The organism is Aromatoleum sp. (genome assembly GCF_032027225.1).
Taxonomy (GTDB): Bacteria; Pseudomonadota; Gammaproteobacteria; order Burkholderiales; family Rhodocyclaceae; genus Aromatoleum.
Genome location: NZ_JAVSMM010000004.1, coordinates 56,930 through 169,842 on the forward strand (window position 1 = coordinate 56,930; position 112,913 = coordinate 169,842).

At 67.7% G+C, this 112,913-nt stretch carries 107 protein-coding genes (2 of these 107 running past the window's edge); 77 read left to right on the plus strand and 30 right to left on the minus strand.

From position 1 onward, the window contains the following. From recA to ilvA, 8 genes are all read left to right on the plus strand, one after another. On the plus strand, nucleotides 1-571 hold the 3' portion of the coding sequence (gene recA / locus ROZ37_RS06475; RefSeq protein WP_312658388.1) for a recombinase RecA. 461 nt of this gene lie to the left of the window's left edge; only the last 571 of its 1,032 coding nucleotides appear in the window; its start codon lies beyond the left edge, outside the window; it ends in the stop codon at nucleotides 569-571. Between the two features lie 9 nt (nucleotides 572-580). Beyond that, a complete protein-coding gene (recX, locus tag ROZ37_RS06480; RefSeq protein ID WP_312658389.1) occupies nucleotides 581-1,030 on the plus strand; it encodes a recombination regulator RecX in 450 nt (149 codons plus the stop codon). Further along, nucleotides 1,017-1,739 carry an LPS export ABC transporter ATP-binding protein gene (lptB, locus tag ROZ37_RS06485; RefSeq protein ID WP_312658390.1) on the plus strand — a complete coding sequence of 241 codons (723 nt, stop codon included), beginning with the start codon at nucleotides 1,017-1,019 and terminating at the stop codon, nucleotides 1,737-1,739. Before recX ends, lptB begins: the two co-directional genes overlap by 14 nt. A 22-nt stretch (nucleotides 1,740-1,761) precedes the next feature. After that, entirely contained in the window at nucleotides 1,762-3,195 is a 1,434-nt protein-coding gene (locus ROZ37_RS06490; protein WP_312658391.1) for an RNA polymerase factor sigma-54, read from the plus strand. A 29-nt stretch (nucleotides 3,196-3,224) separates the two neighbouring features. Then, complete coding sequence (gene hpf / locus ROZ37_RS06495) at nucleotides 3,225-3,548, plus strand: ribosome hibernation-promoting factor, HPF/YfiA family (protein WP_312658392.1); 324 nt, start codon at nucleotides 3,225-3,227, stop codon at nucleotides 3,546-3,548. 128 nt (nucleotides 3,549-3,676) lie between these two features. Next, nucleotides 3,677-4,162 carry a PTS IIA-like nitrogen regulatory protein PtsN gene (gene ptsN / locus ROZ37_RS06500; protein WP_312658393.1) on the plus strand — a complete coding sequence of 162 codons (486 nt, stop codon included), beginning with the start codon at nucleotides 3,677-3,679 and terminating at the stop codon, nucleotides 4,160-4,162. Beyond that, the gene (gene hprK, locus ROZ37_RS06505) at nucleotides 4,131-5,072 is read left to right on the plus strand and encodes an HPr(Ser) kinase/phosphatase (protein WP_312658394.1); all 942 of its coding nucleotides are present in this window, start codon (nucleotides 4,131-4,133) and stop codon (nucleotides 5,070-5,072) included. Before ptsN ends, hprK begins: the two co-directional genes overlap by 32 nt. A gap of 81 nt (nucleotides 5,073-5,153) precedes the next feature. Beyond that, nucleotides 5,154-6,674: a threonine ammonia-lyase, biosynthetic gene (ilvA, locus tag ROZ37_RS06510; RefSeq protein ID WP_312658395.1), complete on the plus strand. Its 1,521-nt coding sequence runs from the start codon at nucleotides 5,154-5,156 to the stop codon at nucleotides 6,672-6,674. Between the two features lie 6 nt (nucleotides 6,675-6,680). On the opposite strand, the gene ROZ37_RS06515 is transcribed toward ilvA, so the two are convergent. Next, on the minus strand, nucleotides 6,681-7,292 hold the full coding sequence (locus tag ROZ37_RS06515; RefSeq protein ID WP_312658396.1) for a 5-formyltetrahydrofolate cyclo-ligase: 612 nt from the start codon (nucleotides 7,290-7,292) through the stop codon (nucleotides 6,681-6,683). Nucleotides 7,293-7,331: 39 nt separating this feature from the next. Here ROZ37_RS06515 and ROZ37_RS06520 point away from each other — a divergent pair, with 39 nt between their 5' ends. The 4 genes from ROZ37_RS06520 to ROZ37_RS06535 are packed head-to-tail and all read left to right on the plus strand — an operon-like array spanning nucleotide 7,332 to nucleotide 12,182. Then, nucleotides 7,332-9,266, plus strand: a complete 1,935-nt coding sequence (locus tag ROZ37_RS06520; RefSeq protein WP_312658397.1) for a transglycosylase SLT domain-containing protein — start codon at nucleotides 7,332-7,334, stop codon at nucleotides 9,264-9,266. A 31-nt stretch (nucleotides 9,267-9,297) separates the two neighbouring features. Beyond that, nucleotides 9,298-10,263, plus strand: coding sequence for a complex I NDUFA9 subunit family protein (locus ROZ37_RS06525; RefSeq protein WP_312658398.1), 966 nt, complete (start codon nucleotides 9,298-9,300; stop codon nucleotides 10,261-10,263). A 36-nt stretch (nucleotides 10,264-10,299) separates the two neighbouring features. Then, nucleotides 10,300-10,953 (plus strand): glutathione S-transferase family protein, encoded by a 654-nt coding sequence (locus ROZ37_RS06530; RefSeq protein ID WP_312658399.1) that lies wholly within the window; start codon nucleotides 10,300-10,302, stop codon nucleotides 10,951-10,953. Next, a complete protein-coding gene (locus ROZ37_RS06535) occupies nucleotides 10,953-12,182 on the plus strand; it encodes a multifunctional CCA addition/repair protein (RefSeq protein WP_312658400.1) in 1,230 nt (409 codons plus the stop codon). The genes ROZ37_RS06530 and ROZ37_RS06535 overlap by 1 nt, the downstream gene beginning before the upstream one ends. 9 nt (nucleotides 12,183-12,191) lie before the next feature. On the opposite strand, the gene ROZ37_RS06540 is transcribed toward ROZ37_RS06535, so the two are convergent. Beyond that, the gene (locus tag ROZ37_RS06540; protein WP_312658401.1) at nucleotides 12,192-12,413 is read right to left on the minus strand and encodes a DUF2905 domain-containing protein; all 222 of its coding nucleotides are present in this window, start codon (nucleotides 12,411-12,413) and stop codon (nucleotides 12,192-12,194) included. 146 nt (nucleotides 12,414-12,559) lie between these two features. Here ROZ37_RS06540 and ROZ37_RS06545 point away from each other — a divergent pair, with 146 nt between their 5' ends. Further along, complete coding sequence (locus ROZ37_RS06545) at nucleotides 12,560-13,366, plus strand: alpha/beta fold hydrolase (RefSeq protein ID WP_312658402.1); 807 nt, start codon at nucleotides 12,560-12,562, stop codon at nucleotides 13,364-13,366. Nucleotides 13,367-13,557: 191 nt separating this feature from the next. Further along, nucleotides 13,558-13,764, plus strand: coding sequence for a hypothetical protein (locus ROZ37_RS06550; RefSeq protein ID WP_312658403.1), 207 nt, complete (start codon nucleotides 13,558-13,560; stop codon nucleotides 13,762-13,764). A gap of 57 nt (nucleotides 13,765-13,821) precedes the next feature. On the opposite strand, the gene ROZ37_RS06555 is transcribed toward ROZ37_RS06550, so the two are convergent. Next, complete coding sequence (locus ROZ37_RS06555) at nucleotides 13,822-14,982, minus strand: SAM-dependent methyltransferase (protein ID WP_312658404.1); 1,161 nt, start codon at nucleotides 14,980-14,982, stop codon at nucleotides 13,822-13,824. A gap of 135 nt (nucleotides 14,983-15,117) precedes the next feature. On the opposite strand from ROZ37_RS06555, the gene ROZ37_RS06560 reads away from it, so the two are divergent. The 6 genes from ROZ37_RS06560 to ROZ37_RS06585 all read left to right on the plus strand — a co-directional run bounded on the left by ROZ37_RS06560 (nucleotide 15,118) and on the right by ROZ37_RS06585 (nucleotide 22,668). Then, nucleotides 15,118-15,867, plus strand: coding sequence for a pteridine reductase (locus ROZ37_RS06560; protein WP_312658405.1), 750 nt, complete (start codon nucleotides 15,118-15,120; stop codon nucleotides 15,865-15,867). Between the two features lie 81 nt (nucleotides 15,868-15,948). Next, on the plus strand, nucleotides 15,949-16,884 hold the full coding sequence (ttcA, locus tag ROZ37_RS06565; protein WP_312658406.1) for a tRNA 2-thiocytidine(32) synthetase TtcA: 936 nt from the start codon (nucleotides 15,949-15,951) through the stop codon (nucleotides 16,882-16,884). 51 nt (nucleotides 16,885-16,935) lie between these two features. Continuing rightward, nucleotides 16,936-17,793, plus strand: a complete 858-nt coding sequence (locus tag ROZ37_RS06570; protein ID WP_312658407.1) for an FHA domain-containing protein — start codon at nucleotides 16,936-16,938, stop codon at nucleotides 17,791-17,793. Between the two features lie 126 nt (nucleotides 17,794-17,919). After that, nucleotides 17,920-18,339 (plus strand): DedA family protein, encoded by a 420-nt coding sequence (locus tag ROZ37_RS06575; protein WP_312658408.1) that lies wholly within the window; start codon nucleotides 17,920-17,922, stop codon nucleotides 18,337-18,339. Between the two features lie 20 nt (nucleotides 18,340-18,359). Continuing rightward, nucleotides 18,360-18,611, plus strand: a complete 252-nt coding sequence (locus ROZ37_RS06580) for a RidA family protein (RefSeq protein ID WP_312658409.1) — start codon at nucleotides 18,360-18,362, stop codon at nucleotides 18,609-18,611. 157 nt (nucleotides 18,612-18,768) lie between these two features. Continuing rightward, nucleotides 18,769-22,668 (plus strand): FAD/FMN-binding oxidoreductase, encoded by a 3,900-nt coding sequence (locus ROZ37_RS06585; protein ID WP_312658410.1) that lies wholly within the window; start codon nucleotides 18,769-18,771, stop codon nucleotides 22,666-22,668. 66 nt (nucleotides 22,669-22,734) lie between these two features. On the opposite strand, the gene ROZ37_RS06590 is transcribed toward ROZ37_RS06585, so the two are convergent. After that, a complete protein-coding gene (locus ROZ37_RS06590) occupies nucleotides 22,735-24,162 on the minus strand; it encodes a glycosyltransferase family 39 protein (RefSeq protein WP_312658411.1) in 1,428 nt (475 codons plus the stop codon). A gap of 479 nt (nucleotides 24,163-24,641) precedes the next feature. Between ROZ37_RS06590 and ROZ37_RS22075 the strand changes: the two genes are divergently transcribed. Beyond that, nucleotides 24,642-25,016: a DUF3400 domain-containing protein gene (locus ROZ37_RS22075; RefSeq protein WP_409449934.1), complete on the plus strand. Its 375-nt coding sequence runs from the start codon at nucleotides 24,642-24,644 to the stop codon at nucleotides 25,014-25,016. Here the strand turns inward: ROZ37_RS22075 and ROZ37_RS06595 are convergent. The 4 genes from ROZ37_RS06595 to pyrE all read right to left on the minus strand — a co-directional run bounded on the left by ROZ37_RS06595 (nucleotide 24,935) and on the right by pyrE (nucleotide 29,133). Beyond that, nucleotides 24,935-25,717, minus strand: coding sequence for an NAD-dependent deacylase (locus tag ROZ37_RS06595; protein ID WP_312658412.1), 783 nt, complete (start codon nucleotides 25,715-25,717; stop codon nucleotides 24,935-24,937). The two genes, ROZ37_RS22075 and ROZ37_RS06595, sit on opposite strands and share 82 nt — an antisense overlap. Continuing rightward, nucleotides 25,710-27,791, minus strand: coding sequence for a molybdopterin oxidoreductase family protein (locus ROZ37_RS06600; protein WP_312658413.1), 2,082 nt, complete (start codon nucleotides 27,789-27,791; stop codon nucleotides 25,710-25,712). Before ROZ37_RS06600 ends, ROZ37_RS06595 begins: the two co-directional genes overlap by 8 nt. 93 nt (nucleotides 27,792-27,884) lie before the next feature. Next, a complete protein-coding gene (locus ROZ37_RS06605; protein ID WP_312658414.1) occupies nucleotides 27,885-28,514 on the minus strand; it encodes a hypothetical protein in 630 nt (209 codons plus the stop codon). After that, entirely contained in the window at nucleotides 28,486-29,133 is a 648-nt protein-coding gene (gene pyrE, locus ROZ37_RS06610; RefSeq protein WP_312658415.1) for an orotate phosphoribosyltransferase, read from the minus strand. The genes ROZ37_RS06605 and pyrE overlap by 29 nt, the downstream gene beginning before the upstream one ends. A 33-nt stretch (nucleotides 29,134-29,166) precedes the next feature. On the opposite strand from pyrE, the gene ROZ37_RS06615 reads away from it, so the two are divergent. Continuing rightward, nucleotides 29,167-29,949, plus strand: a complete 783-nt coding sequence (locus ROZ37_RS06615; RefSeq protein WP_312658416.1) for an exodeoxyribonuclease III — start codon at nucleotides 29,167-29,169, stop codon at nucleotides 29,947-29,949. A gap of 92 nt (nucleotides 29,950-30,041) precedes the next feature. Here ROZ37_RS06615 and ROZ37_RS06620 read toward each other — a convergent pair whose 3' ends face one another. The 4 genes from ROZ37_RS06620 to ROZ37_RS06635 are packed head-to-tail and all read right to left on the minus strand — an operon-like array spanning nucleotide 30,042 to nucleotide 33,641. After that, entirely contained in the window at nucleotides 30,042-31,184 is a 1,143-nt protein-coding gene (locus ROZ37_RS06620; protein ID WP_312658417.1) for an ABC transporter permease, read from the minus strand. Between the two features lies 1 nt (nucleotide 31,185). After that, entirely contained in the window at nucleotides 31,186-32,124 is a 939-nt protein-coding gene (locus tag ROZ37_RS06625; protein WP_312658418.1) for an ABC transporter ATP-binding protein, read from the minus strand. Between the two features lies 1 nt (nucleotide 32,125). Beyond that, nucleotides 32,126-33,088: an HlyD family efflux transporter periplasmic adaptor subunit gene (locus ROZ37_RS06630; protein WP_312658419.1), complete on the minus strand. Its 963-nt coding sequence runs from the start codon at nucleotides 33,086-33,088 to the stop codon at nucleotides 32,126-32,128. Then, a complete protein-coding gene (locus ROZ37_RS06635) occupies nucleotides 33,075-33,641 on the minus strand; it encodes a TetR/AcrR family transcriptional regulator (protein ID WP_312658420.1) in 567 nt (188 codons plus the stop codon). Before ROZ37_RS06635 ends, ROZ37_RS06630 begins: the two co-directional genes overlap by 14 nt. Nucleotides 33,642-33,886: 245 nt before the next feature. On the opposite strand from ROZ37_RS06635, the gene ROZ37_RS06640 reads away from it, so the two are divergent. Genes ROZ37_RS06640 through ROZ37_RS06650 form a run of 3 tightly spaced genes read left to right on the plus strand, consistent with a single transcriptional unit; the run spans nucleotide 33,887 to nucleotide 34,919 of the window. Continuing rightward, nucleotides 33,887-34,201, plus strand: coding sequence for a DUF883 family protein (locus ROZ37_RS06640; protein WP_312658421.1), 315 nt, complete (start codon nucleotides 33,887-33,889; stop codon nucleotides 34,199-34,201). Between the two features lie 5 nt (nucleotides 34,202-34,206). Beyond that, on the plus strand, nucleotides 34,207-34,590 hold the full coding sequence (locus ROZ37_RS06645) for a phage holin family protein (RefSeq protein ID WP_312658422.1): 384 nt from the start codon (nucleotides 34,207-34,209) through the stop codon (nucleotides 34,588-34,590). Continuing rightward, nucleotides 34,587-34,919, plus strand: a complete 333-nt coding sequence (locus ROZ37_RS06650; RefSeq protein WP_312658423.1) for a YqjK family protein — start codon at nucleotides 34,587-34,589, stop codon at nucleotides 34,917-34,919. The genes ROZ37_RS06645 and ROZ37_RS06650 overlap by 4 nt, the downstream gene beginning before the upstream one ends. A gap of 123 nt (nucleotides 34,920-35,042) precedes the next feature. On the opposite strand, the gene upp is transcribed toward ROZ37_RS06650, so the two are convergent. After that, nucleotides 35,043-35,678: a uracil phosphoribosyltransferase gene (upp, locus tag ROZ37_RS06655; protein ID WP_312658425.1), complete on the minus strand. Its 636-nt coding sequence runs from the start codon at nucleotides 35,676-35,678 to the stop codon at nucleotides 35,043-35,045. Nucleotides 35,679-35,788: 110 nt separating this feature from the next. Here upp and ROZ37_RS06660 point away from each other — a divergent pair, with 110 nt between their 5' ends. Further along, nucleotides 35,789-36,346, plus strand: a complete 558-nt coding sequence (locus ROZ37_RS06660; RefSeq protein ID WP_312658426.1) for a hypoxanthine-guanine phosphoribosyltransferase — start codon at nucleotides 35,789-35,791, stop codon at nucleotides 36,344-36,346. 10 nt (nucleotides 36,347-36,356) lie between these two features. Then, nucleotides 36,357-36,695 carry a DUF1840 domain-containing protein gene (locus tag ROZ37_RS06665; protein ID WP_312658427.1) on the plus strand — a complete coding sequence of 113 codons (339 nt, stop codon included), beginning with the start codon at nucleotides 36,357-36,359 and terminating at the stop codon, nucleotides 36,693-36,695. Between the two features lie 375 nt (nucleotides 36,696-37,070). On the opposite strand, the gene ROZ37_RS06670 is transcribed toward ROZ37_RS06665, so the two are convergent. The 5 genes from ROZ37_RS06670 to ROZ37_RS06690 all read right to left on the minus strand — a co-directional run bounded on the left by ROZ37_RS06670 (nucleotide 37,071) and on the right by ROZ37_RS06690 (nucleotide 44,006). Further along, the gene (locus tag ROZ37_RS06670) at nucleotides 37,071-38,789 is read right to left on the minus strand and encodes a cation acetate symporter (RefSeq protein ID WP_312658428.1); all 1,719 of its coding nucleotides are present in this window, start codon (nucleotides 38,787-38,789) and stop codon (nucleotides 37,071-37,073) included. Continuing rightward, nucleotides 38,786-39,094: a DUF485 domain-containing protein gene (locus ROZ37_RS06675; RefSeq protein ID WP_312658429.1), complete on the minus strand. Its 309-nt coding sequence runs from the start codon at nucleotides 39,092-39,094 to the stop codon at nucleotides 38,786-38,788. Before ROZ37_RS06675 ends, ROZ37_RS06670 begins: the two co-directional genes overlap by 4 nt. Nucleotides 39,095-39,278: 184 nt before the next feature. After that, a complete protein-coding gene (locus tag ROZ37_RS06680) occupies nucleotides 39,279-40,877 on the minus strand; it encodes a sulfatase-like hydrolase/transferase (protein WP_312658430.1) in 1,599 nt (532 codons plus the stop codon). Between the two features lie 100 nt (nucleotides 40,878-40,977). Next, nucleotides 40,978-43,413, minus strand: a complete 2,436-nt coding sequence (locus ROZ37_RS06685; RefSeq protein WP_312658431.1) for an EAL domain-containing protein — start codon at nucleotides 43,411-43,413, stop codon at nucleotides 40,978-40,980. Nucleotides 43,414-43,601: 188 nt separating this feature from the next. Continuing rightward, nucleotides 43,602-44,006 carry a TerB family tellurite resistance protein gene (locus tag ROZ37_RS06690; RefSeq protein ID WP_312658432.1) on the minus strand — a complete coding sequence of 135 codons (405 nt, stop codon included), beginning with the start codon at nucleotides 44,004-44,006 and terminating at the stop codon, nucleotides 43,602-43,604. A 296-nt stretch (nucleotides 44,007-44,302) separates the two neighbouring features. Here ROZ37_RS06690 and ROZ37_RS06695 point away from each other — a divergent pair, with 296 nt between their 5' ends. The 4 genes from ROZ37_RS06695 (at nucleotide 44,303) to ROZ37_RS06710 (ending at nucleotide 48,433) form a co-directional block, all read left to right on the plus strand. After that, a complete protein-coding gene (locus ROZ37_RS06695) occupies nucleotides 44,303-44,608 on the plus strand; it encodes a hypothetical protein (RefSeq protein ID WP_312658433.1) in 306 nt (101 codons plus the stop codon). Between the two features lie 136 nt (nucleotides 44,609-44,744). Then, nucleotides 44,745-45,809: an alanine racemase gene (alr, locus tag ROZ37_RS06700; RefSeq protein WP_312658434.1), complete on the plus strand. Its 1,065-nt coding sequence runs from the start codon at nucleotides 44,745-44,747 to the stop codon at nucleotides 45,807-45,809. Between the two features lie 343 nt (nucleotides 45,810-46,152). Beyond that, entirely contained in the window at nucleotides 46,153-47,976 is a 1,824-nt protein-coding gene (locus ROZ37_RS06705) for a hypothetical protein (protein WP_312658435.1), read from the plus strand. Between the two features lie 109 nt (nucleotides 47,977-48,085). Beyond that, a complete protein-coding gene (locus tag ROZ37_RS06710) occupies nucleotides 48,086-48,433 on the plus strand; it encodes a DUF2249 domain-containing protein (protein WP_312658436.1) in 348 nt (115 codons plus the stop codon). 37 nt (nucleotides 48,434-48,470) lie between these two features. Here ROZ37_RS06710 and ROZ37_RS06715 read toward each other — a convergent pair whose 3' ends face one another. From ROZ37_RS06715 to ROZ37_RS06725, 3 genes are read right to left on the minus strand one after another with little or no spacing between them, the layout of a single operon-like run. Further along, the gene (locus ROZ37_RS06715; protein WP_312658437.1) at nucleotides 48,471-49,952 is read right to left on the minus strand and encodes a radical SAM protein; all 1,482 of its coding nucleotides are present in this window, start codon (nucleotides 49,950-49,952) and stop codon (nucleotides 48,471-48,473) included. After that, complete coding sequence (locus ROZ37_RS06720; RefSeq protein ID WP_312658438.1) at nucleotides 49,949-51,154, minus strand: aminotransferase class I/II-fold pyridoxal phosphate-dependent enzyme; 1,206 nt, start codon at nucleotides 51,152-51,154, stop codon at nucleotides 49,949-49,951. Before ROZ37_RS06720 ends, ROZ37_RS06715 begins: the two co-directional genes overlap by 4 nt. Beyond that, nucleotides 51,151-52,422, minus strand: a complete 1,272-nt coding sequence (locus ROZ37_RS06725; protein ID WP_312658439.1) for a glycosyltransferase family 9 protein — start codon at nucleotides 52,420-52,422, stop codon at nucleotides 51,151-51,153. Before ROZ37_RS06725 ends, ROZ37_RS06720 begins: the two co-directional genes overlap by 4 nt. Before the next feature lie 334 nt (nucleotides 52,423-52,756). On the opposite strand from ROZ37_RS06725, the gene ROZ37_RS06730 reads away from it, so the two are divergent. The 13 genes from ROZ37_RS06730 to ROZ37_RS06790 all read left to right on the plus strand — a co-directional run bounded on the left by ROZ37_RS06730 (nucleotide 52,757) and on the right by ROZ37_RS06790 (nucleotide 69,604). Continuing rightward, nucleotides 52,757-54,187 (plus strand): diguanylate cyclase, encoded by a 1,431-nt coding sequence (locus ROZ37_RS06730; RefSeq protein WP_312658440.1) that lies wholly within the window; start codon nucleotides 52,757-52,759, stop codon nucleotides 54,185-54,187. Between the two features lie 203 nt (nucleotides 54,188-54,390). Next, nucleotides 54,391-57,006 carry a cytochrome c3 family protein gene (locus ROZ37_RS06735; RefSeq protein ID WP_312658441.1) on the plus strand — a complete coding sequence of 872 codons (2,616 nt, stop codon included), beginning with the start codon at nucleotides 54,391-54,393 and terminating at the stop codon, nucleotides 57,004-57,006. A gap of 117 nt (nucleotides 57,007-57,123) precedes the next feature. Further along, complete coding sequence (locus ROZ37_RS06740; RefSeq protein WP_312658442.1) at nucleotides 57,124-57,471, plus strand: hypothetical protein; 348 nt, start codon at nucleotides 57,124-57,126, stop codon at nucleotides 57,469-57,471. A 10-nt stretch (nucleotides 57,472-57,481) separates the two neighbouring features. Further along, nucleotides 57,482-58,843 carry an acyl-protein synthetase gene (locus ROZ37_RS06745; RefSeq protein WP_312658443.1) on the plus strand — a complete coding sequence of 454 codons (1,362 nt, stop codon included), beginning with the start codon at nucleotides 57,482-57,484 and terminating at the stop codon, nucleotides 58,841-58,843. 147 nt (nucleotides 58,844-58,990) lie between these two features. Beyond that, nucleotides 58,991-60,574, plus strand: coding sequence for a B12-binding domain-containing radical SAM protein (locus tag ROZ37_RS06750; protein ID WP_312658444.1), 1,584 nt, complete (start codon nucleotides 58,991-58,993; stop codon nucleotides 60,572-60,574). A 78-nt stretch (nucleotides 60,575-60,652) separates the two neighbouring features. Further along, nucleotides 60,653-63,094, plus strand: a complete 2,442-nt coding sequence (locus tag ROZ37_RS06755; protein ID WP_312658445.1) for a cytochrome c3 family protein — start codon at nucleotides 60,653-60,655, stop codon at nucleotides 63,092-63,094. Then, complete coding sequence (locus ROZ37_RS06760; protein ID WP_312658446.1) at nucleotides 63,084-64,085, plus strand: cytochrome c biogenesis protein ResB; 1,002 nt, start codon at nucleotides 63,084-63,086, stop codon at nucleotides 64,083-64,085. Before ROZ37_RS06755 ends, ROZ37_RS06760 begins: the two co-directional genes overlap by 11 nt. Then, on the plus strand, nucleotides 64,082-64,891 hold the full coding sequence (locus ROZ37_RS06765) for an SUMF1/EgtB/PvdO family nonheme iron enzyme (protein ID WP_312658447.1): 810 nt from the start codon (nucleotides 64,082-64,084) through the stop codon (nucleotides 64,889-64,891). The genes ROZ37_RS06760 and ROZ37_RS06765 overlap by 4 nt, the downstream gene beginning before the upstream one ends. Nucleotides 64,892-64,898: 7 nt before the next feature. Further along, nucleotides 64,899-65,816: an SUMF1/EgtB/PvdO family nonheme iron enzyme gene (locus ROZ37_RS06770; protein WP_312658448.1), complete on the plus strand. Its 918-nt coding sequence runs from the start codon at nucleotides 64,899-64,901 to the stop codon at nucleotides 65,814-65,816. Further along, a complete protein-coding gene (locus ROZ37_RS06775) occupies nucleotides 65,813-66,667 on the plus strand; it encodes a tetratricopeptide repeat protein (RefSeq protein ID WP_312658449.1) in 855 nt (284 codons plus the stop codon). The genes ROZ37_RS06770 and ROZ37_RS06775 overlap by 4 nt, the downstream gene beginning before the upstream one ends. Continuing rightward, nucleotides 66,664-67,485 (plus strand): cytochrome c biogenesis protein CcsA, encoded by an 822-nt coding sequence (gene ccsA / locus ROZ37_RS06780; RefSeq protein ID WP_312658450.1) that lies wholly within the window; start codon nucleotides 66,664-66,666, stop codon nucleotides 67,483-67,485. The genes ROZ37_RS06775 and ccsA (ROZ37_RS06780) overlap by 4 nt, the downstream gene beginning before the upstream one ends. Before the next feature lie 29 nt (nucleotides 67,486-67,514). After that, on the plus strand, nucleotides 67,515-68,309 hold the full coding sequence (locus ROZ37_RS06785) for a polyprenol monophosphomannose synthase (RefSeq protein ID WP_312658451.1): 795 nt from the start codon (nucleotides 67,515-67,517) through the stop codon (nucleotides 68,307-68,309). Continuing rightward, nucleotides 68,306-69,604 carry a glycosyltransferase 87 family protein gene (locus ROZ37_RS06790; RefSeq protein WP_312658452.1) on the plus strand — a complete coding sequence of 433 codons (1,299 nt, stop codon included), beginning with the start codon at nucleotides 68,306-68,308 and terminating at the stop codon, nucleotides 69,602-69,604. The genes ROZ37_RS06785 and ROZ37_RS06790 overlap by 4 nt, the downstream gene beginning before the upstream one ends. Here the strand turns inward: ROZ37_RS06790 and ROZ37_RS06795 are convergent. Next, entirely contained in the window at nucleotides 69,572-70,807 is a 1,236-nt protein-coding gene (locus ROZ37_RS06795) for an aminotransferase class I/II-fold pyridoxal phosphate-dependent enzyme (protein ID WP_312658453.1), read from the minus strand. The two genes, ROZ37_RS06790 and ROZ37_RS06795, sit on opposite strands and share 33 nt — an antisense overlap. Next, nucleotides 70,804-71,919 carry a radical SAM protein gene (locus ROZ37_RS06800; RefSeq protein ID WP_312658454.1) on the minus strand — a complete coding sequence of 372 codons (1,116 nt, stop codon included), beginning with the start codon at nucleotides 71,917-71,919 and terminating at the stop codon, nucleotides 70,804-70,806. The genes ROZ37_RS06795 and ROZ37_RS06800 overlap by 4 nt, the downstream gene beginning before the upstream one ends. A gap of 257 nt (nucleotides 71,920-72,176) precedes the next feature. Between ROZ37_RS06800 and ROZ37_RS06805 the strand changes: the two genes are divergently transcribed. From ROZ37_RS06805 to ROZ37_RS06835, 7 genes are read left to right on the plus strand one after another with little or no spacing between them, the layout of a single operon-like run. Further along, on the plus strand, nucleotides 72,177-73,424 hold the full coding sequence (locus ROZ37_RS06805) for a glycosyltransferase family 87 protein (RefSeq protein WP_312658455.1): 1,248 nt from the start codon (nucleotides 72,177-72,179) through the stop codon (nucleotides 73,422-73,424). 20 nt (nucleotides 73,425-73,444) lie between these two features. Then, nucleotides 73,445-74,419 (plus strand): MoxR family ATPase, encoded by a 975-nt coding sequence (locus ROZ37_RS06810; protein WP_312658456.1) that lies wholly within the window; start codon nucleotides 73,445-73,447, stop codon nucleotides 74,417-74,419. Next, nucleotides 74,416-75,510, plus strand: coding sequence for a DUF58 domain-containing protein (locus ROZ37_RS06815; protein ID WP_312658457.1), 1,095 nt, complete (start codon nucleotides 74,416-74,418; stop codon nucleotides 75,508-75,510). The genes ROZ37_RS06810 and ROZ37_RS06815 overlap by 4 nt, the downstream gene beginning before the upstream one ends. After that, a complete protein-coding gene (locus tag ROZ37_RS06820; RefSeq protein ID WP_312658459.1) occupies nucleotides 75,507-75,995 on the plus strand; it encodes a DUF4381 domain-containing protein in 489 nt (162 codons plus the stop codon). Before ROZ37_RS06815 ends, ROZ37_RS06820 begins: the two co-directional genes overlap by 4 nt. Next, on the plus strand, nucleotides 75,992-76,978 hold the full coding sequence (locus ROZ37_RS06825) for a VWA domain-containing protein (RefSeq protein WP_312658460.1): 987 nt from the start codon (nucleotides 75,992-75,994) through the stop codon (nucleotides 76,976-76,978). Before ROZ37_RS06820 ends, ROZ37_RS06825 begins: the two co-directional genes overlap by 4 nt. Further along, nucleotides 76,975-78,693, plus strand: a complete 1,719-nt coding sequence (locus tag ROZ37_RS06830) for a VWA domain-containing protein (RefSeq protein ID WP_312658461.1) — start codon at nucleotides 76,975-76,977, stop codon at nucleotides 78,691-78,693. The genes ROZ37_RS06825 and ROZ37_RS06830 overlap by 4 nt, the downstream gene beginning before the upstream one ends. Next, on the plus strand, nucleotides 78,684-80,090 hold the full coding sequence (locus ROZ37_RS06835; RefSeq protein WP_312658462.1) for a hypothetical protein: 1,407 nt from the start codon (nucleotides 78,684-78,686) through the stop codon (nucleotides 80,088-80,090). Before ROZ37_RS06830 ends, ROZ37_RS06835 begins: the two co-directional genes overlap by 10 nt. Before the next feature lie 20 nt (nucleotides 80,091-80,110). On the opposite strand, the gene ROZ37_RS06840 is transcribed toward ROZ37_RS06835, so the two are convergent. Together ROZ37_RS06840 and ROZ37_RS06845 are read right to left on the minus strand one after the other, a co-directional pair. After that, the gene (locus tag ROZ37_RS06840; protein ID WP_312658463.1) at nucleotides 80,111-81,115 is read right to left on the minus strand and encodes a c-type cytochrome; all 1,005 of its coding nucleotides are present in this window, start codon (nucleotides 81,113-81,115) and stop codon (nucleotides 80,111-80,113) included. After that, entirely contained in the window at nucleotides 81,112-82,026 is a 915-nt protein-coding gene (locus ROZ37_RS06845; RefSeq protein ID WP_312658464.1) for a c-type cytochrome, read from the minus strand. Before ROZ37_RS06845 ends, ROZ37_RS06840 begins: the two co-directional genes overlap by 4 nt. Before the next feature lie 149 nt (nucleotides 82,027-82,175). Here ROZ37_RS06845 and ROZ37_RS06850 point away from each other — a divergent pair, with 149 nt between their 5' ends. The 20 genes from ROZ37_RS06850 to ROZ37_RS06945 all read left to right on the plus strand — a co-directional run bounded on the left by ROZ37_RS06850 (nucleotide 82,176) and on the right by ROZ37_RS06945 (nucleotide 100,891). Continuing rightward, nucleotides 82,176-82,478 (plus strand): c-type cytochrome, encoded by a 303-nt coding sequence (locus ROZ37_RS06850; protein WP_312658465.1) that lies wholly within the window; start codon nucleotides 82,176-82,178, stop codon nucleotides 82,476-82,478. 90 nt (nucleotides 82,479-82,568) lie between these two features. Further along, nucleotides 82,569-83,348: a cytochrome c3 family protein gene (locus ROZ37_RS06855; RefSeq protein ID WP_312658466.1), complete on the plus strand. Its 780-nt coding sequence runs from the start codon at nucleotides 82,569-82,571 to the stop codon at nucleotides 83,346-83,348. A 70-nt stretch (nucleotides 83,349-83,418) separates the two neighbouring features. After that, a complete protein-coding gene (locus tag ROZ37_RS06860) occupies nucleotides 83,419-84,588 on the plus strand; it encodes a 6-bladed beta-propeller (protein ID WP_312658468.1) in 1,170 nt (389 codons plus the stop codon). Between the two features lie 296 nt (nucleotides 84,589-84,884). Next, nucleotides 84,885-85,727, plus strand: a complete 843-nt coding sequence (locus ROZ37_RS06865) for a cytochrome c3 family protein (protein WP_312658470.1) — start codon at nucleotides 84,885-84,887, stop codon at nucleotides 85,725-85,727. Nucleotides 85,728-85,871: 144 nt separating this feature from the next. Next, a complete protein-coding gene (locus tag ROZ37_RS06870) occupies nucleotides 85,872-86,915 on the plus strand; it encodes a peptidylprolyl isomerase (protein WP_312658471.1) in 1,044 nt (347 codons plus the stop codon). Between the two features lie 857 nt (nucleotides 86,916-87,772). Further along, a complete protein-coding gene (locus ROZ37_RS06875) occupies nucleotides 87,773-89,380 on the plus strand; it encodes a hypothetical protein (protein ID WP_312658473.1) in 1,608 nt (535 codons plus the stop codon). 116 nt (nucleotides 89,381-89,496) lie between these two features. Then, nucleotides 89,497-90,141 (plus strand): c(7)-type cytochrome triheme domain-containing protein, encoded by a 645-nt coding sequence (locus ROZ37_RS06880; protein ID WP_312658475.1) that lies wholly within the window; start codon nucleotides 89,497-89,499, stop codon nucleotides 90,139-90,141. Beyond that, entirely contained in the window at nucleotides 90,138-90,551 is a 414-nt protein-coding gene (locus tag ROZ37_RS06885; protein WP_312658476.1) for a c(7)-type cytochrome triheme domain-containing protein, read from the plus strand. Before ROZ37_RS06880 ends, ROZ37_RS06885 begins: the two co-directional genes overlap by 4 nt. A gap of 4 nt (nucleotides 90,552-90,555) precedes the next feature. Continuing rightward, on the plus strand, nucleotides 90,556-91,503 hold the full coding sequence (locus ROZ37_RS06890; RefSeq protein ID WP_312658477.1) for a hypothetical protein: 948 nt from the start codon (nucleotides 90,556-90,558) through the stop codon (nucleotides 91,501-91,503). Continuing rightward, a complete protein-coding gene (locus ROZ37_RS06895; RefSeq protein WP_312658478.1) occupies nucleotides 91,503-92,594 on the plus strand; it encodes a 6-bladed beta-propeller in 1,092 nt (363 codons plus the stop codon). Before ROZ37_RS06890 ends, ROZ37_RS06895 begins: the two co-directional genes overlap by 1 nt. 30 nt (nucleotides 92,595-92,624) lie before the next feature. Continuing rightward, on the plus strand, nucleotides 92,625-93,659 hold the full coding sequence (locus ROZ37_RS06900) for a cytochrome c biogenesis protein ResB (protein ID WP_312658479.1): 1,035 nt from the start codon (nucleotides 92,625-92,627) through the stop codon (nucleotides 93,657-93,659). Then, nucleotides 93,656-94,474, plus strand: coding sequence for a cytochrome c biogenesis protein CcsA (locus ROZ37_RS06905; protein ID WP_312658480.1), 819 nt, complete (start codon nucleotides 93,656-93,658; stop codon nucleotides 94,472-94,474). Before ROZ37_RS06900 ends, ROZ37_RS06905 begins: the two co-directional genes overlap by 4 nt. Continuing rightward, nucleotides 94,471-95,784 carry a hypothetical protein gene (locus tag ROZ37_RS06910; RefSeq protein ID WP_312658481.1) on the plus strand — a complete coding sequence of 438 codons (1,314 nt, stop codon included), beginning with the start codon at nucleotides 94,471-94,473 and terminating at the stop codon, nucleotides 95,782-95,784. The genes ROZ37_RS06905 and ROZ37_RS06910 overlap by 4 nt, the downstream gene beginning before the upstream one ends. Then, nucleotides 95,709-96,320 (plus strand): tetratricopeptide repeat protein, encoded by a 612-nt coding sequence (locus ROZ37_RS06915; RefSeq protein WP_312658482.1) that lies wholly within the window; start codon nucleotides 95,709-95,711, stop codon nucleotides 96,318-96,320. The genes ROZ37_RS06910 and ROZ37_RS06915 overlap by 76 nt, the downstream gene beginning before the upstream one ends. 572 nt (nucleotides 96,321-96,892) lie before the next feature. Next, a complete protein-coding gene (locus tag ROZ37_RS06920) occupies nucleotides 96,893-97,345 on the plus strand; it encodes a c(7)-type cytochrome triheme domain-containing protein (protein ID WP_312658484.1) in 453 nt (150 codons plus the stop codon). Continuing rightward, complete coding sequence (locus ROZ37_RS06925; protein ID WP_312658486.1) at nucleotides 97,345-98,010, plus strand: c(7)-type cytochrome triheme domain-containing protein; 666 nt, start codon at nucleotides 97,345-97,347, stop codon at nucleotides 98,008-98,010. The genes ROZ37_RS06920 and ROZ37_RS06925 overlap by 1 nt, the downstream gene beginning before the upstream one ends. Before the next feature lie 25 nt (nucleotides 98,011-98,035). Next, nucleotides 98,036-98,965 carry a hypothetical protein gene (locus ROZ37_RS06930; RefSeq protein WP_312658487.1) on the plus strand — a complete coding sequence of 310 codons (930 nt, stop codon included), beginning with the start codon at nucleotides 98,036-98,038 and terminating at the stop codon, nucleotides 98,963-98,965. A 199-nt stretch (nucleotides 98,966-99,164) separates the two neighbouring features. After that, nucleotides 99,165-99,938: a cytochrome c biogenesis protein CcsA gene (gene ccsA, locus ROZ37_RS06935; RefSeq protein ID WP_312658488.1), complete on the plus strand. Its 774-nt coding sequence runs from the start codon at nucleotides 99,165-99,167 to the stop codon at nucleotides 99,936-99,938. Further along, the gene (gene ccmD / locus ROZ37_RS06940; RefSeq protein WP_312658489.1) at nucleotides 99,935-100,138 is read left to right on the plus strand and encodes a heme exporter protein CcmD; all 204 of its coding nucleotides are present in this window, start codon (nucleotides 99,935-99,937) and stop codon (nucleotides 100,136-100,138) included. The genes ccsA (ROZ37_RS06935) and ccmD overlap by 4 nt, the downstream gene beginning before the upstream one ends. A gap of 306 nt (nucleotides 100,139-100,444) precedes the next feature. After that, nucleotides 100,445-100,891: a TlpA disulfide reductase family protein gene (locus ROZ37_RS06945; protein ID WP_312658491.1), complete on the plus strand. Its 447-nt coding sequence runs from the start codon at nucleotides 100,445-100,447 to the stop codon at nucleotides 100,889-100,891. Between the two features lie 180 nt (nucleotides 100,892-101,071). Here ROZ37_RS06945 and ROZ37_RS06950 read toward each other — a convergent pair whose 3' ends face one another. After that, nucleotides 101,072-101,599 (minus strand): tetratricopeptide repeat protein, encoded by a 528-nt coding sequence (locus ROZ37_RS06950; protein WP_312658493.1) that lies wholly within the window; start codon nucleotides 101,597-101,599, stop codon nucleotides 101,072-101,074. A 268-nt stretch (nucleotides 101,600-101,867) separates the two neighbouring features. On the opposite strand from ROZ37_RS06950, the gene ROZ37_RS06955 reads away from it, so the two are divergent. The 6 genes from ROZ37_RS06955 (at nucleotide 101,868) to ROZ37_RS06980 (ending at nucleotide 108,215) form a co-directional block, all read left to right on the plus strand. Then, nucleotides 101,868-103,409, plus strand: coding sequence for an ATP-binding protein (locus ROZ37_RS06955; RefSeq protein ID WP_312658494.1), 1,542 nt, complete (start codon nucleotides 101,868-101,870; stop codon nucleotides 103,407-103,409). Nucleotides 103,410-103,451: 42 nt separating this feature from the next. Further along, a complete protein-coding gene (locus ROZ37_RS06960) occupies nucleotides 103,452-104,873 on the plus strand; it encodes a sigma-54 dependent transcriptional regulator (protein WP_312658495.1) in 1,422 nt (473 codons plus the stop codon). Nucleotides 104,874-104,876: 3 nt separating this feature from the next. Next, complete coding sequence (locus ROZ37_RS06965; RefSeq protein WP_312658496.1) at nucleotides 104,877-105,527, plus strand: sel1 repeat family protein; 651 nt, start codon at nucleotides 104,877-104,879, stop codon at nucleotides 105,525-105,527. Between the two features lie 32 nt (nucleotides 105,528-105,559). Continuing rightward, nucleotides 105,560-105,832, plus strand: coding sequence for a cytochrome c (locus ROZ37_RS06970; RefSeq protein WP_312658497.1), 273 nt, complete (start codon nucleotides 105,560-105,562; stop codon nucleotides 105,830-105,832). Then, nucleotides 105,829-106,908: a two-component regulator propeller domain-containing protein gene (locus ROZ37_RS06975; protein WP_312658498.1), complete on the plus strand. Its 1,080-nt coding sequence runs from the start codon at nucleotides 105,829-105,831 to the stop codon at nucleotides 106,906-106,908. Before ROZ37_RS06970 ends, ROZ37_RS06975 begins: the two co-directional genes overlap by 4 nt. Nucleotides 106,909-107,012: 104 nt before the next feature. Next, nucleotides 107,013-108,215, plus strand: a complete 1,203-nt coding sequence (locus tag ROZ37_RS06980) for a two-component regulator propeller domain-containing protein (RefSeq protein WP_312658499.1) — start codon at nucleotides 107,013-107,015, stop codon at nucleotides 108,213-108,215. Between the two features lie 564 nt (nucleotides 108,216-108,779). Here the strand turns inward: ROZ37_RS06980 and ccmI are convergent. The 4 genes in view from ccmI to ROZ37_RS07000 are tightly spaced (at most 10 nt apart) and all read right to left on the minus strand, a layout consistent with a single transcriptional unit that may run on beyond the window. Beyond that, nucleotides 108,780-110,036 carry a c-type cytochrome biogenesis protein CcmI gene (gene ccmI / locus ROZ37_RS06985; protein ID WP_312658500.1) on the minus strand — a complete coding sequence of 419 codons (1,257 nt, stop codon included), beginning with the start codon at nucleotides 110,034-110,036 and terminating at the stop codon, nucleotides 108,780-108,782. Further along, nucleotides 110,033-110,548, minus strand: a complete 516-nt coding sequence (locus ROZ37_RS06990; protein ID WP_409449935.1) for a cytochrome c-type biogenesis protein — start codon at nucleotides 110,546-110,548, stop codon at nucleotides 110,033-110,035. Before ROZ37_RS06990 ends, ccmI begins: the two co-directional genes overlap by 4 nt. Further along, complete coding sequence (locus tag ROZ37_RS06995) at nucleotides 110,538-111,071, minus strand: DsbE family thiol:disulfide interchange protein (RefSeq protein ID WP_312658501.1); 534 nt, start codon at nucleotides 111,069-111,071, stop codon at nucleotides 110,538-110,540. The genes ROZ37_RS06990 and ROZ37_RS06995 overlap by 11 nt, the downstream gene beginning before the upstream one ends. Before the next feature lie 10 nt (nucleotides 111,072-111,081). After that, on the minus strand, nucleotides 111,082-112,913 hold the 3' portion of the coding sequence (locus tag ROZ37_RS07000) for a heme lyase CcmF/NrfE family subunit (RefSeq protein ID WP_312658502.1). 145 nt of this gene lie beyond the right edge of the window; only the last 1,832 of its 1,977 coding nucleotides appear in the window; the start codon falls outside the window, past its right edge; it ends in the stop codon at nucleotides 111,082-111,084.

The following is a 112,913-nucleotide window of genomic DNA, read 5'->3' on the forward strand; positions in this document are numbered from 1 at the left end:
GATCGAAGGCGAGATGGGCGACCAGCTGCCCGGCCTGCAGGCCCGTCTGATGAGCCAGGCGCTGCGCAAGCTGACCGCGAATATCAAGCGCACGAACACGCTGGTGATCTTCATCAACCAGATCCGGATGAAGATCGGCGTGATGTTCGGCAACCCGGAGACGACGACCGGCGGCAACGCGCTGAAGTTCTACGCCTCGGTGCGCCTCGACATCCGCCGCACCGGCGCGATCAAGAAGGCCGACGAGGTCGTCGGTTCGGAGACGCGCTGCAAGGTCGTAAAGAACAAGGTGTCGCCGCCGTTCAGGGAAGCGCACTTCGACATCCTCTACGGCGAAGGCATTTCGCGCGAAGGCGAGATCATCGACCTCGGCGTGCAACACAAGATCGTCGACAAGTCGGGCGCGTGGTACGCCTACAACGGCGAGAAGATCGGCCAGGGCAAGGACAACTCGCGCGAGTTCCTGCGTGCGAACCCCGCCCTCGCGCGCGAGATCGAGAACAAGGTGCGCGTCGCCGTCGGCCTGAAGGAGATGCCGACGGAGCCGGCGCAACCGGCCGCTGCGGCCTGATCGTCCGAGATGCCGGAAACCAGCCTGCGGGAACGCGCGGTGCGATATCTCGCGCGTCGCGACCATTCGCGGGCGGAGCTCGCCCGCAAGCTGGCTTCCCACGGCACGCCCGATGAAATCGATGACGTTCTCGACCGCATGTCCGAACTGGGTCTGCTCAGCGATCGCCGTTTCGCCGAAGCCTGGGTGCGCGGCAAGGCGGCGCGTTTCGGCACCTCGCGGCTGCGCCACGAGCTTGCCCGGCGAGGCGTCGCACCCGAGACGGTCGACGAGGCGATCGATGCCGAATGCGGTGACGACGACCTCGACCGCGCGCGCGCCGTCTGGCAAGCGAAGTTCGGCAGCGCGCCCGCGGATGTGCGGGAGTGGGCGAAGCAGGCGCGTTTTCTGCAGAGTCGCGGCTTCGCCGGCGACGTGATCCGGAAGTTATTGAAAGAGACGCCCGATGAGTCTGCTTAAGGTCGACGGCCTGAAAAAGCGCTACAAGACGCGCACGGTCGTCCATGACGTCGGTTTCGAAGTCGGCAGCGGCGAAGTCGTCGGCCTGCTCGGGCCGAACGGCGCCGGCAAGACCACCTGTTTCTACATGATCGTCGGGCTCGTGCGCGCCGATGGCGGCGACATCACGCTCGACGGCGCACAGCTCACGCACCTGCCGATCCACGCGCGCGCGCAGCGCGGACTGTCCTACCTGCCGCAGGAAATGAGCGTGTTCCGCAAGCTCACCGTGGAGGAGAACATCCGCGCGGTGCTCGAGTTGCAGGATATCTCCGAGGAAGAAATCGACCAACGGTTGCAGGAGCTGCTCGAGGAGTTGGGCATCACGCACTTGCGCGCCAACACGGCGATTTCGCTGTCCGGCGGCGAGCGCAGGCGTTGCGAGATCGCCCGCGCGCTTGCGACCGATCCGCGCCTGATCCTGCTCGACGAACCGTTTGCCGGCGTCGACCCGATCGCGGTGCTCGATATCCAGAAGATCATCCGCTTCCTGAAGGATCGCGGCATCGGTGTGCTGATCACCGATCACAACGTTCGGGAAACGCTCGGCATCTGCGACCGCGCGTATATCATCAGCGAAGGGCGCGTCCTTGCGAGCGGCCAACCCGACGAGATCGTCGGGAACGAGCAGGTACGCCAGGTCTATCTCGGCGAACATTTCCGACTTTGAGCCCGACTCCGCCGATCGTGTCATGAAGCCGACCCTACAGCTCAAACTTTCTCAGCACCTGACGCTGACGCCGCAACTGCAGCAGTCGATCAAGCTGCTGCAGCTGTCGACGCTCGAGCTGAATCAGGAACTCGAGCGTTTCCTCCTCGAAAACCCGATGCTCGAGCGCGAGGAAGGCGACGCCGGCGATTTCTCGCCCGCGCCGTCGTCGTCCCCGTCGACCGCCAGCGAAGCCGAAGCCCCCGCGCCGCAGGACGAACGGCGCAACGAGAGCGAGCCCGCGAGCTTCGACGAAGCCGGCGAGTGGGCGAGCGCGGGCGGCTCGTCGTCGAATCGCGACGACGAGGACGACACCGATTTCCAGGAATTCCAGGCCGCCGAGACTTCGCTGCGCGATCATCTCGACCAGCAGGTCAGCCTGTCACCGCTGTCCGATCGCGATCGCGCCCTGGTGCGCTTCATCATCGAGGCGCTCGACGACGACGGCTATCTCAACCAGTCGCTCGACGACCTGCTGCCCCTGCTGCCGCCCGAACTCGAATTCGACCTCGACGACCTGTCGATCGCGCTGCACCACGTCCAGAACCTCGATCCCGCGGGGGTCGGGGCGCGCAATCCGCAGGAGTGCCTGAGCCTGCAGCTGCGCGCGATGCCGTCGTCGCCGGTGCGCGACCTCGCGCTCAAGGTCGTCGACCAGCACCTGGAACTCCTCGCCGAGCGCAACTTCGTCCGCCTCAAGCGCCTGCTCGACTGCGACGACGACGCGCTGCGCGCCGCTCACATGCTGATCTGCAGCCTCGACCCGCATCCTGGCTCGCAGCATTCGGCGCAGGAAATGCGTTACATCATGCCCGACGTCGTCGTGCGCAAGCAGCGCGGACGCTGGGCGGTGACGCTGAATCCCGAGGCGATGCCGAAGCTGCGGATCAACTCGCTGTATGCGAGCATCCTGCAGCAGAACCGAGGTTCGGGCGGTGCGCTGACCAGCCAGCTGCAGGAGGCGCGGTGGCTGATCAAGAACGTCCAGCAGCGCTTCGACACCATCCTGCGCGTCTCCCAGGCCATCGTTGACCAGCAACGGCAGTTCTTCGATTATGGCGAGGTGGCGATGCGTCCACTCACGCTGAGGGAGATCGCAGACCAGCTGGAACTGCACGAATCGACCGTGTCCCGGGTCACGACGCAGAAGTTCATGGCGACGCCGCGCGGCGTGTTCGAACTCAAATATTTCTTCGGCAGCCACGTCGCCACCGACACCGGCGGCGCCGCGTCCTCCACCGCAATCCGCGCGCTGATCCGCCAACTGATCGATGCCGAGGACCGGAAAAAGCCGCTGTCCGACGCGAAGATCGCCGAATTGCTGGGGCAACAGGGCATCGTCGTCGCGCGACGCACGATCGCCAAGTACCGCGAATCGCTCAACATCCCCCCGGTCAGCCTGCGCAAGACGATTTAACGCAAGACGATTTAACAAGAGGAAACATCATGAATCTCAATATCACCGGCCGTCACGTCGAAGTCACGCCTGCGATCCGCGAATACGTCACGAACAAGCTCGATCGCGTCATCCGCCACTTCGACAACGTGACGAGCGTGAGCGTGATTCTTTCGGTGGAAAAGCTCAGGCAGAAGGCCGAAGTGACCCTGCACGTGCGCGGCAAGGACATCTATGTCGAAAGCGAAGACGGCGACCTGTACGCGGCGGTCGACGCGATGGCCGACAAGCTCGACCGTCAGGTGGTGAAGCACAAGGAAAAATCCTTCGATCACAACCACGATGCCCTGAAGCATCAGAACACCGAACTCTGATCTTTACGTCCCCCCCTCGCGGGTGTGTATATAATCCGCGGGTTTCAGCCCCGCTTCAGCACACCCGACGATCTTTCCCGCACCAACGCGGTGCCGGCCTGCCCGGCACCGCGTTGGTCACGAGCAGCATGAGCCTCATAGCCGAACTCCTGCCACCTTCGAATGTGGTCATCGATCTGGACGCGAGCAGCAAGAAGCGCGTCTTCGAACAAGCGGGCTTGCTGTTCGAGAATCATCAGGGCATCGCGCGCAGCGTCGTGTTCGACAGCCTGTTCTCGCGCGAGCGCCTTGGTTCGACCGGACTCGGGCAGGGCGTCGCGATCCCGCACGGCCGCATCAAGGGCCTGAAGGAAGCGGCCGGCGCGTTCCTGCGGCTGGCAACCCCGGTCCAGTTCGATGCGCCCGACGGCCGCCCGGTCAGCATCCTGTTCGTGCTGCTCGTTCCCGAGCAGGCCACCGAGCACCACCTGCAGCTGCTGTCCGAGCTCGCACAGATGTTCAGCGACCGCGAGTTCCGCGAGCAGTTGCTGAACGCGCCCGACGCCGCGACGATCCATTCGCTGTTCGTGTCCTGGGGACCGCATGCGACAGACCAGCGTCGCGCGGCTGTTTGAGGCGCAGCGCGAGCGGCTCGCGCTGACTCACGTTTTCGGCGCCCTCGACCGCACGCTGTCGGTCGCCGAAGACCACATCTGGCCGGCCGATCTCGTCGGCCACCTGAACCTGATCCATCCCGCCCGGCTGCAGATTCTCGGCGCCGCCGAGCTCGCCTGGGCGCAGCGCCAGTCGCGCGAGAAGGTCGCTCACCACCTCAATGAAATCATCGCCGCACACCCTCCGGCGATCATCGTCGCCGACGGGTGCGAGATTCCGCCGATCCTGCGCGGCATCTGCGAGACGGGCGACGTCGCGCTGGTCACGACACCGCTGCCGTCGGCGAGCGTGATCGACCAGCTGCGACTCTTCCTGTCACGCGAACTGGCGGAGAAGATTTCGCTGCACGGCGTGTTCATGGACGTGCTCGGGATCGGCGTCTTCATCACCGGCAGCTCCGGCGCCGGCAAGTCCGAACTCGCACTCGAACTGATCTCGCGCGGTCACGGCCTTGTCGCCGACGACATCGTCGAGTTCTCGCGCATCGCCCCGCACGTGCTCGAAGGTCGCTGTCCGGAGATGCTGAAGGACTTCATCGAAGTGCGCGGCCTCGGCATTCTCAACATCCGCACGATCTTCGGCGAGACCGCGTGTCGCCGGAAGATGCGGTTGCGCCTCGTCGTCCATCTCGAACGCCGCCTGCCCGGCCAGTCAGACCCGTCGCGGCTGCCGATGCACCGCGAAACCCAGACCGTGCTCGGCGTGCCGATCATCCGCGCGATCCTGCCCGTCGCCGCGGGCCGCAACATCGCGGTCCTGCTCGAGGCCGCGGTGCGCTCGACGATCCTGCAGCTGCGGGGCATCGACTCGACGCAGGAGTTCATCGACCGCCAGCAGCGGATGCTGACCGGCGACCTCGACGCGGACTGAACACCGCTGCCCCCAAGCTCCCGCGCTTGCGGCAGTGCGGCGCCGACTGCTACGCTCGGTTCTTTGGCTCACCCTCCGCTCATGAACGCCGCAACTCCGGACTACCTGGAAAGGGTTCTCAACGCCCGCGTCTACGACGTCGCCGAAGAGACTCCGCTCGATTTCGCATACAACCTTTCCGCGCGCATCCACAACCGCGTGTTCCTGAAGCGCGAGGACATGCAGCCGGTGTTCAGCTTCAAGCTCCGCGGCGCCTACAACAAGATGGCGAACCTGCCCCCGCACGCCTTGAAGCGCGGCGTCATCTGCGCGTCAGCGGGCAATCATGCGCAGGGGGTGGCGCTCTCGGCGCAAAAGCTCGGGGCCCGCGCGGTCATCGTGATGCCGACGTCGACGCCGCAGATCAAGATCGACGCGGTGAAAGCGCGCGGCGGCGAAGTCGTGCTCGCCGGCGATTCGTATTCGGACGCCTACGCGCATTCGCTGGAACTCGAGAAGGCCGAAAACCTCACCTTCGTCCATCCCTACGACGACCCATACGTCATCGCCGGACAGGGCACGATCGGCATGGAGATCCTGCGCGCGCACTCGGACCCGATCCACGCGATCTTCTGCGCGGTCGGCGGCGGCGGCCTGATCGCGGGCGTGGCGGCCTACGTCAAGCGCCTGCGCCCCGAAACGAAGATCATCGGCGTCGAAACCGTCGACGCCGACGCGATGACCCGTTCGCTCGCGGCCGGCGAGCGCGTGACGCTCGAGCAGGTCGGCATCTTCGCCGACGGCACCGCCGTGAAGCAGGTCGGCGAAGAAACCTTCCGCCTGTGCCAGCAGTACGTCGACGAGATGATCCTCGTGGACAACGATGCGATCTGCGCCGCATTGAAGGACGTGTTCGAAGACACCCGCTCGATCCTCGAGCCGTCGGGTGCGCTCGCGATCGCCGGCGCGAAGGAATACGCGAAGCGTCACAACCTGCACGGCAAGAACCTCGTCGCGGTCGCGTCGGGCGCGAACATGAACTTCGACCGCCTGCGCTTCGTCGCCGAGCGTGCGGAGCTCGGCGAGCAACGCGAGGCGGTGTTCGCGGTGACGATTCCCGAACGTCCCGGCTCGTTCCGCAAGTTCTGCGGCCTCGTCGGCAACCGACTGATCACCGAGTTCAACTACCGCTACGCCGATGCCCAGCAGGCACACATCTTCGTCGGCGTATCGGTCCATAACCGCGCCGAGGCGACGCGGCTGATCGAAATGCTCGAGCGGCACGAACTGCCGGCGGTGGACCTCACCGACGACGAGATGGCGAAGAGCCACATCCGCTACATGGTCGGCGGACACGCTCCCCACGTCGCGCACGAACTGGTGTATCGCTTCGAATTCCCCGAGCGCCCGGGCGCGCTGATGAATTTCCTCAGCTGCCTGCACTCGGACTGGAACATCAGCCTGTTCCACTATCGCAACCATGGCTCGGACTCAGGCCGCGTGCTCGTCGGGATGCAGGTGCCGCCCGACGACAAGGTCGCGTTCCAGGCCTTTCTCGACCGTCTCGGTTACGAATATGCCGACGAGTCGGAGAACCCGGCCTACCGGATGTTCCTGGGCTGAAACGGTTCAGCGCAATCCGGCGGCGGCGCGAAAGGCGCCCGCCTCGGTGACGATCCAGTCCATCGGCCGGTCGTGCGGCTGAGGGTGCGCCGTCTCGATCCGCCCCGACTCGAAGCCGACACCGACTGCGACCGGGTCGATCACCGCGAGCGTGCGGTCGAAATAGCCGCCGCCGTAGCCGAGCCGGTAGCCGGCGGCGTCGAACGCGTTGCAGGGCACCAGCACGACATCCGGCACGATCGCGTCGCCTTCGGGCGGGTGCGGAATGCCGTGCCGGTCGAACGACAACTCCATGCTCGGGGTCCACTGGCGGAACACCATCGGCGCGGACTTTTCGACCACGACCGGGAGCGCCGCGGTCCGCGCACGGCCGTCGCGGCGTTCGAGCCAGCGAGTCATCCACGCGCGCAAATCCGGTTCTCCCCGATAAGGCCAGCAGAACGCGAGCACGGCCGGCGCGAGGTGCGCGACGAGCACGTCGAGATGCGCCTCGATGCGCCCGGTCAGCGCGACGCGCTGTTCGTGCGACAGCGCGAGTCGTTCGGTGAGCGCATGATTGCGTAGCTTGCGGCGAGCGGCGCCGGAGTCGCCGGCGGGAGGAACGGAGGCAGTGCTCACTGTGCTAAGGTGAATTGGTCAGAAAAAGGATGGTAAGGGATGAACAATAGGTTGTGGGCGGGACTTGCGCTGGTGCTCGCAAGCCTCGTCGGGGGGGCGCACGCGCAGGTCGGGGACGAACGCGTGCTCATGGCCCGCGAAGCGCTGCGCAACGGCGACCGCGCGACGCTCGAACGCCTCGCTGCCGGTCGCGAACCTCACGTGCTCGACCCGTACGTGCGCTACTGGTTGCTATCGAACAAGCTCGCGCGACCCGAGCCGCCGCCGGTCGCAGAGCTGACCGAATTCCTGATGGAGGAATCCGACACGCAGCTCGCGGACCGCCTCCGCGCCGACTGGCTGCGGCGTTACGTCCGCGAGCGGGACTGGGAAAGTTTCCTGCGTCTGTATCCGGACCTGCGCGAACCGGACGCGGAGCTGCGCTGCCACCAGCGCACAGCGCGCCTCGAAACCGGCGACACGGCGGTCCTCGCAGAGGTACGCGAGCGCTGGATGGAGATGACCGACAACCACGTCGCCTGCGAGCCGGCGCTGCGCGTGCTCGCGCTCGACGGGCTCGTCAGCGCGGACGAGATCTGGTGGCGATTCCGGCGCCAGGTGGAGAGCCGCAATCCGACCGCCGCCCGCGCGACGCTCGCGTGGCTGCCGCACCGCGGCACCGCCGCCGGCGCGAACCTCGAACACGCGCTGAGCACTCCCGCCGCGTACCTCGACCGCCTTCCCGCGAACTTCGCGGCGACGCGCGTCGGCCGCGAAATCGCCCTCGCCGCGCTCGTCAGCCTCGCGCGCCAGGAGGATCCGCGCGGCGCGTACATGCGCTTCGAGCGCATCAGCGACCGCCTCGGTCACGAGGAACGGGCTTACGTTCACGCAGCGCTCGGGCATTACGGCGCGCTGTCACGCCTGCCGCAGGCGGCCGACTGGTATCGCGCCGCGGGCGACGTGCCGATGAGCGCCGAGCAGCGCGCGTGGCGCGTCCGCGCCGCGTTGCGCGTCGAGAACTGGCGCATGGTGAAATCATCGATCGAGGCGCTGCCGTCGAAGGAGCAGGCACAGCCGGAATGGATCTACTGGCTCGGCCGCGCCGAAGCGCAGCTCGGGCGACCGGCCGAGGCCGCGGTGCTCTACCGCAGGATCGCCGGCGAGCCGCACTTCTACGGTCTGCTCGCGGGCGAGGAGAGCGGGCAACTCTTCGCTCCACCCGTGCTCGCCGGCACCGTCAATGCCGCGGACATCGCGCGGGCGGAGGCCGATCCGGGACTGCGCCGCTCGCTCGCGCTCTATCGACTCGACATGCGCACCGAGGCGGTGCGCGAATGGAACTGGGCGCTGCGCGGACAGGACGAGGCCTTCCTCGTCGCGGCCGCCCGCGTCGCGCTGAGCAACGAAATCTTCGATCGCGCGATCAACACCGCCGAACGCGCCGATCCGAAAGGGAACTTCGACCTGCGCTTCATCACGCCGTACCGGCAGTATGTCGAGCCGCAGGTGCGCCAGCAGGGGCTGGACATCGGCTGGGTGTACGGCCTGATGCGCCAGGAAAGTCGCTTCGTCGTGCCGGCCCGCTCGAGCTCGGGCGCGCAGGGGCTGATGCAGGTCATGCCCGCGACCGGCAAATGGGTCGCCGGCAAGATCGGCCTCTCCGGCTATCACGTCGGCATGCTCAGCGACCCGGACACGAACGTGCTGCTCGGGACGAGCTATATGCGGCTGATCCTCGACGGCCTCGACAATCATCCGGTGCTCGCGTCGGCCGGCTACAATGCGGGACCGAATCGGGCGCGGCGCTGGCGCGATGACCGATCGATCGAAGGCGCGATCTATGCCGAGACGATCCCCATCGACGAGACCCGCGATTATGTCAAGAAAGTGATGACGAACGCAGTGATCTATGCAGCCATGCTCGAGGGCAGGCCGCAGTCGCTGAAGACGCGGCTCGGCACGATCGCCCCCCGGCTGGCTGCGGAACAGTGACGACCGCATCACCCTGCATGGAAGGCTGAACATGAAGATCGAACGCGTCGTCCTCATTGGCGGCTCCGGTTTCGTCGGCAGCGCCCTCGCCAACCGGCTGTCCGAAGCCGCGGTCACCGTCCTGGTCCCGACCCGACGCGCGAGTCGCGCGAACCACCTGCTGCCGCTGCCGACCGTCGATGTCATCGAAGCCGACGTCCACGACCCGGCGACGCTCGAAAGACTCGTCGCCGGCGCCGACGCCGTCGTCAATCTCGTCGGCATCCTGCATTCGCGCTCGGGCTCGCCGTTCGGGCCCGATTTCAGGCGCGCCCACGTTGAGCTGCCGCGCAAGATCGTCGCCGCGTGCCGCGCGGCCGCCGTGCCGCGCTTGCTGCACCTCAGCGCGCTCGGCGCTTCGCCCGACGGACCCTCCGAATACCTGCGCTCGAAGGCCGCCGGCGAAGCCGAGATCCGCGCGGCCGGCGACTCCCCGGCCTGGACGATCCTGCGCCCGTCGGTGATGTTCGGCCGTGACGATCACTTCCTGAACCTCTTCGCACACCTCGCGCACACGTTCCCGATACTGCCGCTCGCGTGCTCGACCGCCCGCTTCCAGCCGGTCCACGTCGAAGACGTCGTCGGCGTGATCTGGCGCTGTCTGTGCGATCCGACGACCGCAAACCAGACTTTCGAGCTTGCCGGCCCGAAGGTCTACACGCTGCGCGAGATCGTCGAATACGTCAGCGAGCTCGCCGGCGCGCCCCGCCCGATCCTGCCGCTGCCCGATGGTCTCGCGATGCTGCAGGCGGGTTTCATGGAATTCATGCCGTCGCCGATCATGACGCGCGACAACCTGCGCTCGATGCAGGTCGACAACGTCGTCGCCGGCGAACCGCTGCCGTTCGGCCTCGAAGCAACCCCGCTCGAATCGGTGGCGCCGGTGTTTATCGGCGAAAGATCCTTCCGCGCCCGCTACTACCCGTTTCGCACGTCCTCGCGCCGCCACATCCGCTGATCCGGCAGCGCTTTCCGCCCACCTGGAGAACACGCCTTGAAACTGATCATCGGCAACAAGAACTACTCCTCCTGGTCGCTGCGCGCATGGCTGGCGGCGCGCGCGAGCGGTCTCGTGTTCGAAGAGATCCGCATCCCGCTGTTCATCCCGGGCAGCCGCGAGCGCATCCTCTCCCACTCGCCGTCCGGAAAGGTGCCGTGCCTGATCGACCACGGCCTGCCCGTGTGGGACTCGCTCGCGATCTGCGAATACCTCGCCGAAAAGGCGCCGCTGTGGCCGACCGACCCGGCAGCGCGAGCGATCGCACGTTCGGTCAGCGCCGAAATGCATTCCGGCTTCATGGAACTGCGCCGGCAGATGACGATGAACATCCGCAAGGACTACACCGGCCACGGGCACACGCCGGCGGTCGACGCCGACATCGTGCGCATCGAGGCGATCTGGAACGACTGCCGCACGCGCTTCGGGGCGAAGGCGACCACGCCCGGCCCCTTCCTCTTCGGTGCGTTCTCCGCGGCCGACGCGATGTACGCGCCGATCTGCTTCCGCTTCCGCACTTACGGCGTGAAACCGGCGGGCGCGGCCGGCGAGTATCTCGCGACGATGCTCGCGCACCCGTGGATGCTGGAATGGGATGCAGCGGCACGTGCGGAGACCGAGTCGATTCCAGCCGAGGACCTTTACGGCTGATGCGCCGTTACGTGGTCGGCGGCGCGGTCCGCGACGAACTCCTCGGCCTGCCCGTCAAGGATCACGACTGGGTCGTCGTCGGCGCGACGCCGGACGAGATGATCGCCAGCGGCTTCCGCCCGGTCGGCAAGGATTTCCCGGTGTTCCTGCACCCGCAGACGAACGAGGAGCACGCGCTCGCGCGCACCGAACGCAAGTCCGGCCGCGGCTACACCGGCTTCACCGTGCACGCGTCGCCCGACGTCACGCTCGAGGAAGACCTGCTGCGGCGCGACCTCACGATCAACGCGATCGCGCGCGACGAGGACGGCACGCTGATCGACCCTTACGGCGGCCGCGCCGATCTCGCACGCCGCATCTTCCGCCACGTCAGCCCGGCGTTCGCCGAGGACCCCGTTCGCGTGCTGCGCGTCGCGCGCTTTTCGGCCCGCTTCGACGGCTTCACCGTCGCGCCTGAAACGCTCGCACTGATGCGCGCGATCGTCGACGACGGCGAAATCGACCACCTCGTCGCCGAACGCGTTTGGCAGGAACTCGCGCGCGGCCTGATGGAGGCGACGCCGTCGCGGATGTTCGCGGTGCTGCGCGACTGCGGCGCCCTCGCCCGGCTGCTGCCCGAAGTCGACCGGCTGTTCGGCGTTCCGCAGCCGGCGCAGCATCACCCCGAGATCGACACCGGCGCACACGTGATGGCGGTCGTCGACCATGCGGCGGCCACCAGCCAGCCGCTCACGGTGCGCTGGGCCTGCCTGCTGCACGATCTCGGCAAGGGCGACACGCCGGCACATGCGCTGCCGCACCACTACGGCCACGAAGCGAAAAGCGCCGAGCGAGCGCGCGAAGTCTCGGAGCGGCTGAAGGCGCCGATCGATTGCCGCGATCTGGCGATCCTGCTCGCGCGCGAGCACGGCATCCTGCACCAGGCCGCACAGTTGCGCGCAACGACGATCGTGAAGGTCCTGGAGCGTACCGACGCGCTGCGCCGGCCGGAACGTTTCGTACAACTGCTCGACGCCGCCGCCTGCGATTTCCACGGGCGCCCGGGCAAGGGCGCGCGCGCATACGCTCAGGCCTCGATCTGGCAGGAAGCGCTGGGCGCAGTCCGCTCGCTCGACGCCGGCGCGATCGCGCGCGCCTGCGTCGACAAGGCGGAGATTCCGCAGCGGATCCACGAGGCCCGGGTCGCGGCGGTGAAAGCGCTACGGCCGACGGATTCCGGGCCCCCGTAGCAGGCAGCGTCAGAAGATGCGCAGCGCCGCCCACGCGATCAAGGTGAAGAGGATCGTCGTCGTGAACGGAAAATGGAACACGCGCCCACGCACCTTGAAGCGAAAGTCGCCGGGCAGTCGCCCGAGGCGCAGGCGCCGCGCGACGTCGGGGCTCATCAGGCCGGAAACGACGACGATCACCGCAACGACCACCAGCCACTTGAACACATCGACCTCCCGAAGAACGGGCATTAGACCCGCCCGCGGCTGCTCCCGCAACAGGGCCCGCGCCTTACCCGACCGAGTACGCAGATGAATACTTTTCCCGACCGCCCCCTGCCCGCCTGCGGCAGGACGAAACCGTTTCGCGTCATTTCCGCCGACACGGAGGGACAACGATGAACGTACGTCGTTTCGGCGAACTGGAAGTCATCGCACGCAGTCCTGCGGGCGGCCCGACGCATCCGACACCGCTCGTGTTCGTCCACGGCGCCTATACCGCGGCCTGGTGCTGGGACGAGCATTTCCTGCCGTACTTCGCTGACGCTGGCTACGACTGCTACGCGCTGTCGCTGTCGGGCCACGGCCACAGCCGCAACCGCGCACACCTCGACTCCTACTCGATCGACGACTACGTCAATGACGTCGCCGAAGTCGTCGACAAGCTGCAGGCGCGCCCGGCACTGATCGGGCACTCGATGGGCGGAATGGTCGTGCAGAAGTATCTCGAACGTGCGGAGGCCGAAGCCGCGGTGCTGCTGTGCTCGGTTCCGCCACAGGGGCTGATGGGGTCGGCGATGGGCCTGATGATCACGAAGCCGAAGCTGATGAACGACCTCGACCGCATGCTCAACGGCGCTCGCCCGGACCCGTCCAGCCTGCGCGAGGCACTGTTCCATCAGCCGATCGACGACGCGACGCTCGCGCGCTATTTCCAGCTGTGCCAGCCCGAATCGCACCGCGCGATCTGGGACATGACGCTCTTCAACCTGCCGCAGCCCGGGCGCATGTACCGCGCGCCGATGCTGATCCTCGGCGCCGAGCACGATCACCTGATTCCCCCCGCGCAGGTCGCGATGACCGGCTCTACATATGGCCTGCCCTACGCAGTGCTGCCCGATCTTGGCCACGGCGTGATGCTCGAACGCGGCTGGCGCCCGGTCGCCGAGCGCATCGCGGCGTGGCTCGCGATACAGCTCGCATGACTTTCCACTAGAAACAGAAATGATTCCGTTCCATGATGGAGACGTGGCGCCGTTTCCGGGCCACCGGTTCCGTCGGACATGCAGCCGCGGCGGAACCGCGAGCGACCGGCACCCGCCGTCGGCCGTGGAGGAGGAACTGGCCGACACAGGACCGGTCATGACTGAACAGAGAGAACTCCGCAGAGGCCATCATGACAACGATCGTGGACATGAATAGCGGCAAGGAACTCGTCGAACCGGAGGAGTACGACGACGAAGTGCTCAACGCGAGCTGGCTGCCGCCACAGCCGGAACCCGCGTTGCAGGCCGCGGAAATCGATCACGGGCGCCAGGAAAAGCCGCTCCCGCCGCTCGACGTCGAGAGCTTCCTGCAAGCGGTCTATCGCTACCAGGAATGAGCGGACGCGGGACGTCCGAAGCGGGGCCGGCGGCTGCGGTCCGCGTCGGACGTCCGATTACAGCGTGTGCAGACGGTCGCCCCGCGAGAACCCGAGCAGGGGTTGGGGCAGGTTTTTGCCCAGCGCCAGCACCTTGAACAGCTCGCCCATCTCCTGCGGGGTCGTGAGTCGCTGTACCGCGCGCGCTGCGCGGATGTAGTCGGCGCTCTCGTGCGGGCCGCGTCGCGCGAGCGCATCGAGGATGCCGCAATTGAACAGGAAGGCAGCCTGGTTCGCGTAGCCGAGCACGTCGAGCCCGGCGTCGTACGCCGCTTCGGCGACCGACGTGAAGTCGACGAACGCGGTGATGTCGTTCAGGCCCGGCCACAGGAAGGGGTCGCCATGCGCGTGGTGGCGGTAGTAGCACAGCAGCGTCCCGTTCGAGCGCGACGGCAGGTAGTACTCGGCGCGAGGATAGCCGTAATCGACGAGCAGCAGCGCACCACGCTCGAGGCGCTGCGCCCATTCGGCGACCCACGCCGGCGCGGCGAGGTTCAGTTCGCTGACGTACTCGCCGCTTTCCGGCCGCGGCAGATCGAGCGCGTTCGCCGCAGCGGCCATCACCCCTTCGGCCGGTGAATCGGCCCAACGCAAGGTGCCGGTGTCATCGACCGCGACGCCTCGCTCGAACAAGCCTTCCCGGCGCGACACGACGAGGTGCACCGGCATCACGTCGAGGACTTCGTTCGCAACGAGCGCACCCGAGAAGCGCTCCGGCAACGCATCGAGCCAGCGCACGCGGCTCGCGAGCTGCGGAACCTTCTCCGCCAGCGTGTCGAACTGCCGCTCGCGCAGCTCGCCGGACAGCTCGAGAATCGCGTAGCTGTCCGGCAAGTAGTTCCGACGCTCGAGCTCGAGCAGCAGGTCCGCCGCGAGCAGGCCGGTGCCCGCGCCCGCCTCGATCACCGCCGGTGCTGACGCGCGCATCACCTGCTCGACCTGAGCCGCGAGCGCCTGGCCGAACAGCGGCGTGAGTTCCGGCGCCGTAATGAAGTCGCCGCCGGGGCCGAACTTTCTCGCACCGCCGCTGTAATACCCGAGCCCGGGCGCATACAGCGCGAGTTCCATGTAACGCGAAAACGGAATCCAGCCGCCGGCGTGCGCGATCGCGTCGCGGATCGAGCGAACGAGGCGGCCGCTCTGTTCGAGCGCATCGGGTGAAGGTTCAGGCAGCGACATCGACAGCATCCGGCGACAAAGCGCGTATTCTACCTGCGCCCCTCCCCACGGCTCGCAGCGCAGCGCCGCTCCCCCCGCCTTGCGGTGTTTTTCGCGCGTCGCTGCGCAGGAGACAACACAAGGACATCCCGAACGATGAGCGAATACTCGCCGCCTCCCGTCATCCTGATCACCGGCGCCGCGCGGCGCGTCGGCGCCGAGATCGCGCGCGTGCTGCACGCCGCCGGCGCGACGGTCGTGCTGCACTACCGCAGCTCGGCCGCCGAAGCCGAGGCGCTCGCCGGCGAGCTCGACGCGCGGCGGCCCGGTTCCGCGACCCCCGTGGCGGGCGATCTCAACGACGACGACGCCCCGGAAGCGATCGTCGCGGCCACGCTCGAACGCCACGGCCGGCTCGACGCCGTCGTCAACAACGCGTCGAGCTTCTTCGCGACCCCGATCGGCAGCATCGATACCGCCGCGTGGAACGACCTCGTCGGCTCGAACCTGAAAGGGCCGCTATTCCTGTCGCAGGCGGCCGCACCGAGCCTGCGCGAACGCCGCGGTGCGATCGTCAACATCGTCGACATCCACGCCGAACGGCCGCTGCGCGACTATCCGCTGTACTGCGTCGCGAAGGCCGGACTGCTCGGCCTCACGCGCGCGCTCGCGGTCGAGCTCGCGCCGGAAGTGCGCGTGAATGGCGTCTCGCCGGGCCCGATCGACTGGCCCGAGGACGGCCAGTTCGGGCCGCAGCAGCGCGACGAGATCATCGCACACACGCTGCTCGGGCGCGTCGGCTCGCCCGCGGACGTCGCGCGCACGGTTCGCTTCCTGCTGTTCGACGCGCCGTACGTGACCGGCCAGATCATCGCCGTCGACGGCGGCCGCAGCGCGCATCTGTGAGCACCGCGCCCGCCCCGCAGGCCCGGCACGTTCGCACTTAAAGGTATAATTCGCCTCGATTTTTCCAGCAGGATGCTTTCCGTGAATACCCTTTCCGCCGCGGCCGCGAGCCCCGCCGTCTCCGACGCGCCCGACAACCGCTTCTCCAACACCTTCCTGCGTCTGAAGAAGAAGCTCGAACGCGGCGTCGGCAAGGCGATCGCCGACTTCAACATGATCGGCAACGGCGACACCGTGATGGTCTGCGTGTCGGGCGGCAAGGACTCGTACACGCTGCTGTCCTGCCTGCTCGCGCTGCGCGAGCGCGCGCCGGTGGACTTCCGCATCGTCGCGATGAATCTCGACCAGAAGCAGCCGGGCTTCCCGGCCGACGTGCTGCCGGCGTACTTCGAGTCGATCGGCGTCGAGTACCGCATCGTCACCGAGGACACCTATTCGATCGTCAAGGACAAGATCCCCGAGGGCAAGACCACCTGTTCGCTGTGCTCGCGGCTGCGGCGCGGCATCATCTACCGCGTAGCGAAGGAGATCGGCGCGACGCGGATTGCGCTCGGCCATCACCGCGACGACATGATCGAGACGCTGTTCCTGAACATGTTCTTCGGCGGCAAGATCAAGGCGATGCCGCCGAAGCTCGTCAGCGACAACGGCGAGCACGTCGTGATCCGCCCGCTCGCGTACTGCACCGAAGCGGAGATCACGCGCTACGCACGCGCGATGGAATTCCCGATCATCCCGTGCAATCTCTGCGGCTCGCTCGAGAACGCGCAGCGCAAGCAGATCAAGGCGATGCTGCAGACCTGGGCGCGCGAGCATCCGGGCCGCATCGAATCGATCGCGACCGCACTCGGCCAGGTCGTGCCGTCGCATCTCGCGGACACGTCGCTGTTCGACTTCCGCGGCCTCACGCGCGACACCGAAGTCGCCGAGGGCGACATCGCGTTCGACCGGCCCGAGCTGCCGACCGGCCTCGGCACGATCCGCATCGCCGGCGGCTCAGCGTGCGAAGACCAGTAAGCGCGCACGCCGACATCGCGCGGCAAGGTCGCGTCTGACGGGGACCGGGAGGTGAGCGCGCCCGCCGAACACTGCGTTCTCGTCGCCGACGTCTCCGGCCGGGACATCCTGGTCGAAGCGCTCGGCGCCGACGAGGCGAAGCACGCGATCGACCGCTGCCTGCATCGCGTCGACCGGGGGGTCGCGGCGAACGGTGGCAAGGTGATCCGCCGGGGAGACGGCCGCCTGTCGGCAAGCTTCCCGCGCTGCGACCGGGCGGCGCTCGCGAGCTTCGACATGCTCGCCCGCGTCGAGGACCTGCCGCCCCAGCGCGGCCTGCGCCTGACGATCCGCGTGGGAATCCACTGCGGGGCGGAGGCGGCGATCGATCCCGCGGAAGCTGCGGCGACCCGCATCGCGGCGGCCGCTCGTCCCGGTCAGCTGCTCGCGAGCGGTCCTGCGGTGATGCAATTGACGGCCGCGGCGCGGCGCTTCGCGGGCACGGCGCCGCTCCGTGATCCGGCGTTCGACGGGCTCGAATGGCCGGTGTTTGCGCTCCACCGCGAATCCGCTGCAACGGCGGCCGGCGCCGATCTCGCGCGTGCGCCGCTGCGGCTGAGGCTGCGGCACCAGCACGAGGTGCTGCACGTCGACGAAAGTCGGCCCGTCGTGCTCCTCGGGCGCGAGCTCGGCAACGACGTGGTCATTCACGACGCACGCGCGTCGCGCCAGCATGCGCGCATCGAGCGGCGACCGCAGGGCTACGTGCTGATCGACCGGAGCACGAACGGCACCCACGTCGCCGACGCGAGCGGCGGCGAACACTGTGTCAAGCGCGGGGAGTGGCCGCTGGGCAGCGCCGGCCGGCTCGGCTGCGGCTTTCCCCCGAACGAAATCGAGCGCGATCTCGTGTATTTCGAACTCGTCTAGCCTTGCCGATGGCCGCCCCTGTTCATCCGCGCGACCGACGCGTCGGCCGCCCTTCCCTCGGCGGCGCTCGTCGCACGCGAGACGTCGGCCCGGCGTTCGCGCCGCGTGCCCGATGACGCGCCCCCGATGAGTTTCCTGTCGCTGCTCGATCCCGGCCCGGACGCCGGACTCGCGGCCCTGTTCGCGTCGAGCTTTCTCGCCGCGACGCTGCTGCCGGGCGGATCGGAATTCGTGCTGGCCGGCGTGCTCGCGCTGCGCCCCGAGCAGCTCGTCGCCGCGCTCGGCCTCGCGACGCTCGGCAACACCCTCGGCGGGATGTCGACCTGGGGGCTCGCGCGGCTGCTGCCGCAGAAGGCCGACACGACCCGGCTCGCGTGGGTGCAACGTCACGGTGCGCCGGTGCTGCTGCTGTCGTGGGCGCCGGTCGTCGGCGATGCGCTCTGCGCTGCTGCAGGGTGGCTGCGCCTGCCGTGGCTCCCGTGTCTGCTGTGGATGGCGGCCGGCAAGTTCGCGCGCTACGCCCTCGTCGCCGCCACCGTCCTTTGATCTTTTCCCGGAGTGGAACCATGAACATCCAGCGTCACGGCACGACCGCCCGCTATTCCGACATCGTCGTGCACAACGGCCTCGCATGGATCGTCGAAGTGCCTTCGTCCGACGCCGCTGACGCGGCGACGCAGACCGGCGAAATCCTTGCGAGCCTCGACGCCCTGCTCGCCCGCGCCGACAGCGCGCCGTCGCGGGCGTGCGTGCAGGTCGCCGGTCTCGCGAACCCGGCATGGCGCGTCGAAATCGCGATCGTCGCCGCGGTGCGCTGAAGGCCGCTCCGTCGGACGCCCTCGCGCGCGTCCGACATTGGCATAACCCGCTTGCAAATCAAGCCCCTACACTCTCCAAGGGCTTAAATCGGCCGCGTTTTGCAGCGCGGTAAGTTACAATTTGCGGCTTCCCCGCCGTCTGGTACCGGAACGTCTCATGACTCAACGCCTGCGCGAGATCCCCTACAACTACACGTCGTTCTCGGATCGCGAGATCGTCATCCGCCTGCTCGGCGACGACGCCTGGCAAGCGCTCGACACGCTGCGGGGCGAACGTGTCACCGGGCGCTCGGCGCGAATGCTGTACGAAGTGCTCGGCGACATCTGGGTCGTGCAGCGCAATCCGTACCTGCAGGACGATCTGCTCGACAATCCCGCGCGCCGCAGCGCGCTGATCGAGGCGCTGCATCACCGCCTGCGCGAAGTCGAGAAGCGGCGCGAGGAAAGCGCGACGCAGGACCCGGAGCGCGACGAGAAGGTCACCCGGCTCGTCGAGGCCGCGCATGCCGCGGTCGACCGCTTCGCGCAGTTCTTCAACGACACCGGCGCGCTGCGCAAGCGGGTGCTGCGCTCGCTCGCGCGCCACACACGGCGCGACAACATCTGCTTCGACGGCCACGCCCGCGTCTCGCACGTCACTGACGCGACCGACTGGCGCGTGGAATATCCCTTCGTCGTTCTCTATCCGGACACCGAGGACGAGATGGCGCCGCTCGTGAAGGACTGTATCGAGCTCGGCCTGACGATCATTCCGCGCGGAGGCGGCACCGGCTACACCGGCGGCGCGATCCCGCTCGACGCACGCTCGGTCGTCATCAACACCGAGAAGCTGATCGACCTCGGCGCGGTCGAAGAACTGACACTGCCCGGCCTCAGCGGCGCCGTCGGCACGGCGTACGCGACGATCCGCACCGGCGCGGGCGTCGTCACCGAGCGCGTCGCCGAAGCGGCGGCGGCAGCCGGACGGGTGTTCGCGGTCGACCCGACGTCGGCGTCGGCGTCGTGCATCGGCGGCAACATCGCGATGAACGCCGGCGGCAAGAAGGCCGTGCTGTGGGGCACCGCGCTCGACAACCTCGCGTGGTGGAAGATGGTGACGCCGGACGGCGACTGGCTCGAAGTCGAGCGCCTCGACCACAACTTCGGCAAGATCCACGAGCAGGAAGTCGTGCATTTCCGGCTGCGGCGCTATGAGCCGAAGCACTACCGGCTGATCGCCGAGGAGACGCTGAGCCTGCCGGGCGCGTCCTGCCGCAAGGTCGGCCTCGGCAAGGACGTCACCGACAAGTTCCTCGGCGGCGTGCCCGGCGTGCAGAAGGAAGGCACCGACGGCCTGATCGTCGCCGCCCGCTGGGTGCTGCACAAGATGCCGCCGGTCACGCGCACGGTGTGCCTCGAATTCTTCGGCCAGGTGCGCGAAGCGGTGCCGGCGATCGTCGAGATCACCGACTGGTTCAAGCCCGGTTCCGAAGGCGAGCGCCTGGGCGTGCAGCTCGCGGGCCTCGAACATCTCGACGAGCGCTACGTGAATGCGGTCGGCTACACGACGAAGGCGAAGCGCCACGGCCGGCCGAAGATGGTGCTGATCGGCGACATCGTCGGCCACGACGAAGCGGCGGTGATGACCGCGGCGTCGGAAGTCGTGCGCATGTGCAATCTGCGCAGCGCCGAAGGCTTCATCGCGGTCAGCCCCGAGCAGAGGAAGCGCTTCTGGCTCGACCGGTCGCGCACCGCGGCGATCTCGCGCCACACGAACGCGTTCAAGGTGAACGAGGACGTCGTGATCCCGCTGCCGCGCATGGGCGACTACTGCGACGGCATCGAGCGCATTAACATCGAGCTGTCGACGCAGAACAAGCTCGAACTGTGCGACGCGCTGACCGAGTTCCTGCAGGGCGAGCTGCCGCTCGACCAGGGCGACGCGAACATCTCGGCCGACGAGCTGATCGGCGACCGCCGCCAGGCGGCGCTCGACTACGTCGCGACGGTGCGCCGCCGCTGGCAGTGGCTCCTCGACAACCTCGACCTGCCGCTCGCCGCGGCGGAAGCGCAGTTCGCTGACCACGGCATCCAGGCCGGCGAGCTGACGAACCGCGCGGTCGACCCGACGCTGTTCCACCGGCTGCAGGACTACTCGGTGCGCACGTCGTGGAAGACCGAACTCAAGCCCCGCCTCGACAAGATCTTCGACGGCGTCGTGTTCCGCCAGGTGCTCGCGCGCATCGAGGAAGTGCACAAGGAAGTGCTGCGCGGGCGCGTCTTCGTCGCGCTGCACATGCACGCCGGCGACGGCAACGTGCATACGAACATCCCGGTCAACTCCGACCACTACGAGATGCTGCAGACCGCGAACCGCGCGGTCGACCGCATCATGGCGCTCGCGCGCTCGCTCGACGGCGTGATCTCCGGCGAGCACGGCATCGGCATCACGAAGCTCGACTACCTGACCGACGACGAGATGGCGGCGTTCTGGGCGTACAAGCGCAAGGTCGACCCGGAAGGCCGTTTCAACCGCGGCAAGCTGATGCGCGACGGCGCAACCAAAGGTAGCCTCGACAACGCCTACACGCCGAGCTTCAACCTGATGGGCCACGAATCGCTGATCATGGAGCAGACCGAGATCGGCGACATCGCGCACGACATCAAGGACTGCCTGCGCTGCGGCAAGTGCAAGCCGGTGTGCTCGACGCACGTGCCGCGCGCGAACCTGCTGTACAGCCCGCGCAACAAGATCCTCAGCACCTCGCTGCTCGTCGAGGCGCTGCTGTACGAGGAGCAAACGCGGCGCGGCGTGTCGCTCGCGCACTGGACCGAGTTCGAGGACGTCGCCGACCACTGCACCGTCTGCCACAAGTGCGAGAAGCCGTGCCCGGTGGACATCGACTTCGGCGACGTGTCGATCAAGATGCGCAACCTCCTCAGGAAGCAGGGCAAGAAGTCGTTCAACCCGGGCAAGGCCGCGGCGATGGCCTTCCTGACCGCGAAGGACCCGGCGACGATCAAGCTGATCCGCACCGGGATGATCGACTGGGGCTACAAGGCCCAGCGCTTCGCGCACAAGGCCGCCAAATCGCTCGGCCTCGTGCAGCCGCAGGTGAAGGCGCCGCCGGCGACGCTCGGCAAGGCGCCGCTGCGCGCGCAGGTGATCCACTTCATCAACAAGCCGATGCCCGGCAACCTGCCGAAGCGCACCAGCCGCGCGCTGCTCGACATCGAGGACAACGCGGTGATCCCGGTGATCCGCAACCCGGAGGTCAAGCGCGACGACTCGGAGGCGGTGTTCTACTTCCCGGGCTGCGGCTCGGAGCGCCTCTTCAGCCAGGTTGGTCTCGCGACGCAGGCGATGCTGTACCAGGTCGGCACGACGACGGTGCTGCCCCCCGGCTATCTGTGCTGCGGCTACCCGCAGACCGCAGCGGGCGAGGACGACAAGGGCCAGAAGATCACGACCGACAACCGCGTGCTTTTCCACCGCGTCGCCACCACGCTGAACTACCTCGACATCAAGACCGTGATCGTGTCCTGCGGCACCTGCATGGACCAGCTGCAAAAGTACCAGTTCGAGCAGATCTTCCCCGGCTGCCGGCTGCTCGACATCCACGAGTACCTGATGGAAAAGGGCGTCGCGCTCGAAGGCGTGACCGGCACGAAATACATGTATCACGAGCCGTGCCACACGCCGATGAAGGTGCATTCGGGCATCAAGGTCGCGAACGAGCTGATGGGCACGCGCGTCGATCTGAGCGATCGCTGCTGCGGCGAATCGGGCACGCTGGCGGTCGGCCGGCCGGACATCTCGACCCAGGTGCGCTTCCGCAAGCAGCAGGAGATCGAGAAAGGCGCGGCAGCGTTGCGCAACGGCTCCGACGATCCGGTGAAGATCCTGACCTCGTGCCCGTCGTGCCTGCAGGGGCTGTCGCGCTATTCGAACGATGCGGGCGGCGTCGACGCCGACTACATCGTCGTCGAAATCGCGAAGCACGTGCTCGGTGAAAACTGGATGCCGGACTACGTTCAGCGCGCGACCAACGGCGGCATCGAGCGCGTGCTGCTGTAAGGCTCAGCGGGGCGGAGGGGGCAGCATCCCCTTCCGTCGTGCACACCCCACTCCTGACAGCGGAGCTCACCGGGTGGTCTGGCAGCTCGGCCCCAAGCGAATCAGCAGGAGGGTTTTCTCGTTTGTAAGGTAGGGCGCAAAGCGCGCCTGGATACAGTCCTCCAGCCATGTCAGCTGTTCCAGCAGCGGGGCGCGGACGAACAAGAGTGCGTCTTCACCCGCGTGGGCCTGCACCTCGTCCACATTCAGCTCGGCGACCGGCCGGCCGGCGTAATACACCAGACGCATGTCCGGGGCACCGAGGCTGTAGAGCGGATGGCTGGGGTAATTGACCAGGGTTTTCCGGATCTCGGGCAGTGCCTGCAGGCGGTGGACGAACACTCGCGCCTCGAACAAGGTGTAGAAGCCGATGAAGGCCAGCAGTAGCAGCGGCGGCAACCAAGTCATCAGGCCGCGCCGCCAGCCCTGCTGTGCGTCCCGCACCGCGCTCCAGTGCCAAGCCAGCAGCAGCGCGATGGCCGGGTAGGCAGGCAGCAAGTATTTGGGGTGCTTGTCGGCAAACAGGGAGAAGACCAGCAGCGGAAGCAGCACGCTGCTGGCGAGCAACTGAAGCTCGGCACGAGCGTGAATCGCCCGCCACAACTGTCGCGGCCGCACCAGCAACACCAGCCAGAACGGCGCGAAATCGCCGGCCAGGTACATCAGGTAGGCGTACCAGCCCTCGCCGCTTTGCTCTCCGCTGACCTTTGTCACGATATCCTGCTCCAGAACCGGGGACCACACGCTCCAGCCCATTTCGAGACTGACAGCCAGATACCAGGAACCGCCGACCAGCAGTGCGAGCAGCCAGCCGGGCACATCGCACAGATAGGCTTTGGCGCGGGGCTGGCGAAGAAACGCGAACACCAACAGGGGCGCGGCGACGAACAGCAGGCTGACCGGGCCCTTGGTCAGCAGGCCCAGACCGATCAAGGCGAAGCTGAGCATCACCCAGCGCCGGCCGCCGCCCCAAAACAGGTAATGCCAGGCAGCCAGCAGGGACAGCAGGCTCAGCCCGGTAAGGCTCATCTCGATTTCCGCGCGACGGGCGAACAGACTGAAGCCGCTATTTGCCGCCAGGATCATCGCTGCGTACAGGCCGACCCGTCGTCCGCCCAAGTGTTTGCCCAAGGCATAAACGACGGCGCAGGAAGACAGCGCGAACACTGCCGAAGGCAAACGCAGTCCCCACTCGGACACCCCGCCGAGAAGCGTTGTCGGCAACAGCGACAACCAGTTGAATAGCGGAGGTTTGGCCAGGTACGGCTTGCCGTTCATGGACGGCAGCAGCCATTGACCGCTCTCGTACATTTCGCGGACCGTTACGGCGCGGCGCGCTTCGTTGACACTGAGGAAGGGGATATCGCCGATACCCCAGAAGAAGAGCAGCACCACCAACCCCAGAATGGCGGCGGCAAACAGCGCCTCTTCGGATTTATCGACTCTGATGTTCATCAGTCAAGTTGCCTCCCCACAGGGCGTTGCCGCACGCCGCCGGGCGCAAGACAGGTGGGCAGGATTGGGCCGATACTTCAGGTGTCCGCGTGCATGTTCACGGTCACGGTTGCGCAAGACGTTGAACGGCATAAGTCCGCATGCAGGCACGATGACGAACACGTCCAGGACAGCGCCGCCAATCTAGAGGTCGAGGCATCAAGGCGACGTCAAACGAATGTAAAAAACGTCGAGACGGATTCCGCAGCCGAACCCCCGGAGCACCTGCTCCCAGCCGCCGTGGAATTCCCTGATGGGCACATCGATCCGAGCGATCGCTGCGGCGGCGAATCGGGCACGGTGGCAGTCGGCCGGCCCGGCATTTCGACCCGGGTGCGCTTCCGCAAGCAGCAGGAGATCGAAAAAGGTATGGAGCGTCGCGCAACGGTTCCGGCGACGCGGCGAAGATCCCCGCCTCGTGCCCGTCGTGCCTGCAGGGGTTGTCGCGCTATTCGAACGATGCGGGCGGCGTCGACGCCGACTGCACCGTCGTCGAAATCGCGAAGCATGTGCTCCGCGACGACTGGATGCCGGGCTATGCGCAGCGTGCGAACGGCGGCGGGCATCCAGCGGGTATTTGCTCTAGGCTCGGGCCGAAGCCGGCTCCGGGTCGCCCTTCGCCTGCGGCTCACGGCAACCTAAAATTTGACAACATCCGGAAACGAATTGTAGGTCGGAGTCAGCGCAGCGAAATCCGACGCGAACCTCACCGACAGTATCGGCGCTCGGGCCTTCAGCCCTCGACCGGCGGTTCCGGATGCAGCCGCCGCCAGATTTCGGGCAACGCTTCGGCGGCGCGCCGCCGCAGGCGGTAGGTGACGAGCCGGCTCACCTCGGTCTCGCCCGGATTGATCTCGACCGTCGGCACGCCGGCCTGCTGCGCCCACCACACCGGCCCGGAAATGTAGGGAAAGGCGCTCGTCGTGCCGATCGAGACGACCAGATCGACGCCGCCGTCGAGCAGCGCATCGAGCTGGTTCAGCCCGGCCTCGGGCAGCATCTCGCCGAACAGCACGACGTCGGGGCGCAGCACGCCGCCGCATTGCGGGCACTCGGGCGGCAGCCGCAGCCCGCCGAAATCCGTCACCTTGCGCGAGTGCGCACATTCGGTGCAGCGCAGGCGGTGGACGGTGCCGTGGATTTCGATCAGGTTGCGCGAGCCGGCATCGCGGTGCAGTCCGTCGACGTTCTGCGTCAGCACCCAGACGCCGGGCCGTTCCTGCTCCAGCGCGGCGATGATGCGGTGCGCGATGTTCGGTTCCGCGCCGCGGCAGTTCGCTTCGATCTCGGCGATGTATTTCCACGCGACGTCCGGCCGGGCCGCCATCATTTCCCCCGACAGCGCCTCCTCGATCGTCAGCCCGTCGTCGGTCAGCCGCTCGTGATAGAGGCCGCCGATCCCGCGGTAGGTCGGGAGCCCCGAGTCGGCGGAAATGCCGGCGCCGGTGATGAAAAGGATGCGCGAGGCCTCGCCGATGAGCCGCGCGACTTCGTCGAACGTCTGGCTTTCAGTCATTTGATGTTTCCTTCGCGACGTCGACGAGACAGTCGTAAAACGTCGGTCCGCCGCCGAGGTCGGTGAGCGCCGGCGACGTCACCGCGTTCGCGTTCTCGCCGTCGCCGGAGAGTTTTCGCCACCACACCGACGGCGCGACGACGACCCCGCGACGAACACCGTCGGTCACCACCGCGCGGGCATGGAACGCGCCGCGGTCGTTGAAAATCCGCAACGATGCGCCGTCGACAATGCCGCGCTCCGCGGCGTCGTCGGGATGGATCTCGAGCTTCGGCCCGCCTTCCTGCTCGACGAAGCGCGGCTGGCTCGAGAAACTCGTGTTGAGGAAATTGCGCGCCGGCGGCGAGATCATCGCGAGCGGAAAGCGCGCCGCGAGCGCCGGGTTGCTGACCGGCGACTCGTGCGGCGGAACCCACGCGGGGAGCGGGTCCAGCCCTTGGCGGGCGAGCCAGTCGGAGCGGAACTCGCACTTGCCCGACGGCGTCGGAAAGCCGCCCTTCGCAAAGGGCGCGAACGGCCGCGGCAGGTTGAGTCGTGCCCAGCCACGCGCCACGAGCGTGGGCTGCAGACCGAGCACGCGCTCGTCGCGCCGCCTGAACGCCGCGGCGGCGATCTCGTCGTCGGACTCGAACAGTTCCGGCTCGGTGAAGCCGAGCCGCGCGGCGAGCAGGCGGAAGACTTCGGTGTTCGGCTTCGCCTCGCCGAGCGGCGCGATCGCCGGCGTGTTGGAAACCGCGTAGAGATGGCCGTAGGACTTGTGCAGATCGCGGTGCTCGAGCTGGCTCGTCGCCGGCAGCAGGATGTCGGCGTAGTCGGCGGTGTCGGTCTGGAACAGCTCGTGCACGACGCAGAACAGATCCTCGCGCGCGAAGCCTTCCCGCACGCGCCGGTTGTCGGGCGCGACCGCGACCGGGTTCGAGTTGTAGACGTAGAGCGCGCGGATCGGCGGTTCGTCCGCGGTCAGCAGCGCGTCGCCGATCTCGACCATGTTGATCGTGCGCGGCGGCCGCGCGTCGCGCGGATAGAGGTCGGGCCGCTCGAGCGCGTGCTGGTCTACCGGAAAATTGCCGGACGTCGACAGCACCGCTCCACCCGCCGGATGTCGCCACGCGCCGGTCAGCGCCGGCAGGCAGGCGACGTTGCGCACCGCCATCCCCCCGCCGCCGCTGCGGTTCAGCCCGTAGTTGAGCCGGATCGCCGCCGGCTTCGCGCTGCCGTAGTCGCGCGCGAGGCTGCGGATCGCCTCGGCCGGCAGGCCGGTCAGCGGCGCCGCCCACTCCGGCGTGCAGTCGCGCACGCGCGCGGCGAGTTCGTCGAAGCCGAGCGTGTGCGCGGTGATGTAGTCGCGATCGACGAGATCGTCCGCGATCAGCACCTGCATCATCGCGAGCGCGAGCGCGCCGTCGGTGCCCGGCCACGGTGCGAGGTGGAGGTCGCACTTCGCGGCGGTCTCGCTGCGCCGCGGGTCGATGCAGACGAGCTTCGCGCCGCGCCGCTTCGCCTCCTGGATGTAGCGCCAGCCGTGCAGGTTCGACACGACCGGGTTCGCGCCCCAGATCAGGATCAGCTTCGCGTCGACGATCGCTTCCGGGTCCGTGCCGATCGACGCACCGACCGTCGCTTTCCAGCCGGCCGTGCCGGCTGCGGAGCAGATCGTGCGGTCGAGCAGCGATGCGCCGAGACGGTGGAAGAAGCGCAGATCCATGCTGCTGCCCTGCACGAAGCCGAGCGTGCCGCCGTAGCTGTATGGCAGGATCGCGCGGGGATCGTCGGCGGCGATCGCGCCGAATTTCTCGGCGATCGTGCCGAGCGCCTCGTCCCAACTGATCCGCACGAAACGCCCCTCGCCCTTGCGCCCGACCCGCTTCATCGGGTGCAGCAGCCGCTGGTCCGAATACACGCGCTCGAGGTAATGGGCGACTTTCGTGCACAACGTGCCGTTCGTGAACGGCAGATCGGCCGCGCCGCGGATCTTCACCGCACGGCCGTTCTCGACCGTCGTCTCGATCGCGCAGGTATCGGGACAGTCGTGCGGACAGGCTCCCCGGACCACTTCTTTCACGGATTCGCTCATTCGTCTTCCCGGCAAAGTTCCTCGCGTTGGATCGGCGGCTCTCCGGACCGGCTTCAGAGCCGACGCGCAGTCATCGGCCGGCGCACGGCGAGTTCAGCGCCGCGCTTCGCCGTTCGCGAGCAATTCGGCGTAGCGCCGGCGGTCCGCGGCGAAGCGCGCGCGCAGCGCTTCGATTTCGCGCTTTTTCACGTCGACGACCGTGCGCAGCGACGCGAGTTCGGCGTCGATGGCCTGCAGCGCAGCGGATGGGCGCACCAGATCCGCACCTCCGCCTGCCTCGGCGAGGCGACGCCGCTCGGCGAGCAGTTCGGCCTCGCGCACGCGGGTCGGCTCGATGTCCCGCTCGACCTCGGCGACGGCACGCGCTTCGCGGTTGTCGATGTCCGTGAGGCTCGTATAAGTCTGCAGCAAGGCCTGGTCGACGCGCCGCTGCTTCAGCAGTCGCGCCTCCTCGTCTTTTCGGCGCTGCGCTTCGGCATCGCGCTTCGCGGTCTCTTCCGGCGTCAGCGGCGCGGCGACGTGGCGCCGCACATGACCCTGCGGACTGATCTCGCGATACGCCCGACCGTAGCATGCCGGCTGCAGCGTGTCCGCACAGATCGGCCGGCGGCTCGCGTCCTCGCAGCAGTAGATCGTGCCGGCGCCCGGCGCCGGGGTCGCGAACGGCAGCGTGACGAGCGCGGCGAGAACGAGCTCAGCGCGCCGCGGCAACGCCATAAGCATCCCGGTACGCCTGGACGGCGTCGAGGTTCGCCGCGAGTTGCGGGCTGTCGGCGAGATAGCCGATCAGGTCCGCGAGCGTCGCGACCGCGACGACCGGAATGCCGAACATCGCCCGGACTTCCTCGACCGCGGATTGCGTGCCGGTGCCGCGCTCCATGCGGTCGAGCGCGATGACGACGCCGGCCGGGGTCGCGCCGGCGTCGCGGATCATCGCCACCGATTCGCGCACCGACGTGCCCGCCGAGATCACGTCGTCGAGGATCAGCACGCGCCCTTCGAGCGGCGCACCAACGAGGGTGCCCCCTTCGCCGTGGTCCTTCGCCTCCTTGCGGTTGAATGCGAACGGCAGGTTCACGCCCTGTTCGGCGAGCCGGATCGCGACGCCGGCGACCAGCGGGATGCCCTTGTAAGCGGGTCCGAACAGCATGTCGCACGGCACGCCCGCCGCGAGGATCGCGCGCGCGTAAAAACCGCAAAGCTCGCGAAACGACGCGCCGTCGTCGAACAGCCCGGCGTTGAAGAAATACGGTGAGGTGCGGCCGGCCTTGGTGACGAAGGAGCCAAAGCGCAGCACTCCCTTGTCGCAGGCCAGCGCGATGAAATCCCGGCTAAAATCCACGGTTTACTTCCACTTTTGAGGCAATCGGGCCGAATGTTACGCGTCATCACCCTCAACCTCAACGGAATCAGGTCGGCCACCAGCAAGGGCTTTCTCGACTGGCTCGGCGCGCAAAATGCGGACGTCGTGTGCGTGCAGGAGCTGAAGGCGCAGGCGGGCGACCTGACCGACGCGATGCGCAATCCGGACGGCTATTCCGGTCATTTCCACCATGCCGAGAAGAAGGGCTACAGCGGCGTCGGGCTGTACACGCGACGCGCGCCCGACCGCATCGTCGAAGGCCTCGGCATTGCCGACATCGACGCCGAAGGCCGCTTCCTGCAGCTCGATTTCGGCGCGCTGTCGGTCGTGTCGCTGTACCTGCCGTCGGGCTCGAGCTCGGACGAGCGCCAGCAGGTGAAGTTCACGTTCATGGAGCGCTTCCTGCCGCACCTCGCATCGCTGCGCGAGTCGGGTCGCGAATTGATCATCTGCGGCGACTGGAACATCGCGCACAAGGAAATCGACCTCAAGAACTGGAAATCGAACCAGAAGAACTCCGGCTTTCTGCCCGAGGAGCGCGCGTGGCTCACCCGCGTGCTCGACGAGCAGCACTGGGTCGACGTCTATCGCCGACTGTATCCGGAAGCCGGCGGGGAGGCCTACACGTGGTGGTCGAACCGCGGCCAGGCGTGGGCGAAGAACGTCGGCTGGCGCATCGACTACCAGCTCGCGACGCCGGGCGTTGCCGCGACGGCGCGCAGCGCGGTGGTCTATAAGGAGCAGCGCTTCAGCGACCATGCGCCGCTGACGGTCGAGTACGGCTGGGAGTTCTGAAGCCGTCGTCCGGCGACACCGCAAGCCGGTCACCCGCCGTCCGCCGATGGTCGATGCACGACGATCCGGCGCCTCCGCACCGGCCGCGTGCGTCAATCCAGCGTGCGCCGGAACGTCTTCAGCCCGATCGCGAGCACCGCGACGGTGAAGGCGACGATCGCCCAGATTTGGGGCCACAGCAGCTCGAGTCCGTTGCCTTTGAGCATGATGCCGCGCACGAGCACGAGGAAATGCGTCAGCGGCAGCACGTTGCCGACGACCTGCGCCCACTCAGGCATGCCGCGGAACGGGAACATGAAGCCCGACAGCAACATCGACGGCAGGAAGAAGAAGAAGGTCATCTGCATCGACTGCAGCTGGTTCTTCGCGATCGAGCTGAACGTGATGCCGAGGGTCAGGTTCGCGCAGATGAAGAGCAACACGACCGCATAGAGCAGCGCGAGGTTGCCGAGCATCGGCACGCCGAAGATCCAGCGTGCGGCGACGAGCACGAGCGTGACCTGGACGAGGCCGATCAGGATGTAGGGCACGATCTTGCCGGTCATCACCTCGATCGGCGTCGCCGGAGTCGCGAGCAGGTTCTCGAACGTGCCGCGCTCGCGTTCGCGCGTCATCGCCAGCCCCGTCATCAGCACCATCGTCATCGTCAGGATCACGCCGAGCAGGCCCGGGACGATGTTGTACGCGGTGATGCCTTCCGGGTTGTAGCGGCGATGCACGCGCAGATCCACGAGGCCTTCGTCCGCCGGCTTCCCCCGCTGCGCGCCCGGCAGCTCCGTAGCGAAGACGTCGCGGCCGAGCCGGTTCAGCACCGAGATCGCGCCGGCCGCGGCCATCGGATCGGTCGCGTCGGCTTCGACGAGCAAGATCGGGCGTTGCCCGCGCACGAGGTCGCGGTTGAAGTCGGGCGGGAAGGTGACGACGAACTGCACGTCGCCGCGCGCGAGCAGCCTGTCGGCCTCGCTGCCGCTCGCCGCGCCGCCGACGATGTCGAAGTAGTCGCTGTTCTTCATCGCCGCGACGTACGCGCGCGAGAACGGCCCCGGATCGGCCATCACGACGGCCGTCGGCAGGTGCTTCGGGTCAGAGTTGATCGCGAAGCCGAACAGCATCAGCTGCAGGATCGGGATGCCGATGATCATGCCGAAGGTCAGCCGGTCCCGCCGCAGCTGGATGAACTCCTTCAGCAGGATGCCGAGCCAGCGCGACAGGGAGAAGCCGTAATGACTGGGCATGTCAGCCTTCGAGCGGGTCCTCGGCGGACTTCATCATGTGGATGAACGCGTCTTCGAGCGAAGGCTCGACGCGCTCGATCGCGATCTCGTTGTCCTGCGCGAATGCCTGCAGGCTCGCGGCGAGCTTCGCGGCATCGCGGCCGCTCGCGTGCAGTCGCGCGCCAAAACTTGCGACCTGTTCCACGCCGTCTAGGCCGCGCAACGCGTCCGGCAGCCCCGGCGCGCCGCCGCCGTCGATCGACCACGTCGCCAGCCCCTGCGCCACGACGACCTCTTCCGCGGTGCCGGCGGCGAGCAAGCGTCCGTACGCGAGATAGGCGAGCCGATGGCAACGCTCGGCTTCGTCCATGTAGTGGGTCGAGACGAGCACGGTGATCCCGGCATCGGCGAGGCGATGGATCTCCTCCCATAAATCGCGCCGCGCCTTCGGGTCGACGCCCGCGGTCGGCTCGTCGAGCAGCAGCAGGCGGGGTTCGTGCAGCAGGCACGCCGCGAGCGCGAGGCGCTGTTTCCAGCCGCCCGACAAGGTGCCCGCGAGCTGATCGCGGCGACCCGCGAGACCGAGGTGGTCGAGGGCGCGACCGACCGCGGCGCCGCGGTCGCGCATCCCGAACATCCGCGCGACGAAATCGAGGTTCTCGGCGATCGTCAGGTCCTCCCACAGCGAGAAGCGCTGCGTCATGTAGCCAACCTGGCGCTTGATCGCGCCGCTGTCGGTCATGACGTCGAGACCGAGACAGGTGCCGCGCCCGCTGTCGGGCGTCAGCAAACCGCACAGCAAGCGGATCGTCGTCGTCTTGCCGCTGCCGTTCGGGCCGAGAAAACCGAAGATCTCCCCTTCGCGCACCTGCAGCGCGAGGTCGCGGACGACGTGCCGCGGGCCGAAGTGCTTGTTGATGCCGGACACATCGATCGCGAGGTTTCCGTTGCCTGCGGCCATTTCAATTCCCCGCCGCAACGACGTCGACGGGCACGCCGGGGCGCAGGCCCGCGGCGAGCGCCGGCGTGGGCACCGCTTCGACGCGGAACACCAGCTTCGCGCGCGCCTTCTCGCTGTAGATCACCGGCGGAGTGTATTCGGCCTCGGGCGCGACGAAGTCGATGTGCGCCTCGAAGCCGTCGCCACAACCGTCGCAGCGCACGGTGACGGCCATGCCCGACGCGAGGCCGGCCACTTCGCGTTCCGGCACGTAGAAGCGGACTCGGCGGCGCCCATCGGGCAGCAGGCTCGCGACCGGCTGGCCGGCGCCGACCCACTCGCCCGGCTCGAAATAGGTGTCCGCAATTTCGCCGGCGGCGGGCGCGACGACCGTCTTGCGCGACAGCTGCCATTCGCGCAGCGCGACCTCGGCCCCGGCGGCGTCGAGTTCGGCCTGCGCACCGGCGACTTCGGCTTTGCGGCCGAAGCTCGCGCGATACGTCGCAAGCTGCTGGCGGGCCGCATCCACGCGCGCCGCCTCACCATCGCGCGCCGCACGTGCTTCGTCGAGCCGCGCCTGCGAGATGAAGCGCGACGCGGCGAGCGCCTTCTGCTGCGCGAGTTGCGTGGTCGCGAGGCGCAACGCGGTTTCGGCGGCGTGGACCTGGGCTTCGAGCGCGGCGATTTCCGGCGGACGGCGCGGTTCGCTGAGGTTGTCGACACGGCTCCGGGCCGCCTCGGCGCGGGCTGCGGCGGCGGCAAGAGCTTGCGCATCCGGATCGGACGCGAGCGCGAACACCGGCGCGCCCGCATCCACCCGGGTGCCGCGTGCCGCATCGAGCGTCTCCAGATAGCCGGCCTGTGGCGCCGCGAGATACACGAACTCGCCCTCGACGTAGCCGTTCCACGCGGCGTCCCGCCCGCCTCCGCACGCGGCGAGCAGCACCCCGGCCAGCACGCCCACGCAGCGGCTAACGACTCTCATCCGGCCCCCTCCCGCCGTCATTCGCGGCGATCAGGCGCAGCATCTCGGCGACGCCGCGGTGCACTTCATCGAGCGACGCATCGCTCTGCCGCGCCAGGTTCATCGCCGCCAGGCCGACGAATGCGCCGTGCAGGACCAGCAGCCGGTCCGGCGTAACAGGAAAACCCCTCGCGCCGAGCAATTCGCCGAAGCGTGCCCGGACACGCTCGACCAGACCGGACAGCGCGTCGCGCAGCTCGGGCTCGCTGTCCGCGGCTACGATGAGACCGAGCAGGACGCGAACCGGCGCCAGTCGTGGAAGCAAGTCGCCGAGCTGCTGCGCGAGATCGTCGGGACCGCCGCCTGCGACCGCCACGCCGAGGCCGTCGACGACCTGCTCGACCGCAGCCTCGGCGATCGCGAGCAGCAGGCGGCTGCGGGTCGGAAAGTAATACGTTAGGTGGCTCTGGCTCACGCCGGCGGCCTTCGCGATGCGCGGCTGCGTGAGCGTGGCGATGCCCTGCGTGCGGAGAAGTTCGACGCCTGCGGCGAGGATGCGTGATCGGATGCTCATGACCCCGGACCGTGTTGCAGCGTGGGCTTTGGTAGAGATACCAAATGATTTGAACGATAGCAGCGGCTGCGGACGACGGCAAGCGCGCAGCCGAGCCGATGCCAATGCCGCCGGGCTCGGCGATGGTCTTCGTCGGCCCGAACACCCTGTATCCACGCGCGAATTGCCTTCGCACCCAAATCGGATTAGCCTTTACCCGGATCGCGCGCCCGCGCGAATGTCATGACCTTGAGAGGGGTACGAACATGCAGAACTCGACCGACGCCGTTTCGCGGGACAAACTCATCGCCGACTTCAAGGTGGTCGTCGCGGACGCCGAGGAATTGCTGAAGCTTACCGCCGGGCAGGCCGGCGAGAAGCTGACGGATGTCCGCGCACGCCTCAACGACCGGCTCGCGGTGGCGAAGGACCGCATCGCGGACGCCGATCTCGCGGTACGGCAGCAGACGAAGAAGGTCGTCGACGTCACCGACGACTACGTGCACAAGAACCCGTGGCAGTCGGTCGGCGTCGCGGCCGGCGTCGCGTTCCTGCTCGGCCTGCTCGTCAGCCGCCGCTGAGTTCCGTGCAGCACGACCGGAAGCCGCGTCTCGCCGCGAGCCTGCGCGGCTTTCTCGATGCCGGGCTCGCGACCGCCCAGACCCGGCTCGAACTGCTTGTCGTCGAAGCCCAGGAAGAAAGGCTGCGCCTGTCGCGACTGCTTCTGAACCTCGTGCTCGCAGCGCTGCTTCTCGGCTTCGGCGCAGTGTTCCTGACGATCTTCATCACCGTGCTGTTCTGGGACGAGCACCGGTTGCTCGCGCTCGGGCTCGCAACCGTTGCGCTGTTCGGCGCAGGTCTCTTCACCGCATCGACTGCGGCGGCCGAACTCCGCAGGGGAAGCCAGCTGTTCGCAGCGAGTCTCGCCGAGCTCGCGCGGGATCGCGAAGCACTGCGGCCGGAAGAATGAGCCCGGAGCACCTCCGCTTCGCGCTGCGCAAGCAGCGTTTGCAAATTCGCGCCGCGCAGCAGCGCGACGAGCTCGTTGCCGGGCTGCGTCGGATCGACACGGTGCTCGATGCCGTCGATCGGGCGCGGGACGGCGCGGGTTGGGTCCGCGAAAAGATTCCGGTCTTCGCCGGCGCAGCGTTGATCCTCGCGCTCGCCAAACCGCGCTTTGCATTCCGCGTCGCGCGCCGCGCGTGGCTGAGCTGGGCGATCTATCGCAAGTTCGGTCCGCGACTCGCGCCGTTCGTGCAGTTGATCGACCGCCTGCGGCGCGTCGCCGCGGGAGCATGAACCGAGCGGCGGCGGCTTCGTAGGCACGCACGACAGTCGCCGGATCACGCGGAATCGCGAGCGTGAAGGTAGAGCCAGCAGTTCCATCGCCGCGCGTCCGCCAATCGCGGCCGCCCGCGCACGTCAGACGTTGTGCTTGGTACCGAAAATCTTGTCGCCGGCGTCGCCGAGGCCGGGGATGATGTAGCCCTGCTCGTTCAGGTGGCTGTCGATGCTCGCGGTGAAGATCTCGACGTCCGGGTGCGTTTCCGCCATCAACCGAATGCCTTCCGGTGCGGCGACGAGCACGAGTGCGCGAACGTGGCGGCAGCCGGCGCGCTTCAGCATGTCGACGGTCGCCGCCATCGACCCGCCGGTCGCAAGCATCGGATCGATGATCAGCGCGAAGCGTTCGCCGAGGTCGCCGACGAACTTCTCGAAGTACGGCGCGGGCTTCAGTGTGTGCTCGTCGCGGGCAATGCCGACGACGCTGACTTTGGCGCTCGGGATCATGTCGAGCACGCCGTCGAGCATCCCGAGACCGGCGCGCAGGATCGGCACGACGGTCACCTTCTTCCCCTTGATCCGCTCGATCTCGACCGGGCCCGCCCAGCCGGGGATCGTCACCGTTTCGAGCTCGAAATCCTGGCTCGCCTCGTAAGCAAGCAGACGCGCGATTTCCGCGGTCAGTTCGCGAAACTTCTTGGTGCTTATGTCGGCCTCACGCATCAGACCGATCTTGTGGCGAACGAGGGGGTGGTTGATCTGCTTGATGGACATTCGGGGTTCTCGGGGTGGAATTACGGCGAAGTTTAACCGCAGGTCGCGCCGGGGACCGGTCCGGTAGAATCGCATCCCGAATCGTTGGAACACTTCAGGAGGACCGCGCGATGCCGGTCGACATGGATGAAATCATTCGCGCGCGAGAACAGGCCGACTGCCTCGCCGATGCCGCTGCGGTCGATGCCGCGCTAAACCGCATGGCGGCGGAAATCACCGCACAGCTCGGCGACAGCAATCCGCTGGTCTATACCGTGATGAACGGCGGCCTGATTCTCGCCGGCCGCATCCTGCCGCGCTTGCCGTTTCCGCTTGAGGTCGCCTACCTGCACGCGACGCGCTACGGTCACGCGCTGAAGGGGACGCAACTCGACTGGCGGGTGCGTCCGGCGCACGACCTGCGCGGCCGCACGGTGCTCGTGCTCGACGACATTCTCGACGAGGGTCACACGCTGCACGCGATCCTGCAGTACCTGCGCGACGAGGGCGCGAAGGACGTCCGCGCCGCGGTGCTGACGCACAAGGTGCACGACCGCAAGGCGTACCCCGGGATGCGGGCCGACTTCACCGGGCTCGACGTCGCCGACCGCTTCCTGTTCGGCTGCGGCATGGATTACAAGGGCTACTGGCGCAACGCGCCGGGAATCTACGCGGTGAAGGGACTCTGAGGAGATTCGCATGCTGGTCGTATTCAAGTCGGATGCCGCCGCCGAGGTCATCATGTTCGGCGACGTCGCAAAGAAGTTGCTCGCGATCCTGGGCAAGGACGCGGACGTCGCGAAGGGCATCGTCACGGTCGAGCAGTTGCCCGACGCGATCGCCCGCTTGCACGCGGCGATCGACGAGGACAAGGCGCGCCAGGCCGCGCAGGGCGAAGACGAAGGCCGCGACGACGAAGCCGGGCCGGAGCGCCGCGGCATGGCGGCGCCGGTCGGGCTCGCGCAACGCGCGTGGCCGCTGCTCGACATGCTCGAAGCGTCGAAGAAGGAAGGCGTGCCGGTCGTCTGGGGCGTGTGAGGCCTAAAGCCGGGACCGGCCCTTCGACCGCTCGCGTGCGCGCCTGAATTTGGCTGGAAAAGCCACGACACGGTCGGCGGCGATCGCAATCGCAACCGAGTGCGCGCTATCGCCCCAATCGACGGCCGCAGCAGAGCGGCGACACGTCAGCCCGACCGGCGCCACGTAGCCGGGTGTGAGAGTCGTTGGCCCAATCCTACGCTCACTGCGTTCGACCGGAGACGGGGTGCCGAAAGCACGATCGGAGCGTGTTCGTGCAGAAGCGGCCTCGCACCCGCGTGAACAAAAAAATGCGGCGGCCACCTTTCGGTCGCCGCCGCATTCTTCACGTCACCGCCGCCCGTCACCCCTGGCGCGCAGCGGTTCCGGTAGAGCTCAGTGGGCCGAAGCCGCCGCCGCGCCGATACCCGTCTCGGAGCGCACCTTCTGCGCGAGGTAGCCGGCACGGTCCATCTTCGCGCGCGGGCTGTTGTCGAGGATCGAGAACAGCCAGATGCCGATGAAGCCTGCGGCCATCGAGAACAGTGCCGGCGACGTATAGGGGAACAGCGCCGAGCCCTTCGGGTTGCCGAGCGTCGCTTCCCACACCGACGGCGACACGACCGTCAGGCCCACCGCGGTGATCAGGCCGAGGAAGCCGCCGATGGTCGCACCACGCGTCGTGCAATCCTTCCACAGCACCGACATGAACAGCACCGGGAAGTTGGCCGACGCGGCGATTGCGAAGGCGAGCGACACCATGAACGCGATGTTCTGCTTCTCGAACGCGATGCCGAGCACGACCGCGACGATGCCGAGCACGATCGTCGTGATCCGCGACACGCGCAGTTCGGACGCCGAATCCGCATTGCCCTTCTTGAACACCGTCGCGTACAGGTCGTGCGACACGGCCGAGGCGCCCGACAGCGTCAGACCAGCGACCACCGCGAGAATCGTCGCGAACGCGACTGCCGAGATGAAGCCGAGGAACACGTTGCCGCCGACCGCATTCGCGAGGTGGATAGCCGCCATATTGCTGCCGCCGATCAGGACGCCCTTGCCGTCGAGGAAGCCGGGGTTCGTCGACACCAGCACGATCGCACCGAAGCCGATGATGAAGGTCAGCACGTAGAAGTAGCCGATCCAGGTGGTCGCCCAGAACACCGATTTCCGCGCTTCCTTCGCATCGGGAACGGTGAAGAAGCGCATCAGGATATGCGGCAGGCCGGCCGTGCCGAACATCAGCGCCATGCCGAACGAGATCGCCGAGATCGGGTCCTTGATGAACGAGCCCGGTCCCATGATCGCCTGGCCGAGGATGCCCGCCTCTTCGGGCGCCTTGCCGGTGGCGAGAGCCGATTCGGTCTTGATGCGGACGGCGTCGGCGAACATCGCTTCGGGCGAGAAACCGTAGGCGAGCAGCACCATGAAGGCCATGAACGACGCACCGGCGAGCAGCAGGCAGGCCTTGATGATCTGCACCCAGGTCGTCGCGGTCATGCCGCCGAACAGCACGTAGACCATCATCAGCGCGCCGACGATGACGACCGCCATCCAGTACTCGAGACCGAACAGCAGCTTGATCAGCTGCCCGGCGCCGACCATCTGCGCGATCAGGTAGAACGCGACGACGACGAGCGTGCCCGAGGCCGCGAAGGCGCGAATCGGGGTCTGCTTGAAGCGGTAGGCGGCGACGTCGGCGAACGTGAATTTGCCGAGGTTGCGCAGGCGTTCAGCCATCAGGAAGGTGATCACCGGCCAGCCGACGAGGAAGCCGATCGAGTAGATCAGGCCGTCGTAGCCGTTGGCCATCACCGCGGCCGAAATGCCGAGGAAGGACGCCGCCGACATGTAGTCGCCGGCAATCGCCAGACCGTTCTGGAAGCCGGTGATGCCGCCGCCGGCGGTGTAGAAGTCGGCCGCCGACTTGGTTTTCGCGGCCGCCCACTTGGTGATGTACAGCGTGCCGAGGACGAAGGCGCCGAACATCGTGATCGCGGTCCAGTTCGTCGCCTGCTTCTCGACCTGGCCCAGATCACCGCCCGCCGCAAGCGCCGCCGCCGACAGCAGCGCGAGGACCAGCCCCGCGCCGATTTGCATGAAACGGCCGCTCATTTGCCGCTCTCCTTGACGATTTCACGAGTCAGCGCGTCGAACTCCGAGTTCGCGCGCCGCACGTAGATGCCGGTGATGATGATCGTGAACACGATCACGCCGAATCCGACCGGGATGCCGACGGTCATCACGCCTTCGCCGAGGCGCCGTGCCAACAGTTCCTTGTCGAACGCGATGATCGCGATGTAGCCGTAATAGACGACCATCATGATCGCGGTGAGCAGCCAACCGTATGACGAGCGCGTCTTCACGAGGCGCTGGTACTTGGGGTTGGCAGCGATGATTGCCACCATATCGTTTTGCATGTCTCCTCCATCGGGCGTAAGTCAGGCCGGTTTTTCTTCCGGACAGACGAAAAGTAGCCGCGGAGACTTACGTCCGGCTTACGCCCGAGAAGAACTTACCCTTATTCCGGTATAAATTTTCTTTTTATATTTCGACGCTACACGAACGCCGCTATCCGCGCCGCAAACGAGGGGACGGCGCGGGTCAGTTGACCGGGACGAGCTTGGGCTGGCGGGCGATGGCCGGCGCTTCGGGAGGCACGACAAGCGGCGACGCGCCCGCGACGGCCGGCGGCGATTGCCACAGGTCGCGGTAAGTCTCGCTGTAGTTCATCAGCTGCGCGTTCATCCGGGCGATGCGGTCGAGCGGGCGGTCCGCCGGCGCGGGGCCGATCGCCGAGTAGCCGAGCCCGGCACGGCCGCCTTCGACCTTCAGCCCGATGAGATCGAGGATCGTCGGCAACATGTCGAAGTGCGTCACCTCCTCGGTGTTCTTCGTCAGCCGCTTGCCGCCGATGAGGAGGTTGAACACGGTGCGGTGCGGATTGCTCGCGAGCTTTTCGTACGACGTGTTGCCCATCGCCAGATGGTCGCCCTGCACGACGATCGCGACGCGGTCGAGCCAACCTTTCGCCGCGACGTACTCGATGAAATCCGCGACCTGTCCGGCGGTGCATTCGACGATGCCGTCGAAATCCTCGCGGCCCTCGCGTGCACAGTGCGCCGACAGATGGCCGTAGGGGTGATGGGTATCGATCGTCAGAATGTTGAGGTTGAACGGCTTGCGCTTCTTCATCAGCGCGGCGAGTTCGGCGCGCGCGCCGCGGAACAGATCGTCGTCGTGCAGGCCCCAGCCGCTCATCGTCTCCGGCGTCTCGCCCGCGCGGATCCATTCTTCGCGCCCGACGACCTTGTCGTAATGGTGATCGCGGAAGAACTTGCCGACGCCGCCGAACGCGAGGCTCGAGCCGTTCAGGAACACGTTCGTGTAGCCCTCGTCGGCGAGGATGTCGCCGAGGCAGCGCGCCCGCGGCAGGAAGCGGTCGACCTGCTCGCCCTGCGTGTTGCCGCCGAACAGCGCCACCGACTTCAGCGGCAAGCCGCACTGCGTCGCGACGAGGCCGGCGATCGTGAAATGGGCGCCCGGCATCTGGCGGTAGTCGTCGAACGAAACCCCGCGCGCCTTCAGCCCGTTCAGGCGCGCGAGCAGGTCGTGGCCGAAGAGCGCCGGGTCGGAGTACGTGTTCTCCAGGCTCTCGACGTAGATCAGGACGAGGCTCTTCGGACGCTCGGGCCGCAACGTGATCTCGCGCGGATCGACATACGACCCGGCGAAATAGTCCTCGCCGAAATATGTGCGCACGTAGCTCGCGAGCGAGAAGCTGTCGATGAAGAAGCCCGCGCCCGCGCCGAGCACGACGAGCGGCACACTGTGCGGCAACGTGCGGCGCAGCATCGACGACGAGGCCCGGGCAACGCGGCGGGCGTATTCGCGGGCCGCGACCCCGAATTTCAGCAAAGACGGCATCGGCGGCGTGCGCGGGTGGGCGCGCAGGTAACGGAGCCACGTGTCGAGCGCCCACAGCGCGAGCGCGAGCGCGACGGGGAGCGCGAGGCCGCGCCACAGGAAGCGCGTCAGCAGTTCGGGGTCGCTCGTCAGCAGCCCTTCGGTGCCGAGGTTCAGGTGATACAGGACCTGATCGATGCTGACCGAGCCGAACTCGTCCGTCAGCCAGTCGGAGACCGCGTAAAGGAAACTGCCCGCGAAATACGCGAGCGGAGCGAGGAATCGACGCAGACGCATGGCCAGCCCCTCCGGAGGCCCGCCTCCGGGGGCATCAGCCTGGGTAAGTCCCGGAAGTTGCGCAATATTACAGCAATGTTAAACCCAGTATAGAACCCCCTCAGGCGCAATGAAGCCGGCGGCTGTCGGCGAGGATCCGCTCGAATTGCGCCGCGGAAACGGGCGGGCTGAACAGGAAGCCCTGGCATTCGGTGCACCCTGCGTGGCGCAGGAATTCGCGCTGCGCTTCGGTCTCGACGCCCTCGGCGACGACGGTCAGGCCGAGACTGTGCGCGAGAGCGATGGTCGCCTCGACGATCGCGCGGGCGCCCGCGTCCGCGGGCAGGTCGCGGACGAAGGAGCGGTCGATTTTCAGCTGTTTCAGCGGAAAGCGTTTCAGATACGCGAGCGACGAATAGCCGGTACCGAAGTCGTCGAGCGCGAGCTTCACGCCGAGCGCCGCGAGCCGCTCCATCAGCCCGATCGCGCGTTCGGTGCCTTCCATCAGCATGCTCTCGGTCAGCTCGAGTTCGACCCGCGACGGATCGACGCCGGTCGTCGCGAGCGCGCGACGCACGGTCTCGTCGACGTGCCCGCGCAACTGCCGCGCGGACAGATTGACCGCGACGCGGAATCCGCGCGGCAGGCGGTCTTCCCACGTCTTCACCGTGCGGCAGGCTTCTTCCAGCACCCAGGCGCCGATCGACACGATCAACCCGCTCTCTTCGGCTACCGGGATGAATTCGCCCGGCGGCACGAGGCCGCGTTCGGGATGACGCCAGCGGACCAGCGCCTCGGCGCCGGTCAGATGACCGCTGTGCGTGCTCACCTTCGGCTGGAAATACAGCTCGAACTCGTCGCGCGCGAGCGCCCGCCGCAGCCCCTCCTCGGTGTCGAGCCGCTCGAGTGCCCCGGCATTCATCGCCGGGCGGAAGAAGCGATAGCGGTTGCGTCCGGCGCGCTTGGCCTGATACATCGCGACGTCGGCGTGCTTCAGCAGCGTCTCGAGGTCGTCGCCGTCGCGCGGATGGAAGCTCACGCCGATGCTCGCGCCGGTGATGATCTCGTGGCCTTCGACAACGAAGGGCGCCGACAGCGCGTCGAGGATGCGCTGCGCGACCTGCCCCGTCTCGCTGCGACCGTGGCGCGGGTCGAGCGGCAGCAGCAGCGCGAACTCGTCGCCGCCGAGCCGGGCCGTCGTGTCGCAGTCGCGGACGATGCTGGCGAGCCGCTCGGCGACCTGCGTCAGCAGCACGTCGCCCGCCTTGTGGCCGAGGCTGTCGTTGACCGGCTTGAAGCGGTCGAGGTCGATGAACATCACCGCGACGTGGGTCTGCTGGCGCCGCGCGAGCTGCAGCGCATGCTCGACGCGGTCCTCGAACAGGCGCCGGTTCGCCAGACCGGTCAGCGCGTCGTAATACGCGAGCCGCGCGATCCTCTCCTCGGCGAGCCGCTTCTCGGTGACGTCGTAGAACATCCCGATGTAATGGACGATGTCGCCGCTCGCGTTGAAGTCGGCGCTCACCGTCAGCCACTGGTTGTAGACCTCGCCATTCTTGCGCCGGTCGGTGATCTCGCCCTGCCACGAGCCCTGAGTGCGCACCGTCCGCCACATCGCCTCGTAAAACGCGTCATCGTGCCAGTCCGACGCGAACAGCGGCGGCTTGCGCCCGATCGTCTCGGCGATTGTGTAGCCGGTGATCTCGGTGAAGGCGCGGTTCACCTCGACCGCGTTGAGCTGCGTATCGACGATGACGATGCCCTGAATGCTGCGCTCGAAGACGCCCGCGGCCATCCGCATGCGAGCGTTCGCGAGCTGCAGCTCGGCACTCTTCACGAGAAGGTCTCCCTCGCTGGCGCGGAGCGACGCGTACTGACCTTGCAGGATCTGGTCGGCGCGTCGGACGATCAGCATCAGCACGACGTAGAACGCGCCGAAGATCGCGAAGAGACCGAACAGCACGCGCAGGCTGTCGCCCCGGATCTCGGCGACGTCCGCCGTCACGTCGGTGTACAGCTCGAACACCGCTCGCACCGTGCCGCCCTCCTCGCTGCGGATCGGGATGTAACTCGACACGACGTCGACGTCCTCGATCTCGCCCTCGGTCACGCTCATCCGGCCGCGGTGCACCAGCTCGCTCATCACGCGGCCGTCGCGGGCGGCAAGAAAGCCCGGGTTCGACCGCTTGTCCTCGCCGATCTCGCGCGGCACCGACGAAAACACCGCCGTCCCGTTCAGGTCGTAAATCTTGATCTTGATGATCGGCACGCCGGCCGACAGCTCACCCAGCCGCGCATGCAGTTGCCGCGTGACCGGGCGTTCGCGCAGCGCGTCGGCATCCAGCCCGGCGCTGTCGACGACGGCGAGACCGAACGCCGGCCAGACCACGTTCGAGAAGCCGCGGGCGAGTACCTCGTTGCGCGATCCCGCCATCCCGGTGTGTTCGACGATCTCGCTGCTGCGGTAAACCCACGACAGCAACATGGTCATGAGGATGACTGCGACGCCGCTCGCGAGCGAGAAATACCTGCTCAGTCTGAACATCGCTTTGCGCATTGCAGAATCCGGCCCGACGGCCCCTTTCGACCAGCCTCAGCCGGCGTCGTGATACGTGCGGCGATGAAACCGCCCGCGGATGATACGGGCTCGGCGGAAATCGGCAAGGCGTGAATCTACGCGGTCGCGAAGTCGATCACACCGACCGGCGCCGGCGCAACGATCCGTGCACGGGAACGGGCGCGGCGTCAGTCGCGCAACTGCTCGAGCGGAATCTCCCAGCGCGTCAGCATGTTGCGCAGCAGCGTCTGCTCCGGCTGACTGATGACGCCGTCGGACTTTGCGAGGACGAGCATCGCGCGGCAGACGAGGTCGCGCAGTTCGGGGTCGGTGACCCGGTCGAGCGTCCGCTCGAACTCCTCGATGTCGACGAGGCGCGGCGTCCTCTCAGGGCCGCTGCGATCGAGCGCCCATTGACAACGCTCGATCACGGCTTCGACGAGCGCGTCGCGCGGAACGCCCAGGAGTTGCGCAATGCCGTGCCGGTCGAGCGCGTCGACCTCACGGTTCGCGAGCATGCCGTCGGCGAGCATCACCTGCGCGACGAGTTCGACCGCGACCGTCCGTTGTTCGTCCAGATTGATGGGTTTCACGATTCCGAAAGAGAGTGGTTGGCCTCGATGGACCACATCCCGATGCGATTGGTTTCCGCACGGGTATCGCGCAGGAGTGCGGACCGCCCGCACCCGCTTGCATCTGACTGCCTTTGCACTTGCATTTGCACTTGCATTTGCACTTGCACTTGCCACCGCCCGTCACCGGACTTCTTGCAACTGCCGGTCCGGCCGGTCGCCCGTCGCCCCCCAATTGTCACTGCCGCCCATTTGGCGGAATATCGCGTCCGCGGCTGCGCTCGGACGGCCGTCCCCCCCCCCCCGCCGGAGCCCTCATGCGTGCCGTAGTCCGCTTCATCCTCGCCGTCGCCCTCGCCGCGCCGCTCCTTGCCGTGGCGCAAACCCGCATTCCGTCGCTCGACCAGGAAGGGCGTCGCGGAGACGTCGGCCGCGCGGCGCAGCAGAAGGCGGTCGAGCGCTTCGACAGCGCCGATGCGGACAAGGATCAGCGGCTGTCGCGCGAGGAAGTCGCCGCGCATTTCGAGTACATCGGCGCGAATTTCGACAGGATGGACGCGGACCGCGACGGCTTCCTGAACTGGAACGAATTCATCGGCCACGACCGCTGGAAGAAGGAATGATGCTTGCCGGCCGGCGTCCGCTGCCGGTTCTCTCGCGGCGCGCACAGGCAGCCGCCGCAGCGATTCGTCATGTGATCCGGGTCGTACGTTGTGGCAAAGTAGCGGCTCCGCTCACCACGCCGTGCCGCCCCGTCGCATGAGACCCGCCCGCGCCCTGATCGACCTCGACGCCCTGCGTCACAACTATTTCCTCGCCCGCCGCCTGCATGGCGGGCGGGCGCTCGCCGTCGTCAAGGCGAACGCCTACGGTCACGGCGCGGTGCAGTGCGCCCGTGCGCTCGCGGCCGACGCGGACGGTTTCGCGGTCGCATTCCTCGAAGAAGCGCTCGAACTCCGCGAGGCCGGCATCGAACAGCCGATCCTGCTGCTCGAAGGGATCTTCACGCCGGACGAACTGGACGAAGTGATCCGCCACGACCTGTGGATCGTCGTCCATCACGCCGAGCAGATCCGCATCATCGACCACGCAAAGCCCGCGCTGCCGCTCGAAGTGTGGCTCAAGATGAACAGCGGCATGAACCGCGCCGGCTTCCTGCCCCACGAGCTGCGCGCGGCGTGGCAGCGCCTCAAGGACAGCGGCAAGGTCGGCGGCATCACGCTGATGAGCCATTTCGCCCGCGCCGACGAACCGCACGTCATCGCGACCGCCGAACAGGTCACCGCGTTCGACAGCGCGACGCGCGACCTGCCCGGCCCGCGCAGTCTCGCGAACTCGAGCGCGATCCTCGGCTGGCCCGCCGCACACCGCGACTGGGCCCGCCCGGGGATCCTGCTCTACGGCGCCGATCCGATGCCCGCCGAGCCGAACGGGCTGCGCCCGGTCATGACGCTCGAAAGCGCGGTGATAGCGATCCGCGAGATCCCGGCCGGCGCGCCGCTCGGCTACGGCGCCCGCTTCCACGCCGAGCGCGCGACCCGCGTCGGCCTCGTCGCGCTCGGCTACGCCGACGGCTATCCGCGCGCCCTTCCGAACGGCACGCCGGTCGCCGTCGACGGCATCCGCACCCGATTGATCGGACGCGTGTCGATGGACATGCTGACCATCGACCTCACCGACCTCCCCGACGCCGGCCTCGGCAGCCGCGTCGAGCTCTGGGGCGGGAACATCCCGGTGAATCGTATCGCCGAAGCGGTGGACACGATCTCGTACGAACTGCTGTGCAACGTGAAGCGGGTGCGCTTCGAATATTCCGGCGGGTAACGCGCGCGGCGAGAGCAGGACGCCGTCCGCGCGACTTGCACCGGCCCCTCCGACTGCCGCTGGTCGGCTCGGCTACCGAAGAGGGACGATCGCGGGGCGCCCAACGCGTTCGATCGGGCGGCGGAGGACGGATCCCGGTAACGAACGGGGACGGCCCTGCGGCTGCGACTACAGCAAGTGGCAAGCCGGCGGCCCGGGTCGTTCCCTGCCGATCCCCGAGAGGGAATTCGCCAACCCAGCGTCCCGAGAAAGAATTCGCGCGCCGCGCTTTCCGACACGGCTGCCGATTCGCGGGCCCTGCGGTCCAACGAGCGTTCGTGAGCTTTCCCCGGGAGGCCGCCCGATGCCCCAGTGCCGCGATCGCCGTCCGCTTTTCCGTGGCGCCGTTGCGGCGTGGATGCCGCATCGCCGCGCGCGCCTCGCCCCGATCGTCCGCCGCCCGTCTATCCTGCTCACCGTCGCGCTCGTCTGCGCGCTCACGGCGTGCGCCACACCGCAGCCGCGCCCGCGAGCGGACAGCGCAGCCGCGCGTTGTATCGCGCTCTTCGAACAAGCCGACGCCGCCGTCGCGCGTGAAAGCGTCGGCGATGCGATGGCGGCGCGCATTCGCGGCTTGCCGTACCTGCGTGCGGACCGGCTGCTCGCGAGCTTCCGCGACGAAATCGGCGAGCAGGACGCGCAGCGGTTCTGGATCGGCCGGCTCGCCACACTGGACGAGGAAGCGCGCGCCGCAGAATTCTCGAACCTTTCCGGCTCGGCCCGCGCCGCGCTGGCCCGCGACGCGCGCGGCGGCAACGCGGACACCCACGCGGCAGGCGACAGGCCGCAGCCGGCAGCCCCGGGCGGGCACAAGCTCACGGCGGCGCTCGACCGGTGCCGCGACGTCCTCGTCGAAGCGGATCTCGCCGAAGCCGACCGCGCGGCGCGGGACCGCCTCGGCATCGACGCCCTCCAAGCCCGCTCTGCCAAACCCCGCTTAACCGGCGCCACGGGATCCGAAGCGGAATCGGACGAAGCGAAGCTCAGGAACGCCGCGCCCCTCCCGGTCCCGCCCGATGCGCGCCCGACGCGGTTCGACTCGCTGCGCGCCGCGGCGACCGTACCGGACGACTACAGCCTCGTCCGCCGCGTCCTCGGCCTCTATCCGCTGACGCGCATCCCGTTCGCCGCCGGGGTGCGTGCGTTCGAGCGCAACGTCGAAAGCACCTTCGCGCTGCCACTCGAACTGCTGCCGCGACGAGGCCGGCTGCTGCGTTTCGCGCCGGCGCCCGCGCCGCTCCCCGACCGCCCCCTCATCGCAACGATGCTTCGCAGCGCGTCGGCCAATCCGCTGCACGCCCCCTATCCCGACGCGCCGACACTGCGCCGGCTCGCCGCAGCGTATGCGCCGGTGTTCGAAATCGACGTCGCGACCGATGACGACCGCCTCGGCCGGCCGCGCTGGCCGGCAAGCGGTCCGGCCGCCGTCGACACCGCCGAACCCGCGGTTTTCTTTCGTGCCGCCCGCACGCGCGTCGCCGACCGCGTACTGCTGCAGCTCGTCTACACCGCGTGGTTTCCGGCACGACCGCGCGAGGGGCGCTTCGATCTTCTCGGCGGCCATCTCGACGCCCTCGTGTGGCGCGTGACGCTCGCGCCCGATGGCGAGCCGGTGCTGTTCGACAGCATCCACGGCTGCGGCTGCTACCACTTCTTCTTTCCGACGCCGCGTGCCGAGCCGCGGCCGGCCCCATCGACGCTCGATGAATGGCGCTTCGTGCCGCAACGGGTCGCGCGCCAGGCGCCCGGCGAGCACGTCGTGCTGAGGGTCGCCGCGGGCACGCACTACCTCGAGCGCGTGCGCTATGAAAAAGCCTCGTCGCCGGCGGCCGAACCGGATCGCGACGACAAGGCCTCGTTCCCGACGGGCGACGCGATCCGCTACTCGCTCGTGCCCGACGACGATTTGCGCAGCCTGCCGCGCATCGACGGCAGCCGGCGCAGCCTGTACGGCCCGGACGGTTTCGTCGCCGGCAGCGAGCGGGCCGAACGCTTCGTCTTCTGGCCGATGGGCATCGCGAACCCTGGCGCGATGCGGCAATGGGGGCGGCACGCGACCGCGTTCGTCGGCCGGCGCCACTTCGACGATGCGCGCCTCGTCGACGAGCGCTTCCTGATTTCGGAGTGAGGATTCGGGCGCCGAATTTCTTGTTTTAACTCAAGGCGACGCCCCCGGCCGCTGCCTAGGATTCCTCCCATGCGGCCCTTGCCGCACCCAACCCTTGAGGACCCTACAGATGAGCGACCTTCCGATCTTCGACAACAACGTGTTTCCGTTCGACGCCCGCGGCGTCGCCAAGCGCTTCCGCCACGCGGCGATCTTCGGGGCGCTCGAGTCGCTGCAGGACGGCGAGACGATGCGCTTCGTCAACGACCACGACCCGCTGCCGCTGCTGGGCCAGATCCAGCAGCGCTACGGCTCGCAAGTGCAGATCAACTACGTCGCGCGCGAACCGGGCAACATCGTCATCGACTTCGCGATCCGGCTCGGCGCCGAAGAGCCGGCAGCGGCGCCGGAAGCGAGCGCCCCGCGCGCGGGTGGTTGCGGCGGCGGCGGCGGAGGCTGCGGCTGCTCGGGTCACTGAGCGCTCCGGCCGCAAGGCCGATTCCCCCGGCAGTCCCTTACCGGCCGCGCAGCAGATACGCGAGCGCGGCCGGCGCGCGCCCCACTGCGCGCAACGACACGTAGTACCGCCAGTGGTGCGCGAGGTGTCGCGCCGCGAACCCCGGGCGTAAATAAAACGTCCGGTAGAAGCGGCGCTGCAGTCGCATCAGTTCTCCCGCCGGAATCCGGCTGCAGTTGCTCTCCGCCGCGAGATAGTGATAGTCGGCCGAGCGGGTGCGCGCCGTCTCCGGCAACTCGTCCCACAGCGCAACGTCCGGGTAGGCGCGGTACAACTGCACCTGCAGGTAGTCCGGACGGATGCGACGCGCGAGCGCGAGCGTCGATTCGGCGTCGGCGAGCGTCTCGTCCGGCATCCCGATCATGAACAGCGCGACGGAGCCGATCCCGCTCTTTTCGAGCAGCGCGAACCCACGCTCGGTCGCCGCGATCCAGCCCGGCCCATCGCCGGTCTTGCCGAGGTGTTCGATCAGCCGCGGCGAGCCGCTGTCGACGCCAACCTTCAGCAGCGCCGCGCCGGCCGCACGGGCCGCATCGACCCGCTCCCCATCGAGTTCGTCGGGCCGCGCGTTCGCCATCCACGGCAGCGCGACGCCGCGACGCACCAGTTCGTCGGCAAGCCGCAGGAAGCGCGCGCGGTGCACGAGGAGCGAGTCGTCCTCGAACGCGATCGCCTGCGCACCGGCGTCGCGCAGCGCGAGCACCTCATCGACGACGCGCGTGACGTCGCGCTCGCGCAAGTCGCGGCCGACGCTCTTGCGCACGATCGCGGTGCAATGGCGGCACGGGCGCGGACATCCCCAGCTCGTCAACACATAGCCCCAGCGCGCGACCGGCCGGCCCCGGACCGGGAACGGAAACGCGTAATCGCGCAGTTCGCGCTTGCCGAAGCGCGGGAACGGCAGCGCGTCGGGTTCGCGGACGAGTTCGGCGACACCCGCGTCGAGACGACGGCGGCATTCAGCCTGCAACGCGGCGAGCGGCTCGCCGGCGCGCAAGCGCAATACGAGGCGCGGCACCTCCTCTTCCGGCTCGCCGGGCAGCACGAGATCGAAGGCGCGGTCCCAGCCGGGAAACCCGGTGCGCGCGACGTGCTGCACCTGCTGGCCGACCGCAATCGTGACGACGCCATGCTCGCGCAACGCCGCCCCCACCCGCACGGATTCTTCGAGACACCACGTGACCGCGCGGATCACGACGTAGCGAGGGCGGCACGCGAGCACCACGGCGATCGACTGTTCGACGGAAAAGCGGCCGAGCCAGCCATCGAAGAGCAGCACCGGCGCGCCGAGCGCGTCTTCGAGCCGCGCCTGGATGTACTTCAGATCGAGCGCCGGGTGCAGATGGCGCGGGTGGCCGGTGTGCCGCGCCGCTTCGCGATCGACGCGCAACAGCACGACGCCGCCCGAGCGATTTGACAGTATGGCTTCGGCGCTCACGCCGGAGGCGGAGGCCGTCCCGGCGACTTCGCCCACGTTCATCGCAACTCCCCTGTGACGCGGTCGAGCGTCGCGAGGATCCGCTCGCGCCGGCGGCGCGACATCCGGTCGTGAAGCGGAATCTGCACCGCGCGCGAATATGCATGCGCGGCGCCGGGGCAGTCGTCGAAGCCAAGCATTCTCGCAGTGTCGTCCATCACCTCGCCGCCGATGCCCAGATCGAGCCCGGCCCGCTGCGCCGCCGCGCGCAGCGCGACGACGTCGCCATCGTACAGCGCGACGAGGTTGTAGCACGCGGGCGTCCCGATGCCGTCGCGCCGCTGCACGACGAAGCGCGCCGGCAGCCGGGCGACGAGTTCGTCCCGCAGCCGGTTCAACCGCCGATCGCGCGCGTCCACCCGCGCGAGGCGGCGCAGCGCGAGTCGCGCCTGGAATCCCGTGAAGGCGCCGGCCACGCCGCGGACGCGTTCGTGCGCGCGGCGATAGAAGCGATCGAAACGGCCGGCACGCCGGCCCGAGAACATCAGCCGCGCGAGAAATCCGTAGGCGGGACTGCGCACGACCATTTCCTCAGCGAACTTGACGAGCGCCTTGCGCACCGCCGGCCATTCGCGTCGACGGCGGCCGGACAAGCGCGCGCGGATCGCGGCGGCGAGCGCGTCGTCCGTCGTCGCGCACACGCCACCACCGAACGCCGCGACCGGCTTCGTCGCTTCGAGGCTGAACAGTGCGGCGCGACCGAAAGCGCCGACGGAGCACCCGTCGATCCGCGCGCCGAGCGCATGGGCGCAGTCCTCGATAACCGGGACACCGTGCTCGTCCGCGAGCGCACAGATCGCCCGAATGTCGCACGGTGCACCGAGCAGATGCACGACGAGGACCGCGCGCGTGCGCGGCCCCAGCCGGCGGGCGACGCTGTCGGGCGTGACGTTGAGGCTCGCCGGGTCAGTGTCGGCGGGCACCGCGACGATGCCGCGCGCAGCGATCAGCGGCAGGAGCTCACCGAGCGTGTAGGCGGGAACAATCAGCTCGTCGCCGGCGCGAAGGCCGAGGCCGTCGAGGATCAGGTCGAGCGCGTCGCGCCCGCTCGCGGTCGCGAGCGCGTGAGGCACGCCGACACGGCGCGCGAACGCGCGTTCGAACGCAGCGACGTCCGCTTCGGCCCGTTCGGGCGGCGCGAGCAGCGCGCGGACGGCATCCGCGAGATCGTCGAACTCGAACACAATGCGCCGGCGCGGGATCACGCTTCGGCTCCCGCGCAGCGCGCGTCGATCAACTCCGCCGGCCGACTCGCGACCCCGGCGAGGAGCACCGCGCGCGCCGCGCCGGACACTTGCGCGACGGTAATCCGCTTCATGCACTGGTTGTCCTTGCAGCGCGTGCGTCGCTGGTTGCCGGCATTCACGCATGGCGAGCACGGCAGTCCGGCGCTGATCACCGCCGCGTTGCCAAGCGGTCGGAACAGCGACGGCGTTTCCGGCCCGAACAGCGCGATCACCGGCAGCACGCTGACCGCGGCGAAGTGCGCCGGCCCGGAGTCGTTGCTGACCAGCAGCGCGCTCAGGCTGAACAGCGCCGGCAGTTCCGCGAGCGTGAAGAGGCCCGCGACGTCGACGCAGCGCGCGTCACCGACGTCCGCGGAGATCAGGGCCGTCGTCGCCGCATCCTCGTCGGCGCCGATCAGGAGCACGCGGACATCGTCGAACTCCGCGAGCACGTCGCGGATCAAGCCCGCGAAATTCGCCGCCGGCCAGCGCCGCTGGGGCAGCAGCTCGCTCGCGTTCGCGTTGACGAGCAGCAGTCGCGCGGGCAGGCGGCCGACGCGTGCCGCGAGCTTGGCCCGCACCACGTGAAGCTCGCCCGGCGTCACGCTGCGCGATTCGATGCGGGGCGCATCCATCGCATTGCGTGGGAACGGCGCCGCGCCGTCCGCAGGCGGGAGCAGCGCATCGACGAGCCGCAGATAGTTCTGCGCCATGTGCCGCCCGGGGTCGAACGCCACCGGATGCGAGTAGAGATCGCCGCGGTACGGACCGGGACCGTCGAAGCGGTGGAAGCCGACGCGCCGCCGCACGCCGGTGAGGACGCACAGCACCGCGGTGATGCGCGAAAAGAGCTCGGCGTCGACGATCGCGTCGATCTCGCGCCGGCGCACCCAGACGAGAAAGCGCCAGGCGTCGCCCACGAGTTCGCTCGCCGACCCGGTGCGGATCAGGAACACGTTTTCGCCGCGCAGCGTCCCGGTGATCGCGAGGCTCCCGAGGTTGCGCGCGAACGTCACGCAGCAGGTTTCCGCGTCCGTGCGCGCGCCGAGCGCGCGGAGCGCCGGGTCGGCCAGCACCATGCTCCCCGATTCTGCGAGCTGCACGAACAGCACGCGCCGGGGGGCGGTCTCCGCGATCGGCGCACGCGGCCCCGCGCAGCGGTATGCGCGGCGAAGCAGCGTCAGTGCCGCACACACGGGCACGCCCAGCCAGCGGTCGAGCCGGCGGAAAGTGTCATGGCCGATCATCTGGCGGGGATCGGATCGAGCCGATCGGACGACGAGGAAAACAACGGACGGAAGAAGACGTAAGGGAACATCGGCATCAAGAGCGCGGGCACGACGGAACGGGTTTGCACGTCGCGCCGCGGCCGGAATATACCGCGCTTTCGCGGAAGGAGTGGCGCGATACCCATTACGGGCTGCGAGCGCGATCGGATGACGCGAAACGCCTGTTACGATGCCGGACACATATCGTGAGGTTTGGCGCGGCATGATCACGATCGCGGTGCGGGGCGAACAGCGCCCGAACCGCCCGACAACGCAGGCCCTCACCAGAACGGGGCGGACAGGAGCGCAACGCATGAGCGGAAACCGGTCTTTGTCGCACACCTTCGAAGACGACTTCCGCGAGTCGCTGCTGCACCCCCTCATCGAGCAGTCGCCGACGCTGATCGCCGTCGTGAGCCGCAAGGGAGCCTATCTCTTCGCCAACGCGCAATTCGCGAGCACGATCGGCCTGCCCGTCGACGAGCTCCTCGGCCGCCACGAAAACGACGTGCTGCGAAGGGTCGACGGCGCGGAGCTCTTGCGCGTCGACGCCCTCGCGACCAAGGCCGGCCCGGCGAGCTTCTTCGAGGAAGGCCGGATCCGCGGGCGGCGTCGGCGTTTCATGACGGTCCGCTATCCGCTGCGCAACAGCGACGGCGAAGCGATCGCAACCTGCCTCACCGCGACCGAAGTGGTGGCGTCCCAGCCGTGCGACGACGACACGCGCGCGAGCCTCGCCTCCGTCGAGGAGCGGAACGGCGAGCTGCAGCGCGCGCTGGAGCAGATGGAGCGCCTCGCCTACACCGACCGGCTGACCGGCGCGTGGAACCGCCGTCATCTCGAAGACTCGGCGCTGATCGAGATGTCGCGCGCCGAACGTCACGGCTTTCCGGTGTCGATGCTGATCATCGACGTCGACCACTTCAAGGCCCTCAATGACAGCCACGGCCATGCCGTCGGCGACCGCGTGCTCGTCGGCCTCGTCTGCTGCATCCGCAGCGGCATTCGTCGCGCGGACACCGTCACCCGCTGGGGCGGAGAAGAGTTCGTCGTCCTCGCGCCGGACACCCCGCTACACGAGGCGGAGCGGCTAGCGCACAAGATCCGCGATCACATCGCCGCGGCGACGTTCGGCGAAAACCTTGCGGTCACGGTGAGCATCGGCGTCGCCGAGTACGAATGCGGCGCGGGCTTCGAGCCGTGGTTCGCCAACGCCGACCGCGCGCTTTACAAGGCGAAAAGCGCCGGCCGCAACAGCGTCGTCTGCGATCAGCTCACCGGCCTGCGCGCGAGCCTCGGAAGGTCCCGGAACGCACCGTTGCAACTCAACTGGCGCGAAGCGTATCGCGGCGGACACCCGCTGCTCGACGGGCAGCACGAGCGACTGTTCGAGCATGCGAATCTCCTGCTCGACGCAATCGTCTGCGGCGCGCCACGCGAGGAAACCCTGGGCATCGTCCAACAGCTGCTCGATGAAGTCCGTCGGCACTTCATCGACGAGGAGCGCGTGCACGCCGAAACCGGCGTCCCGGACCGCCGCGCCCATGCCGCCGAGCACGCACGGCTGCTCGACAAGGCCGACGGCATGTACGCGCTGATCCTCCACGATGACGCGCCGGCGATCGAGCTGTTCCAGTTCCTCGCGTACGACGTGATCGCCCAGCACGTGCTGGGCGCGGATCGCCGCACCTTCCCTTACCTGCAAAAGCACGACGACAGCCACGACGAGCGCGTGTCGAATTAGTCACGTTCTGCTCCCGCAAGCTTCCCGTTCGCCCGCCAGGCCGCGATAATGATCCGCATTCGGCTTTCCGGTCGCGACATGGAACCTTCGCCGCGCCCGGTCCCACAAACGCCAGGCGTCCCACCGGCCGCGTCCGGAAAGCCGCCTGACGCCCAGGCCCGACGGGAACCGCCCGTCGGGGCGCCGGGATGCCCGCGGATGCCATGGACGAATCGCCCGACAACGCCCCCGAGCCGAGATCCTTCGACGCACATGTGCCGCCGCGCAGCATCGCGATGCCCGGCTCGCACGCGTCCGTGCGTGCGCGAGCGCTGCCGGCGCGGGACTGGTTTCACGCCGGCGGGCGCGTTGCGGCGGCGCTGCTCGCGTTCGGCGCGCTCGCGAGCTTTCCGGCCACCGCGCAGCAATCCGACATCGCGTCGACCCGCCACAACCTGTCGGTCTCGAACCCGATCGCCGGCGCAGTGAAGGCGACGAGCGAAAGCCAGATCTGCGTCTTCTGCCACACGCCCCACGCGGCTAACGCCGCCGCGCCCGCGCCGCTGTGGAACCGCTCGCTGTCGAGCCAGACCTATACGCCCTACACGTCGAACTCGCTCGACGCTGAAACGATCTTCGGCGCGCTCGCGCAGCCCGGCGGCAGCTCGAAGCTGTGCCTGTCGTGTCACGACGCCACGATGGCGCTCGGTACCGTCGGCGTGCTGGGGGGGAAAGCCAACGTCGCGGTCGAGGGGCTCTCCGCGCCGATGCCTGCCGGCCCGCAAGGCGCGACGAGCGGCTTCACGCGCAACCTCGGCGTCGACCTGCGCAACGACCACCCGATCTCATTCACGTACAACGATGCGCTTGCGACCGCCGACGGCGAGCTGCGCGCGATGGACGCGCAGCAACGTCACCCGCCCGGCGACGGCCGCGTGATCGGCATTCGCGGCCCGGGATACCGGCCGCTGCTGCCGTTGCAGCCGACCGGCACGGGAGGTGCCGGGCAGGTGCAATGCACGACCTGCCACGACCCGCACCTGAAGGCCGCAAAGTTCCTGCGGCTCAACCGATTGCAAGCCGTCACGCCGAGCGGCGGCGCGTTCAATTCGGCGAACGATCAGATCTGTCTCGGCTGCCACGACAAGCTCGGCCTCGCGTGGGCGCAGTCGTCGCATGCGTCGCAGACGATCGCGGACGAGGTTTACAAGCCGGAGGCGGCGACGCGGCGGGAATTCCCGGCGAACACGGCCGTATGGCAGGTGGCCTGCCTGAACTGCCACGACACGCATGCGGTGCAGGGCACCCGGCGGCTGTTGCGCGAAGGCATCACCGGCGGCACCGGCGGGATTGGCATCGGCAGTTACAAGCTCGGTTCGTCCGGGGCGCCGAATACCGCGTCGGCGATCGAGGAAACCTGTTACCAGTGCCATACGACGAGCGCGAACAGCGTGATCGGCACGGCGACCGGCGTCGTGCCGGACATCCGGTCCGATTTCAACCTCACTCGCCACATGCCGATCACGACGTCCGAACAGAAGTCCGGCGTCGAGAGCCATGACATCCGGAACAGCGATTTCGTCGAGGACCGCGAGACGCTCGGGCAGATCGACATCACGAAGCGGCACGCCGAATGCACCGACTGTCACAACCCGCATCGCGTGCTGCGCAACAGCATATTCAACGGCAGCGGATTGGACACGCAGCGCACGCACACGCCCGGCGGTCCGAACGGCAACCTCGCGTCGGGCGCATTGCGCGGCACGTTCGGCGTCGAGCCGCTCTACGGGTTGCGCAGCTTCTTCGCGCTGCCGAACAGCTACACCGAGAAAAAGGGCAACGGCGGCATCGGCGCGAGCACCGCGGTCGGCAGCCCGTGGGTCACGCGCGAGTACCAAGTCTGCCTCAAATGCCACTCCGATTACGCGTATCCGGACGACAACCTGTTTCCGAGCGGCAATACGCGACCCGAGCTCGGCAGCCCGGGCACGCCCTCGACCGTGACGTCGCGCAACCTGTACACGCGCTACACGAACCAGGCGCGCGAATTCCAGGCGCCGCTGACCCACAAGGGCGCGCCGGGCAGCCAGGGCACCGACGCCGGCGCCGGCTACAACACGAACAACCACCGCTCCTGGCACCCGGTGATGGACACCACCGGGCGGACGACCGCGCAGCGCAACAACGCGAGCGCAAACTCGTGGCTGGCACCGTGGAACGCGAACGTCGGCAACCAGACGATGCACTGCACCGACTGCCACGGCTCGAACACCGCCGGCGGCTCGATCACGCCGGCGGCCGGCAGCGCCTGGGGGCCCCACGGCTCGACGAACAACTTCCTCCTCAAGGGGCTGTGGGACACGGGCACCGGCAGCGGGCAGAGCAACGCGCTGTGCTTCAAGTGCCATTCGACCGTCTATGGCAGCGGCGGCGGCACGACCGGTTTCCGCACGAGCCGCGGCGACGGCCATCACGTCCATAGCGCCGCCGACAAGCTCAACCAGTCCCGCTGCAACTGGTGCCACGTCGCGGTGCCGCACGGCTGGAAGAACAAGTCGCTGCTCGCGAACCTCAATGACGTCGGCGCCGAGGCGGGACAAAGCGGCAGCAAGGAAGTCGCGACGAGCAGCAGCAACGACACATACAACCAGGGTCCTTACTACCGCAACGCGAAGCTCAAGATCGTGACCTTCCGCCAGAACGCGAACTGGAGCGAAACGGACTGCGGCTCGGCGGGCAAGGTCATCGGCGACCGCATCCCGAACAGCCAGGGCGGCACCGGCAACACCACCGGAACCGGCCGCGACTGGATGACGAACACATGCATGAATCCGCCATGAGCCGAGCGAGACGTCGTTCGATGTAGGCACCGGGGACCGAATCGGCGCGACTCGGATCAAGGTGAAAGGCTCGATTCTTGCTTGATCCGGCCGCTACCTTTCCCGGTCCGACGGCGCATGAAACCCTGGCTCATCCTGATCAACGATTTTTCCCACGACCTGTTTACGGGGCTGTGGTTCGGCGGCTTCGTCACGATGTTCGTGCTCCGCCAGCGCGCCGCCGATCCCGCGCTCGACGGCGGGCAGCTCACGCTGATGACGGAACTCGTCGATCTCTTCTTCTGGGTCACGCTCGGGTCGCTCGGCTGCATCATCCTGACCGGCGTGTTCCGCTTCTTCTATTACCGCAGCTGGGACGGCAGCGGCATGAAGCACATCAAGAAGCGGCTGCTGATCATCAAGCACGCGGTCCTCGGCACGTCCTTCCTGATCGGCACCGGCTTCGTCGTCGCGTGGGGCCTGTGAGGATTCGACGATGAGTCAGCCCGCAGTCGCCGCGCCCGATCCGGTTCGGGACGCGCTCGCGCAACGCATCGGCGCGATGCTCGCCGCCGGCGTCGACGGCGATCCCACGCCGTTCGACGGACTCGCGCTCGAGCTCTTCGCGTGGCAGTACGAGAAGAACGGCGCATACCGCCAGTTCTGCGATGCCAAAGGAACTCATCCGGAACGCATTTCCCACTTCCGGGAAATTCCCGCCTTTCCGACCGACGCGTTCAAGTCGGCGATCGTCACCTCATTCCCATTCGAGCAGGCCGTCATGGCACAGCTCACGAGCGGCACGACCGCGAACCGACGCGGCCAGATCTTCCGCGACGAGGTCGGCCGCGAACTCGTGCTGACCGCCAACCGCGTGATGACTGCGGCTTACCTTTTCCCGGACTTCGCCGACGGCCAGCGCTGCCGCGTGCTGATCCTCGCCCCGAGCCCGGAGATGGCACCGTCGATGGGCATGGCGATCGGCATGGATGAGACGCGGCGGCATTTCGGCGCCTCCGACAGCCGCTTCCTGCTCGACTATTCCGGCCTCGACATCAAGGCGCTGATCGCCGCGCTCGAGCAGTCCGAGTCGACCGGCGTGCCGGTCGCGATGATCGGCTCGACGTCGGCCTTCGTCTATTTCTTCAACGCCTGCAAAACGCGCGGTCTCACCTTCCGCCTGCCGGCCGGGAGCCGCATCGGCGACGGCGGCGGCTACCGCGGCCGCTTCGGTGAGCTCACGCAGGACGACTTCTTCCGCCTCGCCACCGAGGTGCTCGGCATTCCCGCGTCCCACTGCGTCAATGTGCTCGGCATGGCCGAGACCGCGACCGGCTACTTCGACGACACCCTGCGCGCCGCGGTACGCGGGCGGCCGTCGGCGCGGCGGCGCAAGGTGCCGCCGTGGGCGCGCGTCGAAGTCGTCGATGTCGAAACGCTGCGTCCGCTGCCGGCCGGCGAAATCGGGCTGCTGCGCCACTACGACCTGGCGAACCTGCCGACCGTCCTCGGCGTGCAGACCGACAACCTCGGCTACGTCGGCGAGGACGGCGACTTCCAGATCGTCGGCCGCGCGAAGCTCGTCGACGGCAAGCTCGCGCCGCTGCCGTCCGAGCGCGTCGTCGGGCCGATGGGCGACAAGCGGATCTTCCGCTTCCTCGAGGCGTACGTGAATTTCTCGATCAAGTTCAAGATGGGTCTCGCGCGCTCGCGCCGCCCGGGCGCCCCGCCCGCCCCGCTGCCGATGACGCCGCCGGTCTGTCCGTGCGACGAACTCACTGAAGAGATGCTCGCGAATCCGCTTCCCCGCGGGCGCGACGCAGCCGCTCCGAACCGGTCCGAAATGCCCGCGAGCTGACCATGTTTCGGCCTCACGGATAATTCCCATGACATTTTTCTCGGGAATGCCGGGCGCGTTGATCCCGATCAACAGGACCCACGCACCGCTCACCTACCATCCGCCGCTTTTGCCCGCCGAGAGCGCCGGAACCGAAAACCAGACACGATGAAATCGCCTCACTCCCCGCTGACCTTCGTTCCGCCCCCGCGAACCACCCCCGCAATCCCGCGCCCGCGGCAGATCAAGCGCGTCGCGCTCGTCACCGTCCCCTACCATTCCGGCGTCGTCGAATCCGCCGGCACCTGGCTCAACGTCGGCTTCGTCTATATCGCCGGGTCGCTGCGCGCGGCCGGCTACGAAGTCGATTACTACGACGCGATGTCCCTGTGGCACAACGCGGACGACATCCGCAAGCGGCTCGAGGACTTTCGCCCCGACGTCGTGTGCACGTCGGCCTTCACCGCCGCGATCGTCGCCGCGACCGGCCTGCTTCGGCTCGCGAAGGCGGTCGACCCCGAAATCGTCACCGTCATCGGCAACGTGCACGCGACCTTCTGCTACGAGGAAATGCTGCGCGCGGACCACGACGCGATCGACTTCGTCGTGCGCGGCGAAGGTGAGCGCACGCTGCCGGAACTGCTCGCGTGCCTCAACGCCGGCGACGACCCGGCGAAGGTCGCCGGCATCTCGTTCTGGCGCGACGGCGGCGTCATCGCGACCCGCTCGGCCGGCTTCATCCGCGACCTCGACGCGCTGCCCACCGCGTGGGATCTCGTCGAATGGCCGATCTACAAGTACCGCGCAAAGAAGGACGCCCGACTCGCGATCGTGTCGTCGGCGCGCGGCTGCCAGCAGGACTGCTCGTTCTGCTCGCAGAAGCTCTTCTGGCGGCGCGGCTGGCGCGCGAGGAGTCCCGAGAACTTCGTCGCTGAACTCGAAATGCTGCACGCTAAATACGGCGTCCAGGTCGCGATGCTCGCCGACGAGATCCCGACGCTCGACCGCAAGCGCTGGGAACGCATCCTCGACCTGATCATCAAGCGCAAGCCGGGCGTGCGCCTGCTGATGGAAACGCGCGTCGACGACATCGTCCGCGACGAGGACATCATGGACCGCTACGCGCTCGCCGGCGTCGAGCACATCTACGTCGGCGTCGAGGCCGGCGAACAGGCGACGCTCGACCTCTTCAAGAAAGGCTCGAAGGCCGAGGACTCCCGCCGCGCGATCGAAATCATCAACGGCGCCGACATCGTCTCCGAAACCTCGTTCGTCCTCGGCATGCCCGGCGACACGCCGCAGACCTTCCACGACGCGGTCGAGCTCGCGAAACTCTACAACCCCGACATGGCGTTCTTCCTCGCGATCGCGCCGTGGCCGTACGCGGACCTCTACCCGCAGCTCGAGAAGCACGTCGCGGTAAAGGATTACAGCCAGTACAACCTCGTGCAGCCGGTGGTCAAACCCGAGGCGATGACCCTCGAGGAAGTCGAGCGCGAGCTCGGCCGCGCATCGCGCAACTTCTTCATGCACAAATTCCAGAACCTCGACGAACTGTCGGACTGGAAGCGCGAATTCATGCTGTCGGTGTTCGACATCCTGATCAATCACTCCTACCTGTCGAACCAGATGCGGGACATGGCCAGCGCCAAGCGCATGCCCGACGAAGTCAAGGCGATGCTGAAGAAAGTCAGTGCGGCGAAGCGCGACTTCCGTCAGGGCGAGGCGCGCACCTTCGCGCCGATTCCCTGATCCCGCCACGCGCCGCCGCCCGAGCCGATCTTGCGTCTTCCGATCTTGCGACCCCATACCCACGGCCGACGAACGGTCATGCAAACACTTCGCCAGATCCGCGTCCCGGCGCTCGTCGCGCTGGCGCTGCTCGCCTACGTCGCGGCGGCCCCGGCGCAACTCAACACCAAAGCGAACATCGCGGTAACGAAGCACAACCTGTCGGCAAGCGGCCCGGAGACGACGAAGGCGACGGCGGAGGACCAGATCTGCGTGTTCTGTCACACGCCGCATGCCGCCAACACGTCGGCGCCGGCGCCGCTGTGGAACCGCAAGCTGTCGAGCGCGACCTACACCCCGTACACGTCGAACTCGCTCGACACGGAAAGGATCCTCGGCGCGCTGTCGCAGCCGGGGGGCAGTTCCAAGCTGTGCCTCTCGTGCCATGACGGCACGATGGCGCTGGGAACCGTCGGAGTGCTCGACGGCAGATCCGACCCGGCTGCCGTAGCAGGCCTTACCGGCACGATGCCCGCGGGCGCCGGCGCGACGTCGGGCTTCACGCGCAACCTCGGCATCGACCTGCGCAACGATCATCCGATCTCGTTCAGGTTCGACACCCCTCTCGCCACCTCGGACGGCGAATTGCGCGACCCCCCGTACTCGGCCGGCGGCAAAACCGTCGTCGGACAACGCAGCAGCGCCGTGCGGCCCATGCTGCCGCTCGACCACGAAGGCAAGGTGCAATGTACGAGTTGCCACGACCCGCACCTCGAGGCGAGCAAGTTCCTCCGCCTGAACCGGCTGCAGAAGAATGCGGCTCCCGGCACGACCTTCAACCCGTCCAACGACCAGATCTGTCTCGGTTGTCACAACAAGCTCGGCGCGAGCTGGTCGAACTCCGCGCACGCGAGTTCGACCGTTGCGGACGAGACCTACACTCTCGACGCGGCGACCCGACGCGAATTTCCGACCGGAACGAAGGCGTGGGAAGCGGCCTGTCTCAACTGTCACGACACCCACGCGGTGCAGGGATCGCGCCGCCTGTTGCGCGAAGGAGTGGCCGGCAGCTCGGATGGGACGACCTCCGGCAGCTTCAGCGGCGGCTTCAGCGGTGAGCCCGCCGGCTCCTCGGCGATCGAGGAAACCTGCTACCAGTGCCATCAGGGCGGCGCGAGCAAGGTGATCGACGTCGGGAACGGCTCCGTGCCGAACATCAAGAGCGAATTCGCTCGCACGCGGCGGATGCCGATCACGACGTCCGAGCAGGGCAACGGCCTGGCGACGACCGAGCGCCACGACATCTCCGACGCCAACTTCATCGAAACGCCGGACAAGCTCGGCCTTGGCAACCACGCGACCCGTCATGCCGAATGCACCGACTGCCACAACCCGCATCGCGTGATCCGCAACAGCCTCTTCACGGGTCAGCCGGGCGATGCGAACAGCAACAGCCGCACGCACACCGCGGGCGGGACGAGCGGCCTCAAGGGCGCGGACGGGAACGTGGCATCGGGCGTGCTGCGCGGCGCCTGGGGCGTCGAGCCCACGTACGGGATCGTCACGTCATGGCCGCAGGTACCGACCTACACCGTGAAAAGCGGCGATCCGGGGACGAACCCGAGCACCGCGCGCACGCAGCCCTACCTGACGCGTGAATACCAGCTGTGCTTCAAGTGCCATTCCGATTACAGCGGCACCGCCGGGGGCAACATGCCTGCACTCGGCTACACCGGCGGGACACCCGCTGGGACGATGGGACTCAACCGCTACACGAACGTCGCCGCCGAATTCGCCGTCAATGCGACCGACCCCCCGACCAGCGGCCGCGACCAGGGTGAGCTCGGCAACGGCACGACGTTCGAACCCAGCGACACGAACCACCGCTCGTGGCATCCCGTCATGATGCCGACCGGCCGGACCCCGCAGGAGCGCACGAACAGCACGACCGTCGGCGCGTTCTCGAACATCCGCGCGCCGTTCAATACGCACGACAACGTCGGCTACCAGACGATGCACTGTTCGGACTGCCACGGCGCGAATGCGACCGGTCTCAGCGAACCGACGGTGCAGGGTCCGCACGGGTCGAACAACGATTTCCTGCTGAAGGGCGTCTGGAGCAACGCGGTCAAGCCGAATACCGTCGATGCGACGAACAGCGACAACTCGATCTGCGGCCGTTGCCACAACCCGGCGAACACCGCGGGCGGTTTCCGCAACGGTGACGCGAGCCACAGCTTCTCGTCGAAGCAGGCTTCGTCCTGCACGAGCTGCCATATCGCGATTCCGCACGGCTGGAAGAACAAGGCCTTCCTCGTGAACCTCGCGTGCGTGCAGCGTGAAGGCGGCGCGGGGTATAGCGACGCGTGCACGAACGTCTCGGGCACGACCCGCGTGACCATCGAGCCCTACTACTATCGCGCGATCCTGCGGATCAAGACCTGGTCGCGCAGCACCGCGTGGCAGATCGGCAGTTGCGGCAGCAGCGGCAGCGACTCGGAAAACTGGATGAGCAGCACCTGTGAGAACGGTGGAAGCTGATGCTCTCCCTCGCGCGCGGCGCCTGCTCGTCGGACTCGCATCGCCGCGGTGGACCGTCGCCATCTTCGTGCTGCTCGGCGCCGGCGCGCTCGCGGTCGCCGAAGCGGGATGGAATCCGACCGCCGTCATGTTGCCGCCGTTCGCTCTGCTCGGCGTCAACCTCGCCGCGTCGGTCGCGACGAATGCGCGCTTTCGGCGCGACCTGCCGCTGCTCGTCTTCCATCTCGCACTCGTCGCGCTCGTGATTCTCTTCACGATCGCGCGACTGACCTACTTCGAAGGAACAACGACGCTGACCGCCGACACCGAATTCGATCACACGCTGCTGACCGAGGCACGCGGCCCGCTTCACCCGGGTCGCTTGTCGACGCTGCGCTTCGCGAACGAGGGATTCACCGAGAGATTCCCCGAGCGCGGCGACTACCACGCAACCTACAACGCGGTGCGCTGGTGGGACGACGCGGGCCGCAGCGAAGTCGCCGAGATCGGCGACGACACGCCTCTCGTGCTCGACGGCTACCGCATCTACACGTCCGCGCGGCGCGGGTTCTCGCCGGTATTCCGCTGGCAACCGGCCGCAGGCAACGTCGAATACGGCACCGTGCAATTGCAGGAAGTCGATGGCGGCGGCTACGCGCCGGCGAGCGCGTGGCCGCTGCCCGCGGGCCCGGAAGTCTGGGTCATGCTCGATTTCGACCGTCTGCCCGAGCCTCAGTCGGGCGAACGGTCCGGACTCGGCGCGGCCGGGATGCCCCACCATCTCGTGCTGCGCGTCGGGGACGAGCGTCGGGAGCTGCGACCCGGCGAGACCGCCGAACTCGACGGCGGAAAGCTGACCTACACCGGCCTCGGTTCGTGGATGGGCTACCGCATCATCTACGACCCGACGAAGCCATGGCTCGTCGCGACCACGATCGTCGCGATCGCAAGCCTGTTGTGGTTTTATGCCCGGCTGCTGCGGCGCCGGCCTTCGCAGGAGAACTCCAAGTGACGCGCTGCCTCCCCCTCGTCCTCGGCCTGCTGCTGTGCGCCGGAGCGCAGGCGCAAAGCGGCCCGCGGACCTGGATCGAACCGCAAACCGGCCTGCCCTTCGTCTGGGTTCCGAAAGGCTGCTTCCAAATGGGGACCGACGAGGAGGTGGCGCTGCCGGCGGACACGATGTTCCAGCATTTGCGCGCCACGCCCGACCTCGCCGCGGACGAGCATCCGCGCCATGAGGTTTGCGTCGACGGCTTCTGGATCAGCCGGTACGAAACGCGCAATCGCGACTGGCAGCGCGTGATGCACGCAAAGGTGTCACCCGGCAAGCCGGATCAGCCCGTCACCAGCGTGAGCTGGGAGCAGGCGCGCAATTTCGCCAAGCGCCTCACCGCCGCCCACGCGGACAAGTTCCGCTTCCGCCTGCCGACGGAAGCCGAATGGGAATACGCGTGTCGCGGCGGTGCCGCCGAGGAGCCGGCCCCGAGCGGACGCGAAGCCGTCGGATACGCGTGGTACAACCGGAACGAAGACGGCGACGCCTCGCCGCGCCCGGTCGGGAAGCTCGCGGCGAACGGATTCGGGCTGCACGACATGCTCGGCAACGTCTGGGAATGGACCGACGACAGCTACGCCACCGACGCCTACGCGCGGCACGCGCTGTTCAACCCGCGCGCCGCGGACCCGGCGGGCGAGCGCGTGATCCGCGGCGGCAGCCATCGCTCCGAGGTGATGCACATGCGCTGCGGGAACCGCAGCCGGTATGCGCCCGGCGACGCGCTCCCGACCATCGGCTTCCGCCTCGTCCGCAGTGAATAGGACCACGATGCGTTTCCTCCTGATCTCCCTCGCGGTGCTCGTCGCCGCCCCCGCCGGGGCGGCCGCTCCAGCCCCGCTGCCGCGCGAAGTGATCGCGAACGGCGTCGAGTTCGTGCTCGTGCCCGAAGGATGGTTCTGGTACTCGGTCGAGACCGGCGACATCACGCAGCTTGCTGCCGGCGAGCCGCGGTTTCGCGACGTGCGCGTGTGGCTCGACAGCTTCTACATCGGCAAGTACGAGGCGCGGGCGCGCGACTTCGAGCGTTTCATGAATTCCGGCGTCACGCGCTTCGCCAAGCAGTACAAGGACGGCGAGACCGAGGGCTGCGGAGTCCAGCGCGCGAAGGACGGCCGCTACTTTCTCGTCGAGCCCGAACGCGACCTCCCGGTCACGCATCTGTCCTGGCAGCTCGCGGACGAGTTCTCGCGCTGGATGGGCTTTCGCCTGCCGAGCGAGGCCGAATGGGAAAAGGCCGCGCGCGGCACCGACCGGCGCACCTGGCCGTGGGGCGACGAGTACTCGGACGACACGTACGCGGGCTTCTCGTTCGACGCCGCGTGCAATCCGATGCCGGTGACGGCTTATCCGAAAGGCCGGTCGCCGCACGGCGCGTACAACATGGCGGGAAACGTCTTCGAGTACGTGGCCGACTGGTACAGCATGGCGTTCGACGCCGCGCTGCAGGACGGCATGCGCAACCCGCCGCTGGCCCTACACGGCTCGATGCGCAAGGATCTCGACGAGCCGATGAAGATCCTGAAAGGCGGACGCTGGGGCTCGGAGCCGCAGGCGATCTCGGTGTCCGAGCGCCGTTTGCGCAAGCCGAGCGGAACGTTCATCTGCTACGGTACGCGCTTCGCGCTCGACGCGGGAACGCTGCGCGCGATGCTGGCCCGCGGTAGCGCGAAGGTCGTTCAGCCATGACCGCCGCCACCGCTGCTTGCGAAAGTCGGCGCAGCGCGAGGCGCCCGCGCGATGTCCGCGCGCTCGCGTTCGTGTTCGTCGCGATCTCGATCGCGTCGCTCGCGTATCTCGTGACGCTGCTGCCGAGCCGTGGGGTCGCCGGATCGACGAAGGCGGTCGCCGACCAAGGCACCAAAGGCGCATTTTCCGGCCTCGAGGCCGCACCCGCGCGGCGCGTGCCGGAAACGCCGCCGGCAGCCGCACCGCTCGCCGACCCGCGCGTCGATCCGGAGGGCCACGTCCGTCAGGCGCGCGCGCAACAGGCCGCCGCACTGCTGGCCGAGGCCGAAACGATGATCGACGCCGGGCGATTCGCGGACGCGGTCGAGCAGATCAACCGCGCCGGGCCGCTCGCCCCGGACGACCCGCGTGCATACGTGCAGATGGGGCGCGCGCTGCAGGGCCAGGGCGACGCGGCCGGAGCGCGCTTCTACTACGAGCGGGCGATCGACCTCGACCCGCGCTTCGCCGACGCCTATTTCGGCTTCGCGTCCGCATCGGAGGACTTGGGCGAACTCGACGCGGCGCTCGGCGGGATGCGCAGCTTCCTGCATGTCGTGGACAACCCCGATCCGTACCGGCTGAAAGTCGCGCAGGCCCGCTCGGCGATCTGGGAATGGGAAGCACAACTCGGACGCGGCCCGTGGGGTCCGACACGCGGCATCCCGCCCGGCTTTACCGCCGAGGAAGTGAAACGCGACGGACGCGGCGTCGGCGTCAAGATGCAGCGCCCTGAAACGGCCCGCGCGGACGGCACGATGGAATACGAAATCAAGGCGGGCGACCGCTTCCCGGAACTGTTCAAGCCATGAACCTCGTCGCGATCGAACTCGGTACATTCTGGTCGGCGCTCGTCGCCTATGCGCTCGCGACCGCGGTGGCGATGTGGGCGCTCGTGTTCCGGCGCCGACCCGAGCGCACGCTGCTCGCGCTGATGTCCGTCGGCCTGCTGCTGCACACCGCCGCGATCGGCGCGCGCTGGACGCGTGTCGGCCATCTGCCGGTCGGCAACATGTTCGAGATGCTCTCGGCAAACGTCTGGGGCCTGATGGCGGCGGTCGTCGTCGGCTACGCGCTGCTGCCGCGCGTGCGCGCCTTCGCCGCGGTCGTGCTGCCGCTCGTGATGATGGTGATGGGCTGGATGCTGCTGCCGCCGATGGAGGTCACGTCGTTGCCGCCGACCTACGACACCGTGTGGCTCTTCATCCATATCGCGTTCATCAAGCTGTTCCTCGGCGCGGCGCTGATCGCGCTCGGTATCGCCGGAATCATCCTGCTGCGCGAACGCGGCATCGGCGGCGACCGCTTTGCGACGCTTCCCGCCGACGCGGTGCTCGATGAAACGGCGCATCGCTGCATGGCACTGGCGCTGATCTTCGATACGCTCGGCATCGTCGCCGGCGCGATCTGGGCGCAGGACGCCTGGGGCCACTACTGGTCGTGGGACCCGCTCGAAGTCTGGTCGCTCGTGACCTGGCTGTGCATCGGCCTGACGCTGCACCTGCGCGCCTCGTTCCGGACCCGGCCGCGAACCAACGCCATCCTGATCATCGTGACGTTCGCCGTCGCGTTCTTCACCTTTTTCGGCATTCCCTTCGTTTCGCGCGCGCTGCACAAAGGGGCGATCTGACTACGCCCCGCGCTAGGACGAGCCCGCTCATGAAAATCGTCGTCGTCGTCCCCACCTACAACGAACGGCCCAACATCGCGCCACTCGTCGAACGTACCCGAGCGGCTTGCGCCCGGCTTCCGCACGTCGTGGCGCTGCTGGTCGTCGACGACGGATCGCCCGACGGCACGGCCGACGCGGTAAGACGGCTGCAGCGCGACGCCTCGGATGTTCATCTGCTCGAAGGCCGCAAGGCGGGCCTCGGCGACGCCTACCTGCGCGGCATCGGGCATGCCGTGGATCACCTCGGCGCGGACGTCGTCGTTCAGATGGACGCGGACTTGTCGCATCGGCCCGAGGACATCCCGAGACTGGTCGCGGCACTCGAAGAGGGTGCGGAGTTCGCGATCGGCAGCCGCTACGTCGACGGCTGCCGGGTGCCGCACGATTGGCCGCTGCTGCGCCGGCTGAACTCGCATTGGGGCAACCACGTCGCCCGGCGCCTGGCGAAGCTCGGCGCAATCAATGACTGCACCGCCGGATTCCGCGCGATCCGTACGCCGCTCGTTCGCGAGATGCGGCCGGAACGGCTGCGCGTGACCGGCTTCGCCCTGATGGTCGCAATGCTTCACGAAGCCCACCTGCTCGGCGCCCGGATCCGCGAGATCCCGGTCGAATATGTCGCGCGCACGCACGGAAAATCGAAGCTGCGCGTCTTCGATGTCGCCGAGTTCATTTTTCATGCGTTCACGATCCGGCTGAATCGCGCACCGGTGCAGCACCGCAAAAGACGCATCCGCGCAGACGGACGAGTCTTCAATCCCGCGAGAACCTCGCAGCGATGAACAACGAATCGATACCGAGGACTGTCGCCGCAGCGGGCGGCCTTGCCTTCGTCGGGCTGCCGGCGCTCCTGACCGCGTGGGTTCTGCTCGCGGATTACGGCGCATTCTTCTGGGACGCACGGACCTTCCCCTGCGGTCTCGAAGCGATGCTGTCGACCGGGAATCCGAACGCGTATCTCGACCCCGCCTACCCCGGAAGCTGCGCCGGTTATCGCTTCCAGTACATGTCGGCGCCCGGGGTCACGCGGCTGCTCGCCGATGTCGTCGACGTCATCGGGATGAAGGCGTTGGCCGTCGGCTACGGGGCCTTGTACGCCGCCTCGCTCGTCGCGCTCGCGTGGACCGTGGCACGCGATAACCGCGGGTCGCCACTGGTGCCGGCGCTGTTCTTCCTGACGCTGTCGTGCGGAATTTTCGTGTTCGAGACGTCGTCGGGCAACCTGTCGATCGTCTTCGCCGGCCTCGTCAGCATCGCGGTGCTGAAGCTCGACGAAGGCACCTGGCCGGCGGTCGCGCTGTGCGTCGTCGCGGCGCTGTTCAAGCCGCATTACGCGCTCTATCTGCTGATCCCGTTCGTCGCGCGGCGCGATGTTCTCGGCGCGTCGTTCGGCGCCGCCGCCGTTTCGCTCTGGTACGCAGCCGACGCCGTGCTGCACCCCGGCGAATTCTCCGCGTGGCTCGAGCTGATCCTGCCGATCGTGCATGCCGAGCCGCATTTCGGTTTCATGCGGCTGATGCAGGTCGCCGGCTATGCGCAGGGCGACTGGACGATCCTCGCGCTCGCCTATCTGGCCTGGTGCGCCTTCCTGCTCGTGCTGACGCTGCGCGTCTGCAATCGGCTGACCTCGGCGGTGGACCGCGGCTTCGCCGCGCTCGCCTGCGTGACGCTGATGCTGCCCCGCCTGAAGGAATACGACTGCCTCGTGCTCGTTCCGCTGTTCTTCTGGCTGGCGCACGGACTGCCGCCGCCCGCCCGGAGCCGGCTGTACCGGCTGGTCGTTTCGGTCGGCTTCGTCGCTCCCGCGCTCTTGTGGTGGATTCGCAAGCTGCCGCTGGCCGTCGATTCTTCGACCGTCACGCTCAGGGCGATTGCCGACATCCCGTGGCTGCTGCAGGCCCAAGGCATTTTCCTGGTCGCAGCGATGGCCATCGTTTTCGCCACGATGGTCGTCGCAGCGGGGCCGTCGGCGTCGGTGCAAGGCCGCGATCGGCCGTTCCCCGAAAACGACGACGGCGGTCGCACCTCGCCGCCTGACATCGCCCTAGTCGCCGTCGAGCGGCCGGGCAGCACGTAACGCGGGCGCGCGCAGCCGGCCGGCGCATACGTCCGCGATCCGCCTCAGATGCGTATCGGTCAGCCCTTCGTGCAACGGAAGCTGGATCGCGTGCGCCGCGACGTCGCGTGCAACCGGACACTCCGCGGCGCGCCCGAGATCACCGCAATAATCCGCGACCTCCGAACCAATCCCGGCGTCGATTCCGGCTGCGAGCAAGTCGCGCCGCAACCCGTCCGCGCTGCCGTCGGTGAGCCGGACGAAGAAGTATCCGTTTTCGCCACGCTCGACGCTCGCCGCGGCGCGTTCGCCGAGCAGCGCCGCGAGCTTGCGCGCCATGTCGCGGCGCACGGCAACGCGCGCATCGAGGCTGTCGAGCAGGCGCAACCCGATCTGCGCCTGAAGCCCGAAGTAGCGGGACGCGGTCGGACGCGCGCGATCCTGCATCGACCGATAGGCGCGCTCGACGACGCGGCCGACGCGGGGGTCGGCGAACGCGGTGGCCACGAGTCGCGCCGCCGGAGTGACCAGTACCGCGTGCTCGGCCAGTCCGAGCGCGAGGCGCCGCGCGAGCGGGAACAGCGGCTGCGCGAGATTCCGCAGCGCGTCGCCAACGCGCGCGTCCACTTCCCGGTGCGGCGTCAGGACCGCACCGCCGCCGAACGTATTGATCGGCTTGAGCAGGTCGAAACTGAGGATCGCGCCGTCGCCGAAAGTCCCGACCGGACGCCCGCCGATACGGGTTCCGAGTGCTTGGGCGCAGTCCTCGACGAGCAGCAATCCCGATCGCCTCGCGAGGCGTGCGAGCCCTTCGACATCGCCGCCGCGACCGAAAAGATGCGTCGCGAGGATCGCGCGCGTCGCGGGACCAATGCGATCGCGCGCCGCCTGCGGATCGAGGTTGAACGTCTGCGGATCGATGTCGACCGGTACCGGCACGTAGCCGGCGTGCTGCAGGAGTTCGATCAGCGCTTTCAGCGTATAGGCGGGAACCAGGATCTCGTCGCCCGGCCGCAGCCCGAGCGCCTCGAGCAGGACGAGCAGCCCGATGCGACCGGAGTTCACCGTGCGCACATGGGCGATCCCGTGATACGCCGAGAGCGCCTGCTCGAACTGCCGCACGGGCCTGGGGTCGGCGACCCGACCTCGCAGCCAGGCGCGGGCAATGTCGCGCAGCTCGCCGCGATACATGAGATAGCGGCGACGGGGAATGAAGCCGCTCATCGCAGGAAGAACATCGTCTCGCGCAGCAACTGCGGCAACTGCCCCGTCAGCGTGCGCAGATCCATCCGCAGACTCGGTTCGGCGGTGCCGACGTTCCAGCACCGGTGCCGGCAGTCGACCACCCGCCGCCTCAGCACATCCATCATCGGCGAGCGCCACGCCCCCGCGAGCCCGCCGTCGCGACGGACGTTAAGTCCCGCATGATGGTCATAGCACGGGAACACATTGCCGGACGGGTCGATGTACGCGTAGAAGAAGCCCGCAAAGCAGCGGTGCTCCACACGGCCGCGAAAGTGATCCGGGACGGAGCGCAGGAAGCGCTGCGAATTCGTGATCATTCCGTGCTCGCGCGCGAACGCGAGCACGCGCTCGACCTCGTCCCGCAGCGCCGGCAGGTCCTGCGGCGCCACGGCGTATCCTCGCGCGTCGTCCCGCGAGCCGAAGCGGTGCTGCAGGTTGTCGTGCACCGGCGTGAAGCGCACCGTGCGCACGCCGAGATCGCAGGCGAGTCGCATCACGCCGAGCATGTCGCAGAAATTGTGCGCCGTGACGGTGAAGGTGAAACCGAGCCGGACATGGGGCGCATGGCGGGCCAAGTGGCGCGCGGCGGCCACCACGCGGTCGAAACACGTGAGGCCGCGCAATTCGTCGTGCGTCGTGCGGCGATGGCTGTCGAGCGACAGCACCAGCGCCAGATGGCGATGCGCCGCCAGACGCTCGCGTCGCGCCGGCGTCAGCAGCGAGCCGTTGCTGTGCACGAGCGAGGTGATGCCGTAACCATCGATATGTCCGATGACCTCTTCCGCATCCGTGCGCAGGAAGGGTTCGCCGCCGCCGAGACTGATGACGAGGGCACCGAGCGCCGCCGCGTCGTCGATCACCGCGCGCAACTCGTCGGTCGACAGGGCAGATTCGTTCGCCGGGTAATGGGTCGGATACGCGCACATGCCGCAGCGGGCGTTGCAGGAGACCGTCGTGTCGATCGCGAGCAGCGGCAGGCTCTGCGGCGCGCGAAGGGCGCGGCGGGCCGTCTGCACGTCGACGAATTGGCGCAGCATCCGTGCAGCAAGCGCAATCGACGAACGGCGGACTGCGGCATCGGGGGGTGTCATTTTCGGGAGCGAGATCGCCAACGCGGATCCGATGGCCCACCGACGCGACGCTGGAGGGCTTGAAGCAAATGAGCGGCGGAAGTTACCCGAAGGATCCGGCCGGCACAAGGCTGCACGAATTCCCCGCGCTGCAATCCGTGCGCTCCGTCATGGACAGGTCCTGCGGAATCGGTGAACATCGCGCGCTGCCAATGATCCCGTCCCACCATCAGGGACATTTCCGCGGACGTACCGGTCGTCCGCAGCCCGACCCGACGATGACGTCACGCGCACGACCGCCAGAAAGCAGAGCCGCACTCATCGTCACGCTATGGCTCGTCGTCATCGGCTATCTCGGATTCGTCGCCTTTACGCACGTCGAAGGCCGCGCCCGGGCCGAGCGCGGCGAGACGCCGCTCTTCACCGACTACACCCCGACCTATGCCGCATCTATGCTCGTACGCGAGATGCCGCCGGAGTATCTCTACGACCCGAAAAGCATGACCCTCGCAGGCCGCCGCGCCGCGCACGCGATGTATGACGGCATCAACGACGAGCAGGCGCGCCGCGTCGGTTTCGCGCCGTGGATGTATCCGCCGACCTTCATCCTGCTGATCGCCCCGCTCGCCTATCTGCCTTACATGCTGTCGTGGCTCGCGTGGCTCGGCGTCACCGCGTTGCCCTATGTCGCGGCCGTCCGCCGCATCCTGCCGGCCCGGCTCGCGTGGCCGTTCGCGTTCGCGGCGCCGCCGGTGTTCTTCAACGTGATGTACGGGCAGACGGGATTTCTCAGCGCCGGGCTGATCGGGCTCGGCCTCGCGCTGCTCGCGCGGCGGCCGATTGCGGCCGGCGTTCTGATCGGGCTCGCGAGCGTGAAGCCGCATTTCGGCGTACTGATTCCGCTCGCGTTCATCGCCGGGGGCCAGTGGCGCGCCTTCGCATCGGCCGCGGCGACCGTGTTCGCGACGATCGTCGCGAGCGTGCTCGCGTTCGGCGACGACCCGTGGTTCGCCTTCATCGGCACCTCGCTGTTCCATCTCGACGGCTTTGCTGCCGGCGCCTTCAACTTCGTGCCGATGACGACCGTGCTGTCCGGGGCCCACATGGCAGGTTGGTCGATGGAGGCGGCCTGGACCGCGCAGTATGCGGCCGCCGCCGCAGTCGCCGGACTCGTCGCGTGGGGGTGGTGGCGCGGCCGCCGCCATCCCGAAACGCTCGGACTGCAGGCCGCGATCCTGTGCGTCGCGACGCCGCTAGCGCTGCCGATGACCTACCTGTACGACCTCGTCCTGGTCGTCCCGGCCGCCGCGTGGCTCTGGGCCGACATGCGCGAGCGCGGCGCGGCGCGGGCGGAAGCCGTCGCGCTCGCCGCTGCGATGGCCGCGCTGCTGCCGGTCAAGTTTATCGCCGCGACGTTTGGTATCCAGTTCGGTCCCCTGATCCTCGCAGTCCTCCTCGCACTCGCGACGCGCCGCTACCGGCGTGCGCTTGCGGCGAATGTTCCCGCGACCGCTGCCCCCGCCTGAATCCGTCACCGCCGACCCGCATGTCACTCCAGGAAGTCTTCCGCCAACTCACCGCCCGCCTCGAAGCCGCGGTGCTCGGCCAGCCACGGCTCATCGAGCGGCTGCTCATCGGCCTTCTCGCGGACGGCCACCTGCTCGTCGAAGGCGCACCCGGCCTCGCGAAGACCCGCGCGATCCGCAGCCTCGCGGCAATGATCGCGGCCGACTTCCACCGCATCCAGTTCACGCCGGACCTGCTCCCCGCCGATCTGACCGGCACCGAGATCTTCCGCCCGCAGGACGGCAGCTTTCATTTCGAGCGCGGACCGCTGTTCCATCACCTGCTGCTCGCCGACGAGATCAACCGCGCGCCGGCTAAGGTGCAGTCGGCGCTGCTCGAAGCGATGGGCGAGCGCCAGATCACGGTCGGTCAGACGAGCTTTCCGCTGCCGGGACTGTTCCTCGTGATGGCGACGCAGAACCCGGTCGAGCACGAAGGCACCTATCCGCTGCCCGAAGCGCAGCTCGACCGTTTTCTGCTGCACGTGCGCGTGGATTACCCCGACGCGGCCACCGAGCGCGAAATCCTGCGTCTCGCGCGGGATGAAGCGCGGGGCGAGCTCGAACCGTCCGCGGCCCCGGCGACGCTGCCGACATTGACCCAAACGGAGATTTTCGCGGCGCGCCGCGCGGTCCTCGACCTGCACCTGGCCCCCGAGCTGGAGGACTACATCGTCCGGCTCGTCGCCGCGACCCGTGCGCCGGAGACCTTCGGCGCCGACCTCGACGCGCGCGTGCGTTTCGGCGCCAGCCCCCGGGGCACGATTGCGCTCGAACGCTGCGCGCGGGCCCGCGCCTGGCTCCACGGGCGCGACTACGTGTCCCCCGCGGACATCCAGGCGCTCGCGCCCGACGTGCTGCGCCACCGCATCGTGCCGAGTTGGGAAGCGCAATCGACAGGGGACAGCGTCGACGCGCTCGTCGACGCGCTGCTCGAACGCGTGCCGGTGCCATGAAGGCCGCGTGGTCGCGCTGGTTCGGCCCGCCCCCCGCGCCGGTCGACGCCGCGCCGGACCCGGCCGTCCCGTCGCTTGCCGAGCTCGTCGCGCTGCGTCGGCGCCTCGCCGCTTGCGCCAGCCCGTGGTTCGACGTGGGGCCTGCGGCCGCCGTCGCGCCCGCTCCCGGCCTGCACCGCACGCGCGAAGCCGGTCGCGGCATGGAGTTCGCCGAACTGCGTTCCTACCAGCGCGGCGACAACGTGCGCAGCATCGACTGGCGTCACACCGCGAAGCGCGGCCGGCCGTACACGAAAGTGTTCCATGCCGAGCGCGAACGCCCGATGTTGCTGCTGATCGATCGACAAGCGTCGATGCGCTTCGGCACCCGCGTCGCCTTCAAGTCGGTGATCGCGTCCCGCGCGGCGGCGCTGCTTGCGTGGTCCGCCGCCGAGGCGGGCGACAGCGTCGGCGCGGTCCTGTGCGATGCCGACGGCTATCGTGTCGTCCCGCCGCGGTCGCGGCAGCGCGGCGCGTTCGAACTGATGCGGGCGCTGGCAACGGACGGCGGGGTCGACGGTGCGCGCCGTGCGATGCCATCGAGCAGCGATGCGGGTGCGCAGCGCGATCCGAACCTGGAGCTACCGGCGAACACGGCGCGGTTCGCCGCATCGGGGGCCGGTTTTCCCGACGCGCTGCGCACGCTGCAACGTACCGCGCGCGCGGGCGGCGCCGTCGTCGTCTTCAGCGATTTCCACAAGCTCGATGCCGGCGCGCAGACGGCCCTCGCGGCGCTCGCCGGGCGCGGGTCGCTCGCGCTCGTCCACGTGTTCGACCCGCTCGAGGCCGAACCGCCGCCGCCCGGCGTGTACCGGATTGCGGACGCGCGTGGGGAGCGCGTCCTCGACCTGCGTCCCGCGGCCGCGCGTGCCGCGTACGGTCAGCAGTTTCAAGAGCGCCGCGCCGCCCTCGTGGCACTCGCCCGACGTCTTCGCGCAGCACTGATCCCGCTCTCCGCCATAGACGACCCGATGCGCGTCCTGCACGCGCTCGGCAACGGCCACTTTCCTCAGGCTCCGCGCTGGCCACGGCCGCGCTCGAATCCGGCATGACGGCGCCGACGCTCGACGGCCTGCGGGACCTCCACCTTCCACCCGAACCCGGCCTGTGGCCGCCGGCTCCCGGAGCTTGGCTCGCCGTGGCGGCCCTCGCGCTGGTCATCGCGGTCCTCGCACGCCGGCAGATCCGAAGGCGACCGCTCCGCATCGCGTTGCGCGAAGCCGACCGTATCGCCGCGGGATGGCGGCACCACGCCGATCCGGTGCGACTCCCGGGCGAGCTGTCGCGACTGTTACGTCGTTACGCGGCGTGGCGTTTTCCGCAAAGCCGGGTCGCCGGCCTCGTCGGTCCGGCATGGCTGGCGTTTCTCGACGAGCACGGTGGCAATGGCGAATTCCGGGGCGGCCTCGGCGCGCTGCTCGATTCGCTGCCTTACCGGCGGCCGACGCGATCCGATGCGGACGCGGCGCTCCACGACGCCGATTGCGAAGCGTTGACGGCCCTCGTCCGTCGCTGGCTGAAGGCGAACGCGCCATGACGTTCGCGTGGCCGTGGATGTTCCTTCTGCTGCCGCTCCCGTGGCTGGTGCGCCGCTGGGTCCCGCCGGCCGCAGCGGACGTCACGCTGCGGGTGCCGTCGGCAGACGATTTCGCGACCGCGACGCCGGATCATGAAGCGCCTGGCGCCGGCCCGGCGCCAGGCTCGCGATCGGGACCGTGGCTGGCGCTGGCGATCTGGCTTCTGCTCGTCGTTGCTGCGGCGCGGCCGCAATGGATCGACGAGGAAGCGCCGATGCCGGTCAGCGGGCGCGACCTGATGATCGCAGTCGACGTCTCCGCGAGCATGGCGACACGCGATCTTCGACTCGACGGCCAGCCGCTCGAACGCCTGCTCGTCGCGCGCACCCTCGCGAGCGACTTCATCGCCCGGCGCGACGGTGACCGCGTCGGCCTGATCGTCTTCGGCGACCGCGCGTATCTCCACACGCCGCTGACCTTCGATCTCGCCGCGGTACGCGCGGCGCTCGCGACCACCGCCGTCGGACTGGCGGGACGCGAAACCGCGCTCGGCGATGCGATCGCGCTCGCGGCCGCAAAGCAAAGCGAACCCGGCAACACCGACAACGTGCTGATCCTGCTGACCGACGGCGCCAACACGAGCGGAAATCTCGACCCTGTGCAGGCCGCGTGGATCGCGGCCCGCGCAAAGCTGCGAATCCACGCGGTCGGGCTCGGCGCACCGGCGAGCGCTCCGATAACCGACGATGGGGATGTCGCAGCGTCGTCCGAGCTCGATGAGGACACGCTGCGCCGCATCGCCGAACAGACGGGCGGCAGCTATCACCGCGCGACGAATGCCGACGCGCTCGACGCCTTCTACCGGCTCATCGGCGAGCTCGAACCCGTCACGCGTGACGCCTCGCTGCGGCCGGCCCGGGAACTTCATCCGTGGCCGCTCGCACTCGCGCTCGGGCTCTTCGCCTGGCTCGCGCTGAGGCGGCTTCGCCGCGATACCGCATGACTGCAATCGACGAACTGCTCGCGACGCTGGTGACGATCGAGTTGCTGCGCCCGGCCTGGTTGCTGGCGCTGGCGCCGCTAGCGCTGCTGCTGGCGAAACTCACGCAGCGGCAGCACGACGCGGGCGGCTGGCGCGCGGTCGTCGCCCCGCACTTGCTGCCGCACGTGACGATCCCCGGCTCGCCGAGCGCGCGGCGCCTCGCGCTCGGCCTCTCCGGCGCCGGCCTGGTTGCCGCCGTCATTGCGCTCGCCGGACCGGCGCTGCCGCAGACGGCGGAACTCGCCTATCGCAACGGTGCAGCGCGCGTGTTCGTCGTCGATCTGTCGCCGGCGATGAGCGCAGGTGAAGGCGGCGACCGGCGCATCGAGCGCGTACGGCTGAAACTCCTCGCCCTGCTGCAGGCCGCAGCGCCGGGACAGACCGCGCTGATCGCGTACGCCGAGGAGCCCTACCTCGTCGCGCCGCCAACGACCGACGCCGCGACCGTTGCATTGCTCGTCCCCGAACTCGAGCCCGAAATCGTCCCGCTTGCCGGCGACCGCCCGGAACGCGCGCTGCAGATGGCCGCGGACGTCCTCGCGCGCAGCGGCGGACCCGGCGGCGATGTCATATGGCTCACCTCGAACCGGGAACCTTCGGCCACCGTTGCGAAGGCCGCCATCGAGCTCGCCGAGCGCAATCTCAGTCTGTCCGTCCTCGACGCCGCCGACCCGTCCGCGGTGTCGCAGCCCGCGGCAGCGGCGTTACAGCGCGCAGCGGAAGCGACCGGCGGCGTATACCTTGCGCTGCGCGCCGACGGCGACGATGTGCGCCGGCTGGCCGCGAGACTCGACGGCGGTGAGGCGGCGATTGCCGCGGCGCATCGCGTCGCGCGGCCGCGCGAGATCGGCGTGTGGCTGCTGCCGCTGCTGCTACCGCTCGCCGCGCTCGCGTTCCGCCGCGGCGTGCTGCTGGCGCTTGTCGTCCCGCTGCTGCTCGTGCCCCCGGTGGCCGATGCCGCGGATTTCGCCGCTCTGTGGCTGAACCGTGACCGTCAGGCGGCGCGCTTGCTCGCTGCGGGCGATCCGACGCGCGCTGCCGAGCTGTTCGCCGATCCACGCTGGCGAGCAGTGGCAAATTACCGCACGGGCCGTTTCGAGGAAGCCGCCACCCTTCTCGCGCCGTTCGACGACGCGGATTCGCATTACAACCGCGGCAACGCGCTCGCCCGTCTCGATCGCCTCGACGAAGCGCTCGCGGCTTTCGACGCAGCGCTGCGCTTGCGGCCCGGCGACGAGGACACCGTGTATAACCGTGATCTCGTGCGGGAACGACTCGCACGGCACAACGACACGCTCCCTCCGCGCGAGCAGGACTCCGACCGCGACGACAGCGCGGCGCCCCCGGCACCGCGACATTCCGCGCCGCCAAATCCCGCGAACGGCGGGCCCGCCCACCCTTCCGCGGCCGCGTCCAGCGGCGCACAAGCAAACGTCGATCGCCCTCCGCCACTCTCGGCGTCCGAGCCGCCGGCAAACACGGCGCCGAAAGCCGAAGGCGCTGCCGATCCGCGACGCATGGCACGCGGTCAAAGGGATCCGCGACGCGAAGCGGATCTGCTTGCCGACCAGTGGCTGCGCCGCGTCCCGCACGACCCGGGCGGCCTGCTGCAGCGCAAGCTCGCGCTGGAACATCAACGCCGCGAAGCGGGGGAGTTGCCGCGGCCATGGCGATGATGTTCCCGCATCTCATCGGCTTCATCACGCTCGTCGCGCTGCTCGCGACGGGCGCCAGCAGTGCGCTGCCGTCTGCCGCGGCTCCTCAGCCTGGGCTGCCGGCGCCCGCTCATGCGGCGACACCGAAGACCGGCGCAACCGATCTCTGGCTAGAAGCCGCCTTCGAACCCGCCGAAATCTACGTGCAGGCCCAGGCGATCTATACCTTGCGGTTGTATCAGGCCTCCGACGTGCGCGAGCTGCGGCTCGAAGTGCCCGCGCCGGCGCTCGGCGAACTTCGGCCGCTCGGCGAGGACCGGGTGCATGAAACGACACGAAACGGGCGCCGCTACCGCGTCACCGAGCGGCGGTTTGCGGTCTTTCCGTTCGCGAGCGGCGAGTTCGCCCTGCCCGGCGCACGAGCCGTCGGCACGGTTGCCGTACCCGGTGCCCTGCCCGGGGCGCGCGCGGCGCTCGAGATCGTCGCGCCGCAGGTTGCTCTGTCGGTGTTGCCGATTCCGCCCGACGCAGCGCCCGACACGTGGCTTCCGGCACGCGCGCTTTCGCTTGCCGAGACGTGGACACCGACGGCCGCCGAGCTTCACACGGGGGAAGCGGTGCAGCGCACGATCCGGATCGAGGCACACGGGCTCGACGCGGCGCAACTGCCGCCGCCCGACTTGCGCGTCGAGGGGGTGTCCGTGCATCCGGCACCGCCGCGACTTGAAAACCGCTTCGACGGTGAATGGAATGTCGGCATCCGCGAGCAGAGCTGGCGCATCGTCCCGTCGCGTGCCGGCGAACTGACTGTGCCGGAAGTGCAGGTTCACTGGTGGGATGCAGCGGCAGGCCAGCCACGGCTCGCGATCCTGCCGGCGCGAACGTTTTCGGTCGTCGGCAATGCCGACCTGCGGGGAGCTGCCGAAGTGCCGAACGCCGTGGAGACGAAGCCGGCGTCGACGGCCGTTGCGCCGGGGGAGGACTTCGACGGCGCCGACCTCCAGCCCGCCGCAAGCCGAATCGGAATCCGCCTGCCGCCCGCGGCGGCAATCTTCGCGGCGCTCAGCGCGTCCCTTGCATGGCTGCTGCGGCGCGCGTGGCAACGGGATGCGCCGTGGCGCGCGTTGCGTGCAGCCTGCCGTCGCAACGACCCGCGCGCGACGCGCGACGCGCTACTCGCCTGTGACCCACAGGGTTGGCCAATTCGACCCCCGCGCTCGCTCGCAGAATTCGCCGCTCACGTTCCGGACCCGGGCGCGCGCGACGCGATCAGGGCGCTCGACCGCCATCTTTACGGCATGCCCGCCGAGCGCTGGGACGGACGCCGCCTGCTCGCGTGCATCCCGACCTTGAGGACGAAAGCGCGCTTCAGGCCGACATCCCGCCCCGGCGCCTTGCCTCCGCTGTATCCGGATTGAAGCGCGGCCGGGAGAAGCGTTCAGGGCTTGACCGGGTGAAACACGCGCGAGACGTACGCGACGATCGCGTCGATCTCGTCGGCCTTCAGCACCGATTTCCACGCCGGCATCGACGTGTTCGGCAGCCCCTCGCGGATCGTGTGCGCGAGCCGCCCGCGCGTCATGTCGCGCATGAACGCAGGGTCGGTGAGATCTCGCGGATGCGGCTCCATGAAGCTGCCGATCCAGTTTTTCCCGGTGCCGGTCGCTCCGTGGCAGAACGCGCAGTTCGCCTGATAGAGCTTCTCGCCACGCTTCTCGCCGGGCGACAACCCCGCCACCTCGGGGACGACGTCGTGCAGTTGATACGGGCTCGCACTCGCGATCGCGTCGACCTTGGTCGGCGGCGCGGACGTGTAATCGCCCGGGTCGAAATGATTGCGCGGATAGGACAGCGGCCTCCCGCCCCACACCGGCCCGGGGTCTTCGGTGCGGGCATGGTCGTGGCACGAGATGCACGTCGTCAGGAAGAGGCGCTTGCCCCGCTGCTCGTCCGGGTTCAACTGCTCCCAAGGCCGGTCGAGCGGAATCTTGCCGCTCGCGAACGGAAAGGCGAGCTTGTTGCGCTCGTGATTCGGCCAGCCGTTCGCGGCGGTGTGATAGCGCGTGTTCTCGGCCTTGCCGCGGATGAATTCCACGCGCACGAAATCGACGACGAGTTCGATGTCCGACTCGGAAATGATCCCCTTGAAACCCTTCATCGCCGTGCCCGGCTTGCCGTCGCGGACGGCGTCGACCATCTGCTTGCGGCTGATCGACTTCTCGTCGTCGCGCGTGAAATCGCGCGGTTTCGGCGCGAGGTAGGTGGTCGCGAGCGTCTTCGCGTCGCCGGAATAGCCGTGGCAGAAGTAGCAGCGGAAGTTATAGATCTTGCGTCCGGCTTCGTGCCGTGCGTCGTCGGTACGCCCGCCCCCGGCGAACGTCGGCGCGGCGGACAGGACGGCCAGCGCCGTCATGAGTCCGCCTGCCCAGGCACGGAACGTCATTTCGCCTTCGCCACTGCCTTTTCGTCGGACCGGATGAAGCTGCGGAACACGAATTCCGACACGTTCGCGATTTCCTGCTCGGTCAGGACCTTGCCCCATGCAGGCATCTCGGTGCCGTTGCGGCCGAAGAACGTCGCCGCATAGATCGCCGGCCGGTTCAGCGTCAGGCGCGAGCGCTCGTCGAGGAAATTGCGCGGCACCGGGCGGATGAAGTAGGCCCGCTTGCCCTGCCCGTCGCCATTCGCACCATGGCATTCGGCGCAGTTCGCGAGGTAGAACGCCTTGCCCTTCTCGCTGTCGCCCTTCAGCCCCGAGGGAAATCCGAGCTTCATGTCGGCGCGCTCGTCGGGCGCGACGGACCTGCGCTCGGGAAGCGGTGCGGCGATCGGCGGAACCGGGGCGCGGGATGCAGCGGGCGTTGTCGCCTCCACGCCCGATCCGTGCCCTTTGCCGCCGACAGCCGGCGCGGGTGCGGCCGGAGCGACCGACTGCCCGTTCTTGCCGGCGGTCGTGCCGGACGTCCCGGAAATCCCCGAAAGCGTGCCAGCGGAAATGGCGGCGCCGCGATTGACGATCTCGTTATGGACGTAATCGGCGAGCGCGCCGAGCTGCTCGGCGTTCAGGCGGCTCTTGTAGCCGACCATCGCGGTGCCCGGCTTGCCGTTCGTAATCACGTGCAGCAGATAATCGCGGGGCAGCGACGCGACTTTGGTCAGGTCGCGCGGCGGCGGATTCAGACTCATGATGGCCTTCGAGTTGCCATCGCCGCGGTCGCCATGGCACACCGAACAGTACTCGTGATAGAGCACGTCCGCCTTGATCGGGGCGGCGGTCGCCGCGAAGCTCGCCACGACGCCGAGACAAGCCACGCTCCCGCGGACGGCTCGCCTGAATTGTTGGTTGTGAGTCACAAAAAACCTCGAAGTCGAAAAACCGCTTCGATGATGCAAGAACCGGTCCGGATCGTGAATCGTGGAATTGGCATGTGCGTTGCTTAAGTCGCACACCCTCACTATTCAGTTGCCGCGCCGTGCCGACGACGTCCTCGAAGCTTCCATACATGTATCGGTTCATCGCTGCTGTCGGCTTTGTGTTCGCGCTGCTCGTCGCGGGCCCGGCGACGGCCGACGGCAAGGCCGTTTATACCCAGATCTGTCGCGCCTGCCACGCGACCGGCGTCGCCGGCGCCCCCGTCGTCGGCGATCGTACCGCCTGGGCGGCGCGCCTGCCGCGCGGGTTCGAGGCGCTGCTCGAATCCGCGCTACGCGGGAAGGGCGGGATGCCGCCGAAAGGCGGCCACGCCGGCCTGACCGACACGCAGGTCCGCGAGGCCGTCGAGTACATCGTCTCTGCTTCGAAATGAGCCGAAGCCGCGGAGCCGCCCCGTCGCAAGACCCGCCGCGTCGGCCCCTCCCGAAGTTGAGAACGCCATTCCCCGCTTTGGAAACAGCGCATGAGCCGGCCAAGAACAACAGCCCTGTCGCCCCCCGTCATGCGCCTTTTCATCTGTTTTCCGCTGCTTGCGGCGGTCCTCGCCATGGGCCTCGCGCTGCGGGGCGGCAATGTCTACGGCCAGCGGATGGATATGCGCGGGACGCCGCACAACCTCGCGCGCGGCCAGAACATCGAGATTACCGATCCGCGACAGATTTGCGTTTTCTGCCACACGCCGACCGACAGCGACCATTCGGATGCGATGACGCCCCAATGGCAGCCGTCGGTTCCGGCCGACGAGCCCTTCATCATGTTCGACGACATCGGACAGATGGGGCAGGCAGGTCGCGAGGCCGTGGGATCGCAATCGGTCGCGTGCCTGTCGTGCCACGACTCCACGCAAGCTTTCGGGATCGCCGGCGGCATCGAGGACCATCCGTTCGCCGTGCCCTACCGCGGCGCACTCACCCCCGAACAACGCCAGCGCGCCCGCGAGGAAGCAGCGAAGGAAGGCCGGCTCACGAACCCCGGCCGCATGGTCAAGTTCAACGCGGAGTTTCGCGAAGCGACGCGAGGCGTCGTCGACAGCCGCCCGGTCTGGTGGGTCTCGAAGACCGGCGCCTCCGCCCAGCGCGGCCGTCTCGACGTCCCGCTCTACGTGCGACTCGATCCGGCGGATCAGGCCGAAATCCCGTTCATCGAATGCGCGAGCTGCCACGACCCTCACAGCGTGCGGCCCCATTTCCTACGCACCGATACCGCCGCAAGCGACCTCTGCATGACCTGCCATGTGAAGTAGGTGTTCGCGTCAACCGCCGCCCGGAGCCGCTCGTTCCAGGCTCCCTGTCATGCCCAAGACCCGGACCGACATGAAACTGCCCATCCCGCCCCTTTTCCGTCACGCCTCCTGCCGCCCGTCGGTGTCCCGCGCGCAGTTCGCGAAACGCGCGCTCGCGCTGTGCGCCGGTCTCGCACTGCTCGGCGGCTGCGCCCAACTTCCCGACGACCTGGCTGCGTCGGACAAGCCGGCCGCTCCGCTGGTGTTCCCCGCCCCTCCGGACGAACCGCGCTTCGTCTATGAGCGGACTTTCACGAACTCGACCGACGTCGTGGCGGACAACAAGGACGACGCCTTTCGGCGCATGGTCACCGGTGCTCAGCGCGGCGGCCACTTCATGACCAAGCCGTATGCCGTCGCCGCGCACCGCGGCCGTGTTTTCGTTTCGGACAGCGCCGAGCGCAGCGTCAAGGTTTTCGATGTGCCGGGCGGGAAGTTCTTCACGATCGGCGAGGAAGAGCCCGGCATGCTGATCAAGCCGCTCGGTCTCGACGTCGACCGCGCCGGCCGGCTGTACGTCGCAGATGCGACGCAGAAGACGGTCTTCATATACGACCGCGACGGCAAGTTCCTGCGCAAGATCGGCGGCACGGATCTGTTCGACCGCATTTCGAGCGTCACCGTCGACCCCTCGGGGCGACAGATCTACGTCGTCGACATCGGCGGCGTGAAATCCGAAAACCACCGCGTGCGGGTGTTCGAGACCGCGACCGGCCGACACGTGATGGACATCGGCAAGCGCGGCAACGGCCCCGGCGAATTCAACCTGCCGCGCGACATGGCGATCGGCAAGGAGGGTCGTCTTTACGTCGTCGACGGCGGCAACTTCCGCGTGCAGGTGTTCAACGCGGACGGCAGCTATCGCGAGAGTTTCGGCGCGGTCGGCCGCCAACTCGGCAACTTCGCCCGTCCGAAGGAAATTGCGACCGACGCGGACGGCAACGTCTACGTCGCCGACGCTGCGTTCGGAAACTTCCAAATCTTCACCGCGGACGGCGAACTCCTGATGTACGTCGGCTCGCGTTCGGAACAGGGCGGGCCGGCGCGCTACATCCTCCCGTCTGGCATCGCCGTCGACGAGGATGGGCGCGTGTTCTTCGTCGATCAGTGGTTCGCGAAGGTCGACGTGTTCCGTCCGTACGAGCTCGCCGTCGACCAGGGTTTCCTCGTGCCGCGAACGACAGCCGCCGCGGCGAAATAGCGAAGCTCGCGTATCCGCTCCCACATCCGGGAATATGCCGATTCCATTTCCTGAAAGCGCGATAACGCGGCGCGTTTTCCGGGCTAAAAGCGGCGTTTATCCAAGAGTTTTTTATTTATTTTCATACCCTTACCTGATCGCACATTTTCCTGCGCGGCAACGAAATCCACGTGGACCGGAACCTGCTAGATGTGCTCTGCAGGACCTGTTCTGCAAGTGAGATCGAAACCGCGGCCGTCTGCGAAATCGGGTGGCCTCCGGTTAGAAACCAACTGACCATCCATCGGGGGTTACCAATGAGAAAAATACTGGGAAAAACGCTCGCGCTGGCCGCGCTGGCGCTGATAAGCGGGAGTGCCGCCGCCGGCATCGAGAACACGAAACACAACCTGTCGTCGACCAATAACATCGGGACGGTGGGCACGGACGTCGCGAACAAGACGAGCAACACCGACCAGATCTGCGTGTTCTGCCACACGCCTCACGGTGCGAACACCAGCGCCCCGGCGCCGTTGTGGAACAAGACGCTGCCGAGCACCACGTATACGACCTACGCCACGATGAACTCGTCGACGATCGACGGCGAAATTCTCGCAGTCGGTTCGGTGTCGCTCGCCTGTCTGTCCTGCCACGACGGCACGCAAGCGATGGACAACATGTTCAATGCCCCGGGTAGCGGCGCCGGCGTGGGCACCGGCGCCGCCGGTGTGAGCCAGGGTTACACGTGGACCGGCACCGGTCAGACCACGGGAAAGATCACCGGCATCGCGAACCTCGAAGCCGACCTTAAGAACGATCACCCGATCGGCATCGAATACTGCGGTGGCGGCATCACCGGGACGGGTACGACGGTCAGCGGAAGCTGCAAGGATCTCGACTTCAAGGGCGCGACGGACATCAAGACCAAGAGCGTCAACAGCCAGCAGGTGTTCTGGATCGACCGCGGCACGAGCACCGGTGTCCGCGACAAGGAAGACATCATCCTCTACACCCGCACCTTTGCCGGCGGCGCCGGCCCGTCGGTCGAGTGCGCGTCCTGCCATGACCCCCACGTCGAGACCAAGAACACCGACAACGTGAACTTCATGCGGGTCACGACGAAGAACAGCGATATCTGCCTCGCCTGCCACACGAAGTAAGCACCGCGTGCGGTCCGCAGCGGTATCGGACCGCCGCTTTCCGAAAGGGTCGGGCAAGGAGGACTAGCCCGGCCCTTTTTTCACCGGCCTCGTTCCTCGCGTGCCCGGATCCTGAAAAGTCCTCGACAGGAACAAGTCGCCTCGATGAAAACCCCAGCCCTCAAATTTCTGACGCTCCTGCCGGCAGCGATGCTCGCCTGCGCCACCTACGCGCAGGACGCGAAACCCGCCGCTGCGAGCACGACGGTCGCGCCCGCGAGCCACGTCACGTCCCCGCCCTTCGCCGCCGTCGTCAACGACACCGTGATCAGCTCGTCCGAATTCGATGCCGCGGCGAACGAAGCGGCACGGAAGAAGTTCTATCACGGCACGCCGCCGGAAGGCGCGATCGATCAACTCGTCCGCGACGTCGCGAACTCGATGATCGATCGCCTGCTGCTCGTCGACGAGATCAAGCGCCAGGGACTCAAGCCCGACGCCAAGGCGATCGACGCCAAGATCGCCGACTTCGACCGGCGCTATGGCTCGAGCCCCCGCTGGCAGCAGGAGCGCGCGAGCATCCTGCCGAAACTGCACGAGCGGCTGGAGCAGGACGACATGCTCGAGGCGTTGGAGGCGAAAATCCGCAAGGTGGCCGCCCCCGCCGAAGACAAGGTCCGCGCCTATTACAAGGCCAACTCCGAGAAATTCACCGAACCGGAAAAGATGCGGGTGTCGGTGATCGTGCTGAAGGTCGACCCTTCGTCGCCGACTGCCGCGTGGCAGGCTGCTGCGACCGAAGCGGGCGCACTGCGCATGCAGCTCGTCGAAGGCGGGGCGGATTTCGCTGCGCTCGCTCGCAAACATTCGGCCGACGACTCGGCAGCGCAAGGCGGCGACCTCGGCTACCTCCACCGCGGCATGCTGCCCGAAGGCATCCAGGAAAAGATCGACGACATGAAGCCGGGTGATCTTTCCGAGCCGACGCGCATTCTTCAGGGTTACGCGCTGTTCCGCTACGAAGCGCATCAGGCTCCGAAACATCATGACTTTGCGACGGTCCGCACGCGCGCGACCGATCTGCTGATGCGCGAACAGTCCGAAGCAGCCTGGACGCAGTTCGTCGCACGCTTGCGCAAGAACGCCCGGATCGAACTCAACACCCAGCGTTACGCAGCCTTGGGCAAGCCGAACCAGCCGGTGAAGTAAGTCCGCGGGTATGGATGTCGCGTCGCACGATTCGCCGTTCGAGTGAAACGATGTCCTTCCAATGGACAGGCTCGCGCTCACCGGGCCATGTTGGCTGGATGGCCCTCGTTCCGCTCGTCGGCGGAATGCTGATGGCGGCAGCGTGGTCGACGCACGCGGCGGATTCGGCCGCAGACGCTGAACGGCCGCCACGGCTGCGCCTCGCGCTGGCGCTCGAAAGCCTGTCCTCCAGTTCGCCTCCGGGCTCCAGCCGCCACGCGGGTGTTCCCGCACCGAGCGCGAACGCCACGAACACTTTCGCGCCACCGCTGCGGCTCGCGACGTCACTGCTGGCCAGAGTCGGCCCGACCTCGCCGGAGGAACCGCCCGACAAATCCGATCGAGGCCTTCCTCCGCCCCCGGGCCGCCGCGAAGACCCGGGCACCCCGTCGCCGCGGCCGAGCGAGCGCAGCGACGCATCGCGCGGGGGGCCGCAAACCCGGCCGGCCACACCGAACTCCCCTGCCACCGTCGAACCGGAAAACGCACTGCGCCCGGCAACTCCGGCGTCCGCGCAAATCGCCGCGCGCGCCGCCCCGGCTAACGCCGAGGGAGCAATTGCAGCCTCCGTCCAAGGGGACGGCGAATTCCTGCCTGCCGACGTACTCGACCCGCCGTTGCCGACGACTCGTCCGCAGCCCGGAAGCCCGGCCGGCAGCGGCTTCGGAGCACCGAGCAGCCCCAAACGAAAGTGGGGCGTCCCGCCGATCAGGTGGGGCGGGTCACTGAGCGCAGGATTCCGCCGCCGCAGTGCGGACGAAAGCGACACGTCGAGCGAGCAGGTATATGAAACGCGGCTCCGCGCGAGCTCGTTCATCATGCAGCCATACATCGCGCTCGTCTCGGGTGACTTCGGCCTGACGATGTTGCGCAGCCAGACCGACGACGCGGCGAGCAGCAACCTCACGGGCACGTCGATCAACGGCACGGGTACGCTCAATGTCTTTCCGCAAAGCCGTTTTCCGTTCCAGGCCTCGCTCGCGCTGTCCGACAGCCGCAGCGACGGCTCGATTACCAGCAGCAACGTTCAGCGTCGCCGGCTGGCGCTACAGCAGGATTACCGGCCGATGGTAGGCACGTGGCGCACCTCGGGCCAGTTCGACCGCAGCGAGCTGACGGGCGACTTCGGGGTGGACACGGTCGACCGCATCGGCGCGTCCTTCAGCGGCACGCTCGGCCAGCACAGCTTCACGACCAATGGCTCGTTCTCGCGCAACGAGAGCCGCGATCAGACCACCGACGATCTCTTCGTCCTCGGCTCTCACGGCTACCGCTTCAGCGACGCGACGACGGTCGACACCAGCGCAACCTTCACGCGCCAGGCGTACGAGCTCGGCGAATCGGATTTCCGGTTCGACGGAAACACCCAGAGCGCCCAGCTCTTTAGCTACCTCTCCTGGACGCCGACCGACTCCCCGTGGCGGGGGACGGCGAACGCCAGGTATTTCCAGACGGATAGCCGGAGCAGCGGCACCTCGTACGACAGCCGCAATGTCGGCGGCTCGGCGAGCCTGAGCTACGTCGCGAGCCGCAACCTCAACCTCTTCGGCAGCATCGGCGCGAATTCGGCCGGTAGCGGTGAGATGAGCACCAATCAGAACCTGGGACTGAATTACAGCGCCGATCCTGTCACCTTCGGCCGCAACAACGTCTACAACTGGTTCGGCAGCTCTTCGCTGTCGAATTCGACATCATCGGAAGGCGAAGCCACGCGCGCCGCGAACGCGTCCGTCGGGCACTCGCTGAGCCGCAACTGGCAGCCGAACGCGTACTCCTTCCTGAACGGCAGCCTGAACCAGTCGGTCGGCAGCAGCCGCAGCAACGGCCTCGGCTCGGTCAGTTCCAGCACGCTGAGCCATGGAGCAAGCCTCAGCCTTCAGGCCAACGCCGGCGACCGGCTGTCCGGCTTTCTCAGCACGAGCGTGTCGGATAGCCGCGTCACCGGCGACAGCCCGAGCACTTTCCAGATGCTGAACGTGCAGCTGAGCGGGCGCTGGCGCATCAGCGCATATTCGGAACTGAACTCGAACCTCACCTGGCAGCTGTCGCGCCAGGAATCCTCGGCGCAGAACGAGTTCCTGCTGATCGACGAGTTCGGCAATCCCGTTTTCATCGACACCACCAAGCGATCGCGCAACAGCAGCATCTCCGGCAACCTCGGCTACAGCCACAACCGTGCGTTCGGGCTGCGCGGCATGCGCTACACCGCGGACTTCCGCGCCAACACCGCGCGCGACAACGCCCGGCGCCGCGGGGACCCCGACGCGGAGCGCGAGCCCGACCGCACGACGCTCGATCTCGATCAGCGCCTGCGCTACAGCATCGGGCGGCTGGACACGGAACTGCAGCTGCGGGTCGCCGAGATCGAAGGCCGTCGCAGCGAGCTCCTGTTCTTCCGCGTGAATCGTCATTTCGGTGCGTACTGAGCGACCGGTTCCGCCGAACGCGGCGCCTGGGTTAAGCTCGGCAACTTCCGTGCGAACCCGGTGCCGAACCTGGCCCGCCGAACACGCTGCAATTCGAATCTGGAGTCAGCTTTACGATGTGCAAGACCCTGTCCGTGACGAAGTCCTTCCTGTCACGGCAACTCCCGGCCCTGCTCTGGCTCTGTCTGATTGCGCTGCCCGTCGCCGCCCAGCAGACCTGGCAACCGATCGCGAAGGACGGTCTGCGCGATCCGGGGAGTCCCGCGGTGAAGCTGCTGCAGCCGCCGGGCGAAGCGCTGTCGCAGTTCGCTCCCGACACTGCCGGCAACCAGGTGCGCTGGGTGAAGGCACTCGAACAGGGGCAGATCAATCCGCGCAGCAGCCTGCGTACGGAGACGAACGTACAGACCTACGAGCGCGACATGTTCCTGAACCTGCGCGGCGGCATGCCGATCGTCCGCTTCCCGCACGGAATCCATACGCGCTGGCTCGATTGCACCAACTGCCACGACAACCTATTCCGGAAGGAAGCGGGGGCGACGAAGATCAGCATGTTCCTGATCCTGCAGGGCGAGCAGTGCGGTGTCTGCCACGGGGCGGTCGCCTTTCCGCTGACCGAGTGCGGACGTTGCCACAACACGAAGCGGGAAGACGCGCTCGCCGACCTCGAACAGGAAGCCGCGAAGTCGGGCATGGCGCTTCCGCCGAAGCTGCCGACGGCAATGGTGGCGCCGGAGCGAAAAGCGGAGCCGGCGAAATGACACGTTCACGCCGGCGGGCGGGCGCGCTTTCACTAGTCCTGCGGCAAGCCCTGCTCTGCCTCGCGCTGATCGTCGCATTCGTGCCGGGTGCGGCCGACGCCGAGTACGGCGACGTCGTGCTCAATCGCTTCGCGGAAAAGGAAGGGATGCGGCCGGTGATCTTTCCCCACTGGTTCCATCGCATCCGCTTCCGCTGCAAGGTTTGTCATTTCGAGCTCGGCTTCAAGATGCGCGCAGGGTCCAACGAGGTGAAAATGAATGACATCATCGAAGGCCGCTTCTGCGGCATGTGCCACGACGGCCAGCTCGCGTGGTCGGTCGAAAACTGCGACCTTTGCCATTCGGGCAAGGCTGGCCTGCCCCCCGGGATCTTTGGCGGACATGAAACCCTCGGCCCCGGTCGCTGGTAAGCCCATGGCAACCGTTGCGCGCTCGATGACGGCCATGCTGCTTGCCGCAACGGCCCTGCTGGCCCATGCCGGCGCGCCTGCAGGGGACGTCGCAACCGACCTGCTCGCGCCCCAGGGCGTCATCAGCGGCGGTTTCAGCGTCCCGGCCGTTCGTGGCGCCGGGCAGCCGCCGTCGGGCCAGTACGTCAAGCTCGTCTATCCGTCGTCGCTGTCGGCGACGGGGCCCGACCTGTACGTCGCCGACAGCGGTCTTGCGCGCCTGTTGCGCATCGACACGATCACCCAGTCGGTCGCGCAGCTCGCGCCATTGCCGGCGCTGCCCGGCGTACGCGTGAAGAGCGGCCCGGACGGCACGGTGTATGTCCTGCGGCCCGACCGCGGCGAGGTCGCCCGGCTGAGCCGCGAAGGCCGGCCGCTGGCGAGCTTTTCGTCGACGTTCGAGATCCTGCAGCCGTCCGATCTGGTCATCGAGCCGACGCTCAACCAGATCTGGATCGCCGATGCCGCCGGGGGCGTCTTCGCATTCCATTCATCCGGACGGATGAGCCAGCCGATCGCCGGCAGCCGCGAAGGTTTTGCGACCGAGGAAGCGGGCGCGACGCTGCTCGCCGCCAGCCCGCAACGCGTCGTCGGCATCGACCCGCGCTGCCGCTGTGTCATCGAGTTCGACCGCGACGGCCTGGTGATGGCGCGTTTCGGTGAAGGGGAAATCGTCAATCCGCAGGGCATCGCGCTCGACGGGTATGACCGCGTGTGGATCGTCGACCGCGGAGACCAGCGCCTGAAAGTGTTCGACGGCGACCTGCTCGCGTTCACGATTCCCGCTTCGCGCCTCGGCCTGACCGACGTCACCGCGATCACGATCGACCATCAGCGGGCTTACGTCGCAGACGGCCCGGGCGGCCGCATCGGCGTCTTCGCAATTCTCCCGCCCCCGGCGGGAGCACGCTGATGCGCCGGCGCCTCCCGCCTCTCGCGGCCTGCCTGTTCGTCGCGCTCGCGGCCGCGCTGGCGGGCTGCGCGACGAACAGCAAGCCGGCGCGGCTGCACTACGGGCTGGGCGACGCGCCCGAGGGCAGACGCATCATGTGGCCCCCCGAACCCGAGCCGCCGCGCTATCAGTTCGCGGGGCAGCTGACGGGCGAGGAGAATTTCGTCCGCGAGGAAGGAAAGAGCGGCGTCGCGGGATTCCTCGCGTGGGTCGTCGGGCTGTTCGAGAGAGAATCCCCGAACGTGCTGCAACGACCGCAGGCGGTCGTGGGCGACGGCGCGGGCCGGATCTTCGTCACCGATGTCAGTCGCGCCGCGGTGGTGGTGTTCGATGAACCTGCCGGCGAGCTGAAAGTCTGGGAGTACGCGCAGGGGCTGCGGCGGTTCGTCGCGCCGATCGGCATCGCGGTCGCGGCCGACGGCGGCGTCTGGGTCGCCGACGCCGAGCTCGGCGTGATCGCCCGTCTCGACCGCGACGGCGCGCCGCTCACGCCGATCGGCTACGGCATGCTGCAACGCCCGACCGGCCTCGCCCGCGACCCGGCGACCGGCGAACTCTACATCTCCGATACTTACGCTCACGACATCAAGGTGTTGAGCGAAGACGGCCGGCTGCTGCGCACGATCGGCGAACGCGGCGAGGCACCGGGCGAGTTCAATTTCCCGACGCATCTGGCGATCGCCGGCGGCAAGCTGTACGTGACCGACACGATGAACAGTCGCGTGCAGGTCTTCCCGCTGCCCGAAGGCGAGCCGCAGGTCGTCGGCCAGCGCGGGCTCTATTACGGCAACCTCGTGCGGCCGAAAGGGGTCGGCGTCGACAGCGATCGCAACATCTACATCGTCGAGTCGTATTACGACAACCTGCTGATCTTCAACGAGGCGGGCGAATTCCTGATGCCGATCGGTGGCGTCGGCCAGACGACCGGCAAGTTCTATCTGCCTTCGGGCGTGTGGGTGGATCCGTTCGACCGCGTCTTCGTCGCGGACACCTTCAACGGCCGCATCACGGTGTTCAAGTATCTCGGCGGCGCGAAGGCCGACGGCGAATAAGCAGCCGGTCGGAACAGGATGGATGTGGAAGTGAATCACAAGGATGTCGCGCCGCCGGGCGAAGCCGGCGCCGGGGCGCCGACGGCTGCGGATCGAGGCGAGCCGGGGCTGCTGCGGCGGCTCGCGTCACTTCGGTTGACGCTCGCGCTGCTCGCGCTGCTCGCCGTCGGCATCCTGGTCGCGCAACGCTTCGAGGAGGCGCGGACGTGGCCGATCGTCGTGCCGCTCGCACTGCTCGCGGCGAACCTGCTCGCAGCGATTGCGACCAACGGCGTCTTTCGCCGCCAGACGGCGCTGCTGGTGTTCCATCTCAGCCTCGTCGCGCTGGTGCTGCTGATTGCCGCCGGCCGCCTGACCTACCTGAAGGGCCACGTCGGCATCACCGAAGGCGCGAGCTTCGATGGTGAACTTGCGATCGACGAGCGCGGTCCATGGCACACCGGCGACCTCGACGCCGTCCAGTTCACGAACGAAGGCTTCACCATCGACTACGCCCCTGGTTGGCAGCGCGGTGCAACCCGGAACACGGTGCGCTGGCAGGATGGCGACGGGCACTGGCAACAGTCGGTGATCGGCGACCAGGAGCCGCTGATCCTCGCCGGCTTTCGCTTCTACACGACGTTCAACAAGGGCTTCGCGCCGACCTTCGCGTGGCAGCGGGACGGCGCGCCGACGGTGCATGGCTCGGTCCAGCTGCCCTCGTATCCGCTGAACGAGTTCAGCCAGGCGGCCGAATGGACCCCGCCGGGCAGCCGAGTCGCAGTGTGGGCGATGCTCGACATCGACGAGGTCGTGATCGACCCGGAAGCGAGTTCCGCGTTCCGCCTGCCGCAAGCGTACACACTGGTGGTGCGCGTGGGCACCGATCGTCACGAGATGCGCCCGGGCGACACGCTGCGGCTGCCGGACGGGATGCTGACGTTCGACGGCCTGTGCGGCTGGATGGGATACCGCGTGTTCTACGACTGGACGCTGCCGTGGCTGCTCGCCGCGGGAGCGGTCGCGGTCGTCAGTCTGGGCACCCACTTTTGGCAGAAATTCGCGGCGAAGCCGTGGGATCGATGAGCATGGAATTCGAGTTGCAGATTCTCTGGGCGGCTGTCGTCGCGTACGTGCTGGCCGGCGTGACCGCGGTGATCGGAGTGATCCTCGGCAAACGGCCGGAGCGGACGGTGCTCGCGCAGAGCGTCGCCGGGCTCGCGCTGCATGCGTCGTCGATCGGCTTGCGCTGGGAGCGGCTAGGCCACGGGCCGTTCATCACGATGTTCGAGATCCTGTCGTCGAACGTCCTGAGCCTGATGCTCGCCTATACGCTCGCGTACTGGCGCATCCCGCGCATCCGCGCGTCGGCGGCAATCGTGCTGCCCCTGATGTTCGTGATGCTCGGCTGGCTGATGGTCGCGCATCCGGGCGAAGGCCACTATCCGCCGACATACAACACGCCGTGGCTGTATATCCACATCGGTCTCGGCAAGGTGTTTCTCGGCGCCGTGCTCGTCGCCGTCGGCGTCTCGTGCGTGATCCTGTTGCGGCGCGCCGGCCTCGGCCTGCGCCGCCTCGCCCAGTTGCCGGGCGACCGCCAGCTCGACGAGCTCGCGTTCCGGTGCATGGCGATCGGCCTCGTCTTCCACTCGCTGATGCTGATCGCCGGCGCGATCTGGGCGCAGGACGCATGGGGCCGCTACTGGGACTGGGATCCGCTCGAAACCTGGGCCTTCGTCACGTGGCTGACCGTCGCCTTCACGCTGCACGCGCGCGTTGCGTTCCGGGTGTCGCCGGCGGCCCACGCGACGATGATCCTCGCGGTGTTCGTGATCGCGTTCCTGACCTTCTTCGGCGTGCCCTTCGTCTCGATGACACCGCATCAGGGGGCCGTGTGACGACATCCACGTCGATCCCCGCGCCGGTCTCGCAGCGCTGGCTTGCACTCGCAGTCGCGTCGCTCGGCCTGTCGGCCATCGCGGCGCTCGCGCTCGCACTCGCGCGCACGCCGGTCCTCACCGCCCTGGTCGGCAGCGACGTCTTCCCGCGCGCGCTGGTCGTACACGTCAATCTCGCGACGCTGATCTGGTACGTGGCTATGGCCGGAACGCTGTGGACCGAGCGTGTCTCCGGCCGGCGCACGACGGCAGCGGAGATCGCGTTCGCACTCGCGCTCACCGGCATGCTCGGCGTCGTCGCGACCGGTTTCGCGTCGGCGGGCGCCCCGATGCTCGCGAACTATGTCCCCTACCTGCAAAGCTCTGGGTTTCTCACGTCGCTCGGCTGCTTCGCCGCGGGCGGTCTCGCGACCGCGCTGCTTTCCATGCGGCGACCTCTCGACGCGATCGACTGGGGTTTCACCCTCGCGCGCCTGCCGTTCGTGATGGGCGCGGCCTACGTGCTGCTCGACCTCGGCAACGGCGCCTCGCTCGGCGACGCGCTGTGGGGCGCCGGGCACGTGTTGCAGTTCGGCTACGTCACGCTGCTGATGGCGATCTGGCTGCGGCTCGTCGAGCGCAGCGGCGGACGCGGGTTGCAGGCTTTCGTCGCGGTGCCGCTGTTCGCGGCTGCGGCCCTGCCATCGATCGTCGGTCCGGGGCTGCTGCTGTCCGGCGCGCCGCCCGCCGAGCTCCACGCCTTCCACACGCAGCTGATGCGCGTCGCCAACTGGCCGGCGCCGCTGCTGTTCGGACTTCTGCTTTGCCGGCACGGCGCGTGGCGCACTGCCGGCGTGGTCCCGTCGCTCGCCCTGCTCGTCATCGGGCTCGCCGCCGGCGCCGCGATCGACGCGCAGACGACGATGGTGCCCGCGCATTACCACGGTACGATCGGCGCCTTTACGCTCGCGCTGATGGCCGTCGCGCTCGCACGCGTCCCGCCCGCTGGCGCACGTGCGCACTTCTCGCACTCCGATCGGAAGCCGCTCGTTTTTTATGCCGCCGCGAACGCGACTCTGATCGCCGGGCTCGCGTGGAGCGGCGCGCTCGGCGCGCCGCGCAAGACCGCGTTCATCGCCGCCGGCTCGGATCTCGCCCCCACCCTCGCCGCCGCCCTGACCGGCCTCGGCGGTGTCGCGACGGTGGGCGCCATCGGCTTTTTCGTCACCGTCGTCGTTTCCCGGAAACTCCGCCCATGTTCGCCCCGTCCGCTGCAAGCCCCGCGTCCGACCAACGCCCCGTCCGCCGCGACGTCCGTCGCCGAGCGCTGACGATCACCGCCGCCGCGACGCTCGCGCTCGGCGTCGCGATCGCGTGGGGTCCGCAACTCGCGTCCCAGCTCGACCCGCCCGACCTCCGGTTCAACGAGATCGTCGATGTCTCGCGTCCGATCGAACGGCTGGATGACCGCGCCCTTCGCGCCCGCTTCGAGCAGGGCGTGATGATGCTGCACATGCGTCAGCACGAATACGCGGTCATCGCATTTCACGAAGTGCTGGCGGCCGCGCCCGAGCTGCCGGAAGCACATGTGAACATGGGGTTCGCGCTGCTCGGCCTCGGCCAGTGGGCCCAGGCGCGCAGCTTCTTCGAGTCGGCGATCGAGCTGCGCCGCGATCAGATCAACGCGTATTACGGCCTCGGCGTCGCGCTGAGCGAGCTCGGCAATCTGTCCGGGGCGATCGGCGCGATGCAGTCGTATGTGCATCGCGCACCGGCCGATGATCCATTCCTTCCGCGCGCCGAAGCCGCGTTGTGGGAGTGGCGCGAAGCTGCTGCGCCCGCCGGGCCCGAAACGGCGGGACGCTGAGCGCGGCTGTCGCAGTGATCGTGATTTGCGCCGCTGGGGCGCCCGCCGGGCCCCAAACGGTAGGACGCTGAGCGGCCGCCGCGCGCAGGTGCCCTACCGCCGGCGCGCGCGAACGACCGCGCTTCATCCGCAACGCCAGACTTCCCTTCTTCGACGAGCTGCACGCAGTCCCCGCCGCAGCGGCGTACGACGTATTTCCGCGATTCGTCCGCTTCCCACTGCTGAGAACGCTTTCCTGCGACTGACACTCGTGCTCGGCCGCCCGGCACGGCTCATTGCGATTGCGGCGGCGTGACGGCAGCGATACGGGGCTCGCGACCGTTCGGGCTTGGGCGCAATGCAAAAGGCAAGATGGGTGTGCTTCTTGCTTTTGCCCCGTATCCGGCACCCCGCGTCGCCTTTCGATGGCTCGAAAGCCCCATCGGCGGAGCGAATCGGAGCGCCGAATCATTCATGCCAAACTCATACTCCCATATGCCGGCCTTGGCGTGATTGCTGGAGACGTCTTGTCGTCGGCCGAGGCCCGTCCCTCAGGTCGGCAGGAACGGTCACGTATTAATGAGGGTTGAACTATGAAGCTTTTCCCGTGGGCAGCAAGGATCCGTCGTGGGCTTGCCGCCCTGCTATTCGCGGTGGCGACCATCACGCTGATGGCGCCTAGCGACACGTACGCCGAGTATGGCGACGTGGTGATCAACAACTATTCGGACGCTGCCGGCATGCGTCCGGTGATTTTTCCGCATTGGTTCCACCGCGTCCGCTTCCGCTGCAAGGTCTGCCACGCCGACCTCGGCTTCCAGTTCAAGGCCGGCGGCAACGAGATCAGCATGCTGAAGATCATCGACGGCCAGTTCTGCGGCGCCTGTCACAACGGCGAAGTCGCGTGGTCGGTCGAGAACTGCGACCTGTGCCATTCCGCAAAGCCCGGCACGCCAACGCAGGTGCATGAGAGCACCATCCAGAAACTCGCTATTCCCGCGGGACAGAAGGCCGTTGCCACCGCCGGGCAAGGAGGTAGCAAGTGATGATTCGCCGTATCCCGACCCTACTCCTGCCACTGATCGCCGCCGCTGCGATGCTGGTGCCATCGCTGTCGGTCGCCCAGCAGAATTCCGCCCCGGCGAAAGTCGCGACCGCGGCACCGTCGGCCGCGCCCGCCGCCCCGTCTGCCGCCGACGTCAACCGCTTCAACCGCCTGCTCAAGCCGGTCGGCCAGCGTAATCTGCCGCCGACCGAAGACGGCATTCACGACCCGACCAACGAAGGGACCCACGCGCTGCAGCCGCCGCTGAACGCCTTCAACGGCATGACGCGCAGCAACGCGGGCAATCGCGTCGACTGGGTGAAGTCGCTCGGCGCGAACGCGATCGCGCCGCGCTGGGACCGGATCGACGGCACGGCGGTGCCGGTCGTCATGGACCTGAACATCGTCCGCGAAGTGAAGGGCTCGATGCCGGACGTCGTCTATCCGCACAAGCAGCACACCGAATGGCTGGACTGCTCCAACTGCCATCCGGCGATCTTCGTTCCGCAGAAGGGCGCGAACCAGATCAGCATGGCGTCGATCCTGCTCGGTCAGAAGTGCGGCGTGTGCCACGGCAAGGTCGCTTTCCCGGTGTCGGAGTGCCGGCTGTGCCATTCGAAGAAGAAGGACGCGCCGATCGCCCGCAGCGAGCAGGCCGCGAAGTAAACCGCGTCAGCCCAAGGAGTCCAACATGAAGGAATCGTTCGCCTGCGTCGGGCTCTTTGGGCGAGCCGCGATTGTCGTTGCGCTTTCCGCTGCGCTGCCCGTTTTCGCCCAGCAACCGCAACCGGCTTCGGCCGGGACCGCGGCCGAGCGCATCCAGGCGCGCGAACCCGATCCCGCGCAGGTCGAGCGCCGCCTCGAATCCGTCGGCACGCTGATCGAAAAATCCAGCGCCGCCCGCCAGATCGAGGCGAGCGGCGTGCCCGAAGCGCTGCAACGCCACGAACAGGCGAAGCAGGCCTACCTCGACGCGAGAGCCGCGTTCACGGCCGGCGATCTCGCGAAGGCCTCGACGCTGCTGTCGACGGCGAGCATGACGGTGTTTCAGGCGGCTCGCCTCGCCGCTCCCGAAACGGTCACCGCCGAGAAGCATGAAAAGGACTTCCGCAACAAGCTCGAGAGCGTGAAGGCGCTGCTGTCGGCGCAAAAGCGCATCGCCACCGAGAAATCGGAAGTCAAGGGAACGTCGGAAAGCACGCGCCAGATCGAGTCCCTGCTCGCGGACGCCGAACGGAAGGCGGCCGCCGGGCAACTCGATGCCGCCCGCACGACGCTCGAGCAGGCATATCTGCTGGCGAAGGCGTCGGTGAGTTCGATGCGCTCCGGCGACACCCTGGTGCGATCGTTGAACTTCGCCTCGAAGGAAGAGGAGTACCACTACGAGGTGGACCGCAACGACACGCACCAGATGCTGATCAAGGTGCTGCTCGAAGACAAGGGCGGGACGGCCGCGAACCCGCGAATGCAGGAATTCCTGGACAGCGCCGCGTCCCTGCGTCGCGACGCCGAGGCCGCCGCGGGGCGCGGCCAATTCGCAGTCGGCATCGAAACGCTCGAGCGCGCAACCGGGGAGCTCGTGAAGGCGATCCGCAGCGCCGGCATCTACATTCCCGGCTGAATCCGCGCGGCGCAGCGCGCCGCCCCCAGCGCCGATGCCCTTCCCCGCGGAAGGGCATTTTTTTGCGCGGACGGGCAACACGAAGCCCGCAGCCCACGAACTACGCACTTTCCGCGAGAAGCCGGACGCGTACCCCCTTCCGGGTAAGATTTGGCATGGGGTTTGCTGGCTATCGCCATACCTACTGAAGTCCCCACGTATGCAAAGCTGCAGCAGCGCTATTCCGCCGGGCGGAGTCCAGCCGTCCGATCGCCTGGAGCGGCCCGGTCTTGAAGACTGGTACCGTCGCGCGGGAAAGCTCGCGCCCTGGTTCGGATGGACGGCAGCGTTGTCGTTCGCCGCGGCCGTTTGCCTCGTCTTTGCCGCCGCACCGACGGAATCCATCCGAGGCGAGCACCACCGTATCGCGTTCATTCACGGCCCGGCGACGTGGATCTCGGTGCTGCTCTACCTGCTTACGACCGGTTCGGCGGCCTTCGGGCTCATCACGAGGCAGCGCCTCTCTTCGATGCTGGCGTCGGCGCTTGCGCCGACCGGCGCGATGTTCGCATTCGTTGCGCTGTGGACCGTGTCGCTGTGGGGCAAGCCGGTGTGGGGCGTGTGGTGGATATGGGACGCCCATCTCAGCTCGGAACTGCTCCTGCTGTTCCTCTTTCTCGGATTCATCGCGCTCCGGGAGGCGATCGACGACAACAGCCGCGCCGACCGCGCGACGGGCGTGCTCGGGCTGGCGGGATTGGTCGCGCTGCCGGTACTGCACGTCTCGGTTCGTTGGTGGACCAGCCACCAGGGTCTGACGTTTCCGTACCTGCGAATCACGGCGGGGAGCGGAGTCACAGGCTTCGTCACGATGATGACGATGAGCGTCTCGCTCGCGTGTTACGCCCTCGCCGCCGCGCTAACCCGGCTACGGGTCGTCATCCTGGAGCGGGAGCGGAACGCAACTTGGGTATCGAGGGAGCAGTTGCCATGAACTGGAATAGCTGGAGCGCGTTCTGGGCGATGGGCGGCGACGGGGTGTACGTCTGGGGCGCCTATCTCGTCGCGCTGATCGTCGCGGCAACCGAGATCGGCATCCTGGCGCTGAGCCGGCGCGCGATCCTCGCCCACCTCGGTCGTTTCGTGCGAATAAGGCCAGCGACGGGCACGAATGCAGGCGGCAACTCACGCTGAATGTTTCCGCCGCACCGATCATGTCACGGAGCGTGAGTGGAAGGATGCGGAAATGCTCCTCAGACGGTGAAGCCTTGCCGGACTCGATGGAGGACCGTTTCCAGCCCGATCCGGCGTGACGCCCGACCAATCGTCGCATCCGGGTTCGCGTTAATATCCGTCCCGGCGACCGACACGCCACGTTGAAATCCGGCATCTTTGAAACAGGACATGCGCCCCGGAATACCCGAAACGCCTCCGCACCCGCGAACACGACTCCCCAGGCGCCTGATCGCTTTCGGATTGGCTCTCGCGCTGATCGCTCCGTTGCCGGCCCTGAGTCGCGGGCCGGGGTCGTTGCCCGCGGTCGCGCTGACGAAACTCGACGGCACGCCGATGCGCGCGACGGACTGGCTCGGCCGGCCCCTCGTCGTCAATATCTGGGCGACCTGGTGCCCGCCGTGCCGCACGGAAATGCCGTCGCTGCAGCGGCTTTCCGCCCTCATCGATCCGAGCGGCGCACGAGTCGTCGCGCTTTCGCTCGACACCGACCCTAACCTCGTTCGGGAATTCGTTCTCAAGTACGGGATCGAGCTTCCGGTCGCGATCGCGATGTCGCCCGGCGCCGCAACTGAAGCGCTCGGCGCGACCGCATTGCCGCTCACGCTGTACGTCGCCGCTGACGGGCGCATCGTCGGTCGCCATTTCGGACAGCGGGACTGGGCCGAGGAATCGGCGGTCCGCGACGTGAGACAGCGCCTGCTCGCACGGTAGCAGGCGACGTCCGCGCGCTTGCGCAATCTCTTCAGCGGGGCGCCGGACATGCAGCGTGCAAGCGCACGTGCTCAGACTCTCGACTCGAATTCTGTTCCCGTCGCGCCCCTGACTTCGCCGCCGGTGGGCGGAAAAGGTTCGGGCGACGTTCCATCTCGCCCGATCCGCCTCGCGAAGCGGTCAGTGAGCCGCGGGCCGCTCGTTCGCGAGGAAGGAACGCGCGGTCGCGTGGCCGTGGTCTGCGGCACGACGAATCCACTTGAGCGCCTCTTCCTGGTCCTGCACCACGCCCTTGCCGGCGAGGAACAGCAGTCCGAGCCCGTACTCGGCTTCCGCATGATTGCGGCTCGCCGCTTCGAAGAACCACCGGGCGGCCTCTTGGTCGGGGTCCGCAACCGTCTTCGGAATCTTGTCGCCGAATACGTACATCGTGCCGATGAAGTACATCGCGTCGATGTTTCCCTGGTCGGCACTGCGGCGCGCCCATTCCATCGCCCGCCCTTCGTCCTCGGCGACGCCGCGCCCGTAGAAGTACATCACGCTGAGTTTTTCCTGCGCGCGCGCGTCGCCGTTTTCCGCGAGCGGGACGAACGCTTTCGCAGCCTCTCCGTACTTGCCGCTGTCATACTGGCGCAGCGCGTCGTCGATCGGGGCCGCGTGCGCGAACCCGGTCAGCAGCGTCATGCACAGGGCGATCCGACGCAACATAGAATGCTCACTCCTTGAATTACCATCGACACGTTTTCGGTTCGGGGAGCCGCTTCGGCCCGCACCTGGATGCCGGATACGCAATATCCGTACCGAACTGGAACCGGAGCGGCATACGAACGCCACATCGGTTCCGGGCTCTATATCGAAAGTAGGAGTCCCGCAGTCCCGTCAGGTCTGACAAAATGCCTGCACTCAATGTAACCCCCCTCAGGTAGTGGACGCGCGAGAGCACGCGCGCGTCGCACGAACCGCAGTGAGATTCAAGATGAACAGCAGAACCTTGGCCGGGCAGGACGGTAACGCGGCGGCAGAACCGCAAGCGTCCGCCGCAACGCGCTCCCCCCGGCCGCTCTCCCTCAAGACGAAAGGCATTCTCGCGTTCGTCGCGATGGTGATCTACGTCGTGCTGATCGGCACCGCGACGGAAATGCAGCGGCAGAACCTGCTGGAAGGCGTCGGCAAGCTGGAGCAGGCCCATCGCGTCGAGGCTCAGCTCCTCGAAATCAATACTTCGATGGCGCGAACGCTGCTCGCCGTCAATCTCACATTCTCGGCCGACGATCTGGCCGCCGCGTCGATCCGCGCGATGATCGAAGTCGAAGCGACGCTGTCGCTGCTGGAGGCGATCCAGGGCGCGCATCCCGAGATCACGCGCTTCTCGAACAGCCTTCACGCCGATGTGCGCGACATCGCGCAGGCGCCGAGCATCGAGGTCCTGGGGCGGATGCGGGCGACATTGAACGGGCTGATCATCGAGCTCGACCGGCTCACGCAGGAAGCGCACGCCGTGCGCCTGAGCCTGCTCGACGCTTACCGCCAGAACTACGACCGGATCACCCTCAGCGGACTGGCGATGCTCGTGGTTGGCCTGATCCTCCTCGGCGCGGTGATCGCGATCTTCTTCAGTCGCCTGACCTGGGATATCCGCAAGCTCGAAGCGCACGCGCGCGGCATCGTCATGGGCGACCGCGACAATCCGATGCAGGTCACGCGCAACGACGAACTCGGATCGCTGATGCGGGCGGTCAACCGGATGCAGGAAGACCTGCGCCAGCACGAGCGGAACATCGAACGCGCCCGTTTCGAACGCTTCCATCGCGAGAAAATGGTCGCCGTCGGCTCGCTCGCGGCGCAGCTCGCTCACGAGATCAACAACCCGATCGCTGCGATCACCGGGGTCGCGAGCGCGATGAACCAGGTCCAGCAAGCCGATCATTGTCCGAACCGGGGTCACACCTGCAAACCCGGGCTGATCCTCGAACAGGCGCGGCGGATTTCCCTGATCACGCGCCAGATCGCCGATTTCACGAGGCCGCAGACTCAGCGGCCCGAGCTCCTGAACCTCAACGAACTCGTCCGCAACACCTGCGCGTTCGTCAGCTACGACCGTCGCTTCCGGCGCATCGCGCTGACGACCGAACTCGACGACGAGATGCCCGCGATCCGCGCGATCGCTGACCACCTGACGCAGGTGCTGATGAATTTGCTGATCAACGCGGCCGACGCGCTCGACGAGATGCCCAGCGAACACCAGGCCGAAATCCGGGTGGCGACGCGCGTCGACGAGCGGGAGGCGACGATCGAGATCTCAGATAATGGCGGCGGCATCGCGCCCGAGATGCTCGAACGCGTCTTCGAGGAATATTTCACGACCAAGCCGGCGGGCAAGGGGACGGGGCTCGGCCTCGCGCTCAGCCGCGAACTGATCCAGGACGCCGGCGGTTCGCTCGTGCTGGAATCGACGCCGGGACTGGGCACCACCGTCCGTCTCACTCTCCCGCTCCTGGCCGCCGAGCAGGCGACTTGAGCGTAGCCAGGATGCGGGTACGCCGCGAAACAAGGGAAGCTGATGCATATTCTAGTCATCGATGACGAGCGCGCAGTGCGCGAAATCCTCGCCGAGGCATGCCGGCAGGCCGGCTACTCGGTCGATGAGGCGCGCAACTGCACCGAGGCCGCGTCCAAGCTCGTGCGCGGGGATGTCGATCTGGCGTTGTGCGACATCAAGATGCCCGACGGCAACGGCGTCGACCTGGTGCGGTCGATGAAGGAATCGCCGATCGAAACCAACTTCATCATGGTGACCGCGTTCGCGTCGATGGAAACCGCCGTCGAAGCGCTGCGCGCCGGCGCCTCCGACTACATCATCAAACCGTTCAACATCGAGGAGTTGCTGCACCGCGTGCAGCAGATCGCGGCGTTGCGCGGACTGCGCGAAGAAAACCGGGTGTTGCGCAAGTTCGCGAAAGGCGACGCGGCGAAATTCCGCTTCACTTCCTCGCCGATGCAGGCGATCGAACGTCTCGCGAGCAAGGTCGCACCGACCGACAGTACCGTGCTGATCACCGGCGAATCGGGCACCGGCAAGGGCGTGCTTGCGCGTTCGATCCACGAGCAGAGCCGCCGCGGCGAACATCTGTTCCTGCCCGTCAACTGCAGTGCGATTCCCGAAACGCTGATGGAATCCGAGTTCTTCGGCCACACGAAGGGCGCATTCACCGGCGCCGACAAGGCGCGCAAGGGCCTCTTCCTGCAGGCCGACCTCGGCACGCTCTTTCTCGACGAGGTCGGCGAACTGCCGATGGTGATGCAGACGAAGCTGCTGCATGCGATCGAGGAAAAGGAGATCCGCGCGGTCGGCAGCGAACAGTCGCGCCGCGTCGATTGCCGCATCATCGCCGCGACGAATCGCAACCTCCACGACATGGTCAAGGAAGGCACGTTCCGCGAGGACCTCTTCTTCCGCCTGAGCATGTTCCACATCCACATCCCGCCGCTCCGCGAGCGCCAGGACGACATCCGCGGGCTGATCCGCTTCATCCTCGAGCGCGCACGCGAGCAGAACGGGGCGGCGACGGCGATGACCGTGGCCGACGACGTCGAGCGTCTGCTGCAGGGCTATCCGTGGCCCGGCAACGTGCGCCAGATGGAGAACGTCATCAACCGCGCGTTCATCCTCGCGGAGGACGACTACATCACGGTCGACGATCTGCCACCCGAGATCCTCCGCGCCGCGCCGCGCCCCCAGCCTCATGGCACACCCATTGCTACCCAGCTTTGTCTTCGCGATCAGTTGCGCGAATTCGAAGCCGGCGTGATTTTCCGCATGCTCGACGAAACCGCCGGCGACCGCCGCCTTGCGGCGCAGCGCCTGGGCATCGGACTGTCCAGCCTGTACCGCAAGATGGAGGAATTCGAGGCCTTCGGCATCGCGCGCAATCCCAGCGGCGGAACGCCGACGACCGCGGCGCCGGGCCCGAACAAGGAATGAGGCATGTATTTTCCCGTAACCGAGAAACCCCTTCCCGCTTTCAAACATGTGCTTCTCGCGCTCGCACTGCTCGGCGCCCCGTTCGGCGTGCACGCTGACGCGGCCGCCGCTTACGAAGAGGGCTTCGCCGCCTACCGCAAAGGCGACGTGACGGGATCGATGGCGCCGCTCAAACGCGCCGCGGACGGCGGCATCGCCGAAGCGCAGGCGCTGTACGGGACGCTTCTCGACAGCGCGGAACTGGATGAAGAGGCGCACGTTTATCTGCTCAAGGCCGCCGAACAGGGCAACGCCGACGGCCAGTTCGGCCTCGCGAAGATGTATCTGACCGGCGAGGCGAAAGCCCTCGACGAGCGGGAGATCGCCCGACTGATCCACGCCGCCGCCGCGCAGGAGCACGCCGCGGCAACGATCTCGCTCGCGCTCGCCTACACGAGGAGGGACGCGCGTTTCGGCGCGGACACGATCACGCCCGAAACCGGACCGCTGCTGCTGAAGGCGGCCGAACTGGGTGACACCAGCGCAATCGAGACCGTGTCGACCGCGTATCGCACGGGGGAGTATGGCTTGCCGGTCGACGCCGCGAAGGCCGAGCAGTGGAGCGCCCGGCTTGCGGAGATCCGGGGCGTCAAGCCCGGAAGCCCGAAGAAATGAGGACACGCAGCACCCTTGTCTTCGCGCTCGCGATGTTCTCGGCTTCCGCATCGACGCTCGCGGCAAACGTCGGCGAAGGGCAGCGGATCTATCAGATGCACTGTCTCGGCTGCCACGGCGTGGGCGGCCAGAGCGCAATCCCGACCGCACCGAACTTCGCCCGCAGCGAACGTCTGATGCAGCCCGATACCGCTCTGATGATGTCGATCAAGGCCGGAAAAATGACGATGCCATCATTCAACGGTATCCTTCGCGACCAACAGATTTTCGACGTGATCGCTTACCTGCGGACCCTTCAACGATGACCCTGAACTTCCTGCATGCGCGGCAGTCCCTGGCCGCAGTCGGCCTCCTCCTCTCCTGTGCCAGCTTCGCCGCGTTCGCGCAGACCTCCCCCGATTACAAGGTCAGCGAAACCTTCAACGTCGGCGATGCGGTCTATGTCCGTTCGCTGACGATGGAACCGAAGGCGAACAGCGTCTGGGTCGGCACCTCGGTCGGCGTGCATGAAATCGCGCTCGACACGCGCAAACCGAAGAAGACCTTCACCCGCAACGACGGCCTCGCGAACGAATACGTGTTCGCAGTCGGCATCGATTCGCAGGGCTACAAGTGGTTCGGCACCAACGCCGGCGGGGCATCCCGTTACAAGGACGGCAACTGGAAGACGTACTTCCCGATGCACGGCCTGGCCGATTACTGGATCTACTCCTTCGCGAACGACAAGAAGGGCGATCTCTGGATCGGCACGTGGGCCGGGGTGAACCATTTCAACGTGAAGACCGGCGAGTTCAAGACCTACGTGAAGGAACTCATCAACGAATGGGTATACGGGCTCGACGTCGATGCGAAGGGCCGTGTCTGGTTCGCCACCGAAGGCGGCGTGTCGATGTTCGACGGCAAGCAGTGGAAGTCGTGGACGCACAAGGATGGCCTCGGCGCACCGAACGTCAACCAGCTGCCCGCTAGCAGCAACACCGGCTTGGGCACGCGCTCGCGCCACGACCTGTCGACGATGGAGCGCGGCGACCCGACCTACAACCCGAACTACTCGTTCGCGATGCACATCGGGCCCGACGGCGACGCGTGGGTCGGCACCTGGGGTGGCGGGGTGGCTCGCTTCAACGGTAAATCCTGGCGCAATTACAGCACCGCGGACGGTCTCGTCGGCAACATCGTCTATTCGATCGCGCGCGACGACAAGGGCGCATTCTGGTTCGGCACCGACCGGGGCGTGTCGCGCTTCGACGGCAAGAACTGGAAATCCTTCACGGTTCAGGACGGACTCCTCGATTCTCACGTCTATACGATTGCGAGCGCTCCCAGTGGCGACATCTGGGTCGGCACACGTCGCGGCGTCGCCATCATCAGCAAGAAATAAGGTAGCCCGGCACGGCGGCGAGCCTTTCCCTGCGCAGCGCGTCACTCTCGCCTGGACGCCGGTCGCCATTTCCTACGATCATTTCCCTACTGGAGCATTTCGGCATGAATCATAAACTCGCCGCCGTTGCCGTCATCGTCGGCGCTGCGGCCATCGCCGGCGCGTACACGCTCGGCACCCAGCAAGCGGCGAAGCCTGCAGCCGTCGCGGCGGCTCACGGCGGGAGTGCGCCGTCGGGCGATGCCGCGCAGGTACGCGAAGGCAAGGTCGGCGTCGATCCGAGCGAAAAGTTCACGCACTTCCGCGTCGGCAACAAGAACGTCAAAAAGATCTTCGTCGAGGACGGCGTCGTCTGGGTCGCAACATCCGGCGGGGTAATCCGCTACGACACGCGCAGCGACCAGTTCAAGCTCTACGACAACCAGAGCGGGCTGCTCTCGAACGGCATGTTCTATGTAGGACGCATCCAGGGCAGGATCATGGTCGGCACCTACGGCGGCGGACTATCGGTGCTGGACGAAAAGACGAACACGTGGGAAACCTACAACATCCCCGAGGGACTCGGCGACGCCTTCGTTTATGACGTCATCGAGACCAAAACGGGCGATCTGTGGATCGCGACGTGGTCGGGCGTCAACAGGGTGCGCGGCGGCAATCTGAAAGACACGTCGGCGTGGGAACTCCACACCGTCGAGAGCACGAAGGGCGGTTTGCCGAACGACTGGGTGTATGGCTTGGCCGAAGGCAAGAACGGCGAAGTATGGCTCGCGACCGAAGGCGGCATGGCGCGTTATGTCGACGGCCAGTGGGAGAACTGGAACCACTCCCGCGGCATCGGCGCGCCTTACGAGAAGGTCAAGCAGGACATCGCGTTCAAGAACGACCCGGCGAAGGAGTCCCTGCATCACGCTCAGCAGAAGAAGGAAATGGGCCTGCAGGACGTCGACCAGGCGTACAACCCTAACTACATCATCTCGCTCACCGTCGATCAGGACGGGACGGTGTGGGCCGGGACCTGGGGCGGCGGTCTCGCACATTTCGATGGAAAGCAATGGGACAACGTGACCACGGTCGAAGGGCTTCCCGGAAACCACGTGTTCATGCTGCACCGTGACCACCAGAACCGCCTGTGGATCGGCACGAACAACGGCCTCGCAGTCAAGGAAGGCAACGGCTACCGCGTCATGCGTGCCGAGGACGGCCTGTTCAACAACACCGTGTTTTCGATGGCGACGACGCCCGATGGCGGCATGTGGATCGGGAGTTACGGCGGCGTCGCGCACATCCGGCCGACCGCCAAGAACTGAAGAAGGCGAATCGACGGTCGGTCCAACACGAACGGGAGGGGCGAACAGCCGCTCCCGTTTTTTTGTCTCACGCGTGATTCCACATGCGCTGCCAGGGACGACACGGGCCGCGAGGATGAAGGGCCGGGCTGGGGCAGGGGGGGCTGACGCAGCGCCCTCGTATCGCGTACTGCTCATCCCGACGCCGATCTCACCCCACCGCGATCGGCGCAAACGCATCTTGTGTGCGCACTTCGCCTTCGGGCGGGCACGACGTGTCACCCGTCCCCGCGCTGAGGCTCGTCAGCGCAAGCTCTTGTGACTTTCGTGTCCGCCCGCGGACCGTGCGCTACAACGAAGGCCCGGTCGTGACAAGAACCCGTTCGATCAGGAACTGGCGCAGCGCCGCGACGGCGCGATCGGCCGCGGCGGATTCGATTCGGGTGGTGCGCGACGTCGGGCGCAACCCGCACGCCGCCCTTCGTCCAGGAGTCGCCTACCCCGCTCGTCGCGGCACGGATTCCTGGTTAAAGCCCGGACCTCCGCGCGCTTCCCGGCAGAGGCCCGGCGTTACCGGTTGCCGCGTTAATTGCGGACCCGGTCGATCACGATTTCAACGGAGGATTGGTCGGGCGCGGCAGTAATCGGGGGGCCTTCCAGATCACCGGCCTGCGGAGTCGCATTGCCCTGCTTCGACAAGCGGGCGCCGACGCTGATTTGCGCCGGGAGCGGCCCTTGGGACATACGCTCCGCGTTGGCGAAGCTGAACGTGGCGGGAAGATCGCCCGCGCGCAGCCGCAGCGCGGCGAGCGGAATGCCGCCTTGCGCCGGACGGGCGAAGACGAACACGGCGTCGTCCGGCCCCGCCTGCGCCGCAAGTTGCGGCGAAATGCTCACGGTGCCGCTGACGGTCAGCGCCGAAGGTGCAACGGAACCACCGGCATCGGCACCAGCACCAGCACCGGCAGCAGCTTGCGGCGCGTCGAGCAGCGTCATGCCGCCCTTCGCACGCGCTTCGTTGATGCTGCCGAGGATGCCCTGATACGCCGGCTCATCAGGGCTCAGCTTCGCGAGAATCCGTTCCCAGTACGCCGACGCCCCTGCGTAGTCGGCACGGTGGAAGGCCGCGGTCCCCGCAAGGGCGAGCGCCTTCACGTGGTTCGGATCAATCTCGAGCGCCCGCTGCACCATCCGTTCCGGGTCGCCGTCGAAGCTGCGTCCCGCCGCAACGGCGAGAAGGTCGGCCCAGTCCGCGAGCACATCGGCGTCGTCCGGAACCTTGGGACCGATCTTGCGCCAGGTTGCGGCCGCCCCTTCGAAGTCCTTCATCATCGAGAAGGAACGGCCGAGCATCAGCCAGCCCTGGACGTCCTCGGGCTGCCGTTCGAGCCGTTCGGCGAGCTGGGCGACCAGCATCGTCATTTGCTCGGGAGTGATCTGGTGGCTCTCCTCCTTGGCGACCGCGACCGGGTCGAGGCCACGCGGCTCGCCGAGCATCAGGTAGACCGCAGCTGCCGCCACCGGAACCGCCGCGATCAAGGCAAACGCCCACTTGCGCGCGGGGCGCAGGTCGGCGCCGCCCTCGGCCGCCCGTCCTTCCTCGAGCGCGCGAAGTTCGAGCTCCTCGCGCGAACGCTGGTATTCGGCTTCGCCGATATTCCCGGCGGCGCGTTCTGCATCGAGTTCGCCGAGCTGCTCGCGCAACACGACCAGAACGGTTTCAGCCTGACGCTGACGCTTCGCATCTTCACGCGCACGGCCCCCCGCCCCGATCATCGGGGGAACGACAAGCAGCAGCGCACCGGCCACCAGCACGGTGGCCAGAATCAAAAAGGGAATCACGAACGGGGCTCCTCGGAGGAATTCGGTGTGCCGCTAAGCAGGGCGCTGGCGCGGGCGCGCTCGTCCTGGGTCAGATGCGGGGCGGACTGGGCTTCCTTCGCGCGGGAGCGCAGCCTCCACGCCAGCCAACCGGTGCCCGCGACCAACAGCAACGCCGGCCCGAGCCACAACAAGAGGGTGATCCCCTTGAACGGCGGAAGATAGAGCACGAAGTCGCCGTAACGCGCGACGAGGTAATCGACGACGGCCTCCTCGCTCTTGCCGGCGGCGAACTGCTCGCGGACCTGATTGCGCAGGTCGATCGCGAGCGGCGCGTTCGATTCCGCGATCGTCTGGTTCTGGCACACCAGGCAGCGCAGCTTGTGCGACAGGTCCATGACCCGTTGCTCGAGCACGGGATCGTTCGCCAGCGGTTCGGCTTCCGCCGCCAGCGCGGGGCCCGAAACCGCAACCAGGAACAGAACCGCGGAAAATGCGGAACGGACGGAACGCTTCAGGACTTCAGCTCGCACGCGACAACTCCGCAATCTTCGGCAGCAACACGTCGCGAACTGCCTCGGGCGTGACGGGCCCGATATGCTTGTAACGGACCACGCCTTCGCGATCGATCAGGAAAGTCTCCGGCACGCCATACACGCCGAAATCGATACCGACTCGACCGTCCGCATCGACGACGGAAACACTGTAGGGATCACCGTGTTCCTTGAGCCAGCCGAGCGCTTCCGGCCGCGTATCCTTGTAGTTGAGGCCGACGAGCGGCACGACGTTGTCGCGCGCGAACTGCATGAGGACCGGATGCTCCTGCCGGCAAGACACACACCACGACGCCCAGACGTTCAGCAACCAGACCTGGCCGCGCATGTCGGCGAGACCAATCTCGGTGTCCGGCGCCGCGAGCGTCGCGAGCCGGAACTCCGGCGCGGGCTTGTCGACGAGCGGCGACGGCACCTCGCGCGGGTTCAGGGTCAGGCCGTAGCCGAGGAAGCCCACGAGCACGAGGAAGAGCGCAAGGGGAACGAGAAACTTCGCTTTCATGGTCGATCACTCATGTCGTCTGACGGGCCGCAACCGCGGCAGCGGCCTCGCGCTGGGCCAGCCGCCGATAGCGGCGATCCGACGCGGCGAAAACACCTCCGATCCCCATCAGGAGACAACCCAGCCACACCCAGCTGATGAAAGGTTTGTAGAAAAGGCCGACCACCCACGCCCCGTCCTCGAGCTGGTCGCCGAGGTTCACGTAAATGTCGCGGAACGGCCCGATGTCGATTGCCGCTTCCGTCATCGGCATCTGCTGCGCGACATATACGCGCTTCTCCGGCGTGAGCGTTGCCACGGCGACGTCGCCGCGAGTCACCTCGATCGTCGCGCGCGCCGCGTCGTAGTTCGCCCCCGCTGCGTCGGCGACTCCGACGAACTTGAAGGTGTAGCCGGCCAGGTGTGCGCTGTCGCCCGCGTGCATCTTGACGTCTACGCGCTCGTTGAGACTGTTCACCATCGTGACGCCGATGATGAATACGCCGATGCCCAGGTGCGCCAGCCACATGCCCCACCACGCGGCCGGAATGCCACGCAGCGTCGTGCCGACGTCAGCCCCTCGCCGCTCGGCGAACCGGGTCGCGAGCAACTTCGCGCTGCCGAGCAGCACCCACGCGGCGAGCGTCAGACCAAGCACGGTACGGACGGTGACGTGCCCGATCGCGAACGCGATGCCGACTCCGAGGACGAGACTGGCAACGATTGCCGGCGCGAGGAGTCGCAGCACGCGCTTCACGTCGTCCCCTTTCCACCGGACGAACGGGCCGATGACCATCAGCGCGACGACCGGCGCCATCAGCGGCACGAACACCGCTTCGAAGTACGGCGGGCCGACCGAAATCTTGCCGAGCCCGAGCGCATCCAGAAACATCGGGTAGAGGGTGCCGAGCAGCACCGAACCCGTCGCGACGGCGAGCAGCACGTTGTTGCCGAGCAGCGTCGAATCGCGCGAAACGAGGCCGAAGCTGCCCCCGCCGGCGAGCTTCGGCGCACGCCACGCGAACAGCGCGAGCGAGATGCCGATCACGAGGACCAGCAGCGCCAGGATGAAGAGGCCGCGCCGCGGATCGGTCGCGAACGCATGCACCGACGTGATGACGCCGGAGCGGACGAGGAAGGTGCCGAGCAGCGACAGCGAGAACGCGCTGATCGCGAGCAGGATCGTCCAGCTGCGGAACGCGCCGCGCTTTTCCGTCACCGCGAGCGAATGAACGAGGGCGGTGCCGAGCAGCCAGGGCATGAAGGACGCGTTTTCGACCGGATCCCAGAACCACCAGCCGCCCCAGCCGAGCTCGTAATACGCCCAGCCCGATCCGACGGTGATGCCGGCGGTGAGGAACACCCAGGCGACCGTCGTCCATGGTCGCGACCAGCGCGCCCAGGCGGCGTCCATCCTGCCGCTGAGCAGCGCGGCGATTGCGAACGCGAACGCGACCGAAAACCCGACGTAGCCCATGTAGAGCAGCGGCGGGTGGATGATCATGCCCGGATCCTGCAGCAGGGGGTTCAGGTCGCGCCCTTCGGCGACGGCCGGAATCAGCCGCTCGAACGGGTTGGACGTGACCAGGGTGAAGGACAGGAAGCCTGCGCTGATCCAGCCGAGCACTCCGAGCACTCGCGCCATGAACGGCTCGGGCAGGTTGCGGCTGAACACCGTGACGGCGACGGTCCACAGCGACAGCGACAGCGCCCACAGCAGCAGCGAGCCCTCATGGTTGCCCCAGACGCCGGTGATCTTGTAGATCAGCGGCGTGTCGGTGTGCGAATTGACGGCCGCGAGCTGCAGCGAAAAGTCGCTCGTGATGAAGGCCCAGGTCAGACAACCGAACGCGAATGCGATGA

Coding starts and splice junctions, on each gene's coding strand:
- ROZ37_RS06880 (WP_312658475.1), top strand. CDS start 89,497: ATGTGCAAGACCCTGTCCGTGACGAAGTCCTTCCTGTCACGGCAACTC.
- ROZ37_RS06490 (WP_312658391.1), top strand. CDS start 1,762: ATGAAGCCGACCCTACAGCTCAAACTTTCTCAGCACCTGACGCTGACG.
- ROZ37_RS06675 (WP_312658429.1), bottom strand. CDS start 39,094: ATGCAAAACGATATGGTGGCAATCATCGCTGCCAACCCCAAGTACCAG.
- alr (WP_312658434.1), top strand. CDS start 44,745: ATGAGACCCGCCCGCGCCCTGATCGACCTCGACGCCCTGCGTCACAAC.
- ROZ37_RS06890 (WP_312658477.1), top strand. CDS start 90,556: ATGGCAACCGTTGCGCGCTCGATGACGGCCATGCTGCTTGCCGCAACG.
- ccsA (WP_312658488.1), top strand. CDS start 99,165: ATGCAAAGCTGCAGCAGCGCTATTCCGCCGGGCGGAGTCCAGCCGTCC.
- ROZ37_RS06750 (WP_312658444.1), top strand. CDS start 58,991: ATGAAATCGCCTCACTCCCCGCTGACCTTCGTTCCGCCCCCGCGAACC.
- ROZ37_RS06730 (WP_312658440.1), top strand. CDS start 52,757: ATGAGCGGAAACCGGTCTTTGTCGCACACCTTCGAAGACGACTTCCGC.
- ROZ37_RS06550 (WP_312658403.1), top strand. CDS start 13,558: ATGACAACGATCGTGGACATGAATAGCGGCAAGGAACTCGTCGAACCG.
- ROZ37_RS06715 (WP_312658437.1), bottom strand. CDS start 49,952: ATGAACGTGGGCGAAGTCGCCGGGACGGCCTCCGCCTCCGGCGTGAGC.
- ROZ37_RS06835 (WP_312658462.1), top strand. CDS start 78,684: ATGGCGATGATGTTCCCGCATCTCATCGGCTTCATCACGCTCGTCGCG.
- ROZ37_RS06585 (WP_312658410.1), top strand. CDS start 18,769: ATGACTCAACGCCTGCGCGAGATCCCCTACAACTACACGTCGTTCTCG.
- ROZ37_RS06965 (WP_312658496.1), top strand. CDS start 104,877: ATGTATTTTCCCGTAACCGAGAAACCCCTTCCCGCTTTCAAACATGTG.
- ROZ37_RS06925 (WP_312658486.1), top strand. CDS start 97,345: ATGATTCGCCGTATCCCGACCCTACTCCTGCCACTGATCGCCGCCGCT.
- ROZ37_RS06545 (WP_312658402.1), top strand. CDS start 12,560: ATGAACGTACGTCGTTTCGGCGAACTGGAAGTCATCGCACGCAGTCCT.
- ROZ37_RS06735 (WP_312658441.1), top strand. CDS start 54,391: ATGGACGAATCGCCCGACAACGCCCCCGAGCCGAGATCCTTCGACGCA.
- ROZ37_RS06930 (WP_312658487.1), top strand. CDS start 98,036: ATGAAGGAATCGTTCGCCTGCGTCGGGCTCTTTGGGCGAGCCGCGATT.
- ROZ37_RS06850 (WP_312658465.1), top strand. CDS start 82,176: ATGTATCGGTTCATCGCTGCTGTCGGCTTTGTGTTCGCGCTGCTCGTC.
- ROZ37_RS06955 (WP_312658494.1), top strand. CDS start 101,868: ATGAACAGCAGAACCTTGGCCGGGCAGGACGGTAACGCGGCGGCAGAA.
- ROZ37_RS06950 (WP_312658493.1), bottom strand. CDS start 101,599: ATGTTGCGTCGGATCGCCCTGTGCATGACGCTGCTGACCGGGTTCGCG.
- lptB (WP_312658390.1), top strand. CDS start 1,017: ATGAGTCTGCTTAAGGTCGACGGCCTGAAAAAGCGCTACAAGACGCGC.
- ROZ37_RS06820 (WP_312658459.1), top strand. CDS start 75,507: ATGACGGCGCCGACGCTCGACGGCCTGCGGGACCTCCACCTTCCACCC.
- ccsA (WP_312658450.1), top strand. CDS start 66,664: ATGAACCTCGTCGCGATCGAACTCGGTACATTCTGGTCGGCGCTCGTC.
- ROZ37_RS06825 (WP_312658460.1), top strand. CDS start 75,992: ATGACGTTCGCGTGGCCGTGGATGTTCCTTCTGCTGCCGCTCCCGTGG.
- ROZ37_RS06670 (WP_312658428.1), bottom strand. CDS start 38,789: ATGAGCGGCCGTTTCATGCAAATCGGCGCGGGGCTGGTCCTCGCGCTG.
- ROZ37_RS06840 (WP_312658463.1), bottom strand. CDS start 81,115: ATGACGTTCCGTGCCTGGGCAGGCGGACTCATGACGGCGCTGGCCGTC.
- ROZ37_RS06770 (WP_312658448.1), top strand. CDS start 64,899: ATGCGTTTCCTCCTGATCTCCCTCGCGGTGCTCGTCGCCGCCCCCGCC.
- ROZ37_RS06615 (WP_312658416.1), top strand. CDS start 29,167: ATGTTACGCGTCATCACCCTCAACCTCAACGGAATCAGGTCGGCCACC.
- ROZ37_RS06740 (WP_312658442.1), top strand. CDS start 57,124: ATGAAACCCTGGCTCATCCTGATCAACGATTTTTCCCACGACCTGTTT.
- ROZ37_RS06970 (WP_312658497.1), top strand. CDS start 105,560: ATGTTCTCGGCTTCCGCATCGACGCTCGCGGCAAACGTCGGCGAAGGG.
- ROZ37_RS06705 (WP_312658435.1), top strand. CDS start 46,153: ATGCCCCAGTGCCGCGATCGCCGTCCGCTTTTCCGTGGCGCCGTTGCG.
- ROZ37_RS06745 (WP_312658443.1), top strand. CDS start 57,482: ATGAGTCAGCCCGCAGTCGCCGCGCCCGATCCGGTTCGGGACGCGCTC.
- ROZ37_RS06815 (WP_312658457.1), top strand. CDS start 74,416: ATGAAGGCCGCGTGGTCGCGCTGGTTCGGCCCGCCCCCCGCGCCGGTC.
- ROZ37_RS06755 (WP_312658445.1), top strand. CDS start 60,653: ATGCAAACACTTCGCCAGATCCGCGTCCCGGCGCTCGTCGCGCTGGCG.
- ROZ37_RS06960 (WP_312658495.1), top strand. CDS start 103,452: ATGCATATTCTAGTCATCGATGACGAGCGCGCAGTGCGCGAAATCCTC.
- ROZ37_RS06630 (WP_312658419.1), bottom strand. CDS start 33,088: ATGAGAGTCGTTAGCCGCTGCGTGGGCGTGCTGGCCGGGGTGCTGCTC.
- ROZ37_RS06775 (WP_312658449.1), top strand. CDS start 65,813: ATGACCGCCGCCACCGCTGCTTGCGAAAGTCGGCGCAGCGCGAGGCGC.
- ROZ37_RS06905 (WP_312658480.1), top strand. CDS start 93,656: ATGAGCATGGAATTCGAGTTGCAGATTCTCTGGGCGGCTGTCGTCGCG.
- ROZ37_RS06805 (WP_312658455.1), top strand. CDS start 72,177: ATGACGTCACGCGCACGACCGCCAGAAAGCAGAGCCGCACTCATCGTC.
- ROZ37_RS06640 (WP_312658421.1), top strand. CDS start 33,887: ATGCAGAACTCGACCGACGCCGTTTCGCGGGACAAACTCATCGCCGAC.
- ccmD (WP_312658489.1), top strand. CDS start 99,935: ATGAACTGGAATAGCTGGAGCGCGTTCTGGGCGATGGGCGGCGACGGG.
- ROZ37_RS06870 (WP_312658471.1), top strand. CDS start 85,872: ATGAAAACCCCAGCCCTCAAATTTCTGACGCTCCTGCCGGCAGCGATG.
- ROZ37_RS06885 (WP_312658476.1), top strand. CDS start 90,138: ATGACACGTTCACGCCGGCGGGCGGGCGCGCTTTCACTAGTCCTGCGG.
- ROZ37_RS06560 (WP_312658405.1), top strand. CDS start 15,118: ATGAGCGAATACTCGCCGCCTCCCGTCATCCTGATCACCGGCGCCGCG.
- ROZ37_RS06525 (WP_312658398.1), top strand. CDS start 9,298: ATGAAGATCGAACGCGTCGTCCTCATTGGCGGCTCCGGTTTCGTCGGC.
- ROZ37_RS06895 (WP_312658478.1), top strand. CDS start 91,503: ATGCGCCGGCGCCTCCCGCCTCTCGCGGCCTGCCTGTTCGTCGCGCTC.
- ROZ37_RS06795 (WP_312658453.1), bottom strand. CDS start 70,807: ATGAGCGGCTTCATTCCCCGTCGCCGCTATCTCATGTATCGCGGCGAG.
- ROZ37_RS06860 (WP_312658468.1), top strand. CDS start 83,419: ATGAAACTGCCCATCCCGCCCCTTTTCCGTCACGCCTCCTGCCGCCCG.
- ROZ37_RS06620 (WP_312658417.1), bottom strand. CDS start 31,184: ATGCCCAGTCATTACGGCTTCTCCCTGTCGCGCTGGCTCGGCATCCTG.
- ROZ37_RS06810 (WP_312658456.1), top strand. CDS start 73,445: ATGTCACTCCAGGAAGTCTTCCGCCAACTCACCGCCCGCCTCGAAGCC.
- ROZ37_RS06590 (WP_312658411.1), bottom strand. CDS start 24,162: ATGAACATCAGAGTCGATAAATCCGAAGAGGCGCTGTTTGCCGCCGCC.
- ROZ37_RS06600 (WP_312658413.1), bottom strand. CDS start 27,791: ATGAGCGAATCCGTGAAAGAAGTGGTCCGGGGAGCCTGTCCGCACGAC.
- ROZ37_RS06830 (WP_312658461.1), top strand. CDS start 76,975: ATGACTGCAATCGACGAACTGCTCGCGACGCTGGTGACGATCGAGTTG.
- ROZ37_RS06790 (WP_312658452.1), top strand. CDS start 68,306: ATGAACAACGAATCGATACCGAGGACTGTCGCCGCAGCGGGCGGCCTT.
- ROZ37_RS06995 (WP_312658501.1), bottom strand. CDS start 111,071: ATGAAAGCGAAGTTTCTCGTTCCCCTTGCGCTCTTCCTCGTGCTCGTG.
- ROZ37_RS06920 (WP_312658484.1), top strand. CDS start 96,893: ATGAAGCTTTTCCCGTGGGCAGCAAGGATCCGTCGTGGGCTTGCCGCC.
- ROZ37_RS06875 (WP_312658473.1), top strand. CDS start 87,773: ATGCAGCCATACATCGCGCTCGTCTCGGGTGACTTCGGCCTGACGATG.
- ROZ37_RS06915 (WP_312658482.1), top strand. CDS start 95,709: ATGTTCGCCCCGTCCGCTGCAAGCCCCGCGTCCGACCAACGCCCCGTC.
- ROZ37_RS06660 (WP_312658426.1), top strand. CDS start 35,789: ATGCCGGTCGACATGGATGAAATCATTCGCGCGCGAGAACAGGCCGAC.
- ROZ37_RS06595 (WP_312658412.1), bottom strand. CDS start 25,717: ATGACTGAAAGCCAGACGTTCGACGAAGTCGCGCGGCTCATCGGCGAG.
- ROZ37_RS06975 (WP_312658498.1), top strand. CDS start 105,829: ATGACCCTGAACTTCCTGCATGCGCGGCAGTCCCTGGCCGCAGTCGGC.
- ROZ37_RS06650 (WP_312658423.1), top strand. CDS start 34,587: ATGAGCCCGGAGCACCTCCGCTTCGCGCTGCGCAAGCAGCGTTTGCAA.
- ptsN (WP_312658393.1), top strand. CDS start 3,677: ATGAGCCTCATAGCCGAACTCCTGCCACCTTCGAATGTGGTCATCGAT.
- ilvA (WP_312658395.1), top strand. CDS start 5,154: ATGAACGCCGCAACTCCGGACTACCTGGAAAGGGTTCTCAACGCCCGC.
- hprK (WP_312658394.1), top strand. CDS start 4,131: ATGCGACAGACCAGCGTCGCGCGGCTGTTTGAGGCGCAGCGCGAGCGG.
- ROZ37_RS06710 (WP_312658436.1), top strand. CDS start 48,086: ATGAGCGACCTTCCGATCTTCGACAACAACGTGTTTCCGTTCGACGCC.
- ROZ37_RS06605 (WP_312658414.1), bottom strand. CDS start 28,514: ATGCTTATGGCGTTGCCGCGGCGCGCTGAGCTCGTTCTCGCCGCGCTC.
- ROZ37_RS06685 (WP_312658431.1), bottom strand. CDS start 43,413: ATGCGCAAAGCGATGTTCAGACTGAGCAGGTATTTCTCGCTCGCGAGC.
- ROZ37_RS06665 (WP_312658427.1), top strand. CDS start 36,357: ATGCTGGTCGTATTCAAGTCGGATGCCGCCGCCGAGGTCATCATGTTC.
- ROZ37_RS06580 (WP_312658409.1), top strand. CDS start 18,360: ATGAACATCCAGCGTCACGGCACGACCGCCCGCTATTCCGACATCGTC.
- hpf (WP_312658392.1), top strand. CDS start 3,225: ATGAATCTCAATATCACCGGCCGTCACGTCGAAGTCACGCCTGCGATC.
- ROZ37_RS06625 (WP_312658418.1), bottom strand. CDS start 32,124: ATGGCCGCAGGCAACGGAAACCTCGCGATCGATGTGTCCGGCATCAAC.
- ROZ37_RS06555 (WP_312658404.1), bottom strand. CDS start 14,982: ATGTCGCTGCCTGAACCTTCACCCGATGCGCTCGAACAGAGCGGCCGC.
- ROZ37_RS06680 (WP_312658430.1), bottom strand. CDS start 40,877: ATGCGTCTGCGTCGATTCCTCGCTCCGCTCGCGTATTTCGCGGGCAGT.
- ROZ37_RS06865 (WP_312658470.1), top strand. CDS start 84,885: ATGAGAAAAATACTGGGAAAAACGCTCGCGCTGGCCGCGCTGGCGCTG.
- ROZ37_RS06980 (WP_312658499.1), top strand. CDS start 107,013: ATGAATCATAAACTCGCCGCCGTTGCCGTCATCGTCGGCGCTGCGGCC.
- ROZ37_RS06520 (WP_312658397.1), top strand. CDS start 7,332: ATGAACAATAGGTTGTGGGCGGGACTTGCGCTGGTGCTCGCAAGCCTC.
- recX (WP_312658389.1), top strand. CDS start 581: ATGCCGGAAACCAGCCTGCGGGAACGCGCGGTGCGATATCTCGCGCGT.
- ROZ37_RS06635 (WP_312658420.1), bottom strand. CDS start 33,641: ATGAGCATCCGATCACGCATCCTCGCCGCAGGCGTCGAACTTCTCCGC.
- ROZ37_RS06575 (WP_312658408.1), top strand. CDS start 17,920: ATGAGTTTCCTGTCGCTGCTCGATCCCGGCCCGGACGCCGGACTCGCG.
- ROZ37_RS06540 (WP_312658401.1), bottom strand. CDS start 12,413: ATGCCCGTTCTTCGGGAGGTCGATGTGTTCAAGTGGCTGGTGGTCGTT.
- ROZ37_RS06695 (WP_312658433.1), top strand. CDS start 44,303: ATGCGTGCCGTAGTCCGCTTCATCCTCGCCGTCGCCCTCGCCGCGCCG.
- ROZ37_RS06785 (WP_312658451.1), top strand. CDS start 67,515: ATGAAAATCGTCGTCGTCGTCCCCACCTACAACGAACGGCCCAACATC.
- ROZ37_RS06725 (WP_312658439.1), bottom strand. CDS start 52,422: ATGATCGGCCATGACACTTTCCGCCGGCTCGACCGCTGGCTGGGCGTG.
- ROZ37_RS06855 (WP_312658466.1), top strand. CDS start 82,569: ATGAGCCGGCCAAGAACAACAGCCCTGTCGCCCCCCGTCATGCGCCTT.
- ROZ37_RS06800 (WP_312658454.1), bottom strand. CDS start 71,919: ATGACACCCCCCGATGCCGCAGTCCGCCGTTCGTCGATTGCGCTTGCT.
- ROZ37_RS06535 (WP_312658400.1), top strand. CDS start 10,953: ATGCGCCGTTACGTGGTCGGCGGCGCGGTCCGCGACGAACTCCTCGGC.
- upp (WP_312658425.1), bottom strand. CDS start 35,678: ATGTCCATCAAGCAGATCAACCACCCCCTCGTTCGCCACAAGATCGGT.